The 95,582-nt window shown below is 70.9% G+C and carries 92 protein-coding genes and 2 pseudogenes; 57 read left to right on the forward strand and 37 right to left on the reverse strand.

Annotation, left to right across the window (positions count from 1 at the left end):
- Positions 1–221 precede the first annotated feature (221 nt).
- The 3 genes from ACIA47_RS22840 (at position 222) to ACIA47_RS22850 (ending at position 3,071) form a co-directional block, all read left to right on the forward strand.
- A complete protein-coding gene (locus tag ACIA47_RS22840) occupies positions 222–1,208 on the forward strand; it encodes a hypothetical protein (RefSeq protein ID WP_396710514.1) in 987 nt (328 codons plus the stop codon).
- Positions 1,209–1,368: 160 nt separating this feature from the next.
- On the forward strand, positions 1,369–2,343 hold the full coding sequence (locus ACIA47_RS22845; protein WP_203124870.1) for a pirin family protein: 975 nt from the start codon (positions 1,369–1,371) through the stop codon (positions 2,341–2,343).
- A 59-nt stretch (positions 2,344–2,402) separates the two neighbouring features.
- Entirely contained in the window at positions 2,403–3,071 is a 669-nt protein-coding gene (locus ACIA47_RS22850) for a hypothetical protein (RefSeq protein WP_396710801.1), read from the forward strand.
- A gap of 266 nt (positions 3,072–3,337) precedes the next feature.
- Here ACIA47_RS22850 and ACIA47_RS22855 read toward each other — a convergent pair whose 3' ends face one another.
- Complete coding sequence (locus ACIA47_RS22855) at positions 3,338–4,009, reverse strand: DUF1345 domain-containing protein (protein WP_203124866.1); 672 nt, start codon at positions 4,007–4,009, stop codon at positions 3,338–3,340.
- Between the two features lie 42 nt (positions 4,010–4,051).
- Positions 4,052–4,324, reverse strand: coding sequence for a DUF2795 domain-containing protein (locus tag ACIA47_RS22860; protein WP_030332551.1), 273 nt, complete (start codon positions 4,322–4,324; stop codon positions 4,052–4,054).
- A 156-nt stretch (positions 4,325–4,480) separates the two neighbouring features.
- Between ACIA47_RS22860 and ACIA47_RS22865 the strand changes: the two genes are divergently transcribed.
- The 5 genes from ACIA47_RS22865 to ACIA47_RS22885 all read left to right on the forward strand — a co-directional run bounded on the left by ACIA47_RS22865 (position 4,481) and on the right by ACIA47_RS22885 (position 7,909).
- On the forward strand, positions 4,481–4,891 hold the full coding sequence (locus ACIA47_RS22865; protein ID WP_396710517.1) for a DUF2267 domain-containing protein: 411 nt from the start codon (positions 4,481–4,483) through the stop codon (positions 4,889–4,891).
- A gap of 216 nt (positions 4,892–5,107) precedes the next feature.
- On the forward strand, positions 5,108–6,133 hold the full coding sequence (locus tag ACIA47_RS22870; RefSeq protein ID WP_203124885.1) for a TerC/Alx family metal homeostasis membrane protein: 1,026 nt from the start codon (positions 5,108–5,110) through the stop codon (positions 6,131–6,133).
- 75 nt (positions 6,134–6,208) lie between these two features.
- Entirely contained in the window at positions 6,209–6,808 is a 600-nt protein-coding gene (locus ACIA47_RS22875) for a sulfite oxidase-like oxidoreductase (RefSeq protein WP_203124856.1), read from the forward strand.
- 7 nt (positions 6,809–6,815) lie between these two features.
- Positions 6,816–7,580 (forward strand): ferredoxin reductase, encoded by a 765-nt coding sequence (locus tag ACIA47_RS22880; RefSeq protein ID WP_091408113.1) that lies wholly within the window; start codon positions 6,816–6,818, stop codon positions 7,578–7,580.
- Between the two features lie 35 nt (positions 7,581–7,615).
- Entirely contained in the window at positions 7,616–7,909 is a 294-nt protein-coding gene (locus ACIA47_RS22885; protein ID WP_091408116.1) for a DUF6510 family protein, read from the forward strand.
- Between the two features lie 104 nt (positions 7,910–8,013).
- Here ACIA47_RS22885 and ACIA47_RS22890 read toward each other — a convergent pair whose 3' ends face one another.
- Complete coding sequence (locus tag ACIA47_RS22890) at positions 8,014–8,358, reverse strand: helix-turn-helix domain-containing protein (RefSeq protein WP_203124854.1); 345 nt, start codon at positions 8,356–8,358, stop codon at positions 8,014–8,016.
- 71 nt (positions 8,359–8,429) lie between these two features.
- On the opposite strand from ACIA47_RS22890, the gene ACIA47_RS22895 reads away from it, so the two are divergent.
- From ACIA47_RS22895 to ACIA47_RS22915, 5 genes are all read left to right on the forward strand, one after another.
- Entirely contained in the window at positions 8,430–9,194 is a 765-nt protein-coding gene (locus ACIA47_RS22895) for a group II truncated hemoglobin (protein WP_396710520.1), read from the forward strand.
- Positions 9,195–9,271: 77 nt separating this feature from the next.
- A complete protein-coding gene (locus tag ACIA47_RS22900) occupies positions 9,272–10,012 on the forward strand; it encodes a VOC family protein (RefSeq protein WP_396710522.1) in 741 nt (246 codons plus the stop codon).
- A 70-nt stretch (positions 10,013–10,082) separates the two neighbouring features.
- Positions 10,083–10,610, forward strand: coding sequence for a GNAT family N-acetyltransferase (locus ACIA47_RS22905; protein ID WP_396710524.1), 528 nt, complete (start codon positions 10,083–10,085; stop codon positions 10,608–10,610).
- A gap of 115 nt (positions 10,611–10,725) precedes the next feature.
- Positions 10,726–12,879 carry a glycogen debranching N-terminal domain-containing protein gene (locus ACIA47_RS22910; RefSeq protein ID WP_396710526.1) on the forward strand — a complete coding sequence of 718 codons (2,154 nt, stop codon included), beginning with the start codon at positions 10,726–10,728 and terminating at the stop codon, positions 12,877–12,879.
- A gap of 54 nt (positions 12,880–12,933) precedes the next feature.
- Positions 12,934–14,235: an NAD(P)/FAD-dependent oxidoreductase gene (locus ACIA47_RS22915; protein ID WP_396710528.1), complete on the forward strand. Its 1,302-nt coding sequence runs from the start codon at positions 12,934–12,936 to the stop codon at positions 14,233–14,235.
- 44 nt (positions 14,236–14,279) lie between these two features.
- On the opposite strand, the gene ACIA47_RS22920 is transcribed toward ACIA47_RS22915, so the two are convergent.
- From ACIA47_RS22920 to ACIA47_RS22930, 3 genes are all read right to left on the reverse strand, one after another.
- Positions 14,280–15,374 (reverse strand): AI-2E family transporter, encoded by a 1,095-nt coding sequence (locus ACIA47_RS22920; protein ID WP_396710530.1) that lies wholly within the window; start codon positions 15,372–15,374, stop codon positions 14,280–14,282.
- A gap of 58 nt (positions 15,375–15,432) precedes the next feature.
- On the reverse strand, positions 15,433–16,227 hold the full coding sequence (locus ACIA47_RS22925; protein ID WP_203123259.1) for a fused MFS/spermidine synthase: 795 nt from the start codon (positions 16,225–16,227) through the stop codon (positions 15,433–15,435).
- 115 nt (positions 16,228–16,342) lie between these two features.
- Positions 16,343–17,320, reverse strand: coding sequence for a DUF2267 domain-containing protein (locus tag ACIA47_RS22930; RefSeq protein ID WP_203123258.1), 978 nt, complete (start codon positions 17,318–17,320; stop codon positions 16,343–16,345).
- 201 nt (positions 17,321–17,521) lie between these two features.
- On the opposite strand from ACIA47_RS22930, the gene ACIA47_RS22935 reads away from it, so the two are divergent.
- From ACIA47_RS22935 to ACIA47_RS22960, 6 genes are all read left to right on the forward strand, one after another.
- Positions 17,522–17,836 carry a hypothetical protein gene (locus tag ACIA47_RS22935; RefSeq protein ID WP_203123257.1) on the forward strand — a complete coding sequence of 105 codons (315 nt, stop codon included), beginning with the start codon at positions 17,522–17,524 and terminating at the stop codon, positions 17,834–17,836.
- Positions 17,837–18,297: 461 nt separating this feature from the next.
- The gene (locus tag ACIA47_RS22940) at positions 18,298–20,046 is read left to right on the forward strand and encodes a PP2C family protein-serine/threonine phosphatase (protein WP_396710533.1); all 1,749 of its coding nucleotides are present in this window, start codon (positions 18,298–18,300) and stop codon (positions 20,044–20,046) included.
- On the forward strand, positions 20,043–21,080 hold the full coding sequence (locus tag ACIA47_RS22945; protein WP_396710535.1) for a B12-binding domain-containing protein: 1,038 nt from the start codon (positions 20,043–20,045) through the stop codon (positions 21,078–21,080). Before ACIA47_RS22940 ends, ACIA47_RS22945 begins: the two co-directional genes overlap by 4 nt.
- Before the next feature lie 115 nt (positions 21,081–21,195).
- Entirely contained in the window at positions 21,196–21,543 is a 348-nt protein-coding gene (locus tag ACIA47_RS22950; protein WP_203123253.1) for an STAS domain-containing protein, read from the forward strand.
- Positions 21,544–21,627: 84 nt separating this feature from the next.
- Positions 21,628–22,074, forward strand: a complete 447-nt coding sequence (locus ACIA47_RS22955) for a response regulator (RefSeq protein WP_112587610.1) — start codon at positions 21,628–21,630, stop codon at positions 22,072–22,074.
- 114 nt (positions 22,075–22,188) lie between these two features.
- Positions 22,189–22,710: an ATPase gene (locus tag ACIA47_RS22960; protein WP_396710538.1), complete on the forward strand. Its 522-nt coding sequence runs from the start codon at positions 22,189–22,191 to the stop codon at positions 22,708–22,710.
- 24 nt (positions 22,711–22,734) lie between these two features.
- Here the strand turns inward: ACIA47_RS22960 and ACIA47_RS22965 are convergent, their stop codons facing one another.
- The 3 genes from ACIA47_RS22965 to ACIA47_RS22975 form a co-directional block, all read right to left on the reverse strand.
- A complete protein-coding gene (locus ACIA47_RS22965) occupies positions 22,735–23,583 on the reverse strand; it encodes a hypothetical protein (RefSeq protein ID WP_203121662.1) in 849 nt (282 codons plus the stop codon).
- Positions 23,584–23,967: 384 nt separating this feature from the next.
- Positions 23,968–24,393, reverse strand: coding sequence for an OsmC family protein (locus ACIA47_RS22970; RefSeq protein WP_030332593.1), 426 nt, complete (start codon positions 24,391–24,393; stop codon positions 23,968–23,970).
- 70 nt (positions 24,394–24,463) lie between these two features.
- Positions 24,464–25,411 carry a serine/threonine-protein kinase gene (locus ACIA47_RS22975; protein WP_396710540.1) on the reverse strand — a complete coding sequence of 316 codons (948 nt, stop codon included), beginning with the start codon at positions 25,409–25,411 and terminating at the stop codon, positions 24,464–24,466.
- A gap of 197 nt (positions 25,412–25,608) precedes the next feature.
- Here ACIA47_RS22975 and ACIA47_RS22980 point away from each other — a divergent pair, with 197 nt between their 5' ends.
- From ACIA47_RS22980 to ACIA47_RS22990, 3 genes are all read left to right on the forward strand, one after another.
- Complete coding sequence (locus ACIA47_RS22980; RefSeq protein ID WP_203121664.1) at positions 25,609–25,839, forward strand: hypothetical protein; 231 nt, start codon at positions 25,609–25,611, stop codon at positions 25,837–25,839.
- 119 nt (positions 25,840–25,958) lie between these two features.
- Positions 25,959–26,699, forward strand: a complete 741-nt coding sequence (locus tag ACIA47_RS22985) for a response regulator transcription factor (protein ID WP_372494781.1) — start codon at positions 25,959–25,961, stop codon at positions 26,697–26,699.
- Positions 26,677–28,182, forward strand: a complete 1,506-nt coding sequence (locus ACIA47_RS22990) for a sensor histidine kinase (RefSeq protein ID WP_396710542.1) — start codon at positions 26,677–26,679, stop codon at positions 28,180–28,182. The genes ACIA47_RS22985 and ACIA47_RS22990 overlap by 23 nt, the downstream gene beginning before the upstream one ends.
- 25 nt (positions 28,183–28,207) lie before the next feature.
- On the opposite strand, the gene ACIA47_RS22995 is transcribed toward ACIA47_RS22990, so the two are convergent.
- Entirely contained in the window at positions 28,208–29,056 is an 849-nt protein-coding gene (locus ACIA47_RS22995) for an arginase family protein (protein ID WP_238411127.1), read from the reverse strand.
- Positions 29,057–29,258: 202 nt separating this feature from the next.
- Between ACIA47_RS22995 and ACIA47_RS23000 the strand changes: the two genes are divergently transcribed.
- The 4 genes from ACIA47_RS23000 (at position 29,259) to ACIA47_RS23015 (ending at position 34,344) form a co-directional block, all read left to right on the forward strand.
- Positions 29,259–29,408, forward strand: a complete 150-nt coding sequence (locus ACIA47_RS23000) for a hypothetical protein (protein ID WP_165947858.1) — start codon at positions 29,259–29,261, stop codon at positions 29,406–29,408.
- A 17-nt stretch (positions 29,409–29,425) separates the two neighbouring features.
- Positions 29,426–30,856, forward strand: coding sequence for a methyltransferase (locus tag ACIA47_RS23005; RefSeq protein ID WP_203121670.1), 1,431 nt, complete (start codon positions 29,426–29,428; stop codon positions 30,854–30,856).
- Positions 30,849–32,852, forward strand: coding sequence for a sulfatase-like hydrolase/transferase (locus tag ACIA47_RS23010; RefSeq protein WP_396710545.1), 2,004 nt, complete (start codon positions 30,849–30,851; stop codon positions 32,850–32,852). The genes ACIA47_RS23005 and ACIA47_RS23010 overlap by 8 nt, the downstream gene beginning before the upstream one ends.
- 208 nt (positions 32,853–33,060) lie before the next feature.
- Complete coding sequence (locus ACIA47_RS23015; protein ID WP_366334457.1) at positions 33,061–34,344, forward strand: citrate synthase; 1,284 nt, start codon at positions 33,061–33,063, stop codon at positions 34,342–34,344.
- 209 nt (positions 34,345–34,553) lie between these two features.
- Here the strand turns inward: ACIA47_RS23015 and ACIA47_RS23020 are convergent, their stop codons facing one another.
- Positions 34,554–35,198 carry a maleylpyruvate isomerase N-terminal domain-containing protein gene (locus ACIA47_RS23020; protein ID WP_396710548.1) on the reverse strand — a complete coding sequence of 215 codons (645 nt, stop codon included), beginning with the start codon at positions 35,196–35,198 and terminating at the stop codon, positions 34,554–34,556.
- Positions 35,199–35,524: 326 nt separating this feature from the next.
- Positions 35,525–36,988: a glycosyltransferase family 4 protein gene (locus ACIA47_RS23025; protein ID WP_396710550.1), complete on the reverse strand. Its 1,464-nt coding sequence runs from the start codon at positions 36,986–36,988 to the stop codon at positions 35,525–35,527.
- Positions 36,989–37,304: 316 nt separating this feature from the next.
- Here ACIA47_RS23025 and glgX point away from each other — a divergent pair, with 316 nt between their 5' ends.
- From glgX to ACIA47_RS23065, 8 genes are all read left to right on the forward strand, one after another.
- Entirely contained in the window at positions 37,305–39,422 is a 2,118-nt protein-coding gene (gene glgX / locus ACIA47_RS23030) for a glycogen debranching protein GlgX (RefSeq protein ID WP_203118363.1), read from the forward strand.
- 1 nt (position 39,423) lies between these two features.
- Positions 39,424–41,730 carry a malto-oligosyltrehalose synthase gene (gene treY / locus ACIA47_RS23035; RefSeq protein WP_396710552.1) on the forward strand — a complete coding sequence of 769 codons (2,307 nt, stop codon included), beginning with the start codon at positions 39,424–39,426 and terminating at the stop codon, positions 41,728–41,730.
- Complete coding sequence (gene treZ / locus ACIA47_RS23040) at positions 41,727–43,451, forward strand: malto-oligosyltrehalose trehalohydrolase (protein ID WP_396710554.1); 1,725 nt, start codon at positions 41,727–41,729, stop codon at positions 43,449–43,451. Before treY ends, treZ begins: the two co-directional genes overlap by 4 nt.
- 257 nt (positions 43,452–43,708) lie before the next feature.
- On the forward strand, positions 43,709–45,391 hold the full coding sequence (locus ACIA47_RS23045) for an RNA-directed DNA polymerase (protein ID WP_396710556.1): 1,683 nt from the start codon (positions 43,709–43,711) through the stop codon (positions 45,389–45,391).
- A gap of 56 nt (positions 45,392–45,447) precedes the next feature.
- Positions 45,448–46,059 (forward strand): hypothetical protein, encoded by a 612-nt coding sequence (locus tag ACIA47_RS23050; RefSeq protein ID WP_396710558.1) that lies wholly within the window; start codon positions 45,448–45,450, stop codon positions 46,057–46,059.
- 252 nt (positions 46,060–46,311) lie between these two features.
- Positions 46,312–47,502: a helix-turn-helix domain-containing protein gene (locus tag ACIA47_RS23055; protein ID WP_396710560.1), complete on the forward strand. Its 1,191-nt coding sequence runs from the start codon at positions 46,312–46,314 to the stop codon at positions 47,500–47,502.
- 124 nt (positions 47,503–47,626) lie between these two features.
- Complete coding sequence (locus ACIA47_RS23060; RefSeq protein ID WP_396710562.1) at positions 47,627–47,788, forward strand: hypothetical protein; 162 nt, start codon at positions 47,627–47,629, stop codon at positions 47,786–47,788.
- The gene (locus ACIA47_RS23065; protein ID WP_396710565.1) at positions 47,736–49,001 is read left to right on the forward strand and encodes a helix-turn-helix domain-containing protein; all 1,266 of its coding nucleotides are present in this window, start codon (positions 47,736–47,738) and stop codon (positions 48,999–49,001) included. Before ACIA47_RS23060 ends, ACIA47_RS23065 begins: the two co-directional genes overlap by 53 nt.
- Before the next feature lie 66 nt (positions 49,002–49,067).
- Here the strand turns inward: ACIA47_RS23065 and ACIA47_RS23070 are convergent, their stop codons facing one another.
- Positions 49,068–50,105 (reverse strand): fatty acid desaturase family protein, encoded by a 1,038-nt coding sequence (locus ACIA47_RS23070; RefSeq protein ID WP_396710567.1) that lies wholly within the window; start codon positions 50,103–50,105, stop codon positions 49,068–49,070.
- 277 nt (positions 50,106–50,382) lie between these two features.
- On the opposite strand from ACIA47_RS23070, the gene ACIA47_RS23075 reads away from it, so the two are divergent.
- Genes ACIA47_RS23075 through ACIA47_RS23085 form a run of 3 tightly spaced genes read left to right on the forward strand, consistent with a single transcriptional unit; the run spans position 50,383 to position 51,562 of the window.
- Positions 50,383–50,616: a hypothetical protein gene (locus ACIA47_RS23075; RefSeq protein ID WP_396710569.1), complete on the forward strand. Its 234-nt coding sequence runs from the start codon at positions 50,383–50,385 to the stop codon at positions 50,614–50,616.
- A gap of 50 nt (positions 50,617–50,666) precedes the next feature.
- On the forward strand, positions 50,667–51,098 hold the full coding sequence (locus tag ACIA47_RS23080; RefSeq protein ID WP_203118410.1) for a phage holin family protein: 432 nt from the start codon (positions 50,667–50,669) through the stop codon (positions 51,096–51,098).
- Entirely contained in the window at positions 51,095–51,562 is a 468-nt protein-coding gene (locus tag ACIA47_RS23085) for a DUF3618 domain-containing protein (RefSeq protein ID WP_396710571.1), read from the forward strand. The genes ACIA47_RS23080 and ACIA47_RS23085 overlap by 4 nt, the downstream gene beginning before the upstream one ends.
- 233 nt (positions 51,563–51,795) lie before the next feature.
- Here the strand turns inward: ACIA47_RS23085 and ACIA47_RS23090 are convergent, their stop codons facing one another.
- Positions 51,796–52,185, reverse strand: coding sequence for a hypothetical protein (locus ACIA47_RS23090; RefSeq protein ID WP_396710574.1), 390 nt, complete (start codon positions 52,183–52,185; stop codon positions 51,796–51,798).
- Between the two features lie 78 nt (positions 52,186–52,263).
- Here ACIA47_RS23090 and ACIA47_RS23095 point away from each other — a divergent pair, with 78 nt between their 5' ends.
- On the forward strand, positions 52,264–52,596 hold the full coding sequence (locus ACIA47_RS23095) for a hypothetical protein (RefSeq protein ID WP_203118417.1): 333 nt from the start codon (positions 52,264–52,266) through the stop codon (positions 52,594–52,596).
- Between the two features lie 218 nt (positions 52,597–52,814).
- Here the strand turns inward: ACIA47_RS23095 and ACIA47_RS23100 are convergent, their stop codons facing one another.
- The 4 genes from ACIA47_RS23100 to ACIA47_RS23115 all read right to left on the reverse strand — a co-directional run bounded on the left by ACIA47_RS23100 (position 52,815) and on the right by ACIA47_RS23115 (position 54,736).
- Entirely contained in the window at positions 52,815–53,237 is a 423-nt protein-coding gene (locus ACIA47_RS23100; protein ID WP_203118419.1) for an SHOCT-like domain-containing protein, read from the reverse strand.
- A gap of 11 nt (positions 53,238–53,248) precedes the next feature.
- Positions 53,249–53,506: a hypothetical protein gene (locus ACIA47_RS23105; protein WP_203118421.1), complete on the reverse strand. Its 258-nt coding sequence runs from the start codon at positions 53,504–53,506 to the stop codon at positions 53,249–53,251.
- The gene (locus ACIA47_RS23110) at positions 53,506–53,883 is read right to left on the reverse strand and encodes a DUF2089 domain-containing protein (protein ID WP_203118423.1); all 378 of its coding nucleotides are present in this window, start codon (positions 53,881–53,883) and stop codon (positions 53,506–53,508) included. Before ACIA47_RS23110 ends, ACIA47_RS23105 begins: the two co-directional genes overlap by 1 nt.
- A gap of 187 nt (positions 53,884–54,070) precedes the next feature.
- A complete protein-coding gene (locus tag ACIA47_RS23115) occupies positions 54,071–54,736 on the reverse strand; it encodes a TetR/AcrR family transcriptional regulator (RefSeq protein WP_203118425.1) in 666 nt (221 codons plus the stop codon).
- A gap of 101 nt (positions 54,737–54,837) precedes the next feature.
- Here ACIA47_RS23115 and ACIA47_RS23120 point away from each other — a divergent pair, with 101 nt between their 5' ends.
- Together ACIA47_RS23120 and ACIA47_RS23125 are read left to right on the forward strand one after the other, a co-directional pair.
- Complete coding sequence (locus ACIA47_RS23120; protein ID WP_396710578.1) at positions 54,838–55,752, forward strand: SDR family NAD(P)-dependent oxidoreductase; 915 nt, start codon at positions 54,838–54,840, stop codon at positions 55,750–55,752.
- A gap of 132 nt (positions 55,753–55,884) precedes the next feature.
- Positions 55,885–56,517 carry a DUF6518 family protein gene (locus ACIA47_RS23125; RefSeq protein ID WP_396710581.1) on the forward strand — a complete coding sequence of 211 codons (633 nt, stop codon included), beginning with the start codon at positions 55,885–55,887 and terminating at the stop codon, positions 56,515–56,517.
- Between the two features lie 63 nt (positions 56,518–56,580).
- On the opposite strand, the gene bla is transcribed toward ACIA47_RS23125, so the two are convergent.
- From bla to ACIA47_RS23140, 3 genes are all read right to left on the reverse strand, one after another.
- The gene (gene bla, locus ACIA47_RS23130; protein WP_396710583.1) at positions 56,581–57,504 is read right to left on the reverse strand and encodes a class A beta-lactamase; all 924 of its coding nucleotides are present in this window, start codon (positions 57,502–57,504) and stop codon (positions 56,581–56,583) included.
- 26 nt (positions 57,505–57,530) lie between these two features.
- Entirely contained in the window at positions 57,531–60,146 is a 2,616-nt protein-coding gene (gene rph / locus ACIA47_RS23135; RefSeq protein ID WP_396710585.1) for a rifamycin-inactivating phosphotransferase, read from the reverse strand.
- Between the two features lie 198 nt (positions 60,147–60,344).
- A complete protein-coding gene (locus ACIA47_RS23140) occupies positions 60,345–61,046 on the reverse strand; it encodes a DUF4396 domain-containing protein (RefSeq protein ID WP_396710587.1) in 702 nt (233 codons plus the stop codon).
- 136 nt (positions 61,047–61,182) lie between these two features.
- Between ACIA47_RS23140 and ACIA47_RS23145 the strand changes: the two are divergent.
- The 4 genes and pseudogenes from ACIA47_RS23145 to ACIA47_RS23160 form a co-directional block, all read left to right on the forward strand.
- Positions 61,183–61,365: pseudogene (locus ACIA47_RS23145) on the forward strand (pyridoxamine 5'-phosphate oxidase family protein); the annotation flags it as partial.
- A gap of 20 nt (positions 61,366–61,385) precedes the next feature.
- Complete coding sequence (locus ACIA47_RS23150) at positions 61,386–62,036, forward strand: TMEM175 family protein (RefSeq protein ID WP_203118431.1); 651 nt, start codon at positions 61,386–61,388, stop codon at positions 62,034–62,036.
- Between the two features lie 14 nt (positions 62,037–62,050).
- Positions 62,051–62,494 carry a DUF5990 family protein gene (locus ACIA47_RS23155; RefSeq protein ID WP_396710590.1) on the forward strand — a complete coding sequence of 148 codons (444 nt, stop codon included), beginning with the start codon at positions 62,051–62,053 and terminating at the stop codon, positions 62,492–62,494.
- Positions 62,495–62,848: 354 nt separating this feature from the next.
- The gene (locus ACIA47_RS23160; protein ID WP_203118442.1) at positions 62,849–63,292 is read left to right on the forward strand and encodes a peptidase inhibitor family I36 protein; all 444 of its coding nucleotides are present in this window, start codon (positions 62,849–62,851) and stop codon (positions 63,290–63,292) included.
- Positions 63,293–63,714: 422 nt separating this feature from the next.
- Here ACIA47_RS23160 and ACIA47_RS23165 read toward each other — a convergent pair whose 3' ends face one another.
- Together ACIA47_RS23165 and ACIA47_RS23170 are read right to left on the reverse strand one after the other, a co-directional pair.
- Entirely contained in the window at positions 63,715–64,806 is a 1,092-nt protein-coding gene (locus ACIA47_RS23165) for a winged helix DNA-binding domain-containing protein (RefSeq protein ID WP_396710592.1), read from the reverse strand.
- 9 nt (positions 64,807–64,815) lie between these two features.
- The gene (locus tag ACIA47_RS23170; protein ID WP_396710594.1) at positions 64,816–66,003 is read right to left on the reverse strand and encodes a DUF418 domain-containing protein; all 1,188 of its coding nucleotides are present in this window, start codon (positions 66,001–66,003) and stop codon (positions 64,816–64,818) included.
- A gap of 256 nt (positions 66,004–66,259) precedes the next feature.
- Between ACIA47_RS23170 and ACIA47_RS23175 the strand changes: the two genes are divergently transcribed.
- A complete protein-coding gene (locus tag ACIA47_RS23175) occupies positions 66,260–66,844 on the forward strand; it encodes a hypothetical protein (RefSeq protein ID WP_396710596.1) in 585 nt (194 codons plus the stop codon).
- Positions 66,845–66,848: 4 nt separating this feature from the next.
- Here ACIA47_RS23175 and ACIA47_RS23180 read toward each other — a convergent pair whose 3' ends face one another.
- Positions 66,849–67,559, reverse strand: a complete 711-nt coding sequence (locus tag ACIA47_RS23180) for a carbonic anhydrase (RefSeq protein WP_396710598.1) — start codon at positions 67,557–67,559, stop codon at positions 66,849–66,851.
- A gap of 171 nt (positions 67,560–67,730) precedes the next feature.
- Here ACIA47_RS23180 and ACIA47_RS23185 point away from each other — a divergent pair, with 171 nt between their 5' ends.
- On the forward strand, positions 67,731–68,237 hold the full coding sequence (locus tag ACIA47_RS23185) for a hypothetical protein (RefSeq protein WP_203118449.1): 507 nt from the start codon (positions 67,731–67,733) through the stop codon (positions 68,235–68,237).
- A gap of 87 nt (positions 68,238–68,324) precedes the next feature.
- Here the strand turns inward: ACIA47_RS23185 and ACIA47_RS23190 are convergent, their stop codons facing one another.
- Positions 68,325–69,833 (reverse strand): DUF1996 domain-containing protein, encoded by a 1,509-nt coding sequence (locus ACIA47_RS23190; RefSeq protein ID WP_396710601.1) that lies wholly within the window; start codon positions 69,831–69,833, stop codon positions 68,325–68,327.
- Between the two features lie 238 nt (positions 69,834–70,071).
- The gene (locus ACIA47_RS23195; RefSeq protein ID WP_396710603.1) at positions 70,072–71,091 is read right to left on the reverse strand and encodes an NAD(P)H-binding protein; all 1,020 of its coding nucleotides are present in this window, start codon (positions 71,089–71,091) and stop codon (positions 70,072–70,074) included.
- A 94-nt stretch (positions 71,092–71,185) separates the two neighbouring features.
- Here ACIA47_RS23195 and ACIA47_RS23200 point away from each other — a divergent pair, with 94 nt between their 5' ends.
- Positions 71,186–72,139: a helix-turn-helix domain-containing protein gene (locus ACIA47_RS23200; RefSeq protein WP_203118453.1), complete on the forward strand. Its 954-nt coding sequence runs from the start codon at positions 71,186–71,188 to the stop codon at positions 72,137–72,139.
- An 8-nt stretch (positions 72,140–72,147) separates the two neighbouring features.
- Here the strand turns inward: ACIA47_RS23200 and ACIA47_RS23205 are convergent, their stop codons facing one another.
- From ACIA47_RS23205 to ACIA47_RS23215, 3 genes are all read right to left on the reverse strand, one after another.
- The gene (locus tag ACIA47_RS23205; protein ID WP_396710605.1) at positions 72,148–74,199 is read right to left on the reverse strand and encodes a glycogen debranching N-terminal domain-containing protein; all 2,052 of its coding nucleotides are present in this window, start codon (positions 74,197–74,199) and stop codon (positions 72,148–72,150) included.
- Between the two features lie 3 nt (positions 74,200–74,202).
- Entirely contained in the window at positions 74,203–74,565 is a 363-nt protein-coding gene (locus ACIA47_RS23210) for an SCP2 sterol-binding domain-containing protein (protein WP_396710607.1), read from the reverse strand.
- Between the two features lie 218 nt (positions 74,566–74,783).
- Positions 74,784–75,797: a carboxypeptidase-like regulatory domain-containing protein gene (locus ACIA47_RS23215; RefSeq protein ID WP_203118455.1), complete on the reverse strand. Its 1,014-nt coding sequence runs from the start codon at positions 75,795–75,797 to the stop codon at positions 74,784–74,786.
- 241 nt (positions 75,798–76,038) lie between these two features.
- On the opposite strand from ACIA47_RS23215, the gene ACIA47_RS23220 reads away from it, so the two are divergent.
- The 3 genes and pseudogenes from ACIA47_RS23220 to ACIA47_RS23230 form a co-directional block, all read left to right on the forward strand.
- Positions 76,039–76,989 (forward strand): SRPBCC family protein, encoded by a 951-nt coding sequence (locus ACIA47_RS23220; protein ID WP_203118457.1) that lies wholly within the window; start codon positions 76,039–76,041, stop codon positions 76,987–76,989.
- Positions 76,990–77,018: 29 nt separating this feature from the next.
- Positions 77,019–78,191: a zinc-dependent alcohol dehydrogenase gene (locus ACIA47_RS23225; protein WP_112587503.1), complete on the forward strand. Its 1,173-nt coding sequence runs from the start codon at positions 77,019–77,021 to the stop codon at positions 78,189–78,191.
- Positions 78,192–78,332: 141 nt separating this feature from the next.
- Positions 78,333–78,716 (forward strand): annotated as a pseudogene (locus ACIA47_RS23230) (GNAT family N-acetyltransferase); the annotation flags it as partial.
- A gap of 4 nt (positions 78,717–78,720) precedes the next feature.
- Here ACIA47_RS23230 and ACIA47_RS23235 read toward each other — a convergent pair.
- A complete protein-coding gene (locus ACIA47_RS23235) occupies positions 78,721–79,740 on the reverse strand; it encodes an LD-carboxypeptidase (protein WP_396710611.1) in 1,020 nt (339 codons plus the stop codon).
- A gap of 399 nt (positions 79,741–80,139) precedes the next feature.
- Here ACIA47_RS23235 and ACIA47_RS23240 point away from each other — a divergent pair, with 399 nt between their 5' ends.
- Positions 80,140–80,526 (forward strand): DUF2267 domain-containing protein, encoded by a 387-nt coding sequence (locus tag ACIA47_RS23240; protein ID WP_396710613.1) that lies wholly within the window; start codon positions 80,140–80,142, stop codon positions 80,524–80,526.
- A gap of 34 nt (positions 80,527–80,560) precedes the next feature.
- Here the strand turns inward: ACIA47_RS23240 and ACIA47_RS23245 are convergent, their stop codons facing one another.
- The gene (locus ACIA47_RS23245) at positions 80,561–82,039 is read right to left on the reverse strand and encodes a glutamate--cysteine ligase (protein ID WP_396710615.1); all 1,479 of its coding nucleotides are present in this window, start codon (positions 82,037–82,039) and stop codon (positions 80,561–80,563) included.
- A 152-nt stretch (positions 82,040–82,191) separates the two neighbouring features.
- On the opposite strand from ACIA47_RS23245, the gene ACIA47_RS23250 reads away from it, so the two are divergent.
- Entirely contained in the window at positions 82,192–82,530 is a 339-nt protein-coding gene (locus ACIA47_RS23250; RefSeq protein WP_112602008.1) for a DUF3817 domain-containing protein, read from the forward strand.
- Positions 82,531–82,590: 60 nt separating this feature from the next.
- Here the strand turns inward: ACIA47_RS23250 and ACIA47_RS23255 are convergent, their stop codons facing one another.
- Positions 82,591–83,130, reverse strand: coding sequence for a hypothetical protein (locus tag ACIA47_RS23255; protein WP_396710617.1), 540 nt, complete (start codon positions 83,128–83,130; stop codon positions 82,591–82,593).
- Between the two features lie 151 nt (positions 83,131–83,281).
- Here ACIA47_RS23255 and ACIA47_RS23260 point away from each other — a divergent pair, with 151 nt between their 5' ends.
- The 3 genes from ACIA47_RS23260 to ACIA47_RS23270 are packed head-to-tail and all read left to right on the forward strand — an operon-like array spanning position 83,282 to position 87,291.
- Positions 83,282–84,406 (forward strand): Vms1/Ankzf1 family peptidyl-tRNA hydrolase, encoded by a 1,125-nt coding sequence (locus ACIA47_RS23260; RefSeq protein ID WP_203118466.1) that lies wholly within the window; start codon positions 83,282–83,284, stop codon positions 84,404–84,406.
- Positions 84,399–86,153, forward strand: a complete 1,755-nt coding sequence (locus tag ACIA47_RS23265) for a thiamine pyrophosphate-binding protein (protein ID WP_396710619.1) — start codon at positions 84,399–84,401, stop codon at positions 86,151–86,153. Before ACIA47_RS23260 ends, ACIA47_RS23265 begins: the two co-directional genes overlap by 8 nt.
- Positions 86,154–86,202: 49 nt before the next feature.
- Positions 86,203–87,291: an iron-containing redox enzyme family protein gene (locus ACIA47_RS23270; protein WP_396710621.1), complete on the forward strand. Its 1,089-nt coding sequence runs from the start codon at positions 86,203–86,205 to the stop codon at positions 87,289–87,291.
- A 302-nt stretch (positions 87,292–87,593) separates the two neighbouring features.
- Here the strand turns inward: ACIA47_RS23270 and ACIA47_RS23275 are convergent, their stop codons facing one another.
- On the reverse strand, positions 87,594–87,824 hold the full coding sequence (locus tag ACIA47_RS23275; RefSeq protein ID WP_112587484.1) for a CDGSH iron-sulfur domain-containing protein: 231 nt from the start codon (positions 87,822–87,824) through the stop codon (positions 87,594–87,596).
- Between the two features lie 145 nt (positions 87,825–87,969).
- Between ACIA47_RS23275 and ACIA47_RS23280 the strand changes: the two genes are divergently transcribed.
- Complete coding sequence (locus ACIA47_RS23280; RefSeq protein ID WP_396710623.1) at positions 87,970–89,412, forward strand: hypothetical protein; 1,443 nt, start codon at positions 87,970–87,972, stop codon at positions 89,410–89,412.
- Between the two features lie 222 nt (positions 89,413–89,634).
- Complete coding sequence (locus ACIA47_RS23285) at positions 89,635–90,780, forward strand: SigB/SigF/SigG family RNA polymerase sigma factor (RefSeq protein ID WP_396710625.1); 1,146 nt, start codon at positions 89,635–89,637, stop codon at positions 90,778–90,780.
- A gap of 64 nt (positions 90,781–90,844) precedes the next feature.
- Here ACIA47_RS23285 and ctaD read toward each other — a convergent pair whose 3' ends face one another.
- From ctaD to ACIA47_RS23305, 4 genes are all read right to left on the reverse strand, one after another.
- On the reverse strand, positions 90,845–92,836 hold the full coding sequence (gene ctaD / locus ACIA47_RS23290; protein WP_396710627.1) for a cytochrome c oxidase subunit I: 1,992 nt from the start codon (positions 92,834–92,836) through the stop codon (positions 90,845–90,847).
- A gap of 124 nt (positions 92,837–92,960) precedes the next feature.
- On the reverse strand, positions 92,961–93,689 hold the full coding sequence (locus tag ACIA47_RS23295; protein WP_203121332.1) for an ATP-binding protein: 729 nt from the start codon (positions 93,687–93,689) through the stop codon (positions 92,961–92,963).
- Positions 93,690–93,836: 147 nt separating this feature from the next.
- Entirely contained in the window at positions 93,837–94,292 is a 456-nt protein-coding gene (locus tag ACIA47_RS23300) for a DUF4383 domain-containing protein (protein ID WP_203121330.1), read from the reverse strand.
- 87 nt (positions 94,293–94,379) lie between these two features.
- A complete protein-coding gene (locus tag ACIA47_RS23305; RefSeq protein WP_203121329.1) occupies positions 94,380–95,537 on the reverse strand; it encodes a glycosyltransferase in 1,158 nt (385 codons plus the stop codon).
- Positions 95,538–95,582 lie beyond the last annotated feature (45 nt).

Consider the following 95,582-nt stretch of genomic DNA (forward strand, 5'->3'; position numbering starts at 1 on the left):
GGTCCTACATCAGCCTCATCCACACAACTTGATCAACAACTCATGACACAACTATCGGGACTTCCCCTTGACACATGTCTCGGGACAGCACAGTTCCGCGCGAACGGAAACTGTCCAAGATCTACGTTGGCGACGTAGCGGAGTGATGTGATCGGCGCCGAGTGATCCGATCAGCCGGCGGGTACGTACCCCTGGACGGGGACCGGCGGAGGGACACAGGCATGGCCGCAGTGGGGTACGGCGCGGATCACGAACCGGAGCCCGAGCCGGAACCGTCCGGTGAGGCAGCACCGCGACGGTGGTCCACCGGTGCTCGCCTGTTGGTGGCCGCTGCAGCCGTCGTCCTGCTCCTGGGCGCGGTAGCGGTGGCCGTGATCGTTGCCGATCCCGACCACCTCGGCATGACCTACTCCGGCCAACCCGACGGCACTCGCCCGGACGGCACTCGCCCGGACGGCACTCGCCCCGATGACGGCGGCCGTCCGGGGGGCGTCGCTGACCCGGACGCGGCTGAGGGTCGCCGCGGTGGTGCGGGTGCTGCTGCCGAGCAAACGTTGACAGCTCCGCTGGCGGGTCGGCAGGAGGGCACCTTCGTGCTCGCGGATGGGCTGTCCTCGTTCGAGCTGCGGGTGGCCGAGTTGGGCGATGACCTGTACCGGATCAGCACCCCGGCCGGCTCCGGCGTGGCGGGCAGACCGGTGGTGCGGGGGGAGACCGTGCGGCTCGACCTCGTGGAGTCCGGGACGCGCGGGCCACGGGCCGTGCGGGTGTTGCTCAACGAGCGGGTCGCCTGGCGTCTCCACCTCTTTGGAGGGGTGAACAGTCAGGTGTTGGACCTGACCAGGGCCCGACTGCTGGGCGTGGAACTCGCCGGCGGTTCCAGCCGTACCGAGGTTCTCCTGCCACCGATCACCCCTGCCCGCCCCGGCCGCCCCACCGGCCCGCGCTCAGACCAGCCCGCCAGCATCCTGACCGTACGACTCACCGGTGGGACCAGCCTGCTCGACGTCCGGGTGCCGGGGGAGACTCCGGTACGGGTTCGGGCGGGAGCCGGTGCCGGCTCGGTGGTGGTACGCGACGACCGCTGGGATGGGGTGGCCGCGGGCTCGGTGCTGGGTACGCCGGGTTGGGACCGGTCGGCGGAGCGCCTGTACCTGGACCTGGTCGCCGGTGCCAACAGCGTGCTGGTCTCCTCCATCCACCGGTGAACCCACGCCGGGCCAGCCCATGCCGGCCCAGCCCATGCCGGCCCAGCCCATGCCGGGCGCCGCCCATGCCGGGACAGCCCACAACCACGCGCCGGTGAACCCCGCCCGCCCTGGTTGGAAGCGTCGCGGTCGCGAATGCGCGTGCGCGTACAGTCGGGCGGTGGAGCGTACTGAATCAATGCTGGCGCAGACCCGACCGCCTGGCGTGGCCGACGTCGATCCCGGCAGTGTGTTGTTGCCCGGCCACGACGTGCCGTTGGGTCGGTACACCACGGTGCGGCGGCTGCTTCCGCAGCGCGCCCGCCGGATGGTCGGCGCGTGGTGTTTCGTGGATCATTTCGGCCCGGACGATGTGGCGCAGCGGCCCGGCATGGAGGTGCCGCCGCACCCGCACACCGGGCTGCAGACGGTGACCTGGCTGCTCGACGGCGAGATTCTGCACCGGGACAGCCTCGGCAACGTGCAGCCGATCGTCCCCGGCCAGCTGAACGTGATGACCTCCGGGAACGGTATCGCCCACTCGGAGCGCTCGCCGGCCATTCATCCGCCGGTGATGCACGGTGTGCAGCTCTGGGTGGCTCTGCCGGACCCGGCGCGGGCTGGAGCGGCCGACTTCGCGCACCACGCCGACCTGCCGCGCTGGCGGGACGGCGATCTGGACGGCACCCTGCTGGTCGGCGAGTTCGCCGGGGAGCGGTCACCGGCGGTGGTGCACACCCCGCTGGTGGGGGTGCAGCTGGAGTTGGGCGGCGAGGCGCCGGCGACGATGGAGTTGCGGCCGGATTTCGAGTACGCCGTGCTGGCGATGTCCGGGTCCGCGGAGGCGGCCGGGGTCGGGTTCGAGCCGGGGGCGCTGCTGTATCTGGGCTCGGGCCGCCGGGAGCTGACAGTGCGTGGCGGGGCCGGGGCCCGGTTGCTGCTGCTGGGCGGTACGCCGTTCGAGGAGCCGTTGGTGATGTGGTGGAACTTCGTGGGCCGGTCACACGAGGAGATCGCCGCCGCCCGGGAGGACTGGATGGCCGCCGACGGGCGCTTCGGTGTGGTCGCCGACGATTCGGCACCGCCGCTGCCGGCGCCCGCCCTGCCCACGACCCGCCTTAAGGCCCGCGACCGCACCGGCGGCCTGCACGGCTGACGACACCGCCCGCTCAGGGCGGGGGTGTGTGGCCGGTGGTGGCGCGGGTAGTCGCCGGCATGGCGACCAGTTTGATCACGCCCGTGGAGGACCGTAAACGCCTGGCGCGCCGGCTCGCCGGTAGCGGCCGGGGCTTCGCCGAGCAGTACGGGTTCCGGGTGACCAACAACCCGGCGAGCCTGTTCCAGGTGCTCTATCTGTCGGTGCTGCTGGCCCGTCGTGGTGACTTCCGGCGGGCGTTGGACGGGGCGCGGGCGGTGCGCGACGAGGGGTGGGACAGCGCGGCCCGGCTGGCGCGTTCGCTGCACGAGGACCGGGTCCGGGTGCTGCGCGCCAGCGGCCAGCGCGGTGACGTGGACGCGCTGGCCGCTGTGCTGGGTGACCTGGCTCGGACGGTGGTCGAGCGGTACCGGGGTGATCTGCGCCGGTTGCGGGCGGTGGCGCACCACGACCCGGTCCGGGAGCGGGCGCTGCTGGCCGACCTTCCGGGCGTGGACGATCAGGTCGTCGACCTGTTTCTCCGCGAGGCGCAGGCGTTGTGGCGGGAGGTGGCCCCGGTCGCCGACCGGCGGGCGCTGGCTGCCGCGCGTCGGCTCGGGCTGGGCAGGTCGGCGGACGACCTGGCCGGCCTGGCCACTGGCGAGTCCGAGCAGTTGGCCTGGCTGGTGGGGGCGTTGGCCCGGGTCGACCTGGAGCATCGGTACGCGGAGTTGACCGGTCGGCCGTGACGTGCCCTGGCCCACACTTCCCCAAATTCTGACCAAACGGAGGATGTTCTGCCGTATGGTTGGACGCGGCAGTGCTGGCCGCTCGGTTCGAGTGGACCCCCACCGCCTGGTGACCGCGACCGGTTCGGATGCGGTTCACCGCCTGGGCAGGCTTGCGTGGCGCCCTGGGTCGCGGTTCGTGACCAGGGGCGCCCGCCTGTCCCGGCCCTTCGATCGGCCCCGCCCCGTGTCGCACACCGGGGGTCCGTGCGGCCGGGAAACCAGCTTTACCGGGCCAGACCCGCCAGCAGGTTCACGGTCACGGCGATGATGAAAGCGCCGAACAGGTACGACACCATCGAGTGGCGCAGCACCGTACGACGCATCTCGTTGCTGGTCAGGTTGGTGTCGGAGACCTGGAACGTCGTCCCGATGGTGAACGCGACGTACGCGAAGTCGGAGTAGCACGGCGGTTCGGGCTGGTTGAAGTTCACCCCGCCGTCCGGGCCGGTGTAGTAGATCCGGGCGTACCGGGCGGCGAACACGGTGTGCACCACGAACCAGGAGAGCACCACGCTGAGGACGCCCAGGCCGCTGTCCAGCTCCCGGGCGGTCCCGGGGGGCGCGCTCTGCGCGCTGGCCACCACCAGTCCGACGGCCAGCAGGCTGGCCAGGCAGGCGACGAGCAGCAGGGCATCCCGGATCGCCCGGTTCGGGTCCTCGTGGACGGCCAGTTGGGCGGTCCGCTCGGCGTCCATCGGCCAGATCTTGTGCCAGACCAGCACGAGCCAGCTCAGCGCGCCCACGTCCCAGCCGGCCAGCGCGGCGAGCGGCAGTGGCAGCAGCAGCGCGAAGACGCAGCCGGCGATGACGCCGACCACCGCCACCACGGCGAGCTGCACCACCGCGGCCGGAAAACGCACGTCCGCTGGCCGGGACGGGCCGCCGGTGTAGGTCACCGGCGACGATCCCTTCGCCGCGCTGTGGGCGTCACCGCTGGATCAGATGCCGCGCAGGTGCTGCGAGACCCTGTTGTGCTTCTTGTCCCGGGCCTGTTCGGCCCGCTGGGCGGGGCCCACCTCGGGCGCCGCCTCGATGCCGGCCGACCGGGCCACCTCGGTCCCGTTGGCGTAGTCGACCGGCGGCAGGGCGCGCAGCGCCTTCAACACGTCCGGCGGAGCACCCTCCCGTTCGGCCTCGCGGACCACGTCGTCCTTCTCGGCCGGGTAGTCCAGGCTCGACAGGTACTGCAGGACGTCGGCGTAGCTCGCCATGGCGTGGGCTCCCTCGGGCATCGATGTGGTGACGACCGGCGGCGGTTACCCGCCCGCCGGCCGGTCACGCCCACGCGGCGGAGGAAACCCGGCGCCGTTTCTCCTCGGCCGCCGCGGGTACCCGCAGACGCCGACGCGAGTCCAAGGGAGTACGCGATGAACTACGACACCTTCATCGACCAGGTTTCCCAGCGCACCGCCACGTCGTCCGAGCGGGCGGTCGAGCTGACCCGGGCCGTGTTGGAGACGTTCGCCGAGCGGTTGACCGGCGGTGAGGTCCTGGACCTGGCCGCCCAGTTGCCCCAACCGCTGCAACTCGTGCTCAAACCGAGCCCGAGCACCGAGCAGGCGGACCGGTTCGGCGCGGCGGAGTTCGTCGCCCGGGTCGCGTTGCGCGCCGGTGTGCAGGAGCCTGCCGCCGAGGACGCCAGTCGGGCGGTCTTCACCACCCTGCACGAGGCGATCACCGGTGGTGAGTTCGATGACGTGGCGACTCAACTGCCGCGTGACTATCGGGGCCTGATCGAGCCGGCGATGGCCCCGGGGGCGACGTTGCGGCGCGGCTGACAGCGCTCGCTCCGGTGATACACAGCGGTTTACCAGGGCAACCATCGATGTCCCGCTTGGCGTGGCGAATCCGCCTGGCCTAACCTTGTCGTGCGAGGGGAGTACTTCCCACGAACCATTCCGGTCAGTACGGCACGCCCGGCGTGCCTCGGGTGGTTGCCCATCAGGTGGTGGGTGAAGGAGACCTCGAACATGACGGTGTTCGAGGAGACCCACATGAACCAAGTGTCGTATCTGTCCGCCGCCAGTGACCTGTCGTCGGTGGGCACGCCCACGCTGTGGGCGGTCACCATCATCGGGGTCCTCCTGCTGTTGGTGCTGGATTTCCTGGTCACCCGTCGCCCGCACGAGGTTTCCATGCGGGAGGCCATCGGCTGGTCGGCGTTCTACATAGCGCTGCCGCTGGCGTTCGGCGGCTGGATCTGGTCCCGATTCGGCTCCCAGCAGGGCGTTGAATACCTGACCGGTTACCTGGTGGAAAAGTCGCTATCGGTCGACAACCTCTTCGTCTTCATGTTGCTGTTGGCGGCATTCGCGGTGCCGGCGGTGCTCGCCCAGCGGGTGCTGCTCTACGGCATCGCCGGTGCGCTGGTGCTGCGGGCCGTCTTCATCGCCCTCGGCGCGGCGGCGTTGCAGACCCTCGACTTCGCCTTCCTGCTCTTCGCGATCATCCTCATCGCCACAGCGGTGAAGCTGTTGCGCGATGCCATGTCCGGGCATCAGCAGGAAGTCGACATCAACAAGATGCGTTCGGTGAAACTGCTGCGCAAGGTCATGCCGGTGGTCGACGACTACCACGGCACCAAGATGACCGTCCGGCAGGGCGCGAAGCGGGCACTCACGCCGTTCGCCCTGGTGGTGGTCGCGGTGCTGGCCACCGACGTCGTCTTCGCGGTCGACTCGGTGCCGGCGGTCTACGGCATCACCGAGGACCCGTACCTGGTGTTCGCCACGAATGCGTTCGCCCTGCTCGGCCTGCGGGCGCTCTACTTCGTCCTGCACGCGGCGCTGAGCCGGCTTGTGCACCTCAGCTACGGCCTGGCCATCATCCTGGCGTTCATCGGCCTCAAGCTGGGTCTGCACTGGGCGCACGGCATCTGGGACAGCGTGCCGCAGATCCCCACCCTGGCCTCGCTCGGCGTGATCATCGGTGTGCTGGTGGTCGTCACGGCGACCAGCCTGCGTGCCACCCGGGGCGGCGACCTGCCCGAGGACCGCAAGGTGGTCGCGGAGCGGCACTGACCGCGCCGCGCCGGCTGACGACGGGGTACGCGGGAAAGCTCCCGCCCCCACCGGCCCGGGTGGTACGACTGTGCAATGGGAATCGTGTCACCGGGCTTTCAGGGTCGGCCCCGAACGCAGGAGCCGGCCCTGCCACCCGGCCAGTATCTGACCGAGGACTTTCCGGTGCTCTCGGCCGGCCCGACGCCCCGGGTGTCACTGGACACCTGGGAGTTCGTCATCTCCGCCGAGAACGGCAGCGACCACCGGTGGTCGTGGCAGGAGCTGATGGCCCTGCCGCAGGAGACGCCGATGGTGGACATCCACTGCGTCACCCGCTGGTCCAAGCTCGGCACCAACTGGCAGGGCGTCTCACTGGACACGCTGCTCGCCGACGTCGACACGGGGGCGCACTTCGCGCTGGCGCACTCCTACGGCGGGTACACCACCAACCTGCCGCTCGACGACCTGCGCGGCGGCCAGGCCTGGGTGGTGCACACCTTCGACGGCGCACCGCTGCCCGCTGAGCACGGCGGGCCGGCGCGACTGCTGGTGCCGCACCTGTACTTCTGGAAGTCCGCCAAGTGGGTGCGCGGCCTCCGACTCAAGACGATGGACGAGCCGGGGTTCTGGGAGACCGCCGGGTACCACGACTACGGAGACCCGTGGCGCGAACAGCGGTACCAGGGTGACTGAGCGCGCCGTGGCGACGAGCACCCAGCGCCGTACGCCCAACCGTTGGCAGGTCGGCCGGCTGGTGGAGCGCCGGGTGGAGACACCGACCGCGCAGACCCTGGTGCTGGAGGTGCCAGACTGGCCGGGGCACCTGCCCGGGCAGCACGTCGACCTGCGACTCACCGCCCCGGACGGTTACCAGGCGGCCCGGTCGTACTCGATCGCCGGGCCGGCCGTGGACGGACCGGGAGGGCCGCGCATCGAGGTGACAGTGCAGCGGGTGCACGACGGCGAGGTCTCGCCGTACCTCATTGATGTCTTTGGCGCCGGCGACCCGATCGAGGTACGCGGACCGCTCGGTGGCTGGTTCATCTGGCGGCCGGAGGAGACCGCGCCGGTGCAGCTCGTCGCCGGCGGCTCCGGCGTCGTGCCGCTGATGGCGATGATCCGGGCGCGGCGGGCGGTGGGGAGCAAGGCGCCGTTCCGGCTGATCTACTCGGTGCGCACCCCCGGCGACGTGATCTACGCCGACGAACTGCGCCGCCGAGTCCGCGACGACTTCGGGCTGGACGTCGCGTACGTCTACACCCGTGAGGCGCCCGAGGGCTGGCGCGGTGAGCCGCACCGGATTGGGCTCGCCGACGTCAACACGCACGGGTGGCCACCGGACCTGGAACCACTTACCTACGTCTGTGGCCCGACCGCGTTCGTGGAGACCGTGGCCGACCTGTTGGTGGGGCTGGGTCACCCGTCGCGCCGGGTCAAGACCGAACGCTTCGGCCCCACCGGCTGACCACCCGCTCACTCACGCAGTGTCGAGGAGATTCGATGACCGAGATGTCGTACCTGGACGGCAACATGCTCGACGGCCCGATGCGTGAGCTGTTCACCGTCGACCTGAGCAGCGCGATGGGCCGCTGTGAGAACTGTGGGACGACCGGGTCGATGGCCAGCCTGCACGTCTACTCGCACGCCCCGGGCCTCGTCGCCCGTTGCCCGTCCTGCGAGGAGGTGATGGTGCGCCTGGTGCGCGGGCCGGACCGGGCCTGGCTGGACATGCGTGGCACCACCTACCTCCAGGTGCCGATGCCGATGGAGCAGACGTTCCCCGGTCCGCTCTGACGGAACGCTCGCCCGGCTGAGGCAGCAGCTCGCTCTCCACCGGCCGATTCTCGCATCGACGACTCACTGCGCGGTGCCCGCGAGCAGCCACCGTCGGACGGCTCTCAGGCAGCAGAGGGTTCGTCGGTGGCGGTGCCGGTACGAGCGGCCCGCGCGGCGCCCCAGTCGTACAGGGCCTGCAACACCGGGGCCAGGCTGAGTCCTTCATCGGTGAGCCGGTACTCGACATGAGGTGGCGTGGTCTCGTGGTCGTGCCGCAGGACGAGCCCGTCGGCCTCCAACTCGCGCAGACGCTGGGTCAGCATCTTCTCGCTGATCCCTGGCATCCGGCGGCGCAGTTCGCCATAGCGGTGTACGCCCTCCTTGAGATGGGCCAGGATCACCGGTCGCCATTTTCCGCCGACCACGTCGACGGCGAGCTCCACCGGGCAGTGGTATCGCTTAGGCATCGTGGCCTCCCTCGGCACGTACCAAATGGTGCGTACTTGATCATCGCTGCTGTGGGTGTTGAGCTGTAGCCATGGTGATCGAGTACATCAGGTACCGCGTGCCGCAGGAACGGCTGGACGGTTTCGAGGCGGCGTACGAGAGGGCCGCTGGCGCGTTACGTGCCGCGCCGCAGTGTGTGGACTACGAGTTGAGCCGCTGCCTGGACGACCCCGCCTGCTACCTGCTGCGCATCACCTGGACATCGGTGGACGAGCACCTGAAGGGGTTTCGGGGCGGCCCGGTGTTCGGGCAGTTCTTCTCCGCGATCAAGCCGTACGTCGAGGACATCCAGGAGATGCGGCACTACGCCCACACGTCGGTTGCCGGCCCTGGTGGCGCCGCGCCGCCGAGCTTGTACGAGTGGGCCGGCGGCACCGACGCGTTCATGAAACTCTGCGATGCCTTCTACCGCCTGGTCAGCTCCGACGACCTGCTCGCGCCGATGTTCGCGCACATGCACCCCGACCACGCCCGGCATGTAGCGGTATGGCTCGCCGAGGTCTTCGGCGGACCGGCCACCTACACGATGGAGCACGGCGGCTACCGTCACATGCTCGGCCAGCACCTGGGCAGGGCGATCAGCGAGGCGCAGCGTCGGCGGTGGGTCAACCTGATGATGGACGCCGCCGACGAGGTCAACCTGCCCGATGATCCGGAGTTTCGCGCCGCCTTCGCGAGCTACCTCGAGTGGGGCACCCGGTTGGCGGTGGGCAATTCCCAACCGGACGCGGACCCGCTCCGGCAGGCACCGGTCCCACGCTGGGGCTGGGGTGTCGCCCCGCCCTACCGGGGATGACCCCGCCGAAACTCGGGTGCGGTCGACCTGGCACACCCCTAGGCTCCCGCTCCGACGGCTGGCAGGGCGTCCGTCCGATGGGAGATGAGCGCAGCGATGACCGCACACCTGTTCGCGATCAGCTTCGATGCGAGCGAGCCTCTGCGGCTCGCGCAGTTCTGGTCCGGCTCCTGGGGCGGGAGATCGTCGACGATCCACACGACGGTGTCCTGCTCCTACCCACAAACGACAACGAGTTCCACCTCCGCTTCGCCCCGAACCAGCAGCCGAAGGTGGTCCAGAATCGGATGCACTTTGACCTGACCAGTAGTTCGCTGGAGGACCAGCGGCAGACGGTGGCCAGGGCACTGGAACTCGGTGCGCGGTACGCCGACATCGGGCAGGGCCCGGAGATCGATCATGTGGTGCTCGCCGACCCCGAGGGCAACGAGTTCGACGTCATCGGGCCGGGCAACAACTTCCTCGCCGGCTGCGGCTTCGTCGGTGCGCTGGCCTGCGACGGATCGCAGAAGGTCGGGTACTTCTGGAGCCAGGCGCTGGGGTGGCCGCTGGTCTGGGACCAGGACGAGGAGACCGCGATCCAGTCGCCGCACGGCGGCACGAAGATCAGCTGGGGTGGCCCGCCGCTGATGCCGAACGGCGGTAGGGATCGGGTGCGTTTCGACCTCGCCCCGGCTGTAGACGTCGATTGGCAGGTCGAGGTCGACCGTCTGCTCTCGCTCGGGGCGACGCCTGTCGACACCGACCAGGACGGAGCAGGCCGACTGGTGCTGGCCGACCCCGATGGTCAGGAGTTCAGCCTGCTGACGAACCGCTAGCCCGGCCAACGCCCGCCCACGTGGCGGCCGGTTGGACAACGGCGGCACCGGTCGGTCAGAGTGATCCGCCGTGAGATACCTGCGTACCGGTGGTCCCGCCGCGATCCGCCGGCCCCGGCCCACCGACTCCGACGAGTTCGTGGCCGCCGCCCGGCGCAGTCGGGACCTGCACCACCCGTGGTTGGCCGCGCCGGCCAACCCGGAGGAGTACGAGCTCTATCTGCGCCGGATCCGTCGCCGCGACAGCGCCGGCTACCTGATCTGCGACCGGGTCAGCGGCGAGATCGCCGGCTACGTGAACATCAGCGGAATCGTGCTCGGTGCGCTGCGTGGTGGCTTCCTCGGGTACGCGGCTTTCCTGCCCTACAGCGGCACCGGCCACGCGTCGGCGGGCGTCGCCCTGGTGATCGACCACGCGTTCACCTCGGTGGGTCTGCACCGGCTGGAGGCGAACATCCAGCCGGGCAACGAGCCGTCGCGGCGGGTGGCCCGCAAGCTGGGTTTCCGGTTGGAGGGCCTTTCCCCGGACTACCTGTTCATCGACGGCGCCTGGCGCGACCACGAGCGCTGGGCGATCACCGCGCCGACGTCCGCCTGACCGTCGGGCCGGCCGAACCCGGCCGACGGCAGTGCATCACTGCGGGAGCGGACTCCGGAACTTTCACCCGGACCGGGTGATGACGCTCCGTGTCCCGATTCCTACGGTGGGTGTCATGGCTGCCGATCGCGCGACCCCTGCCAATCCCTTCCCCGGCCTGGCCGTCGCGGATGCGGACAGCGCCGACCAGCGGGCCATCCCGCCCGAGTTGGGCCCCGACTCGCTCGCGGTGCTCAGCGGGCCCACGTTCCTGTACTCCAACGCGTGCGGGGATGTGCCGACGGGCAGCATCGGTGGGCTCGTCCACCTGGACACCCGCCTGATCAGTGGCTGGAACCTGACCGTCAACGGCGGGGAGCTGTTGCTGTTGCGCGCCGAGACCATCGACCACTACTCGGCGCAGTACGTGCTCACCAACCCGGAACTGCCCGGGCTGCCGCCGAACAGTCTGGGCCTGCGGCGGCTGCGCTACGTCGGCGATGGCTTTCACGAGCGCGTGGAACTGGTTTCGTTCCGGCAGGAGCCGGTCCGGGTGGAGCTGCGGTTGGCCGTCGCCGTCGACTTCGCCGACCTGTTCGAGGTCAAGTCGACGGTCCGGGACCGCTCCGCCGAGATCAGCCGTGACCACGCCGACGACGGGTCAGAGCTGTGCTTCTCCTACCAGCGCGGCGACTTCTCCGCGCAGACCCGGGTGTGCTGCGCGAAGCCAGCCGACCGCATCGAAGGCGACGACCTGATCTGGGACCTGAACCTGGGCCAGGGCGAGGAGTGGCAGGTCGACCTGCACGTGCCGCTGCCGCCCGGGATGGGGGTGGTCGAGCCGGTTCGGGGCGACATCGCCGACGTGATTCATGGCCGGGCCGACGACCCGCTGCGCCGGTGGCTCGAGGACCGGGCGGTGCTGCGCAGCGACAACGCGGCGTTGGAGCGGACCGTGCGGCAGTCCCGCAACGACCTGGCGGCTTTGCGGCTCGACCTGGAGGTCAAGGGCCAGCGGATTCTGCTACCCGGTGCCGGACTGCCCTGGTTCCTCGCCGTCTTCGGCCGGGACACCCTGATCACCGCCTACCAGACGCTGGTCGCCGGGCCCGCGCTGGCCAAGGGTACGCTGCTCGCCCTGGCCAGGCTTCAGGGTCAGACGTGTGACGACTTCACCGACGAGGAGCCCGGCAAGATCCTGCACGAGGTGCGCAGTGGCGAGTTGACCCGCAGTGGTGAAAAACCGTTCGGGCCGTACTACGGCAGCGCCGACGCCACCCAACTCTGGCTGATCCTGCTCTCCGAGTACTGGCGCTGGACCGGCGACGATGAGACCGTCCGGCACCTGCGGGACAACGCGCTGGCCGCGTCGCGCTGGATCGACGAGTACGGCGACCGGGACGGCGACGGCTATGTCGAGTACGCCACTCGCTCGCCTGAAGGGCTGGGCAACCAGTGCTGGCGGGACTCCCCGGACGGCGTCTGCTTCGCCGACGGCCGGATCCCCGTGCTCCCGTTGGCCACCTGCGATCTGCAGGGCTACACCTACGACGCAAAGGTGCGGCTGGCCGAACTGTTCGACGGGCCGTTGGACGACCCCGCGTTGGCGCGTCGGCTGCGCGAGGAGGCCACCACCCTCTACGAGCGGTTCAACCAGGACTTCTGGATCGAGGAACGGGGCGGTTACTACGCGGTTGCCCTGGACGGCGACAAGAATCGGGTCGATTCCAAGACGTCGAACATGGGTCACCTGCTGTGGAGCGGGATCGTGCCGCTGGAGCGGGCCGACGCGGTGGTGCGACAACTCATGGCGCCGGACATGTTCTCCGGTTGGGGCATCCGCACGCTGTCCCGGGAGGAGCGGCTCTACAACGCCCTCGGCTACCACCTCGGCACGGTCTGGCCGCACGACAACTCGATCGCCGCGCTCGGCCTGGCCCGGTACGGCTACCGGGCCGAGTCGAACCGGATCAGTCTGGCAATGTTTCAGGCGGCCGACCAGTTCGGTTACCGGTTGCCGGAGGCGCTCAGCGGTTTCGATCGGGAGCGGCTGCTGTTCGCCGTGCCGTTCCCGACCGCATGCAGCCCGCAGGCGTGGGCGGCCGGCACGCCGTTGGCCCTGATCCGCGCCATGCTCGGCATCAACCCGGTCGAGGGCCGGCTGGTCCTCGATCCGGACATCCCGCAGGAGCTGGGCCGGATCACCGCCGAGCGGGTGCGGGCGTTCGGCCAACAGTGGGAAGTGGAGGCGGTGGGCCGCAGCGGCCACGTCCGGCTCCAGCCGAGCTGAGCGCGAGTGGCGCGTCGGACGTTTGTCGCGGGCTTCGACGGGAAACGGCCCGCAATGACGAAACCTCGTGTGGTGATCGTGGGGGCCGGTTTCGCCGGTTACCACGCGGCGAAGACGTTGAGCCGGATCGCCCGGGACCGGGCCGAGATCGTGGTGCTGAACTCGACCGACTACTTCCTGTACCTGCCGCTGCTGCCCGAGGTGGCGGCCGGGGTGGTCGAGCCGAAACGGATCGCGGTGCCGTTGACCGGGACGCTCAAGGGCGTACGGGTGGTGGTCGGCGAGGCGGACCACGTCGACCTGCAGAACCGCTGGGTCGGCTTCACCCAGGCCGAGGGGGAGAAGAACCGGCTGGCGTACGACCGGTTGGTGCTCGCCGTGGGCAGCGTCAACAAGCTGCTGCCGATCCCGGGGGTGACCGAGTACGCGCACGGCTTCCGCGGCCTGCCCGAGGCCGTCTACCTGCATGATCACATCGTCCGGCAGATCGAGCTGGCCGAGCAGGCCGAGGACCCGGCCGAGCAGCAGGCCCGGTCCACGTTCGTGGTGGTCGGGGCGGGCTACACCGGCACCGAGGTCGCGGCGCACGGGCAGCTGTTCACCGACGCGCTGCACGCCCAGCGGCCCCGGCTCACCGTCCGGCCCCGCTGGATGTTGCTCGACGTGGCGTCGCGGGTGCTGCCGGAGTTGGACAAGCGGATGTCGGACACCTCGCACAAGGTGCTCGACCGGCGTGGGGTGGACGTGCGGATGGGCACGTCGGTGGCCGAGGCGACCTGCGACGGGGTGAAGCTCACCGACGGCGAGTTCGTGCCGACCTGCAGCCTGGTGTGGTGCGTGGGGGTGCGCCCCGACCCGTTCGTCAACGAGTTGGGCCTGCGGACCGACCGGGGTCGACTGGTCACCGACGAGTTCCTCAACGTTCCCGGCTATCCGGAGGTGTACGCGTGCGGCGACGCCGCCGCGGTGCCCGACCTGGTCAACCCGGGGAAGGTCTGCGGGATGACCGCCCAGCACGCGCAGCGGCAGGGCAAGCGCGCGGCGTACAACATCGCCGCGTCGTATGGTTTCGGCCGCCGCAAGCCGTACAAGCACCACGACCTGGGCTGGGTCGTCGACCTGGGTGGCAGGGACGCGGCGGCGAACCCGTTGCAGGTCAACCTGGCCGGGTTGCCGGCCAAGGCGGTCACCCGGGCGTACCACCTGATGGCGATGCCGGGAAACCGCACGCGGGTCAGCGCCGACTGGGCGTTGGACGCCGCGTTGACCCGGTCCGCGGTCCAGTTGGGGCTGGTGCCGGCCAACGCGGTGCCGTTGGAGAGCACCTCACCCGAGGTCGCGAGCCGGTCCCGCTGAGCGGGCCCCGGCCACGTCGTCGCGGAGCAGGCCGGCCGCGACGGTCAGTCGGTCGGGCCGGCCGGCCGCGCGGACCGCGCGGCCGGACCGGCCGGCGGCGCGGGCCGGAGCCGGCGCGGGCCGTACTCGCGCAGCAGGGCCTGGATGATGCCGGCGGCGGGGATGGCCAGTAGCGCGCCGAGCAGACCGGCCAGCTCCGCCGCGAGCAGCACGCTGACCAGCACGGTCAACGGGTTCAGCCGGACCGCGCGGGACAGGATGAGCGGCTGGAGCAGGTGGTTCTCCAGCTGTTGGTAGACCACGAAGAAGACCAGAACCACCACCCCGGCGGTGGGGGAGTGCAGGAAGGCGGCGCCGGCCGCGATCACCGCGCCGAGGGTCGCCCCGACCAGCGGTATCAGGTCGGCGACCGCCACCAGCAGGGCGATCACGGCCGCGAAGGGCACCCCGGTGAGGGCCAGCACCGCGTAGGTCAACAGCCCGCAGATCACGCTGATCAGCAGGTTCCCGGTGAGATAGCCGGTGACGGTGCGCGACACCTCCCGGCCCACCCGGCGCAGTCGCTCGCCCTGACCGTCCCCGGCCGCCGCGAGCACGCCGCGGGTGATCCGCGGCGCCTCCAACACCATGAGGTACGCGAGCACGATGACCGTGACCAGCCCGGCGACCGACTCGATGACGCCGCGCAGCACACCGACCGCGGGTTGACGCAGCCGGCCGCCGAGGTCGCGCAGCTGTTCGGAGTGCTCGCTGACGTAACGTCGTGCCCCGGTGCGCTCCAGCACCTGCCCCACCGGGCCCCGTCCGGCGCGGGCCTCCCGCAGCAGCTCGGGCGCCCGGTCGGCGAAACGACCCAACTCCCCGAACAACGGCACCAGGATGAGCGCGGCCAGGATCGCCAGCAGCACGAACGCGGCGAGGAACACCAGCAGGGTGGCCAGCGCCCGACGCCGGACGAAGCGGCGTTGCAGCCGGTCGACGAGGGGTTTGAGTGCGACGGCGAAGAACGCGGCGACGACCGCCCAGACCAGCACCCGCCGGGTCGCGTACACGAAGCCCAGCGCGAGCGCTGTCGCCAGCACCAGACCGATCACGATCAGAGTCCGGCGGCCGGTCGCCCGATCGTCGACGTCGCTCATCCGGCGGGCCTTCCCCGCGCGCGCCGTCGGAAACCAGGCATTGCGGGCACAACGGCGATCAGTGGCGGGAGTTGTCGTCCGCGTCGCTGACGGGGCGGGCACCGGCGACGAACGTGTCGAGCGCGCCGGCGTGCAGCAGCCCGCCGGGCACCGGGTCGCGCAGGGCGGCCACCGCCAGCCGGGCCACCGGCAGCCCGCCGGGGCGGGAGGTCGCGGCCAGCACCAGGTTGCCGTACCTTCGGCCGCGCAGCATCCGCCGGTCGCCGACCACGCACACGTCGGCGAAGACCGCCCGCAACGTGGCCACCTGCACCCGGGTGCCCACCAGTGGCGGCAGGTCCGTGACGTTGACCAGGTACAACCCGTCGGGGCGCAGGGCGCGGGCCACCTCGGCGGCGAACTCGACGGTGCGCACGTGCCGGGGCATCCGGGCCGCCCGGTAGATGTCGGCGATCACCAGGTCGTAGCGGCCGTCCGGGGTGGCGGTCAGGGCGTCCCGGGCGTCCGCGACCTCCACCCGCACCTGCGGCGGCAACGGGGGCAACTCCCGGGCCACCAGCTCGACCACCGCCGCGTCCCGCTCGACGACCCGTTGCGGGGAGCCGGGCCGGGTGGCGGCCAGCCAGCGGGGCAGCGTCAACGCGCCGCCACCCAGGTGCAGGACGCTCAGCGGCGCGCCGGCCGGGGCCGCTACGTCCACCGCCGAGGCGATCCGCCGGACGTACTCGAAGTGCAGGTGGCGGGGATCCTCGACATCCACGTACGACTGCTCGACCCCGGCGGACAGCAGTGTCCGCCCGGTCCGGCGGACCGGGTCGGCGACCAGTTCCAGCCGGTCGGCGGCGCGGTTCATGTTCGGCACGCTAGTCGAGCCCACCGTCCACCCGGGCGGTGGCCCGGCACGGCGGACGGGCCGGCGGAGCGGGGTTGCCCCCGGCCCGCCGGCCCGCAGATGTCGCGGTAGCCGGTCAGCCGCCGGCCATCCCGGCCCCCACCTCGTCGATCGCGTCATCGATCTGGCGGGCGAGGTCCACGTCGAGCGCGGTGACCCCGTTGGCCTGGTTGGTCCGTACGGTCAACACGGCGGCGGTGTCTCCCGGACGCCCGATGCTCGGGCCGCGGCCGTTGTCCTGGCGCAGCCGGTCGAGCCGGGCGAGCACCCGGTCCAGGTTGTCCGGCGGCAGCGCGACCACCCGGTAGAGGCCCTGGCTGTCGCCCGCCCAGTAGGGCAGATCGTCCAGCGCCGCGTTGATCTCGTCGGCGTCCAGGGTGGGTGTGGTGGTGGAGGCGCCCACCAGGCCGCCGCCGGCTTCCGGCGGGTTCAGCAGGTCGCGCAACCCGTCGGGTACGTGCAACGACTCGACCAGGTCGCCGTCCTGCTCGGCGAGCGCGGCCATCGTCGCCTCCGCCTGGTACCGGGCCTGCTCCGGGGTGTTGCCGCTGATCCGGCCCACCTCGGCCAGGAAGCCGGGCAGGTCCCTGTGCCGCTCGATGCCGTCGACCGGCAGGACGTCGTGCAGCGACGCCGGCACCGCGGCGAGCAGCCGTTGCCGCTCGCCGGCGTCCAGGGCGAACGCGAGGACCAGCACGGTCGCCTCGGTGCCCACCTTGGCCGTCTTGAAGTCGACCCCGGCGCGACGCCGTACCTCGTCGACCAGGTCGTGGTAGCCCATGCTGCGTACACCGGCCGCGCCGCTCGGCGGGGACGGCTGGGGCCGCGGATTGTCGGCGCTACCGACCGGCGGCGGTGCCGGGCCGCCGCGAGTGCTGTCCGGTTTGCGGGCTCCGGCCGCCGGTGGGCCGGCTCGCTTACCCGCCTCGAGGCTCGTGATCTGCTTGGTCGCGCTCAGGCTGGCGCCGACCTCACTGGGCTGGCGACTCTGTTCGCGGGCCTGCCGGGCCAGAGCCCGGCGCCGCTGGTTGTCGCCCTCCATCTGCTTGCGCATGGTGGCATCCCTTCCGCTGGGGATCGTGGCTGCGCCAGTCGCCTTCCCGCCGTCGCCGAGAAGGAAACGGCGACTGCTGGCCGGGTCGCCCCAGCCTTCGTCCGCGCTTCATCCGGCCGGGGTGAGGGGTGCTCACCCGCACGGCCCGCACGATCGGCTCAGGACCGGAGTTCTTCCGAGGTACGCGGAAGGAAGGTCGTCATGAAGGAAGTTGTCGAGATCGTCCCCGCTCGACCCGGCTGGTACGCGCGCTGGCAGCTCACACCCGAGGTCACCAGGTGTTACCCGGTCAGCCTGTGGGCGCTGCTGGAGGAGGCCGACGGGACCGGCCGCGAGGTGATCGGCATGGACTGCATCGGTCAGTGGCCCGGCGCGGACGACAACGAGGCGGGTGGGCAGTTCGTCCGCTACCTGTACCAGACGCCCGATTCGGGGGAGCCCGAGGACGTCGATGAGACCCCGAGCGGCGAGCTGCGTGAGGACGGCCCCCGGCTCCAGCCGATGACGGCACCCTAGACATTCCTCCGGCCCCCGACCCCAGGTCCCAGGGTCGGGGGCCACCCCGTTTCGCTTTCCGGGGGTGGCCGACGGGTCAGCCGATGGCGCGCACGTCGTCGTCGGCGTACGCCTCGGCCAGCAACTCGCTCAGGCCTGTGCGGTCCAGCATCCGCTGAAGCTGAGGGCTGACCCCGATCCGGTCAGCCGGAGTCGGACGTTCCCGGCGGCGAGCCGGGTTGTCTCGATGGTCAACAGCTGGTCGGGCATCCCACCATTTTCCTTGTCGAGCGACAAAACGCAAAGCGGGAGCGGCGAAGCGCCCCCGTGTCCCTGGTCCAACACCCCTCGCCGCAGCGGTGCCCGCCACCTGCCGTGAGATGCCGCCTTCCGGGTTGCGGCGTAGGGTGGCTGGAGAGTTTTGACAGTGGACGCCGGTTCCGGTACGGGTTCGGTGAACGACAAGGAGTGAGGCTCAGCTGGTGACTGCTTCCGACGTCAGGGACTGGGACCCGGGCGACGGACGGCTCTCCACGCCGAGCACGACACGGCCCTCGGCGTGGTCCGCCGACGTTCGCCGCGCCACCGCGGCCCCGCCGCCGCTGGCCCCCGACCGGGGGCAGGCCGCGCCCGACTGGTTAGAGGTCGTCGAGCACTTCCGGGAGGGCCTGGTGGTCTGCGACGCCGATGGCGTCGTACGACACGTCAGCCCGGTGGCTGAGGGGTTGCTGCCCGAGGTGACGCCCGGCGAGCTGCTCGGCGCGGCCGGTGTGCCCGGGTTGAGCGAAGGCGTCCCCGGGAGCTTCACCCATCGCGGGCGCCGGCTCACCGCGCGCCAGGTGCCGCTCTCCGGTGACCGCTGCTGCTGGTACGTCGAGGACGTCACCGACAGCGTCAGCCGCGCCGACGCGCTGCTCGCCGAACGGGCCCGCTCGGCATTCCTGGCCGTGGTCGGCGACAAGCTGGGCAACCCACTGCACCCCGACCGGGCGGCCGCCGCGGTCGTCCGACTCGCCGTGCCGACCCTGGCCGAGGTGGCGGTGCTGGTGATCGCCCCGCGGGGCGGACGCGCCCGCTGGTGGCGGGCCTCGCACACCGACGACGAGGTGCTGACGGTGGACAGCGGCGTGCTGGCTGGCGGCGAGCTGCCGACCGCCATCGCCGACGGGTTGACCGGGGCCGAGCCGCACGCGGTGGACTGGCTGGTCGAGCAGGCGGTCGACGCCGGTTGGCTGGCCGGCACCGACAGCGCCGCCCGGGTCGTCCCGCTGCCGGGCCGCGACGCGCCGGTCGGTGTGCTGCTGGTGGCCCGTCGCGCCAGCCGCTGGTACGACGAGGACGACGTGGAGCTGGTCCGCGCGTTCGCGGCCCGCGCCGGCGCCGCGTTGACCACCGCGCTGCTCTACCGCGACCAGGCGGAGGTGGCCGACACCCTCCAGGCCAGCCTGGTGCCGGTCGAGCCGGTCGAGGCCGTCGGTGTGCAGTGGGGCACCGCGTACCGGCCCGCGCAGGCGGGGCTGCGCATCGGCGGCGACTTCTACGGTTCGCACCGGCTCACCGACGGTGGTTCGGTGTTCTTCCTCGGTGACGTGTCGGGCAAGGGCGTCGAAGCCGCCGTCTTCACCGGTCAACTGCGCCAGTGCCTCCAGGCGCTGCACCGGTTGGAGTCGAACCCGGCGCGGTTGCTGCGGCTGCTCAACGACGCGTTGCTGGAGACGACCCAGGCGCACGGCCAGGGCCGCTTCGCCACGATCGTGCTGGGTGTGGCCCGCCCGGAGCGCGACGGCGGCCTCACCCTCACCATGGCCGGCGGCGGGCACCTGCCACCACTGGTGCTCCGCGCCTCCGGTGAGGTGGAGACGGTGCCGCTACGCGGCATGCTGATCGGGGTCGTCCCCGACCCACGCGTCGGGGAGGTGACCGTGCGGCTGGCGCCGGGCGAGACCTGCCTGCTCTACAGCGACGGCGTGACCGAGGCACGGGGCGGTCGGCGCGGAAACGAGCAGTTCGGCCCCGAGCGGCTGGTCACGGCGCTGACCGGCTGCCAGCGGATGCCCGCGCCGGCCCTGGCCGAACGGGTCGAGCAAATCACCTGCGACTGGTTGGCGCAAGGCGACCACGACGACATCGCCGTGCTGGCGCTGCGGGCGGCCGGCCTGAGCGGGCGCGGGGCGCGGCACCTGCACTCGGTGCCCGCCGGCATCGATCAGACAGAGGAGTCTGACGCGTGACCGCCGCCACGGCCACCACCGACCTCGGCGCTGCGTACTCCGGGTACCTGGACCACCTCGCCGAGGCCGACGAGTACGCCGCGACCGACCTGGCGATCGGCCTGCTCGACGCGGGCGTCCCGGCGGAGCGGGTGTTGCTCGACCTGGTCGCGCCCGCCCAGGCCGAGGTGGGCGAGCGGTGGGCGCGCAACGAGTGGAGCGTCGCCCAGGAGCACGCGGCCACCCACATCAGCGAGCAGGTGGTGGCGGCGGTCTCCGCGCATGTCAAAGCGCGGCCGACCGGCGGCCGGGTCGTGGTCGCCTGCATGGACGGCGAGTGGCACGCGCTGCCGCCCCGGCTGGTGGCCGAGGTGCTGCGGTTACGCGGGTGGCAGGTGACCTTCCTGGGCGCCAGCGTCCCCGCGGCGCACCTCGTGTCGTATCTGCACCGCTACGACGCGCACGCGGTCGCGCTGGCGTGCGCGCTGCCGATGCGCCTGCCGTACGCCCACCGGATGATCGAGGCCTGCCGCCGCTCGGACGTGCCGGTGGTGGTCGGCGGGCGTGGGTTCGGCACGGACGGCCGGTGGGCGCGCCGGCTCGGAGTGGCCTGGGCGTCGGACGCGCCCTCGGCGGCCGAGCTGATCGCCGACGAGCGGGCGCTGCGCGCGGCGCCGCCGGCGCGGCTGGCCCACCTGGCCGACGACGAGTACGCCGGCCTGGTGCGCCGTCGCGGTGAGCTGATCGACAGCGCGTTGGCGGAGCTGCGGGAGCGGGTGCCGGCGGCACGGGCGTACACCGCCGCGCAGCTCGACGCGACGGTGAGCGATTTGGGCCACATAGTGGATTTCCTGGCCGCGGCGGTCTACGTCGACGACCCCTCGTTGTTCACCGAGTTCGTGGGGTGGCTGTCGGGGGTTCTGGGCAGTCGTGGGGTGCCGGCCGGGGCGGTCGTCCTGCCGCTGGAGCACTACGCCGCCGCGTTGCGGGACTTCCCACGGGCGGCGCGGTCGCTGGTGCTGGGATGCGCGGCGCTGCCCGGCGGGTCCCGCTGATCGACCGGCCGGTGGCATCCGGGTCGATCACCGCGCTCGGCGGCGGACGACTCAGTTCTGCGTATACTTGCCGGACTGCAAACGTCCACCGGAAGGTGGAGCGAGGGGGAGAACGGTGACGTTCAGCGTCAACTACGTCGAGCGCGACGGTGGTGGCGCCTGCCTGCGGCTCGTGGGCGAGCTGGACCTGAGCACCGCCCCCGAGCTGACGGCCGCGATCGACCGGCTCACCGCGGCGGGCGAGACCCGGGTGCTGCTCGACCTGACCGACCTCACGTTCTGTGACTCCACCGGGATGGCCGTGTTCGTCCGGGGTGACAATCAGGCGGCGGCCGACGGGGGGTGGCTCCGGCTCACCGGCGCCCACGGGCGGGTCGAGCGGGTGCTGCGCGTGACCGGCCTCGCCGACGTGTTGCGCTACGAACCGGAGTCGGTCGACCCCGCGTCCCGCCGTGCCTCCTGATGGGCTAGATTTCCCCGCCAGCATTTCCCCGCCAACGCGGTGACCGTCAGGGTCCCGTCCCCGTCGACTCCGAGGCAGGTAGTGATGGGCGTAGACAGCCCGCAGCCGGTACGCATCCTGGTGGTCGACGACGACCCGGGTGATGTGCTGATGATCGAGGAGGCGCTGGCGGACTCCGACGTCGACAAGATCATCGACGTGGTGAGCGACGGCGAGGAGGCGATGGAGTTCCTTCGCGCCGAGGGCCGACACGAGCAGGCCCGCCGACCGGACGTGATCCTGCTGGATCTGAACATGCCGCGGATGGACGGTCGGCAGGTGCTCGGGGCGGTCAAGCAGGACGAGGATCTGCGGACCATCCCGATCGTCGTGCTGACCACCTCCAACGCCGACACCGACATCGTCGGCAGTTACACGTTGCAGGCCAACGCGTACGTCACCAAGCCGATCGACCTGGACGACTTCAACGACGTGGTTCGCCGCATCGACGAGTTCTTCGGCCGGGTCGTCGTGCTGCCCAAGCGCACCTGAGGCCCGCGCCACCCGCGCGCATGCTGAACATTTTCCCCGAACCCCCTCGGCGCGAGCGGTCGCGGCCGAGGATCCAGGTGGGGAAGTAACAGCAGCTGCCTGGGGGGCGACAGTATGAGGTTCTCCATCGTTGAAACCGGTTACGACCAGCGACAGGTGGATTACTGCCTGGACGAGTTGGGAATCCGGCTGTCCCGGCTCGCGGCGCGGGCCGAGGGCGCGGCCGGGCAGGCCCGGGAGTGGGACGAGATCCGCCAGGAGGCAGCCTGGCTCAGCGGGCTCCTGCAGCGACTCGACCTGGGCGACGTCGCCGCTTTCCGGTACGCCGATGACGCGGTGCGGCCCGAGGCCGCCGAGATCCTGGCCCAGGCCCGCGCCGAGCTGGACGAGGCCCGCGAGGAGGCCCGACGGGTGCGGGAGCGGGCGTACGCGGAGGCCGTGCAGGCCCGACGTGACTTCGAGGCGGCGCTGGACGCTCGCCGACGGCGCGAGGTGCGGGTGGACGAGATCCTCAGCCAGGTGACGGTCGACCAGGTGCCCGCCGACACCCCCACCGCAGCCGCTGCGGTGTCGGGCAGCCGGGTCGGGGTCGGCGGCCCGGACGCGGGCGCGGAGCCACCGCCGGGCCGCCGCTGAGACGCGCGGGCGTGGGTGCCTGGCTCAGGCGGTGAGCGCCGCCGCGACGGTGGTCGCCCGGTCCTCGTGCTGGGCGTACGCGTCGGGGTAGGCGGAGATCTGCACGGCCTGGGCGGCGGCGGTGACGCTCATGCCCTGCCAGCCCGGGATCTCGTTGAGCGCCGTGTAGAAGGCCCGCGCGGCGTACGACGGGCGCATCAGCTGGGCCACCGTGCCCCAGCCGCTGCTGGGCCGCTGCTGGAACAACCCGACCGAGTCGTGGTCGGAGCCGCTGCCCTGGTTCGGAAACTCCGCCGACTCCGGGAGGACGTCGCTGGCCAGGTTGTAGAGGTTGCTCTCCTGCATGGCGGTGGACAGTGCCACCACCAGGGCGCGGCGCGGCATCTTCATCTCCAGGCCGACGTCCACGATGATCTTCGCGTTGTCCATCTGTGCCTGGTCGAGGCCGGCGACCGGCCGGGGGCGGCGGGGCTTGACCGGCTTCTTGGGCGCCTTGCGGACTGCGGTGGGAGTGGGCGTGGGCTTCGCCGTCGGGCTGGGCAGGATCCGGGCGGGGGCGGCGTCGCGATCCAGTGACCGGGAGGCGCGCTCGTCGGCGATGGCGGCGCGGTCGGCCACCGCCTCGGCGAGCGGCTCGACCGTACGGGGGGTGTCGTCGTTGCCTCGGGCGGTGGCGACCGCGACGAGGCTGAGGCAGCAGGTGACACCGGTGGCCAGCGCCACCCGCACCGGGGTTGAGCCCAGCAGGCCACGCCGCGACGGGTCGGGAGCGCGGTGACGGCCGATCGTCCGTTCGGTTGATGCGGCGTCGTCCGAGGAGGTGCTCGGGCGCGCGTCGGTCAGCTTCTGGGCGGAGGGGTCGTCGGGATGCACCTGCCGAGGCTAAAGAGCCAAATGCCCGATGCCACCACCCCGTACGGTGGCATGCGCCACAATTTGCCCTGATCATGCCGACTCTAGTGGGCAAAAGCTGAGCCAAGCTGATCAACCTCGCGGATCACCCCAGACGGTTATTCCCGACTTGCCGGGTGAATTCGGTCGCCCCGCCACTCCGCCAGCCGCACTCCTAGCCACCCTCAGGACTCAGCCGAACAACCGAGGCGCGCCTCCACCAACCGGCCCCCCAAACCTCCCACCTCGCCGATCTTGCACTTGCTGTCGCGACATAGGAGGCATTCCCCCTCATATCGACGACCGAAAGTGCAAGATCGGCGCGGTCGGGCGTGCGGGCGGCAGGCGACGACCTGGAGCGTGGAGTCAGTGTCGGCCGTTCTCGGCTGGGGTGACGGTCAGGCGGTGTCGGCTGGCGTCGCCGCTGGAGAACGGCCAGAGCCGGTCGGCGTACTCGACCAGGTCGGCCAGTTGATCTCGGCTCAGCCCGGCTGAGGAGATCTCCGCGTGCACGTCGGCCCGGTATCGGCCGTCGTTGTCCCGCCCCAGCTTCGCCTCCGCGCGGACCTGCACGGTGTGCGCTTCGTCGGTGATCTCCCCGGCCACCTCCACCGCCGCGTGATGCAGGCACGAGGCGAAGGCCGCGGCCAGCAACTGTTCCGGGGTCAACCCGGTGCAGTGCGGCGCCAGCGGTGAGGCCAGCGCGGTGGAGAGCCCGCCATCGTCGGTGCGTACGTGACCGCCCTCGGCGGTCGCTGTGGCCTCACGCAGCCAGGAACTCTGATCCGGCATCGCGTTTCTCCCGTCGCTCACCAGGCCGGCTTCCCCTTCGCCGCCCGGCGAAACGCCGTGGGTCGCCCGGTCAGCGCCCGGCGGGCAGGTGCGGCTCGTCCACCAGCGCCACCGCCTCGGTGGCCTCCGCGGCGGCCCGTTCGGTCCACGGCGACGTCGGGGCCGGCCGGCGGGTCGTCGGGATCGTCATCGGCACGTACACCCGGGCGTCCACCGCCTCGGCCAGCAGCAGCGCGGCGACCAGGCTGGTCGGACGCTGCTCGGGGTCGTCGGCGAGGCAGGAGTGGCACAGCTCGGTGACCTCCGGCGGGAGCCCGGCGATGTCGGGCAGCGGCTCCGGCGGCCGACGGCGGCGGACGAGCAGCAGTTCGCTGGCGGTCGCCGCGCGGTAGGGCAGGCGGGCGGTGAGGCTGTAGTAGAGCAGCACGCCGAGGGCGTACATGTCGGCGGCAGGGGTGGCCGGTGCCTCGTCCAGCTGTTCGGGCGCCAGGTACGCCGGGGTGCCCAGCACCATCCCGGTCGGCATCGGGTCCGCCGTACCGGCGGCGATGGCGATGCCGAAGTCGAGCACCTTCACCCCGGCCGGGGTGAGCATGACGTTGGCCGGCTTGACGTCCCGGTGCACGATGCCCTCGGCGTGCGCGGCGGCCAGCGCCGCGGCGACCTCCGCGCAGACCCGCACCGCGATCTGCCAGTCCAGCGGCCCGGCGCGCAGGTGCACGGCCAGCGTCTCACCCTCGGCCAGCTCCATGACGATGTAGGGCACCGGTCGGCCCGGCCACGTCGAGGAGGTGCCGAAGTCGTGCACGCTGGCCACGTTGGGGTGTTCCAGTCGGGCAGCCGACCGGGCCTCCGCCCGGATCCGGTCCACCGGGCCGTCCCGATCGTCACGGCCGGGCGAGAGGAGCTTCACCGCGACCGGCCGGTCCAGCACCTGGTCGTAGGCCCGCCACACCTCGGACATTCCGCCTACACCGATGCGCTGTTCGAGCCGGTACCGCCCGTCCAGCATCCGCATCGACCACTCCTCGTTCTCGCCCCGCCGACGGCGGGTGGTGAGGTGGCGGTACCCGAGCGCCGAGCTGGGCAAACCGGAGCCCGATTCGGGGCGGACGGCCCCGCGCACCTCGCTGCGCCACGGCGGTGGGTGCGGTAGCTTGCGAGCCAGAGCCGGTGTCACCGATTGTGCCGGCATGGTCACCGAGGGGACGTGCGATGAGCGAGGTCACCGTACGCTTCGTCGGTGGGCCCGCGGACGGCCTGGTCCGGCTGCTGCCGGCCGGGTCGGACGGCGCCCCGCCCCAGCGTTGGATCATGCGTCACCCGGACGGCACGGGCTCGGTGCAGCCCGGCCCCGACCACCTCTACGAACGCGACCGGCCCGACGGGGCCGGCGGCTGGAGCATGCGGTTCGTGCGCACGGACGCGTACGGGGTGTCCGAGTGACCACGAGGCGGGGCTGACCGGTGGTGTCGCCGGCGTCGCGTCGGCCCCGCCGCACAGCTCGCGCACAGCTTCCGCAGGGGCGCGGCACAGGCGTGGCGGCCACCATGGGGCCCATGGTCATGAACGGGCAGGCCGCGCCGAGCCGGATCGAGCTGCGTCGCCCCGACGGTGAACCCGTCCGGGTGCTGGTGGTCGACGACGAACCCACGCTCACCGACCTGCTGTCGATGGCCCTGCGCTACGAGGGTTGGCAGGTCCGCACCGCCGGCAACGGCATGGCCGCGTTGGGCACCGCCCGACAGTTCCAGCCGGACGCCGTGGTGCTCGACGTGATGCTGCCCGACCTGGACGGCTTCCAGGTGCTGCGCCGGCTGCGCGAGCACGCCCCCACCGTGCCGGTGCTCTTCCTGACCGCCCGCGACGCGGTCGAGGAGCGCATCGCCGGGTTGACCGTCGGCGGCGACGACTACGTCACCAAACCGTTCAGCCTGGAGGAGGTGATCGCCCGGCTGCGCGCGCTGCTGCGCCGCTCCGGGTTGGCGATCGCCGCCCGGGAGGAGGCGGTGCTGACCGTCGGTGACCTCAGCCTGGACGAGGACAGCCACGAGGTTCGGCGGGCCGGCCAGCTCGTCACCCTCACCGCGACCGAGTTCGAGCTCCTGCGTTACCTGATGCGCAACCCGCGCCGGGTGCTCAGCAAGGCGCAGATCCTCGACCGGGTGTGGAACTACGACTTCGGTGGCCAGGCCAACGTGGTGGAGCTGTACATCTCGTACCTGCGCAAGAAGATCGACGCCGGCCGCGCGCCGATGATCCACACGCTGCGCGGCGCGGGTTATGTCCTCAAACCCGCCGAGTAGGCGCCACCCGCTGCGCGCCGCCCGCGGGTGGCTGGCCGGGCGCTCCCTGCGTACCCGACTGGTGTTCGCCCTGCTCGCGCTGCTGGCGTTGGTCAGCGTCGCCATCGGTGGCCTGACCACTGTGGCGCTGCGGCACTTCCTGATCGACCGGCTCGACGCCCAGTTGGCCCCCGCGACGGCCATGCGGGGCGACCGGCCGGGACGGCCGGCGTTTCCCGGCAACGGACCGGGTATCCCGCGCGGGTTGCCGTCCGGCGCGGTGGTCGCCGAGATCACCGACGGCCGGGTGGCCAGCGCCCGGACCCTGACCGACAGCGCCTCCAGCGCGGATCCGTTCCCCGACGAGCAGTCCGTCCCGGTGGGGGAGGTCGCCGTGCTGGCGGACCTACCTGTCGACGCCAGACCCCGCACCGTCGACCTCGGCGATCGCGGTGACTACCGGGCCGTGGCCCGCCAGTACTGGGACGGCCGGGTACGCGTCGTCGCGATCCCCCTCTCCGGCGTCCAGGAGACCGTCTGGGCGCTGGTCGCCGCACAGGTCGGGGTGGCCGCGGTCGGGCTGCTGCTCGCCGGTGTGGCGGGCGCGCTGATCGTGCGGGCGACCCTGCGACCGCTCAACCGGGTGGCCGCCACCGCCACCCGGGTCACCGAGCTGCCCCTGGACCGCGGCGAGGTGGCGCTCGCCGTCCGGGTTCCTGCCGCCGACACCGACCCGCGCACCGAGGTCGGTCAGGTCGGCGTGGCGCTGAACCGGATGCTGGGCCACGTCGCCGACGCGCTCAGCGCCCGGCAGGCCAGCGAGACCCGGGTACGCCAGTTCGTCGCCGACGCCAGCCACGAGCTGCGGACGCCCCTCGCGGCGATCCGCGGCTACGCCGAGGTGGCCCGGCGTGGCCGCGACGAGGTCCCCGCCGATGTGGCGCACGCGCTGCGCCGGGTGGAGTCGGAGAGCACCCGGATGACCAGCCTCGTCGACGACCTGCTGCTGCTGGCCCGTCTCGACACCGGCCGGCCGCTCGCTGTCGAGCCGGTCGACCTGACCGCCCTGGTGGTGGACGCGGTCAGCGACGCGCACGTCGCCGGTCCCGGACACCGCTGGCAACTCGAACTGCCCGAGGTGGCGATCCGGGTGCCGGGCGACGCCGCCCGTCTGCACCAGGTGATCGCGAACCTGCTCACCAACGCCCGGGTGCACACCCCGCCCGGCAGCACGGTCATCACCACACTGGCCGTCGACGCCGCCAGTGCTGTGCTCACCGTCGCCGACGACGGGCCCGGGGTGCCGGTGGAGCTGCAACCGGAGATGTTCGAGCGGTTCGCCCGGGGCGACAGCTCCCGATCCCGCGCGCACGGCAGCACCGGCCTCGGCCTCGCCATCGTCGCGGCCGTGGTGGAGGCCCACCACGGCACTGTCGAGGTGCAGAGCCGTCCAGGTCGGACGATGTTCACAGTCCGGCTGCCCAATCCCACGGCTGACGCATAGTCGGCGCACGGCACACCGGCGCCGGTCAGCCGCTCAGCATCTCGGTGAGGACCTCGACGACGCGGCGGGTGTGCCGCCCGTCGGGGTCCTCGTCGGGGTTCAGGTCGGTCACGCTCATCCCGAGCAGCCGGTCGGCGCGCGCCAACGGCGTGACCAGCGCGATCAGGTCGGCCCAGCGCGGCCCGTCCGGCTCGGGGTAGGTCACCGCGGGCAGGTCGCGCGGGTCCACCACGTCCAGGTCGAGGTGCAGCCAGGCCGGCCCGTCCCCGTCGGCGGCGAGGCTCGCGCCGATCGTCGCCGCGCCCCGGAGCCGCAACTCGGCGGCGTTGACCTGGCGGATCGCCGGGTCGATCCGGGCCGCCTCGACCCGGCTGCTCTCGTCGGTTGCCGGGCGGTGCCCGAGCAGGTGGACGCGACCGGGCTCGATCAGCGCGCCGCCGGGGCCGACAGCGGCGGCGGGGCCGTACCCGGTGACCACCGAGAGATCCATGTCGGCGGCCTCACCGGTCGGCGAGGTTCTGCCGTCGAAGAAGTCCGGGTGGGCGTCGACGAACCACAGGTCGGTCGCCGGGGGCAGGGCCCGGCAGATGCCGGGCAGGATCGCGCAGTCGCCGCCGAGCACCAGTGGTCGGTGGCCGTCCGCGATCAACGCGCCGATCCGCGCGGCGATGGCCCCACCGGCCCGGACCAGGCCGGCCGCGCCGATCACGCCGCTCGCCGGGTCGCGGTTCGGGTCGTGCAACCGCGCCTCGTCGATTCGCCCGTCGTCGTCGGCGGACAGGGCCTCGCGCAGGCCGGCCCGCCGCAGCGCGGCCGGGGCCCGCTCCTCGCCGCGCCCGGCTCCGGAGGAGTCCAGCGGCGCGTCCACGATCATCCAGCGCACGTCCGCAGCGTACCGGCGGGATCGGCCGGTCCCGGCCACATTCTGTGGCGAGGCTGGGAGTACGCCGATGTGCCCGCGACGGCGACAGGGACCGGCGTACGGTGATGGACAAGTCCGGCTTTCTGGGTCAAAAGCCTCATCGGTGTACGCCCTGGGACGCCGGTGTCGAGGCGGCGAAGGCAAGGAGCGATCGGTGGAACATCTGGCCTACCTGGACGCGGGGTCCGGCAGCCTGATCGTGCAGGCGGTCGTCGGTGGGGTGGCTGGCGCCGCGGTCGCCGCGAAACTCTACTGGCGACGGCTGGTCGACCGGTTTCGCCGGCAACCCACCGACCAGCGCTGAGCGGGCCAGCCCCGACGATGGCGATCTCACCCACCGAGGTACGGTCCGAGCCGGCCTCCTTCCGCGACCCCGCCAACCGGGTCTTCCACGTCGGCGACGAGGTGCTGCGCGGGCTGGACCCCCAGGCCGCCGAGCACTGGCGGGCACTGAGCGGCAGCACGTTCTTCCCGGCGCTCGTCGCCGCGCAAAAGGTCTGCGCCACCGAGGACGCCCCGCCCACCCTGGTGCCGGCCGCGACCGGAACACCGTGGGCGGCCGTCCTGCGCCACGAGCGCATCCCGTTCGTCTCCCACCCGTACGAGTGGTCGTTCAGCATGCTGCGCGACGCCGCCCTGCTGCACCTGGAGATCCTGACCGCCGCGCTCGGCGAGGGTTTCACCACGAAGGACGGCTCGGCGTACAACCTCCAGTGGCGCGGCGCCCAACCGGTCTTCATCGACATCGGCTCCTTCGAGCCGGTCCGCGACGGCGAACCGTGGGCCGGCTACCGGCAGTTCTGCCAGACCGTGCTCTACCCGCTGATGCTCACCGCCCACCTGGGCGTCGACTTCCAACCGTGGCTGCGCGCCCGGGTCGACGGCATCGAGGCCGACGAGCTACGGCCACTGTTCAACGGTGCCCGCCGGCTGCGCCCCGGCGTGCTGACCCACCTGCACCTGCACCGGGCCATGCAGCAACGCAACGCCACCGCCAGCACCACCGAGGTCCGCGACCAACTGCGGGCCGCCGGCTTCTCCCGGGAGCTGCTGCTCGCCACCGTACGCGGCATCGAGAAACTGGTCCGCAAGCTGGACCGCCGCCCGCCCGAAAGCCACTGGTCGGACTACCAACGCACCTGCGGCTACTCGGCCCGCGACCGGGTGGCGAAGGAGCAGTTCGTGGCCGTCGCGGTGGCCGCCGGCACCCGCCCCCGCCTGGTGCTCGACCTCGGCGCCAACGACGGCCGGTACTCCCGGCTGGCAGCCGGGCACGCCGACTACGTGGTCGCCGTCGAGCAGGACCCCACGGTCGTCGACGAGCTGTACCGACAGCTGCGCTCCGAGGGGCAGCGCCGCATCCTGCCGTTGGTGCTGGACCTGGCCGACCCCTCGCCGGGCGGCGGCTGGCGGGGCGTCGAGCGGGCCGGCTTCGCCGACCGGGCGTCCGCCGACGTGGTGCTCGCCCTGGCCGTGGTGCACCACCTGGCGATCGGGCGCAACGTGCCGCTGCCGGAGGTCGTCGACTGGCTGGCTGGGCTGACCGCGTCGGGCGGCGCGGTGGTGGTGGAGTTCGTGCACCCGGAGGACCCGATGGCGACGCGGCTGCTTGCCAACAAGCCCGCCGGCCTCTTCCCGGACTACCGACGCGACACCTTCGAGACGTTGCTCGCCGCCCGGGGGCGGATCACCGACCGGCTGGAACTGCCCTCGGGCACCCGCACGCTCTACCGGACGGTGATGGGTGGTTGAACCGCGGTGGAACCGGGGCTGGCGAGGTGAGCTGGGCCGGCTGCTGGAGATCGTCGCGCTGGTCGGTCTCGTGGTCACCCAGCCACTGCTGGACGTGCTCGGCCGCAGCCCCGACTTCTTCCTCTTCCACCGCGCCGACCCGGCCCAGATCCTGCTGCTGCTCGCCCTGGTGACGGTGCTCCCCACGACGGCGGTGGCCCTGCTCGGGGCGCTCAGCCGACTGGCCGGCCGGACCGCCCGCGCCCTCACCCACACCGTACTGGTCGGGCTGCTGGTCGCCGCCCTCGCCGTGCAGGTGGGCCGACACGTGACGCCACTTCGGGGCGTACCGCTGCTGCTGGTGGCGGTGCTGGCCGGAGCCGCCGGCGCGGCCGCGCACCGGCGGTGGCGGGCGCCGGGTCGGGTGCTGCGACTGGCCGCCGCCGGCCCGGTGGCCTTCGTGGCGCTCTTCCTGCTCGCCTCGCCCACCTCGACGGTGGTCCTGCCGCGCGGCGACGGCGGGGCGGCCGGCACAGCGCAGGGCTCGGCCGTGCACCCGCCGGTGGTCATGCTGATTCTCGACGAGCTGCCACTGGTCAGCCTGCTCGGCGCGGACGGGAACGTCGACGCCGCGCGGTACCCGCACTTCGCCGAGCTGGCCGGCGGCTCCACCTGGTACCGCAACTCCACAGGGGTCAGCGGGTGGACGCCCAACGCGCTGCCGGCGATGCTCACCGGCCGCTACCCGGCCAAGCCGGTCGCCCCGCACTACTCGCAGTACCCGGACAACATCTTCACCGCCTTCGGCGGCCTGTACGACATCCGCGCCGAGGAGAGCATCACCCGGCTCTGCCCACCCAGTCGCTGCGAGCAGCCGGTCACGCCGGAACAGGGGCTGGGCGTGCTGGTCCGGGAGACCGGCAAGCTGCTCGGCCGGGTCGCCGGGCCGACGGAGAGCGCCGTCGACCCGGAAGACTCCTACCGCGAGCAGACCCGCGCCGAGGCCGGCCTGGACGCCGCCGAACCCGTGCCGGCCGACCCGAAGTTCCGCTGGGACAGCCTGGACGACAACCAACCGGCCCGGTTCACCAGCTTCCTGGCCGGGCTGAAGCCGTCGACCCGGCCCACCCTGCACTTCCTGCACCTGCTGATGCCCCACTCACCGTGGGCCTACCTGCCGTCCGGGGCGCGCTACGACGCCCCCGAGGACCTGCCCAACGACGGTGCCGGCTGGGTCGACCTGGCCCGGCAGCGGCACCTCGCCCAGCTCGGCTACACCGACCGGCTGATCGGCGAGACGCTGCGGACGCTGCGCGCCAACGGCCTCTACGACCAGGCCCTCGTCGTGGTGACCGCCGACCACGGGGTCAGCTTCCGCCCCGGCGCCCAGGGCCGGGGCATGGACGCCATCAAGGCCGCCGCCAGCGAGGTCGCCTGGGTGCCGACGTTCGTCAAGGAACCCCGGCAGCAGGCCGGCCGGGTGGACGACCGCAACTGGGAACACGTCGACCTGCTGCCGACGGTGGCCGACGAGGCGGGCATCCGGTTGCCCTGGCCTGTCGACGGGCGCTCCGCCCGGCAGGCCCCCCGCACCGACGGGACGAAGCACTTCTACGACCGCCCCGGCGAACCGGTCACCTTCCCCGGTGGCGTGCCCACCCCGCCACCCCTGCCGACACCGCACCCCCTGGTCGGCACCGAGGTACGCGCCGGCCCGGCCGCCGGCAGCGCCCGCGTCGCCGACCTGGCCGCCTTCACCGCCACGGACCCGGACACCGGCACCCTCCCGGCGCTCGTCTGGGGCGACGTCCCGGACCGGATCCCGGACGGCACCCTGCTTGCGGTCGCCGTCAACGGCCGCATCGGGGCCGTCGTCCCGGTGGTGCCCGCCGACCCCGGCGGACGCCGGTTCGCCGCGCTGCTCGCCGACGACAAGCTGTTCCACGCCGGCACCAACCAGCTCGACGTCTTCCAGGTCGCGACGGACGGTACGCTGCGACGCCTCGCCCTGTCGTGACCTGGCTTCGGGGTTGGTCCGGCCTTGCTCCCGGGGTCGGTCCGGTCCGTTCCCGTCTGGCGGGATAACGGGTTTCCCGGCCGCCCGGTCGGGAATCGGGTGACGCATACCTCACCGCCGAACCACGGCGGGCGTTGTCCCCTGAGCCGCAATTACGGTAGAAGCGAAGGCAATTCAACGTAGATCTGCCGGCGAAGCGAGGAACCACATGACGGAAGTCAAGCTCGATCACCCCGGTGGGCAGCTGTCGATGCCGGTGCATCCTGCGGTCGAGGGCCCCGCCGGTATCGGGGTGAGCAAGCTGCTGAAGGAAACCGGGATGACGACGTACGACCCCGGTTTCGTCAACACCGCCGCTGCCTCATCCGCGATCACCTACATCGACGGCGACGCGGGCATCCTGCGTTACCGGGGGTACCCGATCGAGCAGCTGGCCGAGAAGTCCTCCTTCCTGGAGGTCTCCTACCTGCTCATCTACGGTGAGCTGCCGACCGAGCAGCAGCTGACCGAGTTCACCGAGTGGATTCGGCGGCACTCGCTGCTGCACGAGGAGATGCGCCGCTTCTTCGACGGCTTCCCCCGGGACGCCCACCCGATGGCGGTGCTCTCGTCCGCGGTGAGCGCCCTCTCCACCTTCTACCAGGACAGCCTGGACCCGTTCGACTCCGAGCACGTGGAGATCTCCACGGTCCGGCTGATGGCGAAGGTCCCCACCATCGCCTCGTACGCGTACAAGAAGTCCATCGGTCAGCCGCTGCTGTACCCGGACAACTCGCTGGGGTACGTGGACAACCTGCTGCGGATGACGTTCGGCGTGCCGGCGGAGCCGTACGTGGTCGACCCGGTGATGTCGAAGGTGCTGGACATGCTCTTCGTCCTACACGCCGACCACGAGCAGAACTGCTCCACGTCGACCGTCCGCCTGGTCGGTTCCAGCAACGCCAACCTGTTCGCCTCGGTCTCGGCTGGCGTGAACGCGCTGTTCGGCCCCCTGCACGGTGGTGCCAACCAGGCGGTGCTGGAGATGCTCCAGCAGATCCACGCCGGCGACGGCGACGTCCGGTCCTTCGTCCGCAAGGTCAAGGACAAGCAGGACGGCGTCAAGCTGATGGGCTTCGGCCACCGGGTCTACAAGAACTACGACCCGCGGGCGGCGATTGTCAAGAAGGCCGCGCAGGACGTGCTGGGCCGGATGGCCAAGCCTGACCCGCTGCTGGACATCGCCATGGAGCTGGAGGAGATCGCCCTCGCCGACGACTTCTTCGTCTCCCGGCGGCTCTACCCGAACGTGGACTTCTACACCGGCCTGATCTACAAGGCCATGGGTTTCCCGACCAAGATGTTCACGGTGCTCTTCGCGCTCGGCCGGCTCCCCGGCTGGATCGCCCAGTGGCGCGAGATGATCAGCGACCCGGAGACCAAGATCGGCCGTCCGCGGCAGGTCTACGTCGGCTCCGCCGAGCGGGACTACGTCCCCTTCGGCGAGCGCTGACCCGCTCCTCGCTTCGCCAGCAGGCCGTCGACCCCTCCGGGTCGGCGGCCTGCGGCGTTCTCCCGGTCGGGTCGCCCCGTCCCCTCTTGATCGACTCGGGTTCCTTGAAGGCGCGGTGTTGCTCGTGCCGGGACACCCCGACTTTCAGGAAGCCGAGTCGATCAAGGGCGGGGCGGCGGGCCCCGGGTGGGCGGCGACGGGGCGGGCGGTCAGAAGGCGGAGATGTTCCGGGCTCGCTCGCTGCGACTCAGTGCGCTGATCAGCGCGGACTGACCGTTGCGACGCACGGCCAGGCGAACCAGCAGGTCGCGTACGGGGTCGAAGACGTCCGCCGGGAACTCCGGTGTGGGCACGCCGATGCTCACCGCGAGGTCGTCGGAGTGGACCACGATCTCCAGCTGACGGGTGAGCAGGAACTCGCCGCGCGGAAGGGCCCAGCCCTGCCACGGGATCGGCACGACGTCGCGGGCGGCGCCCCGGGAGAGCAGGTCGCCGACCTCTTCCAGCGCCTGGGCGGAACGGGCGTGCAGGTCGGCCGGCCCGCGTACGGCGTCGGCCTCGTCGGGGCCGGCAGCGACGGAGGCCTTGTCCGGGGAACCCTCGGTGACCCAGGCGGCCCGCTCGTAGTGGTTGTCGGCCGACTCCAGGGTGGGCAGATCGCTCGGGGCGGGCAGCAGCTCCGCGGCGCGTACCGCCTGACGCCCCAGGTGACACGCCAGCCCACCCACCGACAGGTGTGGCAGCGCGCTCGGGCTCGACCACTGCTCGGTCACCTCGAGGCGTCGGATCAGGTCCAGCGCGATCGAGGCGGCGATCGGAAAGCTGGCATCCAGGGCGTCGACAGGACGAGACATCCGCACATTCTGACAGCCCCGGCCGACCAGCGCCGGGCTGCGCGGTCCCGGCCCGACGGCCCGAGATTGAGCTGCCCGGCGGCGAGCTACTCGCCCGGCGCACCGGCGCTCAGCGCGGAGCTGTCCGGCACGCTCGCCACAACATGATCGACTCGGCTTTCCGGAAGTCGCGGGGTCCCCAGCACCGGGACACCCCGACTTCAACAAAACCGAGTCGATCAACCGCGCCCCGCCCGTGCCGGGTCAGGTCGAGCCGGATCGGGGCCCGAGCCACCGGACCGAGCCGGGTCAGGTCGAGTCCAGCCCGAGCCCGCGCCGGCGGACCGTCAGCGCAGGCCGGCGGCGGCGAGCAGGTTGCCCTCGGGTAGCGCCGGGAGGGCCCGACCCTGCGACATCCGCTGCTCGGCGCGCTCGGCGGTGAACGCGGCGTCGTGGTGGATGGCGGCGGCGTAGCTGGCGGCGGTGCGCTGGGCGATCGCGGCCCAACCGTACTGGTCGTGGACCATCCGGCGGGCGCGGCGGGCCATGACGCGGGAACGGTCGGGGTCCGACAGCAGCGCGTCCACCGCGTCGGTGAGGCTGTCCGGGTCGTGCGGGCGGAAAGTCATCCCGGTGACGCCCGGCTCGACGATCTCGCCGAGGCCACCGGTGGCGGCGACGGCCAGGGGAGCGCCGGCCGCGGCGCCCTCCAGGGCCACCATGCCGAACGGCTCGTAGATGCTCGGCACGGCGAAGCAGTCGGACGCGGCCATCAGCGCCGGCAGGTCGGTGCCGCCGAGGAAGCCCGGCATGGTGACCATGCCGCCCAGGCCGCGGCGGTGCACCTCGGCCTCCAACTCGGCGCGGTACGGGCCGTCGCCGGCGATCACGGCACGCAGCCCGGGGTGCCGCTCGCGCAGCCGGGGGAGCGCGGCGATCAGGTGCTGGACGCCCTTCTCGTACACCAGGCGGCCGGCGAAGGTGACCAGCGGGCCGTTACCGGCGAAGCGGGCGCGGGCGGCGGCCACGGCACGCGCGGGCACCCGCCAGCGGTGCGGCTCCACGCCGTTGGCGACCACGTCGACCCGCCCGGCCGGTACGCCGAAGAGCGCGTTCACCTCGTCGCGCATGTACCCGGAGCAGACGATCACCCGGTTGGACTCGCTGCTGAGCCACTGCTCGACGCCGTGGATGGTGCGGTTCATCTCCTCCGGCAGCCAGCCCTGGTGCCGGCCGGCCTCGGTGGCGTGGATCGTGCTGACCAGCGGGATGTCCAGGTGGTCGCGCAACGTCATCGCGGTGTGCGCGACGAGCCAGTCGTGGGCGTGGATGACGTCGTACGAGCCGGCCTGGGTGGCGCGCAGCGCGGTGCGGGTGAGGGTGTGGTTGAAGGCCATGGTCCAGGCCAGCAGCGAGCCGGTGGCGAGCGGGAAGGCCACCGGGTCCTCGGGGGCGCGCAGGATGCGCACGCCGTCGGCGTACTCCTCCAGCGGTGCGCCCTCGGAGTGGCGGGTGACGACGGTGACCTCGTGGCCGGCGGCGGCGAGAGCGACGGACAACGCGTGCACGTGTCGACCGAGACCGCCGACGAGCACCGGCGGGTACTCCCAGGACAGCATGAGGATGCGACGGGTCTGCGGGGGCACCCCGGGGCCGGACTGCGCCGGCACTGGCGTGCCGGGCTGCGCCGACAGGCCGGACTGCGCGGGAAGACCGGGCTGGGTCGGCAGCTGGGGCCGGGAGGTCAGTGTGGGCCGGTGGGCCCGGTCCTTGGTGGCAGCGAGCTGCTCGTCGACCCGCAGGGTCGTCACATCAATCTCCGTCCATGCATGGTGGTACGCGCCGGCGTCGGTGGCGGCGGAGCGAGAGGTGTAAGGGGTGGCCGAGGGCCTGGCGGGCACGCGCGGACGCTTGTCCCCGATCAAGGAAAGTCCATCGAGCCCAAGAACGCACCCTCAAAAGGGTCATCGTGACGGAGGACACCTGAGGGGCGTAGCGCGCATCAGACAGGTGTTTTCCGGGCAGCGCCTGGAAGGATGGATTGGCGCGCCCGGGCCGGGGGCACTACCTGCGTGCGCGCGGGCGATCTCGGCCGGTGCGCACATGACCATGGGTTGAAGGAGCGACATGCAGGTCTGGCCGGGCGAGCGGTACCCCCTGGGCGCCACCTACGACGGGATGGGCACCAACTTCGCCATCTTCTCCGAGGTGGCCGAGCGGATCGAGCTGTGCCTCTTCGACGAGTGGGACACCGGCGCGGAGCGCCGCGTCGAGCTGCGCGAGGTCGACGCGTACGTGTGGCACGCGTACCTGCCGGGCATCGAGCCGGGCCAGCGCTACGGCTACCGGGTGCACGGCCCGTACGACCAGGCGAACGGGTTGCGCTGCAACCCGCACAAGCTGCTGATCGACCCGTACGCCAAGGCCATCGACGGTGACGTCCAGTGGGACCCGGCGGTCTACGACTACGACCTGGACGAGCCGGAGCGGATGAACGAGACCGACTCGGCGCCGTTCATGCCGAAGTCGGTGGTGGTCAACCCGTACTTCGACTGGGGCAACGACAAGCCGCCGCGCACCCCTTACCACCACTCGGTGATCTACGAGGCGCACGTGCGCGGGCTGACCATGCGCCACCCGGACATCCCGGAGGAGCTGCGCGGCACGTACGCGGGCATCGCCTCCCCGCCGATGATCGACTATCTGACCCGGCTCGGGGTGACGGCGATCGAGCTGATGCCGGTGCACCAGTTCATCCACGACAACCGCCTCGTCGACCTGGGGCTGCGCAACTACTGGGGCTACAACACCATCGGCTTCTTCGCCCCGCACCACGGCTACTCGGCGCTGGGCCGGACCGGGCAGCAGGTGCAGGAGTTCCGGGGCATGGTGAAGGCGCTGCACGCCGCCGGCATCGAGGTCATCCTCGACGTGGTCTACAACCACACCGCCGAGGGCAACCACCTCGGGCCGACGTTGAGCTTCAAGGGCGTGGACGCGCCGAGCTACTACCGGCTCAGCGAGGAGGACCGCCGCTACTTCGTCGACTACACCGGCACCGGCAACAGCCTCAACGTGCGCAGCCCGCACTCACTGCAACTGATCATGGATTCGTTGCGCTACTGGGTGACCGAGATGCACGTCGACGGCTTCCGGTTCGACCTGGCGGCCACCCTGGCGCGCGAGTTCTACGAGGTGGACCGGCTGTCCACCTTCTTCGAGGTGGTGCAGCAGGACCCGGTGGTCAGCCGGGTGAAGTTGATCGCCGAACCGTGGGACGTCGGCCCCGGCGGTTACCAGGTGGGCAACTTCCCGCCGCTGTGGACGGAGTGGAACGGCAAGTACCGCGACACAGTGCGGGACTTCTGGCGCGGTGAGCCGGCCACCCTCGCCGAGTTCGCGTCCCGGATCTCCGGCTCCGCCGACCTCTACCAGGACGACGGCCGCCGACCGTTCCACAGCATCAACTTCGTCACAGTGCACGACGGGTTCACCCTCAACGACCTGGTGTCGTACAACGACAAGCACAACGAGGCCAACGGTGAGGAGAACCGGGACGGCGAGAGCCACAACCGGTCCTGGAACTGCGGCGTTGAGGGCGACACCGACGACGAGGCGGTCCTCGCCCTGCGGGCCAAGCAGCGGCGTAACTTCCTGGCCACAGTGATGCTGTCGCAGGGCGTGCCGATGATCGGTCACGGTGATGAGCTGGGCCGCACCCAGCGCGGCAACAACAACGTCTACTGCCAGGACAGCGAGCTGGCCTGGGTCGACTGGGACAACGTCGACGAGCAGCTGCTGGAGTTCGTGCAGACGCTCACCGACTTCCGCAAGCGGCATCAGGTGTTCCGCCGCCGCCGGTTCTTCACCGGCCTGCCGGTGAACGGGCGCGGCATCGACGAGCCGCTGCCCGACCTGGCCTGGCACACCCCGGACGGGCGGGAGATGACCGGCGAGGACTGGGGCAACGACTTCGGCCGCTCGGTGGCGCTCTTCGTCAACGGCGAGGGCATCCGCGAGCGCGGCCAGTACGGCCAGAAGCACCACGACGCGTCGTTCCTGCTCTGCTTCAACGCCCACGACGCACCGCTGGACTTCACCATGCCCGGCAGCGAGTACGGCCAGAAGTGGGAACGGGTGATCAGCACCGCCGACCCCGAGCCGGACGACGCCACGGTGATCAGCGCGGGCGGCACCATCCGGGTGCCGGACCGCTCCCTCGTCGTGTTGGAGAGGATGATCTGACATGCCGGCCACCCCTCCGAAGGCCACCTACCGCGTGCAGGTCCGCCCCGGGTTCGACCTGGACGCCACCGCCGCGATCGTCGACTACCTGGACGACCTCGGCGTCAGCCACCTCTACAGCGCCCCGCTGCTGACCGCCACCCCCGGCTCCCAGCACGGCTACGACGTGGTCGACCACCGGGCCGTGAGCCCGGAGCTGGGCGGGGAGGCCGCCCGGCAGCGGCTGCTGCGCGCGCTGCGCGACAAGCAACTCGGCCTGGTCGTCGACATCGTGCCCAACCACGCCGGGGTCGCCGTACCGGCCGCCAACCCGCCCTGGTGGGACGTGCTGCGCCGGGGGCGCGACTCGTCGTACGCCGACTGGTTCGACATCGACTGGGACCGGGGCCGGCTGCTGCTGCCGGTGCTCGCCGACGACCCGGCCGCCCTCGACGACCTCAAGGTGGTCGACGGGGAGCTGCGCTACCACGAGCACCGCTTTCCGGTCGCCGACGGCACCGGCGACGGCAGCGCCCGGGAGGTGCACGACCGGCAGCACTACGAGTTGGTTTCCTGGCGGCGCGGTGACGCCGAGCTGACGTACCGCCGGTTCTTCGCCATCGCGGGCCTGGCAGGTCTGCGCGTGGAGGACCCGGCGGTGTTCGCCGCCACCCACGAGCTGATCCTGCGTTGGGCCGCCGCCGGGGAGGTCGACGGCATCCGCGTCGACCACCCGGACGGGCTGCGCGACCCGGCCGGCTACCTGACCCGGCTGCGGGAGGCCGCGCCGGACGCCTGGCTCGTGGTGGAGAAGATCCTGGAGTACGGCGAGGAGCTGCCGGACTGGCCGGTGGACGGCACCACCGGCTACGACGCCCTGGCCGCAGTCGGCGGGCTCTTCGTCGACACCGACGCCGAGGGTGACTTCACCGCGCTGGACAACCGCCTGACCGGGCAGCACACCTCCTGGGAGGACCTGACCCACACCACCAAACTGGCCGCCGCCACCCAACTGCTCGCCGCCGAGCTGACCCGGCTGGCCGCCCTCGCCCCCGAGGTGCCCACCGAGCAGGCCCGCGCGGCCCTCGCCGAGCTGGCCGCCGCGTTCGCCGTCTACCGCGGCTACCCGCCGCACGGCGCCCGGCACCTCGCCGCCGCCCGCTCCGAGGCCGGCCGCCGCCGCCCCGACCTGGCCGGCGCACTGGACGCGGTCACCCGTCGGCTGCGCGACCCCGACGACGAGCTGGCCCAACGGTTCCCACAGCTCACCGGTGCCGTGATGGCCAAGGGTGTCGAGGACACCGCGTTCTACCGCTGGAGCCGGTTCGTGGCGCTCAACGAGGTCGGCGACAACCCCGCCCACTTCGGGGTGCCGCCGGCGGAGTTCCACCGCTTCGCCACCGCCCAGCAGGTCCGCTGGCCCGCCAGCATGACCACCCTCTCCACCCACGACACCAAACGCGGCGAGGACGTCCGCGCCCGGCTCGCCGTGCTCAGCGAACTGCCGGGCCGCTGGGCCGAGCAGGTCAAGACCTGGATGGAGTACGCCCCGCTGCCCGACCCGGCCTTCGCCCACCTGCTCTGGCAGACCGCCGTCGGCGCGTGGCCGATCGAACGGGAACGGCTGCACGCGTACGTCGAGAAGGCCGCCCGGGAGGCCGGGGCCTCGACCAGTTGGGCGGACCCCGACCCGGCCTTCGAACAGGCAGTGCACGCCGTGGTCGACCTGATGTACGACGACCCGAGCCTGCACGACGAGCTGACCGAACTCGCCGCCGCCATCGCCCCGGCCGGCTGGTGCAACTCGCTCGGGCAGAAGCTGATCCAACTCACCATGCCCGGGGTGCCGGACACCTACCAGGGCACCGAGCTGTGGGACAACTCCCTCGTCGACCCGGACAACCGCCGCCCGGTCGACTTCGACGTACGCCGAGAGTTGCTGGCACGCATCGACGGCGGCTGGCGTCCCCCGATCGACACCGACGGCGCGGCGAAGCTGCTCGTCGTGTCGCGGACCCTGCGGTTGCGGCGGGCGCACCCGGAGCTGTTCACCACCTATCGGCCGGTGCCGGCGCACGGGCCAGTGGGCCGGCACGTGGTGGCCTTCGATCGGGGCGGCGTGATCGCCGTTGCGACCCGGCTGCCGCTGGGCCTGGCACGCGCCGGCGGGTGGTGTGACACAGCCCTGTCACTTCCCGTTCACGAGATGAAGGACCTGTTCACCGGCCGGGTCTACAGTGGCGGAGAGACGCCGCTGGACAATCTCCTGGCCGACTACCCCGTCGCTCTGCTGGCTCCTCCCACCAATGACGCGGAGGCCGCTTCATGACCGAATTCACCGTCTGGGCACCGGACGCGACGCGGGTGCGGCTGCGCCTGCCCGGCGACACCGACCACGAGATGCGCGCCGCCGCTGACGGCTGGTGGCAGGTCGAGGTGCCCGACGCCGGCCTCGACTACTCCTTTCTGCTGAACGACGACGAAACCGCGCTGCCCGACCCCCGGTCACCGTGGCAGCCTGCGGGAGTGCACGGGCCGAGCCGCCGCTACGACCACCTTGCGTTCCAGTGGACTGATTCCTCGTGGACGGGCCGGCAGCTGCCCGGCAGCATCCTCTACGAGCTGCACATCGGCACCTTCACCCCGGAAGGCACCTTCGACGCGGCCATCGACCGCCTCGACCACCTGGTGAACCTGGGCGTCGACCTGATCGAGCTGCTCCCGGTCAACGCCTTCAACGGCGAACACAACTGGGGGTACGACGGCGTCTGCTGGTACGCCCCGCATGAGCCCTACGGCGGCCCCGACGGTCTGAAACGGTTCGTCGACGCCGCCCACGCCAAGGGGCTGGGGGTGATCCTCGACGTTGTCTACAACCATTTCGGGCCCTCCGGGGCCTACGCGCCGCGGTTCGGCCCCTACCTCGCCGAGCAGAGCAACAGCTGGGGCCGCTCGGTCAACCTGGACGGCCCGCACTCCGACGAGGTACGCCGCTACATCATCGACAGCGTCCTCATGTGGCTGCGCGACTACCACGTCGACGGGCTACGCCTGGATGCCGTGCACGCGTTGCCGGACACCCGGGCGGTGCCGCTGCTGGAAGAGCTGGCCATCGAGGTGGAGTCGCTGTCGACGCACCTGGGGCGGCCGTTGTCTTTGATCGCGGAATCCGACCTCAACGACCCGCGGATGATCACCCCTCGGGAGGCTGGCGGGTTCGGGCTGCACGCCCAGTGGAACGACGACGCGCACCACGCGCTGCACACTCTTCTCACTGGTGAGCGGCAGGGGTATTACGGGGACTTCGGGTCCCTGGAGACGCTGTCGGACGTGCTGACGGGTGGGTTCTTCCACGCGGGGACCTGGTCGAGCTTCCGGAACCGGCACCATGGGCGGCCCCTGGATTCGCGGGTGCCTGGGCATCGGCTCGTTGCTTATTTGCAGAACCATGATCAGATCGGGAACCGGGCTACCGGGGATCGGATCTCCGCTTCGTTGTCTCCGTCCCTGCTGCGGGTTGGCGCTGTGCTGCTGCTGACCGCGCCGTTCACTCCGATGTTGTTCATGGGGGAGGAGTGGGCTGCTTCCACGCCTTGGCAGTTCTTCACCTCGCACCCGGAGCCGGAGTTGGCCTCTGCGGTGCGGACCGGGCGGCGGCGGGAGTTCGCTTCGCACGGGTGGCCGGAGGGGGACGTGCCCGATCCGCAGGACCCGGAGACGTTCGTGCGCTCGCGGTTGGACTGGGCGGAGCTGGACAAGCCTGAGCATGCATCGATGTTGTCGTTCTACCAGCGGTTGATTGGGCTGCGGCGGTCTCGTCCTGATCTCTCTGATCCTCGGTTGTCCGCAGTGTCTGTGCAGCACGGGGACCAGTTCTTGGTGATGCGGCGGGGGGACACGCTGGTTGTGGCCAACTTCGCTGGGCGGGGGCAGGGAGTGTCGCTGCCTGGGGTGGCTCGGCGGGTGCTGCTGGCTACGGGGGAGGGGGTCACGGTGATGCGGGACCGCATCCAGTTGCCGGCGGAGACTGCGGCGATCGTGGCGTTGTGAGGCGCCTTGCTCACCTTAAGCGGCCTGACCAATGGCGGTCACGGAATCTAACCCAAGGTTCGTGACATCCTCGTCGCCGCTACTGCAGATGCTTCGCTTCGCTCGTCGAGAGCCTGTGGCGGCTATTTCTGGGATCGGACAGGAACAGCTGTATACGCTGACCTACAAATCGGCTGTTAAGCAACAGAGACCTAACGGTCGATTGCGCAAAAGGCGGTCAAAGCGGACAGGGTAGGGACTCAAGCGCAATCTTCAGCTTGAAGTTTTCGGTGGATCGGGTTAGCTTTGCCGATCCCGTAGAGAAGATGCTTGAGGTTCAAATGCCGCTGATTCAACGATCGTCCTTCGAGCGAGCTGTCGCGAATGTAGCCACCAAAGGCGATACGGATGTCTTTCCCTTCCCGTTCGAGAATCATGTTTTTCACGATCGTCAAGATGAGATTGTTGACCTTTTGCAGGTTATGTCCCAGGATTTCGACGGAAGCCTCTCTCGTACGCCTATAACCAGCCATTCATCTTTAGCCCCTGTCGGTTACGCGGGTTACAGGTGGGCTACGCAAATTGATCCGCTATGGAACGCTTACCTCCTCGGAATCGTGGAAAGTCTTGCTCCGGAAATCGAGGAATCCCGAATCGGTCCGGATGAGCAAACAGTATTCTCCTACAGGTACGAATCTGACCCGAGCAAAGGTATGTTCAAGCTCGACGGGTGGAAGGGGTTCCAAGAGAGGTGTAACGAACTCGCCCTTCGGCACGCGTATGTGGTAAGTGTCGACATTGCGGATTTCTACTCACGAATATACCATCACCGACTCGAGAACGCTCTCCACAGCGTCGACAATCCGAGTAAGGAACGTTCCAAGCAAATCATCGCAATTCTCACCAAGTTGAGCGGCGGGAGTTCTTACGGGTTACCAGTCGGAGGCAATGCAGCGAGATTGCTTTCAGAATTGGTTCTCAATCAGGTCGATCGGCTTCTATTGGCCGAGGCTCACGCGGGCGAATTCTGTCGGTATGCCGACGACTACCGCTTCTTTGTAAATGATCTGCAATCGGCTCACCGCTGCATCGGCATGCTTTCCGAGAAGTTGATGCGAAATGGGGGGCTCTCTCTCCAAAAAGCTAAAACCCGGATTATGACGGCCGCCGAGTATCAGATGATCACAGAATCGCAACAGCAGGGTGATCCAGGTACAGCTGGCAAATTTCTTGGCCTTCGACTCCATTTCGACCCTTATTCCACGACGGCAGTCGATGACTACGAGCGGATGATGGCCCAAATATCCGAGTTCGATATATTGAGTTTGCTGCGAGACGAGATTACCAAAGGCCGAATTCATGTAAGCCTGACGAGAAAACTTGTAGGCGCTCTCCAGTACATGGACGAGGAAAGCAGGGTTCAAGCCGTTGTCTCGCTTCTGGAGAACGTCGAGACGCTCGCTCCAGTGATTCCCCAGGTCATGCTGGCGGTGCGCCAGTGCCTCGATCAATTAGACGATAGAGCTGCCGCCGACGGGATCCAGGCCACGGTTAGGGGATTAGTTGAGGATGAGCATTATATCGCGAAGAACGACCTGAATCTGGCCTATATCGTCAGAGTTCTTGCGGCGAGCCCGAGTAGGCCGAATGAGCGGATGCTGATTCGCATTTACGGCGCACGCCATGGCTATAGCATGGAATCCGCCCCGAACATCCAAAGGGATATCCTGCTTGCGCTCGCGAAGTGGAACGTTGGGTATTGGGTTAGCGACAGGAAGAACTACTTCGGTACAGATCATGCCTGGGTGAAGCGAGCTTTCAGAGTCGCCAGTTATGCGTTGGGTGACGAAGGTAGTCACTGGCGGCGCGCGAACAGGCCCGAGCCCGGTTCTTTTGATGATGTAGTTCAAAAGTGGGCAGCCGAGCGCACCAATATCTCGGGATGGTCGATCCCGGTATGATTTCCGTCCGCCGGTTTTCGCTGCAGGGTTCGATATGGCGTCGGCATGCTCCTATGATGGAGCAAGTGGTGCGGTGGATCAACGAAAACGAATTGCAGCTAGGGGTGCCGGTGCACGTAACCCATGACGGTTACAGGAGCGCCGTTATTGCAGAGACTGCCTTTCGCCGCGCCGCTGTCGGGGCACCTCTAGGTGAAGACGACGTTGAGGCGGAACGAGCGGCCGCCAGCTTGGTATCGTTACTGCCGCGCGGGCAATTCGGAGATTTGCCGCTGTCCCAGTCGGAAAGACTCGAGGTCTCGCTGATTCAGCAGAACCTTCTAACCTTGGCGCAAACCATGACCGATCCGACCTTCTTCTACCGTGTACCTGGGTGCGGGGTCGTGAACTCAGCCTATGGCGACATGGCGGATTCGAATCACCTCGTAGAGGTCAAGACGGTTGTGCGCCCCTTTCGAGGGACGGATCTTCGCCAAATTTTGATTTACAGTGCGATGAGGTACGCGTCCGGACTAGAAGTGGAAGAAATCAGCCTCTTCAACCCCCGCCGAGCACGCCTATTTAGTTGCAGCTTCGATGATATTGCTTTCGCAGTGTCTGGTCGAGCGGGCGTAGAGCTAGTGCATGACCTGATAGATGCGATGGTGGGCTTCCAAGTCTCTGCCTGATTCTGTATTGCATCGAACCTACCCTCCGTCTACTGCGGACTGCGGCCGCACCAACTCGCTGTCATGGAGCGAACGATTTGTTGGGACGCCAGTAGCGGGCGGCGATCGTGGCGAGCGTGTACAGCCGGCGGGCTCGTCTAGGCCCGCAGCATCAGCGTCAGCACTACAACGGTTGGCCGGTGTAACGTCCAACAGGTGCAGGGGTGGGGGCGTGGCCGCTACCCCGGTCCTCTAGCTGGGAGTGGTGGAGGCATGGTGATTAGGCCGGACACCATCGGTGCCAGGATCAAGTACTGGCGGCTGCGTCGTGGCGGGATGACTCAGGCCGTCCTTGCCGGGCTGGCTGGCGTTACTCAGTCGTACGTGTCGCAGGTCGAGTCGGGTCGCAAGACCATCGACCGTCGCTCCACACTGGTCGCTCTTGCTGCCGCACTCCAGGTCACGGTCGCTGACCTGCTCGGTCAGGGTGCCGAGTCCGGTGATCCGGCCCGCGAGAGCGCCGCCGAGTGCGTGCCGGCGATCTGGTCGGCTCTGATAGAAATCGAGGACGGCGAGCGCCGTCCGTCGACCTACGCGGCCGATCGCCTGGCGGCCGAGATCGCCCGCGCTGAGCAGCTTCGCACCTCGTGCAGCTACCCGGCGATGGCTCGTATGCTGCCCACTCTCCTGCTTGAAGCCGCCGCCGTAGGTGGCAAAGCGCTCGTCCAGGTCGCCTACCAAGCCGCCACCTGCCTGCGGAACCTTGGCTACCGTCATCTGGCCCTTAACGCCGCCCGACTCGCTGGGGCGGTCGCCGAAGACACCGAAGACCCGGCCTGGATCGCGGCCTCCCGTTTCGCCTATGCGCAGAGCCTGCCGATCGAATCCGCACCGGTCGCGGCCCGCGCCGCCGACCGGTCACTGATTGAGCTTCAGGCCGACGCCGCCGACGAGCGGGTGCGACAGATGCTCGGACAGCTCCATCTCTCAGCCGCGTTGACGTCAACGGTGAGCGGTCGTTTGGACGTAGCTCGCGATCACCTTGCCGAGGCAGCCCGTGAGGCGGCAACGCTTGGGGATCCGCTCGACGGGGCCGGGTTCAACGGCTGTGGGTTCGGGCCAACCAATGTCGGGCTGTGGGAGATGTCCATCGCGGCCGAACAGGGCGATTCCGGCCGGGTCATTGAGTTGTCTCGGACGGTCCGACCGCAGGTGCTCGCAGCGTCCATCCGCCAACAGTCCTACTGGCTCGACCTCGGACGTGCCTTGGCGGACGGCGGTCGCCGTGACGTCGAGGCGCTAGCCGCATTCGTGCAGGCCGAGCGGGCAGCGCCCATCCCGTTCGCCATTAACCCCCTTGCCCGCGATGCCGTGGTGACCCTGGCCCAGCGCGCCCAGCGCCGCGCCATCCCCGACGAGTTGCGCTTGCTCGCCGGCCGTATCGGCATCAATCTGGCCGCATAACTGCCAGTAATCACTGCATCACCAATCAGCCCTACTGTCCGGTTTGGGACGTGAGCACGTCCTGATGGCCCAGCGCGGCAACGATCGATCCTGAGCTGCTGGGCCTCCACCGGAGGAGGCGGGGATGAGCGGGCAGGACGACAACGGTCTGGAGAACAAGGGTGAGGCCGCCGAGCGGGAGGCTGCCAAACAGCGTCTCCTCGCTCAGGCTGAGGCGGAGCGCGTACCCGTGGATGATACGACCCGCGCGGTCCCGGACCGGCGGTGGCGGCGTGACCAGCGATGACATCCCGATCGGCCGCCGCGTGGCGAGCTGGCGGGTGCGGCGGTCGATGACGCAGCAGATGCTCGCCGACCGGTTGCGCAGGTCTAAGAGCTGGGTGGACAAGATCGAGAGGGGCGCCCGCACCCTGGACCGGTACTCGCTGATCCAGGAACTGGCCCACGTCCTGCGGGTCGACCCGGAGGTGCTGCTCGGCCAGCCGCGGAGCACCCCGGCGGGTACGCCGGACGGGGTGGACGACATCCGGGCCGCGCTCGCCCGCTACGACATCCCGCAGGCTCCACCGCAGACGGACGAGCTGAGAAGGCAGGTCGGGCATGCCTGGTTGACCTACCAGCATGCGCACTACGGGCAGTTGGTGCGGGTGTTGCCGGGTCTGCTCGACGCCGCCCAGGGCGCGCGGTCGGCAGAGCTGCTGGTGCAGGCTTACCGGATCACCTCGTCGTTGCTGGTGAAGCTCGGCGAGGCCGACCTCGCCTGGCTGGCCGCCGACCGGGCGATGGCCGCCGCCGGCGACAACCCGCTGCTCGCGGCGACCGCGACCATCTCGGTGGGCCAGGCGCTCCGCGCCCAGGACCGCGACCGCCTGGCCCTGGCCGCGTTGCTCCCCGCCGCCAACCGCGTCCTTCCACAGTCAACCCGCGCTGGTGATCAAGAGGTTTGCGGCGCTTTTGGAGATCAAACTTGCCGCAAACCTCTTGATCACGAGAGCGAGGGCGATCGCTGGGGGAGGGCCGTGGGTGGGGCGCTGCTGGTGCAGGCCGCACTGGCCGCTGCCGGCTGCGGCGAGCACCGACGCGCCGACGAGTTGATCGACCGGGCCGCGGGCGTCGCCGCAAACCTTCGGGGGTACGACGACACGCACCACACCAGCTTCGGGCCGGTGGTCGTCGAGCTGGCGCGGGTGCTGGTGGCGGCCCAGCGGGGTGACGCCGACGCGGCGCTACAAAGGCACTCGACGATCGTGCGGCGGGAGACGTGGCGGCGGTTGCCGGCTGAGCACCGGGGCGCCTACCTAGTCGACGTCGCGCGGGCATACCTCCAGGTGGGTGACCTGCGCGGGGCAGCGCGTGCGCTGGTGGACGCGGACAGTGTCGCGCCGGCTGAGGTTCGGTGCCGGCCGTTGGCGCGTACCGTGATCGCCGATGTTGCCCGCGCGAACCCGGCGCCGGCCGGCGTGGCGCGACTGGCGACGCTGGTCGGCCTCACGCGCTGACCGGCCTGAGCGCACCGCCCCGACCGGTTTTCCCTGGCCGCCGCAGCGACCGGTGACCAACCAGTCTCAGCCGTTGCCCGGTCGGGTCGATGCGGCGCCCACTGCACGTAGGTGTGCCAGCCCCTGCGCCCAGGACTGGATGAGGGTCGTTTCGTGGTAGGCGATGTCGTGTTCCGCGCAGAACTGGCGGATCAGCGGCTGGGCGTGGCGCAGGTTCGGTCGGGGCATGCTGGGGAAGAGGTGGTGTTCGATCTGGTAGTTGAGCCCACCGAGTAGTGCGTCGAGGAACGGGCCGCCGCGCACGTTGCGGGAGGTGAGGACCTGTCGACGTAGGTAGTCGAGGTCGTCGGCCTCGCTCAGGATGGGCATGCCCTTGTGGTTCGGGGCGAAGGAGCTGCCCAGGTAGAGCCCGAAGAGGGCCTGGTTGACCAGGATGAACACGATCGCCTGCGGAACGCTCAGGACCAGGAACACGGCCCCGAGGTAGCCGGCGAAATGCAGGACGAGCAGGCCGGCCTCGGTTCGTCGACGCCTGAGTCCGCCGCCGCGGACGACCGCCCGGACGCTGGCGGCGTGCAGATGCAGACCCTCCGCCAGCAGCAGGGGAAAGAACAGCGCCGCCTGGTGCCGGACGAACAGCGCCCCCAGGCCGCGCTGCGCCGCAGCCTGACCCGGGGTGAAGGACAGCGGAGCCACGACGATGTCGGGGTCGCGGCCTTCGGTGTTCGGATTCGCATGGTGGCGGTTGTGCTTGTCGACCCACCACCCGTAACTGATTCCGGTCACCAGGTTGGCGCACACCAGGCCGACCACGTCGTTCGCCCGGCGGGAGCGGAAGATTTGCCGATGCCCGGCGTCGTGACCGAGAAACGCCAGCTGCGCCAGGAGCACAGCGACGCCGGCTGCGGTGGCCGTCTGCCACCACGACGACCCGAGCCGCACGAACACCACGCCCAACACCACGAGACAAGCCAGCAGCACCGTCGCCCGCGCCGCGTAGCGGCGGGGTCGTCGGTCGAGGAGGCCCGCGCCTCGGACCAGGCGGGAAAGGTCGGCGTACTCACTACCCCGGTCGCTGCGGGCGCCAAGATCCGTATCACTCAACGTCGCCACCCCTTGTCAGCCACGCCGATCAGCTCGCCGGCTCCGCCGTCAGCCATGACCAGGCGCTCGCGCACTTCGTCTGTGGTCCGACAGGGATCGGACAAGCACCCCCGCTGATGCCCCAGTCTTCCGCACAGCCGCGTCTTCGCAAGAGGAAACCGGCGACTGATACGCGAGCAGTGCTCGTCCTCGTGTAAGTCTGCCGATTGCCTGCGGGCTTCGTCCGTCGAGTCCGACAATCAGCACTATGCAGCCACGTTGGATTCAGGGGGTAGTCATGGCACGTAAGAGAAAGTCCACGGCGAGGCAAGCACTCATCCTCGCCTTCGCGGCCGGGACGCTGACCGGAGCGGCGGGCATGCTCACGCTGCGACGTGCCCGGCAGGATGGTGACTCCACGAGAGGTGATGTCGCTGGGCAGCTCGACGAGAGCATCGCCCCGCCGCTCGGCGGGCGTTTCGACGCCTCGCCTCAGGGACCCGTGAGCACGCCCGCGGCGCAGCACGGCTGACCCGGGCAGCCCCGGGACCACTGCGGTGTGCGAGAGAGATGAGAGTACTGATGTCAGAACGGCCTAGCGGGAAGCCCGGCGCCGCGTCTGTTGACACGCCGGTCGCAGAGTTGGTGCAGCGCGCCACCGATCAGATCACCCGCCTGGTGCGCGACGAGCTGACGATGGCACGGGCGGAGATGACCGCCAAGGGCAAACGCGCGGGCGCCGGCGCGGGACTGCTCGGCGGCGGCGCGATACTCGGCATTTTCGCCGGCGGGACCGCCGTCGCCACAGTCGTGGTGCTCCTGGCCGCGATCATGCCCGACGCTCTGGCCACCCTGATCGTCACCGTGATCCTGGCCATCGCCGCCGCCATCGCAGCCCAACGCGGTAAGAAGCAGGTCAGCCAGGCCATGCCCGCCACGCCCGCAGCCACCATGGACAGTGTACGAGCCGACGCCGAGACGATACGTGGCGCAGCGGGTCGGAGGCAGCCATGAGCACGCCATCCGGAAACGGCGACCAGACCCGCCGGGACATTCAGCAGACCCGCGCGGAACTCGGCGAGACCGTAGCCGCACTGACCGCCAAGACCGACGTCAAAACCCGTGCACGCACCAAAGCCACTACCGCCGTCGGCGGACTCCGAGGGCGGGTCACCGAGGCCGGGCAGTCGGCGAAGACCAGAGCGACGCAGCTCGCCCGCACGGTGAGCCAGAAGGCCTCCCAGCGGGTCACGTCGGTCAGGCAGAAATCACAGCACACCGTCGGCGCGATACAAGGCTCGGCGAAAGCTAGCGCGCAGACCGCCGGCAAGGCGGAGTCGTCAGTGGTCACCTCCGCTCGCGCCATGTCCACCAGGATCGGCAGCTCGGTGCGCACGAAACCCTTACCAGTCCTCGCCGTCACCGGCGCCGCCGCGACCCTCGCGGTCATCACCTACCGACGCCGCCGGTTCCGATAAACGATTCGGTACGGCGGCACGCGGCGGTGGTCGGTGGTCGGCCTGACCCGGTGACCGGCCCCTGCTGCCCGGTCGAGTGTCCGTCGACCGCGACGAGAGGGAGCGACATCTGCGGCTGGACGGCAGTCGTCAGGCCACGGTGACGCCGCAGGGGAGCAGTCACGTGCCGTATCGCCGCGAGGGCCGTAGAGCCATTTCAGGCAGTTGCAGTGTTCGCCGGCTTACGCGGTTGCTCAGGGAGCTGTCGTCCGCGTTCTGCGCCGGGCGAGTGCGTCGCGGATGGCGAACACGACGAGTGCGAGCGGCACGAAGACCCAGAGCTGAAGCACTGTGTACCGGCGCAGTTCCCCGTCGGTGTCGACGCCGGCCAACTCGGCGTCGAGGGCACCGGGCCGCATCAGTGCGAGCGCGTGCAGGGACAGTGGCGCGTAGTTGAGACCCGCGCCGACCAACCACAGGCCGAATGCTCGGGTGCCGAAGCCGTCCGATGACGCCAGCAGCCAGCAGCCCCACGTCACCATCAGCACCACGCCGACGAGGAACTCGGCCAGAATGATCCGCCGTCGGCGGGTGGTTCCTCGGCTGCCGTACATGTCGATGGCTGCCAGGCGACGAACGTTCATCGGATCGATGATGCCACCGGCGGGCAACCTGAGATCGTGGCTCGGGCGGCCTGAGCAGGCTGGCGATAGGATGCCGGAATGGGCAGGTTCCTCGCGCTCTTCAACGGCGCGGCTGATGAGGTCGGCAAGGCCGCGCTCACCGAACAGCAGCAGACCGAATTTATCAACGCCTGGGCGTCGTGGGCGCAGGCCAACGAGAAGGCCATCGTCGACCCCGGCGCTCCGCTGAACGCGAAGAAGCTGGTCACCGCGCGGGGTGTCGAGGACTTCACCGACGCTCTGACCGGCTACACCATTGTGGAAGCGGGCTCGCACGACGAGGCGGTCCAGATCTTCTCCGGCCACCCACACCTGGGGCTGTTCGCCGGCAACTCGATCGCGGTTCTGGAGTGCCCGCCCCCGCCTGGCTGATCCGCGTCTTCTCGTCCCCACGATCCGCGCAACATCAGGGGTGGTGGTGTCTTCCGGCTGTCGCAGCGGAGGGACCACCCGTCCGAGTGGTCCCTCCGCTGGTTGCCGGTGAGTGGCTAGACTTCAGGTTGGCAGTTCACCTGTGCTCTGCTGCGGCGGGCGCAGCCTCGGGAGGGTGTTCCAGCACCCTCTCGAGGGGCCGTCCCATCGGACGGCGCCTATTCGCAGAAGACCCGCACTGTGGCATCGGGGGAGTCCACCTCCACCGTCACGTCGTCGAGGTGCTCCACGAGCGCCTCCAACTGCTCGGGCTTGAGCTGCGTCAGGTCGATCGGCACACCCGAGTCGCTGAGTGAGGCGTTGGCCTTGACCAGGGCCTGCGGCGGGACCAGCGCCGCCAGCCGTACGCCGGCTCGCAGCAGTTGCAGTGGCACCCGCACGTTGACCCGTGACGGCTCGCCGTTGTCGGTGGCGTCCACCACCACCCGCAGGTACTTCACCTTGCCCTTCGGCCGGGCGTCGTGGCCTGCCACCGCCGGTGCCTGGTCCCGTTCGAGGGCGGCGATGAGCTGCTCCGCCTCCTCGGCGGTGATCTTGCCGCCGGCCAGCATGTCGAGGATGTCCTTGCGTTGTTCGGTCATGCGAACCTCTCCTATCGGATAGCCACGAACACGGCCGTGCGGCCCTGCTCGATGTCGAAGCGGGCGCCGGGCAGCGCGCAGATGACGCGCCAGCCGGCGCCGAGTGCCCGCACCACACCAAGGCGGAACACCAGGCAGGCCACGATCGCCGCGAGCACGACCAGGACCAGGACCGGAAAGAGCAGGAGCGCCACGGGGAGCACCGGAACCCAGAAGCGGAGGGGCCGGCGGCCTGGGCGGTTGACCTTGACGGTCACCAGCTGCGGCATCACGTGTGGCCCTCCAGCTCGGCCAACGCCTGCTGTGCGGTGATTTCCCCGCGGCGCAACCGGTCGATGATGTCGGCTCGCGAGGGCGCCGGGTCGGTCTCGACGAAGTTGAGCATCTGCGAGATCCGGTTGAGTCGTGACTTGATCGTCGGGTAGCTCACCCCGAAGATGCGTTCCATCTCCTTGATCGAACCGTGGCAGCGCACGAACGCCGTGACGAAGACCTGGTCCTCGACGTTGAGCTGAGCCAGCTGCGGCAGCTCGAACTCGCCCTCGATCGCGACGCCGTTGCTCGCCAGGCGCACCCGCTCGACGACGAACGGCTGCCCCCGGGTCAGGCTGGTCAGCTCCTGCCAGTCCATCGCCTGTTCTGTCATACCTAAATTTGTAGCTTAAGAATCCTCAACTTCCAAGAGCCTCGACCTTAATTTTCTTAAGGTCGCCCTCAGGCGCCGTCTTGCGTCACGCGTGATCCACTCGCCTTCACGGAAACCGGGGTGTCCCGGCTCGGCGGACACCCCGGTTTCATGGAACCCGAGTTGATCTCCCGGCCGGGGGGAGGCCTCAGGAGCGCGGCAGTATGCCCACGAGCGACGTGATGATCGCGAGCCGCAGGGCTGTCCGCAGGTCGACGTGGTGGACCGCGAGTGCTGGCTCGGACTCGTAGACGGCGAGCAGGCTCGGCGGCGGCGAGGTGTAGGCGGAGAGCGCGCCAGCCATGATCAAGGCGTTCAGGCAGAACATCTCGGCGTTGTCGCCGACCTCGGGCAGGTGCCGCCGGACGAGGCCGGCCATCACCGCGAGCTGGCCCAGCGAGGCCCGCTTGTGCCGGCGGGCCACCTCGACCGAGACGTTGTGCTCAAGCACCCCGCCCTGCGCGCCGAAGAGATCACAGAGCACCGTCTGGGCGGCAAGCGACCGGCTGAGTACGTCGGCCGTCTGCTCCGCCCGTTCCAGCGTGGACCCGCTCAGGTCGACACCGTGGGCCAGCTCCCGCTCCAACTCGGCCAGCCAGGTCGTCGTCCGGTCGTCCATCAGGTCGAGCAGGATCGCCTCGCGGGACTCGAAGTAGCGCAGCACCGCCGTCTTGGCCAGGCCGACCCGCCGGCTCAGCTCGTTCAGGGTCACCTCGGCCACCGGCATCTCGTCGAGCATCGCCGAGGTCGTCTCCAGGATGGCCCGGCGCCGGACCGCACGCTGCTCCTCGCTGCGCGCCCGCTGGAACGTCATGTCGCCAACCCTAGCTTAGGTACCGGCGGTCCCTTGACAGCGTACCGGCGGTACATTACCGTTCAGGCATAAGTTACCGGCGGTACATTGGGGAGCCTGAGATGAAGTGGACCGAGCAGCAGATTCCGCGCCAGGACGGCCGGGTGGCAGTGGTCACCGGTGCCAACACCGGGCTGGGCTTCGAGACCGCCCGGCAACTCGCCGAGCGCGGGGCATCGGTCGTGCTGGCCGTGCGCGACACGGCGAAGGGCAAACTGGCCGCCGCCCGGATCAACGGCGACGTCTCCGTACAGGAACTGGATCTGACCTCGCTGGAATCGGTGCGCGCCGCCGCGGCCAGCCTGCGCGCCACCAACCCCCGGATCGACCTGCTGATCAACAACGCCGGCGTGATGTACACCCCGAAGCAGACCACCCGCGGCGGCTTCGAGATGCAGTTCGGCACCAACCACCTGGGCCACTTCGCGCTCACCGGCCTGCTGCTCGACCTGCTGCTGCCCGTGCCCGGCTCGCGGGTGGTCACGGTCAGCAGCGTCGGCCACCGCATCCGCGGCGCCATCCACTTCGACGACCTGCAGTGGGAGCGTTCCTACGGCCGGGTCGCCGCCTACGGCCAGTCGAAGCTCGCCAACCTGATGTTCACCTACGAGTTGCAGCGCCGGCTCGCTCCGCACGGCACCACCGTCGCGGTGGCCGCGCACCCCGGCATCTCCAACACCGAACTGCCCCGCAACGTCCCGGCGGTCGTCCGCCGACCGATCACCTGGCTCGCCCCGGTTATCGCTCAGCCCGCGACGGCGGGCGCACTGCCCACCCTGCGGGCCGCCACCGACCCGTCCGTCCTCGGCGGGCAGTACTACGGCCCCGACGGCCTGGGTGAGATGCGCGGCTACCCGAGGCTGGTCACCTCCAGCCCCGAGTCCTACGACGCGGGAGTGCAGCAACGCCTCTGGGCCGTCTCGGAAGACCTGACGGGCGTGCGGTTCCCGCTGGGCCGGGTAGCCGCCGCGGCGTGACCGTGCCAGGCGCGGGCGGGGGTCGCGGTGGGGCCGAAAAGGCCCCGCCGCGGCCGAACGGCGTTCCTTAGCGATCATGCCGACGCGGGGGAGCTCAGACCGACCCGGGGATACTCGGTATGCTCTGCCGTCATGCGACCTGGTGACCGAGCGGTGGCGCTCTTCGTCGTGGTGGGCGGCTTCCTGCTCGGCTTCCTCGACTTCTGCTGGATCAAGTGGCTGCCGTTCCCCGTCGCCGAGCTCGGCAACTCCACCGCGACCTGGGCGGTAGCCGCCTTCTTCTTCGGATACTGGGTGCGCTCCGGGCGGGTGCGCGCCGCGCTCGGTGCCGCCGTCCTGCTCGTCGTCGCCGTGCCCAGTTACTACCTCGCGGCGGCGCTCCTGCAGGGCGACGATCTCGCGGTGCTCTGGGCACCGACGTCGCTGGTCTGGATGGTCTTCGGCGTACTGGCCGGGGTGGTCTTCGGCACCGCCGGGACCTGGGCCCGTGGGGCGGGATGGCGGCAGGTGGTCGGGGTCGCGCTGCCGGCCGCCGTCTTCTTCGAGGAGGCGGCTCGGTTCGCTGGCAAGGCGACCGACCCCGGCTACTCCTCCGGCGCGTGGTGGAACGTCGCCATCGACCTCGCGCTCGGCCTGCTGATCGTGGGGCTGATGGCAGGGTCGCACCGTCGGCGGGCGCTCACCGCCGCAACAGCCGTGCCGCTGGCCGGCGCGATCCTGGTCAGCTTCGCGGTCGCCGGCGGGGCCCTGTCGCCGACCGGCTGACCTTCGGCGGCACCGACGACGGGCCCCAGGCGGCGTACGACAGCCGCGCCGCGACTGACGGACTCATGCTCCCAGCTGGGCGACGACCACGCGGGTGGCCTGGGCGATGAGACTGTCCTCGGGGGTGGCGTCCTCCTTGTCGCGGCTGGACAGCACGGCGAGCACGATCGGGGCCCGGTCCGGCGGCCAGATCACCGCGATGTCGTTGCGGGTGCCGTACCCGCCGGTCCCGGTCTTGTCCCCGACCACCCAGCCGGCCGGCACCCCGGCGCGGACCAGCGCCGCGCCGGTGGTGTTGCCCCGCAGCCAGCCGACCAGCACGTCGCGGTCGGCCGGTTCCAGGGCAACCCCCACCGTGTACGCCCGGAGGTCGCCGGCCAGGGCCCGGGCGGTGCTGGTGTCCCGCTTGTCGCCCGGTGTTCCCTCGTTCAGCGCGGTCTCGTAGCGGGCGACGTCGGTGACCGTGTCGCCGAGCGCGCGCAGCTTCGCCTCGAACCCCGGCGGCCCGCCGAGGTGGCGTAGCAGCAGGTTGCCGGCCGTGTTGTCGCTGTAGCGCACGGCGGCGTCGGCGAGGGCCCGCAGGCTCATGCCCTCGCCGACGTGCTTCCCGGTGACGGGGGAGTGCGCCACCAGGTCCCGCGCCGAGTACCGCACCACGCGATCGAGTTGGGCGTCGGTGGTGCCGTCGAGCACCTCGGCGGCGGCCAACGCCTTCCACGTCGAGGCGTACGCGAACCGGTCGTCGGCGCGGTACTCCACAGTGCGGCCGGTGCCCGTGTCGACGGCGTAGATCCCGAGTCGTGCCCCGAACTGCTCCTCCAGCCGCCGGAACTCCTGATCGGCGGCCGGCAACGGGGCGAGCGTCACCTCCGGGCTCGGCGTCGTCCGCGCCTCGGTCGCCTCGCCGCCGCTGCCGCACCCCGCCAACGACACCACTGTCGACGCCGTGGCCACCACTATCGCCAGCCGTCGGACCGAAACCGCCATCGTCGTTCCTCCTGTAGCGCCGTCGGTCAGGGCAGGATCTCGACGTACCCGTCGCTGCCGTGCACGCGGATCCGCTGCCCGTCGCGGATCAGCCGGGTGGCGTCGAGCACGCTGACGACAGCCGGCAGGCCATACTCCCTCGCGATCACCGCGCCGTGCGTCATCAACCCGCCGACCTCCGTCACCAGTCCGGCGATACCGACGAACAGGGGGGTCCAGCTCGGGTCCGTGTGGGCGGTGACGAGGATGTCACCCGCTTCGAGGTCGGCCTGCGCCATGTCCAGGATGACGCGGGCGCGTCCTTCGACAGTCCCGGAGGACACCGGCACACCGGCCAGGGCGCCGGCCGGCACGTCGTCGCGTCGGTAGGCCCCGCTGATCGCCTCGCCGTCGGAGGTCAGCACCCGGGGCGGCGTGAGCGCCTGGTACGACCGGAACGCGTCCCGGCGCTGCCGGATCAGCTCGTCGTCCACCCGGTGCGTGCGCGCGACCTCGTGGAACTCCTGGAACGTGAGGTAGAAGACGTCTTCGGTCTCGGTGAGCACCCCGGCGCGTACCAGGCGCTCGGCCTCTGCCAGCAGGGCCTGCTTGTAGATGAAGTAGCGGCTGATGATGTCGTACTTCGGGTACTCCCGGTAGCCGGTGAAGGTCCGCACCCGGTCGATCATCCGTGCGGTCTCGTCGGCCTTCTGCTGCCCGTCCGGCAGCGCCCGCAGGCGCGTCAACACGTCCTGTGCCCGCTGCTGCGCCTGCTGTTGGCCCTGCTCGAAGCGCCGCCGGGCCGCGCCCGGCTCGAAGAGCTTGATGTTGTCCAGCAGCACCGGCACCAGGGTGCTGGGGCGTTCGCTCCACCGCGGCCTGGTGATGTCGATCTCGCCGACGCAGCGCATGCCGTACCGGTCGAGGTACGCCTCGATGGCGGCGCGCGCCTCGGCCCCGCCCGCGACCTTCGGCAGCTCGACGAGGAAGTCGTCGTGCGCGACGTCCTGGAGGAACGCCACCACCTCCGGATACGGCCGGATCACGTCGGCGACGTCGAGCAGCGCCAGCCCCATCTCCGACGTGACGTTGCCGGGCGCGGAGAGGGTGAGGGTGTCCGCGCCGTTCTTCTCGCCCAGCCACTCGTGCAGCTGGTCGTTGAGCCACCAGGTGGCCTCCATGCCGGCCATGATCGCCTGCATGTTCAGTGGATCACCGAGGACCCGCTTGTGCTCCTGGAAGGCCTCCAGCAGGAAGTCGAACAGTGCCGTACCGGTCACCGTCGCGATGTCGCGCCGCAGGGCGGCGATGGATGCCTTGCTGCGCTCGATCAGCTCGGTGACGATCGCCGGGTCGGTTTCGATCGAGGTGGACGCGCCGCCGGTCGTCAGCCGGGGGGGACCGCCCCCGTCCGGGAGCGTCGGAACGAAGTCTCCGCGGTCGATCAGGGTCTCCAGCGCGTGCCTCATCAGCGGATCGGACTTGCCCGCCATGGTCAGGAAGCCGGCGCGGCTCGTGGGCGAGGCCAGCAGCCGGGTGGCGTCGACGAACAACCTCCCGCCGGCCTCCAGCATCGCGGCGATGGCCGTCAACTGCCACATGGAGAGACCCAGCGGCCGCATGGCGTCGGTCATCATCTGCTGGTGACCGACCGAGAGGTAGACGTGGTTCTCCTGGTCGTCGGCCGCCGGGATGGGGAACAGCGTGGTGATCGGCCGGCTCTGCACGATCTGGAAGTCGTCGTCGACCAGGCACCACTCGATGTCCTGCGGGCGGCCGAAGTGCGCCTCGATCCGTCGTCCGAGCCCCACGAGTCGCACCACCTGCGCCCGCGTCAGCGCCGGCTGCTCCTGCCGCTGCCTGTCGATCGCCACTTCCCGCGTGCCGCCGCCGGGCAGCGCGGTGACGGCACGCTGCTTCGCGGCGACAGTGCCGGCGACGACCTCGCCGTCGCGCACAGTGAAGACGTCCGGGTTCACCAGGCCGGACACCAGGGCCTCGCCGAGGCCGAAGCTGGCGTCCACTGTCGCGACCTTCCGGTTGCCGGTCACCGGGTCCGCCGTGAACAGGATGCCGGAGGCATCCGGAAAAACCATCTGCTGTACGACGACAGCCATCTGAACCGTGCGGTGGTCGACGCCGTTGCGAAGGCGGTAGATGACGGCCCGCTCGGTGAACAGTGACGCCCAGCACCTGCTGATGTGTCGCAGGATCGCCTCCGGCCCCACCACGTTCAGGTAGGTGTCCTGCTGGCCGGCGAAGGACGCCGTGGGCGTGTCCTCCGCCGTCGCGCTGGACCGCACGGCGTAGGCGGCCCGCTCGCCGAACCGGTCGAGCGTGCTGGTGATCGCGGCGGCCAGATCGCCCGGAATCGGGGTCTCCTCGACGCTGCGGCGGATCTCCGCGCTGAGCGTGCGAATCGCCTCCCGGTCGTCCGGGCTCAGGCGCGACAGCTGATCGAGCCGATCATCGATCGACGGCGTCTGCGCCATGATCCGCCGGAAGGCGGCCGTCGTGACGCAGAACCCCGCCGGCACCCGGATGCCGTCGATCCGGGACAGCGCGCCCAGGTGCGCGGCCTTGCCGCCGACGTCCGACACCTGCGTCTCGTCGACCTCTCGAAGATCCAACAGCGGCACCCGGTCGCCGCGGCCCTCACCCATCGACAACACACCCACGTCGCGCCCCCGTTACCTCGTTCGTGCTGGTCCGGCCGCCGATTCTGCGCCACGACCGGGGTCTTGCCGCAAGCCCCCAGGTGCGGTATACGTTAGAAGAGGCAGGGAGAGTGATCTCCTTGCCGCTTGTTTTTGTGCCGCTTGTTCCTTGCCGGGGCGGTCGAGTCGCGATCGGGCCCCCGCTCAGTCGTAGGGGAGTCGGCGCGGCTCGAATCTCAGCCCTCGGCCGAGCTGCCACGAGGCGGTGGGCCAGGCCGCGATGAAGCCAGCTATCAGCCCAAGCTGACCGGCGAACCAGAACGTCGGGCTGTCGGGTCGCAGGTGTGGCTCCGAAAAGACCACCCGATGCGCGAGGGTGAGCCACACGAACAACGCCGCCTCGAACACGGTGATGGTCAGCAGCTCGATCCTGCCGACGCTCGACAGCGCGTGCCAGACCTTTCCGAGGCTACGACCCGGCCCGGCGAAGTACCGGAAGACCACGGCGATCGTCACCGCCATCAGGTAGTCGCCGGCGTAGGCGACCCACAGCGGATTCTCGGCCGGGTCGAATCTCACGGCGTACAGGGCGACCTCGGCGACGATGAACCCGAGAGCGCAGTGCGCGCCGCAGCGGGACACGTGGGTGACGACGATGCCCCGGCGCGGCCGTCGCGGTCGACCCTCCTGCCGCCGTTGAGAGAACGCCGCGGGCCTGCCCCAGTTCCAGTAGAGGCGGACAGCGGCCGGGCCGATGTAGAGGACGGTCACCAGCCAGACGATCGCCATGACCCGGACCGGCTGACGGTTTCCGCGGAGATAGGTGTCGGCCAGCACGACCGCGAAGCTGACGACGCCGACCGCGAGCGAAGCCCACGAGAGCGCCACGAGCCAGGTTGGTTGCATCCCCGCCCCTTCCGCCAGCCGGGCGAGTCTTTCATGGCGTACTCGTTCGGATCGGTGAATCGGGCGTTCCCGCGTGCCGACGCGGACGGATTCACCCTCCCCGGCCTCGGTTGGACGGTGGAGTGAACCAGCCGGCCGCTGGGCGGCGGTTCGGTGGGAGAACGAGCACGCCGAGCGGGGACGGGCGCTGTCCGAGCCGCCCGAGGACACCCTCGTGGTCGTCGAGGCGGAGCGGATCGTCTACACCGAGCACTGGCTGCGACGTGAGGGTTTCGCGCCACGCCAGTTCTGGCGTCGCTCCGCCAGTGATGAAAGCTGACCTATAGCATAATTCGCCGCGTGCCTCCCAAAAGGGAAACGTCGCGGCTCATCCGTGGCCCCGGCCGTCTGCTGGCCTTCAGCGACGGTGTCTTCGCGATCGCCGTGACGCTCCTCGTGCTGGAGATCCAACCGCCCCACGACTTCGAGCGCCTCGCCCAGGGGCTCGGTGCGCTGTGGCCGTCGTACCTGGCGTACGCGTTGAGCTTCCTGCTCATCGGGCAGGTGTGGGTGAATCACCACGTCATGTTCGACCGCGTCCGGCACGTCGACCGAGGGGTCCTGTTCCTCAACACGTTGCTCCTGATGGTCATCGCGTTCCTGCCGTTCTCCACGTCGCTGCTCGCCGACGCGTTGCGCGCGGAGCAGGGGCTGCGTGCGTCGGTCGTCGTCTACGGCGGCACACTGTGGACGGCGGCGGCCCTCTTCAACCTCGTGTGGGCGCACCTGCGCCGCGCCAAACTGCTGGAGCCGGGCCTCGGTCCCTTCGGTGCCCGGGCCATCGGTCGCCGGTTCGCGCTCGCGCTGGTCTGGATCGGCTCCGGCATTCTCGTCGGCGCGTTCGTGCCGATCGCCGGTGTGGCCATCATCGCCGCGTTCCTGCCCGCCTACTACCTGCCCATCCGCGGCGAGTACGGCGAGAACGACACCGCCGAGCAACCGGCCGACTAACTAGAGTCGGTGGAATGCGGATCAGGATCGACGGCAGCGATCTCCCAGGTCGGCGCCCCGGTGCGGAGGCTGACGCGCTGCGGCGGGGCAACGTGCACGTCGGGGTTCAACGCAAGGCCGATGTCGTCGATCAGGTGCCGGCCGACGCGGCAAGCGCCACCTGGTCCTTCGAAGTGTCCAGCCGTGAGATCGACGGAGCACTCGACGTCGGTGGCCCCTGGGTGCACGGCCGCCCCGGGGCGCGGTTTCTCTATGTGAGCTGGGGCTCGGTGACCCAGGACGGCTTCGCGATGTTCCGACGAGCGAAGTTGATGTTCACCGACGTGCCGACCGAACTGCTGCGCACCGCCCACGAGGGCAACGGGACGCTTGTCGGTCGGGTCGGGTTGACCGACGCCGCCGGTGAGCCGATCTGCGCTCGGGTACACCCGCCCGCCATCGCCTGGTCGGTGGAGTGAGCGCCGTCGCCGGCTAGTGCGTCGTCCATGAAACTTCACCGGGTTGGTGACACGCCGGGTGGCATCCGTCCGGACGGGGTGGGTTGGTTGGCTGATCCGGTGCGGGCGCGGCGGTTTGGGAAGGCGGCGAGGGCCTCCACCGTCTCGCCGGCATCGTGGCCGACGACCGCGAACAGGCGGTGGTGTTGATGGTTGGGGGCCCGGGTCCTGTGTCTGGTGGGGCTGTGGCGGCGGGCCCGTCAGTACCCGGGCGAGCTGGGCACGAGCCCGATTCACGAGAACGGGACGCATGCGTTATTTTCCCCACAGATCGAATCTATTGACGCAGTGCCATGTATTGATCACTGTAGTCGCATGAAACCACGGCTGTTCCTCATCGCCGCACTCGCCGCTGTCGTCGCCACCCTCACGGTGCCCTCGGCCGCCCACGCCAACCCCGACGACAGCAGCCGCGCGAGCGTTGCCGGAATCTCCGCGCAGGCCATCCAGGCGGGCCCCGACGACAACAACAACGCAAGCGTTTCCGGGATCTCCTCGCAGACCGCGGGCTCCTGCCCCTACACCGCCCTGTGCCTCTACACCGAGGGCGATTTCCGCGGCCGCATGTTCGTGATCTACGCCTGCGGCAACTACGCGCTGTTCAACTGGAACGGCTGGGGGTCCGTCTACAACAACCAGACTCCGAGCTACTGGGCTTATCTGCTGGACCAGAACGGCAATGAAGCCCACGGCTTCGTCGACGGAGCCGGCGCAAGCTGGGTGGAATTCGACCCGTACTGGTACGCCAAGCCCTGCTAGTGCTCTGACCATGGACGTTCACGGTGTGGGTCAGGCTGCCGTTCGTACGGCGGGCTGACCCCATCGTCGTTGGCGTTCGGAGCGGATGCGAGCGCGCTCGCGGCGTCGTGCGGCGAGGACGTGTGGGTGTCGGGCGGTGGCGTTGCGCCACCGCCGGTAGGCGTGGATCGCCCTGATCGAGGAGCCCGGCGGAACCGGTGGATGACCTGCCGGACCGAGTCCTCGTCGGCTTGGACCAGCCTTGCGATCACCGGCACGGTGTTGCCGCCGGCCGAGGCGAGTAGCTGCTGACCTTCCTGGTCGGAAAGCCGCCGCACACGCACGGGTTCTGCCACCGGCACAGCCTGGACGCAGACACGGCGCCCACCTCGGAGGCTGAGCGGCGTGTCATCCAACACCGTGAACGTCCGTGGTCAGTACAACTAGCCGCCGAAGTCGACGCCGCTGAGGGAGACGGAGCGGTACGCGGCGAGGTGCTCGGCCTGCGCGGTAACGGCCTTACGCGTGGCGTCCGACAGTCGGTGCCACGGCTGGACGGCGACCGTGAACGTCCTGCCGGACTTGCGGGGACGCCAGGTGCCGACCAGTTCGCCGTCGACCAGGACGGCGCCGGGGCGACCCAGCACCGGCCACAGCTCCTTGGCGTGGGCGGCGTCCGGCACCAGCGTCGCCCGGTCCTTGGCCTGCAGGAACAGGTCGAACGGGCCGAGCAGGCGGGTGCCCCGGCCGTCGGCCGACTCCAGCGCCTCCTCGTCGGCGGCCAGCAGGAAACGCACCTCGCGGTCGACCGTCACCTCGATCACATCCTCGGGCCAGCGCGCCTTCACGTCCTTCACCGGGGCGTCGAGATAGTCGGCCACCTGCTTCGGGGTGGCCGGGCCGAGCAGGCGAAGGTACGCGCGGACGAGGTCGAAGCGGTCACCCGGAGCGGCTGCCGTCCGGAACCCGGTGATGCGCCGCAGGACCGGGGGTGAGGTGTCGAGCTGCAACTCCAGTCCGGCCCGCAGGGCGGCGAGCCGGAACGGCATCTCGTAGAGGTGCGTGGCGTCGCACGGCCGGCAGAACCGCAGGTACGGCTCAGGCAACATCGTGGCCAGGCGGCCGGAGACGTCTCCCTTGACCGTCGGTGTGCTGACGACGGCCCGCATCCGGGCAGCGATCTCGTCCAGGGCCGCGAGGGTGTCGATGCCGGCGGCCTTCAGCGGCTTGGCGGCGTCGTAGATGCGCTTGCCCGCGTCGGCCTCGGAGAAGGGTTCGACGGCGGCTGCCACCTTCGCAACGTCGGCCCGGCGGTAGAGGTGGGGGGCGCCTCGCACGGTCCACAGCAGGACCAGCTCCGTGTCGGACAACGCGGTCACGTCGACCCCGCGCACCGCCAGCGCCCACCGTGCGCCGTCCGGACCGGTGTTCTGCACGCCGAGGTCCAGGACGGCGGTGTCGGCGAGCGTGCCCTCGTCCCGGTCGAGCTGCTGGGCCCGGACCCGGAAGTTCATCACCTGGTGCCGATCGACCATGTCAGCACCCTAGTTGGGGCGGCGCTCCCGGTGGGTCCAGGCGCGCAGCGCCCATTCGACGGGGCCGTACCGGAATCGCCGCAGCCACCACGCACTTGCCACCAGCTGGACCGCGAAGATCACCAGTGCGATCAGCAGTGTCTGTGCCGGCGAGGTGCGCCCAACCAGGCCCCACCCGACACCGGTGAAGACGAGCACGCACATGAGCGACTGGGCCAGGTAGTTCGTCAGGGCCATCCGCCCAGCGGGCGCGAACGCACCCGCGAGGCGCGGTCGCCGCGTGAACAGGCGCAGCAGGGTCGCGGCGTAGGCGGCGGCCAGGAACGGCGCGGTGACGATGCTGACCATCAGTCCGGTCAGGTTCGCCGTGGAGCCACCGACCGCGAACACGACGGCGCCCGCCAGACCGATCGGATACCCCACCCGTTCGCACCGGCGCAGCAGATCCTCGTGGGCGGGCACTGTGGCGAGAAGCCGGTGCTTGCCAGCGGCGAGCCCGACGAGAAACGCCGCGAACGCCAGGGGCCCCTGCACGGCCAGACCGCCGATCATCGCCGGCATCGACCGCAGGTGCTCCAGGACGACATCGCCGAAGCCACCGCCCAGCGCCAGCGTCGAACGCGCACCGGCGCTGACCGCGGCGGCCTCGTCCGGAACCAGCGTGGCACCGAGGACCGCGGCGATCCCGACCACGACGGCGATGCCGCAGATGATGGTCGCCGCCGCGACCAGCGCGGTGCGGGGCTCGATCCGCCGGACCGCGAGCAGTACGAGACCGAGCAGCGCGTACGTGGTGAGGATGTCGCCGTGGAACAGCAGCACCGCGTGCAGCACGCCGAGAACGAACAAGCCGGAGAGCCGGCGCAGGAACGCCGGGCGGAACGCCACTCCGCGCCGAGCCGCTGAGTCGAGTTGCAGGGTGAAGCTGTAGCCGAACAGGAAGGCGAACAGCAGGTACGCCTTCATCGCGAACAGCAGCTCCACCGCGCCGGAGATCAGCAGGTCGAGCGCGCCGCGCGCCGGATCGTCGACCAGGTGGAAGTCGTAGCCGGAGCTGAAGAACGCGATGTTCACCAGCAGGATGAGCAGCAGCGCGCTTCCCCGCAGTGCGTCGACGGTGGTGATTCGGGCGAGGGTGTCCCCGGGCGAGGGCGGTGGGAGACCGTCGCCCGGTCGGTCGAGCCGGGTCATATCCATGGTGTCCAGCCTCGGAGTGTGGCTCGCCGCCGGAAAGGGTTTTCGTCACACGCGCCGTCGTGACGAAAATGCGCCTCCCCGGTCAGGGGGAGGTGGTTCCCTCCGCACGGCGATTCGCTCGCCTCGCCGTTCGGCGACGGTGATCTCGGATGTGCCGACGCCCACCGCTGAGGGAGACGACGCTGTGACTCGAACACCACGTGCAAGGACCACGCCCGCGCCGCCACCACCGCCATGGGCCCGCCGAGCCGGCCACGTGGCGTGGGTCGCCCCCGTACTGGGGTTCATCCCGCTGCACGTGCCATGGATCCTCGGCATCCCGCTGTTCGCCAGTCCCGACCCGTTCCGCGAGTGGTACCACGGTCGCGGGCCCGGGGTGGGGGACCACCCGGTCGACGGATTCCTGGGCCTACCGGCCGGCGCGTTCTACCTGGGTCTCCTGTGCGTCCTCGCCGGGCTCGGCGGCGTTCTGGCACTGGGGCTCATTCAGGACTGGGGGGTGGTCTTCCCCGGGTGGGTGCCGTGGCTGCGGGGACGTCGGGTGCCACCGTGGGTGCCGCTGACGCCGACGGTGCTGGGGTCCGCCCTGATGATCAGCTACTCGGCGACCCTGCCCTGGCAGTTCGCCGCGGACCTGGGGGATCCCGGTGCGGATGACATCTTCACCCCGACCGGCGTCCTGATCGGCCTGCCGCTCCTGCTGGCGTGGGCGGTCGCGTTGCCGCTGGCCGGTTGGTCCTACTACCGCCGTACCCGTCGGCCGCGACGCGACCGGCGGCGCCGGTCGGCGGCAGCAGATGACCGACCAGCGTCGCCGTCCGGGTGGCCCAGCATCGGGTGATGCCTCAGGCCATCAGGGAAACCCGCCCGTTGTCCAGGTCGTAGCGGGCGCCCACCACCCGCAGCGCACCCTCGTGCACCTTCTCCGCGATGATCGTGCTGCGTGCGGTGAGCGCCCCCACCTGGGCGGCGATGTTGGCCCGCACCCCGTTCTCCACGGGGTCGCCGGGCTGCTCCAGCACCGGCTCGACGACCGGGCGCAGGGCATCCACGATGGTGCCGATGTGCCCGGGCGCCGTCCCGCCGCTGTGGATGGCATCGATGGTGGCGGTGATCGCGCCGCAGCGCTCGTGGCCGAGGACGACGATCAGCAGGCTGCCGAACTCCTCCACCGCGAACTCAACGCTGCCGAGCAGCAGGTCGTCGACGATGTTGCCGGCCACCCGGTTGTCGAACAGGTCACCCAACCCCTGGTCGAAGAGCACCTCGGGAGCCACCCGGGAGTCCGCGCAGCCGACCGTGATGGCGAACGGGTGCTGGCCGGCGGCGAGCCGGTGCAGGTCGGTCAGGCCCTGGTGCGGGTGCCGGCCGTGGCCGGAGGTGAACCGCCGATTGCCGGCCTGTAGCCGACGCAGCGCCTCCGTCGGCGTGTCGACCGGGTCGTCGGCTGGGGCGGCGGAGCCTGCGGACGGGATGGCTGCGGTCGCGCCGAGCGCCACGGCGGCGGCGCCCCCGGCGGTCAGCAGCGAACGGCGGGACAGGTAGGAACGTGCCACGATCATCTCCCTGAGGTGAGGCAACTCGCCTCTTCCTACCAGCCTGCCGTCCACACAGCTGGTTGCCGTGCGGTGGCCAGTGGGCGACGGTGAATCGCCGCTGACAGCACGCGGAGTGGCAGTCGCCAATCAAATTAATCATCGTTTGGACTTCGACTATCGTGCGCGTCCGTGAAGCCTTCCCGTCTTGCCTCAGCCATGTTGATCCTTGCCGCTTCGACGGCTCTCGCCGCCTGTGGCGACACCGACAAGGCGACGACCGCCGGATCCACCACGCCCGCTCCCACCTCCGCAGCCCCGTCCGCGGTGGCCACCTCCGCTGCCGCCACGCCGGCCTCGTCACCCGCCGCGGGCGCCGCGAGCGACAAGGAACTCTGCGAGTCGGCGAAGAAGGTCAGCGACGAGATGAAGGCCGAGCTGGTGAAGGTCGCCACGACCGGCCAGGACTCCCCGGCGGACTACCAGAAGATCCTGAGCGACCTGGACAAGAAGATGGTCGCGGTCGCCTCGACCGGCGACGGCAAGGTGGCCACCGCCCTGCGGGCGTTCGGCGCGGAGGCGGCCAAGGCCGCGGCTGCGGCCGACCCGGCGACCGCCGCCGACAACCCTGCCTTCGAGAAGGCCGGCAACGACATGTCCGCCGCGTGCAAGGCAGCCGGATTCAAGGGGATTATCTGATCATCGCGGCGTTGTCGCACCGGTTGCCATGACGGACGGCCCCCACGCCTGAGCGTGGGGGCCGTCCGTCGGCAGCGGAGGCGGTGGTCAGCCGCCGGCGAAGGTCGTGTCGACCCCGCACTTGGCGTTCTGGTTGAGGCAGGACTTCACCAGGTCACCGAGGCGCTCCGGCTCCCAGGCGTTCATGAAGTCGCCGTGCATGGACGACGGCTTGCCGGAGGAGAGACTCAGACCGTCACCGCCCAGCGACTCGTAGTTGACCATGAAGGACAGATCCGGCACGGCCACCGGGTACGTGCCGGTGCAGACGCCGTTCACCGGGTCGCCCATGTGCGACTTGTGATCGGGTGAGTCGATGTTCTTGCCGTCCCAGCAGTCCTTGAACACGAGCTGGAAGATCAGGTTGCCGCCGGGGGCGCACTTCGGCCAGTTGCCGTCGGCGCTGCGGCCGATCTCGGCGCTGCCCGCGCACCAGAACTGGTTGCTACCGGCGTTCTTCGGAGTGTCGACCTGCCGCTTGGCGTCGCCTTCGACCACGACCAGACCCGGCGGGAACGGCTTGACGGTCGACGGGTCCTTGACCCGCGAGCCGTAGTAGATGCGCATGCTCTTGATCGGCACGGCCTCGCCGTCCTTGCGCAGCTCCGGGGTCCAGTAGGCGCTCTTGTCCCCCGGGGCGTTGCAGGTGTTCGCCGCGGCGAACAGCTTGTCCGTCGTGGCGAAGGCGTCGATCTTCGGGCCGAAGAAGGTGTGCATGTGCGAGGCGCCGGACAGGCCAGGCAGGACGATCGGGTCGTCCGGGGCGGAATTCGCGACGCCGCAGTCGGTGTGGAACTCCGGCACCCGGGTGGTGCCCGGCGGCACCGGCTTCGGCTTGATGGCGTTGAAGGAGGCCAGTTCCTTGCTCCACTTGGCCTGGTCGACGGGCACCCAGCCGCCGGCCGGTGCGCTCGGCGGGACGGACGTCGACGGGGACGCGGACGCGGTGGAACTCGGCGTGGCCGAGGGGGCGGCCGACGTGCTCGGCGTGGCCGAGGCGCTCGGCGACGTGCCCGTCGCGGGGCCGAACGTGAACCAGTTCAGGTTCACGAAATCCGACGTCGAGGTGCTCTTCATGACCGCGAAGACGGTCTGCGCGCCGGCCGGCACAGCGGACGCCTTCGCGGTGACGGTCGTCCATTTCTGCCAACCGCCGGTCTGGGCGATCGGGAAGCTGGCCAGCAGTGGACCGTTCTGCGCGCCGAGGCGCAACTCGACAGTGCCGCCGGCGGCGTTGTGCGAGGCGACCCGGGCCGTCAGGTCGACGCCCGTTACCGACACACCGTCGAAGCGCAGCCAGTCGCCGCTGGCCAGCCAGCCAACGTTCCGGCCGCCGTCGGCGTCGCCGGTGCCCTCGGTCTGCGCCCCGGACTGTGCCGCGAAGGCCTCTGCCTGCACCCGGCCGGGCACGGCGACCTCTTCGGCCTGGGCGCCGGCGATGTAGATGCCGCTGCCGGCCAGTGCGGCGACGACCGCTGAGGCGAGCGTGATGCGAGTGAGGCGACGACGCTTTCGCGCCCGATCCGGCGGTGCGACGTGCGCGGGGGGAGTCCGCATTGCCAGTGGTTTCCTTCGCGTCGACGATAAGGCTCTGTCGGAAGGAGTATGTGCACGTCAGGAGCCTTCATCAACTCGCCGGGAAAGAATTAAGGAGGCCGGTCGACAAGTGCCCTGGCAGCCAGCACGGCGGCTCCGGATGACAATTTTCGCCCGCGCGGTCTTAAGTTTCTTTTAATTCCCATCGCTCCGTTCTGGTTCGAAGATTACGAATTTTGCGTAACGAATCATGGCCGAATTATCGGCCTCGGTCGCTGACCGGTTCGACGCAGATGGCCGGTGACAGCGCGCGTAGGAAGTCGGGCGCGTCGAACATCTCGCCGGCGGAGGCGACGCCGCTGGTCCTCGTCCGACCATCGAGGACGCGTCCGACCGCCTCCACGGCCAGGGGCGCGCTGACGGCGTAGATGTCCCGGCCACTGGCCGCGACGCGGCGACGCGTGTCGCCGCGACGCACGATGACGTCCACAGTGAACGTCTGCGCCGACCGGCCCCGCTCGTCGACCGCGACCGGCGCCGCCGCGACGGCCAGGTCGTTGGTGGCGTCGACGGTCATGTACGTGCGGACCTCGGGGATGACCAGGTGGCGGGGGATGGTGACGACGTCGGCCATGGTGAACTCCCCGAGGACGGTGCGCCGGCCCAGCGGCGCGGGGAAATCCCAGTCCACCCTCGGCAGCTCCCCGCCGGAGTGGTACTCCAACCGGCCCCCGGTGTAGCGGACCCGACGGCCGGCGCGGCGCTCGCGGGAGACGACGCCCGCGGCGACCGTCCCGGCCGTCGGGTGCCAGCTGCTCAGTCCGTACGCGACGTGCGCCTCGTCGGCCGACGTCCAGTCGCCCATCGCCGTCGTCGCGAGCAGGTCACCGAGCCCGCCGAAGAATGCCATCGCCGGGACCACCGCGACACCCGCCGCCCGGGCGCGCTCGGTGAAGTGCGTGAACGTGTCGAGGTTGGCCTCGATCTCGGCCGCCACGTCCACGTACGGGACCCCGGCGCGCAGCGCGGCCTCGATCACACCGGCGGCGGTCGACGCGAACGGGCCGGCGCAGTTGATGACCGCGTCCGCGCCGGCCAGCGCCGCGTCGAGCGAGGTCGGATCGTCGACCGACGCCACCCGGTAGTCGAGCCCGAACGCCGCCAGCCGGCGCGGGTCGCGGCCCACCGGCAGGGCAGCGAACCCGCGCTCGCGCAGCTCCGCCATCACGAACCGTCCGGTGTGCCCGTACGCCCCGAACACCGCCACGCTGTGGCCCATCGCTGCCCCCTCGAAAGATCGACTGGGACCAGCCTCCCGCAGCGGTCGGCGGCCGACCAGTGTCGGGAACGCCAACCCCCGTACAATTTCGGACATGGCCCTTGTCGCGATCGCCGCCACCGACGGGATGCTGCACTTCGAGCTGGCCCTGGCCTGCGAGGTCTTCGCCCACGACCCCTCCGGCCTCGCTGACCCCTGGTACGACGTGATGGTCTGCGGCCCCGGCCCGGTCCGGGTCGGCCGCTTCCTGGTGGCGCCCGACGACGGGTTGGACCGCCTCGCCCGAGCCGACACCGTGATCGTCCCGTCGGTCGAGCACGTCGATGCGGACGTACCCCCCGACCTGCTCGACGCCGTCCGCGCGGCCCACCGGGCCGGCGCCCGGATGGTCTCGCTGTGCACCGGCGCGTTCGTGCTGGCCGCCGCCGGGGTGCTCGACGGGCTGCGGGCCACCACGCACTGGGCGCACACCGAGGCGCTGGCCGCCCGCTATCCCCGGGTACGGGTCGACCCGGACGTGCTCTACGTCGACAACGGCACCGTGCTCGCCTCCGCCGGGAAGGCCGCCGCGATCGACCTGTGCCTGCACCTGATCCGCCGCGACCACGGCTCGACCGTCGCCAACGCCGTCGCCCGCCGCCTGGTCGTGCCACCGCACCGCGCCGGTGGTCAGGCCCAGTACGTCACCACCCCGGTGCCGGCCCGTGACGACCACCCGCTGGCCACCCTGTTTCCCTGGGCGCTGGCCCGGCTGGACCGGCCGCTGACCGTCGAGGACCTGGCCCGGCAGGCGAACATGAGCTCCCGCAACCTGGCCCGCCACTTCCGGTCGGCCACCGGCACCACCCCACTGCTGTGGCTGTCGACGCAGCGGATCCGCCGCGCCCAGGAGCTGCTGGAGAAGACCGACGACAGCATCGACGCCATCGCCCAGGCGGCCGGCATGGGCACCGCCGCGACGCTGCGTCGACACTTCCACCGCACCGTCGGCGTACCGCCGGACGCGTACCGGCGCACCTTCCGGGCCACCGGGCCAGCCGTCGGCTGACCGTGCCGTCAGCGCTGGTCGGGGCGTTGGCGTGCGAACGCGTCGCGCTTGCCCCAACGGCCGGGGATGTCCAGGAGCGCGATCCGCCCGAAGGTGGCGGGCAGCGCCGGGTCCACGGCCAGGTGGTCCTCGTGCGGGTTGATGCCGAGCATGGTGCGGATCAGCAGCATGCAGGCACCGCTGGACCATGCCTGCGGACTGCCCGCGGTCGGGTACCGGATCGGAAACTTGGTGGTGTCGCGGTCGAACCCGCCGAACGCCTCGGGTAACCGACCCTCGAAGTAGGTGGCGGCGGAGAGGATGCCCTCGGCGATGCGGGCCGCCTCGTTACCGAACCCGTAGCGGCGCAGACCCCACGCGATGAACGAGTTGTCGAACGGCCAGACCGTGCCGTTGTGGTAGCCGAGCGGGTTGTAGCGGCGCTGCCCCTCGGCGAACGTCCGCACCCCCCAACCGGAGAAGAGCGCCGGCCCCATCAGGTGCTCGACCACCCGCGCAGCCCGCTCCGGTGGCACGATGCCGCTCCACAACAGGTGCCCGATGTTGGACGACAGGCTGTCCACGGGAGTGCCGTCGTGGTCGAGCGCGAGGGCGTAGAAGCCACGGTCCTCAAGCCAGAAGTCCCGGTTGAACCGCTCGTACAGGGCCGCCGCCTCGCTCTCCAGTCGCTCGGCGAAGGCGGGATCACCCCAGAACGTACGGGCCAGCCGGGCCCCTCGGATCTTGGCGTCGTAGGCGTACCCCTGGGTTTCGCAGGTGGCCCTCGGGAAGCCCGGCAGCCGGCCGTCGGCGTAGGAGATGCTGTCCCAGGAGTCCTTCCAGCACTGGTTGTCCAGGCCGGTGGCGCGGTTGCGTCGCTGGTACCAGATGTAGCCGGTGGAGTTCAGATCCGCGTACAGGTCGATCCAGGCCAGGGCCGCGCGGGCCTCCTGCTCCAACTCCCTCACCAGCGCGGCGTCGCCGCTCCACCGCTCGTACTCGTCGAGCAGCACCACGAACAGCGGCGAGGCGTCCACAGTGCCGTAGTAGGGGGAGTGTGGCTGCTCCTCGAACGCGGCCGACTCCCCGTAGCGCAGCTCGTGCAGGATCCGGCCCGGGTCCTCCTCCAACACGTCGTCGTCCCGGGCGCCCTGCAACGACGCGAGGATCCGCAGTGTCGGTGGGGTCAGCGACGGGGTGACCGGCAGGGTCTGCAGGCAGGTCAACAGGCTGTCGCGGCCGAACAGGGTCATGAACCAGGGCAAGCCGGCCGCGGGCACGCTCGCCCCGCCGAGCGAGAGCGGGGCGAAGCGCAGCGCCGCCAGGTCCACCAGGCTGCGGTGGTAGACCTGCTGGAGGCCGACGCTCTCGGTGTCCAGGGTCGGGGCCGCCGCGACCCAGGCCTGCATGCTCGTGGGCAGGGTGGAGTCGTCCGGCCGTAGGGCCCGCAGGGCGGAGCGCAGGTCGACGCCGTCCGGGCGCAGCGCCAACATGACGGCCTGCAACCGGGTGGACCACTGCTGCCCGGGGCGCAGCCGGACCGAGAAGCCAAGGCCGCCCGGGCCGAACTCCGCGGGCTCGCTGGCCGACACGACGACCTCACGTCGGTAGGTGCCGCGCCGGTAGCCCAGGCGCAACTCGTTCGGGCCGACGTGCGTGTAGTACGCGCCGCTCTTCTCGCCGACGTCGAATTTGATCTCGAAGATGTCGGCGAAGTCGGCGGCCACCTCCAGACGCACGTCGAGCGTCATGTCCCGCTCACCGTAATTGAAGATCGTCAGTGACTCGGTGAGGTCCGGGCCGATGCGTCTGCGCCGAATGGCCGACACGTCGGCCTCCACGTAGTCCACCGCCGCGCCCGGCACCACGAAGAACGTGACCTCGAAGTACTGGCTGTCGTCGACCGACAACGCGGTCATGCACTCGCCGTTGACGGTGAGCCTCCAGCGGGACAGAAAGCGCGTGTCGGCGGCGAAGAGGCCGACCGGGGTGCTCGGGGACGACTCCACGTCGCCGCTGGCGTCGGACACCATGAAGGTGTTCCCGTCGATGCACGCCACGGTGCCCGCGATGTCCCTCATCGGTCACGTCCCACTGTCGGGATCCTCGCGCTGAAGCCGCCCCGGCTCTCGCCGAAACAGCCGCCCGATGCGCAGTGCCAGGGCGAGATCACCGTCGACCATGATCTCGCCCCGGGTGATCGCCGCCAGCCCGTTCACCTCGCCCCGCGCCATCGCCTCCGCGAGCTGCGCGGACACCTGGATCACCGTGGTGGCGGGGGCATCGCTTCGGGTCACCCGCATCCGGCCATGATCGATGTCCAGCAACCACTGCTCCAGGTTGCCGTCGTCGCGGATGTCGAATCGCACGCTGCCACAGACCTTGCTGAACCGTGGATCCTGGCCAGCGACCGTCAACCGCTCGAAGAAGGCGCTGGTCTCCGACATCCCACCTCCTCGGGCGCTGGTAAGGGCGGATGCCGGCTACCCACTGTCGCGCACTCCTAACGCCGGGTGGTGCCCCCTCGTTCAGGGTGCGAGCGGGAAGCGGGTCCAGGTGGTCGCGTCCGTGGTGACGAGGACGTGGTCCGGCTCGCCCGTCGACCCGTCCACCACTCCCACCAACGGGCCGGGGAGAAGGTTCCGGCGGCTGGCCAGAATCCGGGTCAGTCGAGGTTGAAGTCCACCACGGCCGGCGCCCGTCGGACCCGCACGGCAGTCGCGGCGTCGAAGCCGGCGGCGTCGCGGTGCCAGACCGGCGGGGTGTACGCGCAGTCGCAGCGCAGCTTCACCCGCTGGCCGGGGAGCAGGCGCAGGGCGTAACCGCTGCCCACGTCCGCGACGCCGGCCAGGTCCCCGGTGGCCGCGTCGAACGCGATCACCTGAGCGTAGGTGAGCAGCTCATCGACCCGTACCGCCCCGCTGAGCGGCGTCCCGGCGGGCAGCGCCTGGTTCAGGGTCACCGTCTGTTGGGCGCGGACCCGCACCGGCCGCGCCTGCTGCCGACTGCCCACCCCGCCGGACCACACGGTCGCCAGCCCGGCGGCGGCGAACTGCACAGGCCAGTGGTACGGCCCGAGGCCGGTGATCGTGTAGCGGCCTTCCTCGTCGGTGGTCGGGCCGTGGTCGTCGTACTTCGGGTGTGGGACGTAGGGCACCACCATGACCCGGGCGCGGAAGACCGGTGCGCCGGTCGCCGCGTCGGTCACCACCCCGACGATGGTGCCCGGCGGGTCGAGCCAGACGTTCGGCGCGCTGGTCACTGCGCCGGCGCGTACCTGGACCACCTGTGCCCGCTCACGCTCACCTGTGCCGCCGTGCCGGCCCACCCACTGCCAGCCGTGCGCCGTCGTGTCGTAGGGGCGCACCAGCAGCCGGTACCTCCCCGGGGCGACGTCCCCGGTCACCAGGACGCCCTGCTCGTCGGCGCAGCCCCCGTACCGGCCCAGTTGGTCCTCGCCGATCCCGATCGCCGCCAGGGCCGCGGCGTCCACCGGGACGAGCGAGGCGCAGGCCCGGGGGACCGGCGCGCCGGTCGCCGCGTCGCGCACCACGGTGCGGACGCTTCCAGACGCGGACGACAGCGGCTGGGTAGACGCGGCGGCCGGCGCGGCGGCCTCGACGATGAGCAGGGCGGCGGCCATGGTGGCAGTCAGGTGGCGCAGGAGTGTGCGGCTCACAGCGGTGGTCCTTCCGGCGTCGTGGCGGGGTGAGCAGACGGTAACGGTGCGTTGCTGATCCAAATCGGTCAATGTCGTGATGCTGACTGAGGCGGACGGGCAACTCACGCGTGCTACGCCAATGCCGTTTTATGCCCGAACGTCGCGCACCGGACACGGGTACGGCATAGCGTCACGGGGGCGGGACCACCGCCAACCCTCGCCGCGAACCGGCGGCGACGCCCACCGGAAGGGACCGGACATGAGTCATGTCGACACTGTGCTCCTGCCGGAGCTGGACGGGCCGGTGCCGGCGACGTTGCCGAGCGCGCTCGGCCTGCTGAGCCTGGCCCTCGGAGTGGGCGCTCTGGTCGCGCCCGGACCCCTCGCGCGGATGACGGGGGTGGACGACTCCCCGGTCGCGCGATCCGTGCTCCCGGCCGTCGGTCTGCGGGAACTGGGCAGCGCGGCCGGCCTGCTCAGCGGCCGCCGCCCGGCCGGCTGGGCCTGGAGCCGGGTGGCCGGCGACGCCATGGACCTCACAGTGCTCGGCCGCGCCCTCGCCGACCGCAGCGGTGAACGCCGCCGCCGGGTCGCGCTGACCACGCTCGCCGTCGCCGGCATCACCGCCGTCGACGTGCTCGCCGCCGTGCGCGTCGGGCGGGCTCGACGGGCCCGCGCCCGGGTGATCAAGATGCAGATCGCGGTGACGGTGAACCGGTCGCCCGCCGAGGCGTACCGGTTCTGGCGGGACATGGAGAACCTGCCCCGGTTCATGGCGCACCTGGAGTCCGTGCGCGCCGACGACCTGCGCCGCTCGCACTGGATCGCCCGTGGCCCGGCCGGTCACCGCGTCGAGTGGGACGCTGAGATCATCGACGACCAGCCGAACAAGTCGATCACCTGGCGGTCGCTGCCGGGGACCCGGGTGCCCAACGCAGGTCGGGTCCGGTTCGTGCCCGCGCCCGGCGACCGGGGGACCGAGGTGCGGGTGGAGCTGCGCTACGCGCCGCCGGCCGGCGCGCTCGGCCGAGCGGTGGCGAAGCTCTTCGGCGAGGAACCCGAGCAGCAGGTCCGCGACGACCTGCGCCGGTTCAAGCAGGTGCTGGAGACCGGCGAGGTCGTCCGCTCCGAGGGCAGCCCCAACGGCATCTCCGTACGCCAACAGGCCATGCAGCGACCCGCCCAGCCGCTGCCGGCATCCCGCCGCTGACCGCCCGAGCTCTCCGAAAGGGACCGAGAATGAAGGCCACCGCCTGGATGGGCACCGACAGCGTCAAGGTCATCGACGTACCCGACCCGAAGATCATGAACGCCCGGGACGCGATCGTGCGGATCAGCACCACAGCGATCTGCGGCTCCGACCTGCACCTCTACCACGGCTACATCCCCGCCATGCGCAAGGGCGACATCCTCGGCCACGAGTTCATGGGCGAGGTGGTGGAGGTGGGCCCGCAGGTCCGCAACCTCGCCCCCGGCGACCGGGTGGTGGTGCCCTTCCCGATCGCCTGCGGGCACTGCTCGTCCTGCCAGCGCGGCCTCTACTCGGTCTGCGAGAACTCCAACCCGAACGCCGGTATCGCCGAGAAGATCATGGGGCACTCGCCGGCCGGCATCTTCGGCTACTCCCACCTGCTCGGCGGCTACGCCGGTGGCCAGGCCGAGTACGCCCGGGTGCCGTTCGCCGACGTCGGCCCGGTCAAGGTGCCCGACGAGATCAGCGACGACCAGGCGGTCATGCTGGCCGACGTGTTTCCGACCGGCTACATGGGCGCCGAGATGTGCGACATCAAACCGGGGCAGGTGATCGCCGTCTGGGGCGCCGGGCCGGTCGGGCTGCTCGCCGCGGCCAGCGCCCGGCTGCTCGGCGCGGAGCGGGTGATCGTCATCGACCGGTTCCCGTACCGGCTGCGGCTGGCCGAGGAGCACATCGACGCCGAGACGATCAACTACGAGGAAGCCGACGTGCTGGACACCCTCAACGAGATGACCGCCGGCCGGGGCCCGGACGCGTGCATCGACGCGGTGGGCTTGGAGGGCCACCACGGCAACGCCGCCATGTACGCGTACGACCGGGCCAAGCAGGCCGCGCGGGTCGAGACGGAACGACCGTTCGCGCTGCGGCAGGCGATCCTCGCCTGCCGCTCCGGCGGGGTGGTCTCGGTCGTCGGCGCGTACGGCGGCTTCGTCGACAAGTTCCCGATGGGCGCGTTCATGAACCGCTCGCTGATCATGCGGACCGGTCAGTGCCACGTCCAGCGCTACACCCGGCCACTACTGGAACGCATCCAGCGCGGCGAGATCGACCCGAGCTTCATCGTCAGCCACCGGATGCCGCTGCGTGACGCCCCGAAGGGCTACAAGATCTTCCAGAAGAAGCAGGACGACTGCACGAAGGTGCTGCTCAAGGTCTGACCGGCGGCAGGGAATTGCCGTGTGCACTGCCTTTGAAGCTGATGTCGCAAACGATTCAGCGCGGCCGGGCCGGGCTGGGCCGGCTTCCGGGACGCCGGCGGCCCGGCGCGGCGGTTCGCCGCCGACGGCTACCTCGGCGAGGACGACGGACGGCTCGTCGTGGAAATCGAGCAGGAGCAGGCCTCCGCCGGCGTCGTCAGCTACACCGCTGGGCGTTACGCCGGCCGGGCGTCGTACTGGGAAATCGGCATCGTCCTGCTGCCGCAGTGGCGGGGGAGGGGCATCGGCTGGCGCGCCCAGGCCTTGCTCTGCGACTACCTCTTCCACCACAGCCCGGCCCAGCGCATCCAGGCCGGTACGCACCCGGAGAACGTCGCCGAGCAACGAGCGCTGGAGAAGGCCGGTTTCCAGCTCGAGGGCGTTCTGCGGGCCAGCGAGTTTCGGGCTGGCCAGTGGCGCGACGGCTACCTGTACAGCCGGTTACGCGACGACCCGTCCCCCTGGGACCCGACGCCGCAGGTCTGAGCACCTAGCGCGGGCGGACCCCCGGCTCCACCGTCAGGCTTCCTGCCGTGGCGTCGATCGTGGCGCGCGAGCCCAGCGGAACGGTGAGCTGCCCGTCGCCATGCCCCAGCCGTAGCCCGCCCAGGACCGGTACGCCAAGGTCGTACAGGCGGTCCTTGAGCACCGCCGCCGCGTCCCACTCGCCCGGTTCACCGACACTGTTGGTGATCTGGCCGATGACCACACCGGCGACCCTGCGCAGCACGCCCACCCGGCGCAGCTCGGTCAACATGCTGTCGATGCTGTACGGAGCCTCGTCCACGTCCTCGAAGAAGAGGATCGCGCCGTCGAACTTCGGGGAGTCCTCCGCGCCGAGCGATGTCGAGATCAACGTAAGGCAGCCGCCGAGCAGGGGCCCCGATGCCCGCCCCGGCACCACCACGGAAGCGGCTGTCTCGGCCGGGTCCCGGGAGATCGTGACCGGTGCGGTGGTCATCACCGCCCTGCGGAGCGCCTCGGCCGACTCGGGGCCGGTGCGGTCGTCACTCCAGTTGACCATGGGGCCGTAGAAGGTGACCAGGCCAGTATCGCGCCAGAGCTTGCCGTGGATGCTGGTGATGTCGCTGAAACCGACGACCACCCTGGGGTCCCGGCGCAGAACGGAAACGTCGATCTGATCGACGATCCGCTGCGTGCCGTAACCACCTCGGGCGGCGAAGACGGCACGGATGCCCGGGTCGGTGAGCGCGGCGTTCAGGTCGGCCAGCCGTTGCGCGTCGGTGCCGGCCAGGTAGCCGTACCTGGTGAAGACGTGCCTGCCCAGCTCGACCTCCAGGCCCCAGCTCCGCAGGATCTCGATGCCGCGGGCCATGTTCGTGGGGTCGGGCGTGCTGCCGGGCGACACGACCCGGACCCGGTCACCGGGTGCCAGCGCCGGTGCCCGCAGGACGCGCTTCGCACCGACCGGCGCGGCCTGCGCGGACGTGGCCTCCGCCGAGCCGACGAGCACCGCGCCACCGGCCGCCGCCGCTCCCATCCGCAGCATGTGTCGACGGGACAGGGGCACCCGCGCGGGCCCCTGGATCGTGGCTGGGTCTGTTCCAGAAGTGGCCACCGGCGTCCCCTCATCGTGATCGGACGATGTGTGCGAGCTGCCACAGCCTACGACAATCATCAATGCCAGGCGGGGTCCACAAGGGACAGAGCTCACCCGGGTGAGCGCGCGGTGCCCCTGCTCCGGCGGGCGGGCTTGCAACACGGCCCGACCTGGCTCAGCTGGCAACCCGGGTGACGCGACTGGCATGTTTTGTGAGGCCTCGCCCGCCGACAGCGGGAAAGTCCGGGTCCGCGCGCGACCCCGTTTGTCGCCAGGGAGCCTGGGAACTCGCCCCGTTCGTGCGCATGCAGGCCCGACGGCATGCCGACGAGACCGAAGGAGCGGGGCATGGAGTACGAGCAGATGATCGCCACGGTACGACAGCGCGCAGGCCTCGGTGAGAACGAAGCCGTGCGGTCCATACAGGCCGTCCTGTCGGTGCTCGGTGAACGGCTCGCCGGACAGGAGGCAGACAACCTGGCCGCACAGCTACCGGAGCGGCTGAACGGGTCTGTCACCCGCAACCCGCAGGGCCGCCGGTGGGACGTCGGCGAGTTCCTGAAGCACGTCGGGGACCGCGAACAGGTCGCGAACGCGGACCATGTGCGTCAACACGCCCAGGCGGTGTTGCGTACCGTCGCCGAGGCGCTGAACGACGACGAGCGACACGACCTGCTCGCCCAGCTTCCCGGCGGCATCATCGATCTCTTCGGTGTTCCCACCCCGCGGGGCTGAGCCCCGCGCCGATCGGGCTACCCGTCCGGTGTGCTCACGGGATCGGCCACTCGTGCACCGGCCGGTTGCTGTGCATCAGGTCGACGTAGTGTCGGACCACCTCGCGCAGCGCCTCCGGCCGGTCCAGGTGGTCGGCCGACTCCAACCGGTGCAACGTCTCCACCTGCCAGGTCGCGCCGTTGCGGCCAGTCAGGCAACGCTGCTCGATGATGCCGAGCAACCGGTCACGCTCGGCCGGGTCGAGCCCCCACCGGTCCAGGCCGTGATGCGCCATCGGCAGCAGCCGGCGCAACACCAACTCGGTGACGGGCAGGTAACCGAGACCGGGCCAGAAGACCTGCGCGTCGATGCCGTGCCGGGCGCAGCTGGTGAAGTTCTCCTCGGCGGCGCTGAACGACATCTGTGACCACAGTGGCCGGTCCGACTCGGCGAGGGCGCGCACCAACCCGAAGTAGAAGGCGCCGTTGGCGATGGTGTCCAGCACGGTCGGGCCGGCGGGCAGCACCCGATTTTCCACCCGCAGGTGCGGCCGGCCCCGCGACACGTCGTACACCGGGCGGTTCCACCGGTAGACGGTGCCGTTGTGCAGGCGCAACTCGGCCAGATTGGGCACCTCACCGGCCGCGAGGGCCTGCGCCGGGTCCTCCGGATCGCAGACCGGCAGCAGCGCCGGGAAGTAACGCACGTTCTCCTCGAACAGGTCGAACACGCTGGTGATCCAGCGTTCGCCGAACCAGACCCGGGGGCGTACCCCCTGGGCTTTGATCTCCTCCGACCGGGTGTCGGTGGCCTGCTGGAACAGCGGAATGCGGGTCTCGCGCCACAGCTCCCGGCCGAAGAACAGCGGCGAGTTCGCGCCGACCGCGACCTGGATGCCGGCCACCGCCTGGGCGGCGTTCCAGTAGTCGGCGAACTGGGCCGGGCTGACCTGGAGATGGAACTGGGTGCTGGTGCAGGCCGCCTCCGGGGTGATCGTGTCGGCGGTGACCGCCAAACGCTCCACCCCGCTGATGGCGATCGGCAGATCCTCGCCGCGGGCCGCGAAGATCTGCTCGTTGAGCAGCTTGTAGCGGGGGTTGGCCGACAGCGTCTCGGCGGTCAGGTGCTCGGGGCGCAGCGTCGGCAGGATGCCGATCATGACCATGTGCGCGCCGATCGCCCGGGCCTTCACCTCGGCGGCGTTGAGGCTGGCCCGGACGTACTCCTCGAAGTCGGCAGTGCCGGTGCCGGTCAGCCGGCGCGGCGGCACGTTGATCTCGATGTTGAACTGGCCCAGCTCGGTCTGGAAGCTCGGGTCGGCGATGGCCGCCAGCACGTCGGCGTTGCGCATCGCCGGATTCGACGCCTGGTCGACCAGGTTCAGCTCGATCTCCACGCCGGTCATCGGCCGGTCGAGGTCGAAGCGGGACTCGCGCAGCATCTCGGCGAAGACATCCAGGCAGCGGCGGACCTTGTCGCGGTAGCGGGCTCGATCCTCTCGACTGAAGGTTCGTACGCCGACGTCCTCGCCCATGGTCACCACCCCGTCACCGCTGGTCCCCCTAACCTCGCACGTGATCGGCGGGCGGGGAAGACCCGAGGACCCTTTCCTACCCAACTGCCCGCCCCGTTAGCCCAGCCAGAGCCGACCGATAGCATTGCGGGCCGAGAGGTGGTGGCGTGCGGATGCGCGAGAAGGTGACCCGGCTGTTCGTCGCGGCGGCGATCGCCGAGGCCTGCTCCTGGCTGGCCCTGCTGGTCGGCATGCTGGTCAAGTACGGTCCGCCGGACAACGAGCTGGGCGTCAAGATCTTCGGGCCGATCCACGGCGGCCTGTTCGTCGCGTACGTCCTGCTGGTGCTTGCCGTGGCCCGGCTGCACCGGTGGAGCCTGCTGGCCACGGCGGTGGCCCTGGCCAGCGCGGTGCCGCCGTTCGCCACCCTGGCCTTCGAGCGCTGGGCCCGCCGCCGGGGCATGCTCGGCGTCGACCGGCAACCGGCCCGCGAGCCCGCCCCGGTCGGCTGAACCGGCGACCCGCCCGCACACCACCCCGGCCGGTCGAGCCGCCGACCCCGCCGGGGCCGGTCAGGTCAGCGCGGAGCAGGCCGCGATGCCGGCCAGTAGCAGCGTGCCCAGGAACGCCTGCAACAGCAGTGGCGGCCCGAGATGCGACCAGAGCGTCGCCGTACGCGGGGTCAGCAGCTGCCCGGTGGTGAGGTTGACGATCCGTTCGATCCGGGGCGGCAGCTCCGGGTCGCGTTGCGAGCGCAGGGTGAGCTGCACCTGGTCCGCCGGGTGCAGGGCGCTCTGCGGCAGGTGACCGTGCAGCTCCACCTCGCAGAGCTGACCGGCGGCGTTGCGTAGCCGCACCGGGGTGACCAGATATTCCGGACCCTGCTTCAGCTCCTTCCAGCGACGGCGGGTGCCGCCGCCGCCGAACGAGAAGAGCGAGCGCAGCAGCAGGGCGGGCAGCCGGGCGAAGGCCGCCGCCGCGAGCACCGCCACCAGCACCGGCTGACCGATACGTACCTCGCGGGTGTAGCCGTCGAGCAGGCGGATCAGCCGCCCGGTGACGATTCGTTCCGTCGGGTGCACGATCCGTCGGGTATCGAATCCGCTGTCCATTTCCACCACCGAGAGTCCGCGTGTGTTCACAGATCGTATCGACGTCTTCGGTTGAACGACGTGAATGAAACCTGGTCACGGGCTCACGGCCGTGAGGTGACATCCCGGACGACCCGGGTAAGCGGGGGGCCGAGCTGGAAAGGGGTCGAGCATGCAGCTGTCCTTCCTGCGCCCGCTCTACGACCGTCCCGGGCCGTGGTGCTCGGTGTATCTGGACGCCTCCGCGGACACGGAGGACGCCCATCCCGCGTTGGATCTGCGCTGGCGTGCCCTGGAGCGCAGCCTGGCCGAACAGGGGGCGGACGAGGCGAACATCGCCGCGCTGGACCGGGTGGTCCGAGGTCATGATCCGATGGTCGGGGACTACGGGCTGGCGGTCTTCGCCAGTCACGGCCGGGTGGTGCTCTCCGAGTACCTGTCCGCGCCGCCACTGCGGGACCTGGCCCACGTGGGGCCGCTGCCGCACGTGATGCCGTTGCTCGCCCAGCGCGGCGAGCAGGTGGCCTGGGTGCGCGTGCTGGCCGACCGCACCGGCGCGGACGCGATCGCCATCAGCGCCGGTGGGGTTCCCCGGAAGGCCCACGTCGTCGGTGGGGAGACCTTCCCGCTGCGCAAGCCGCAGCCCGGTGGCTGGTCGCAGGACATCTACCAGAAGGCCGCCATGGAGGCCTGGCACCGCAACGCCGGCGACGTCACCGCCGCGACCGTTGACCTGGCCGAGAAGGTCGGCGCGGAGGTGGTGGTCGTGGCTGGCGACGTCCGGGCCACCGGCATGATCGCCGCCCAGATGCCCGAGCGCTGGCAGGACCTGATGGTCCGCACCGACGCCGGCTCCCGGGCCGCGGGCGCCGACCTCACATTGCTGGACGACCTCACCGTGCAGACCATCGCGGAGATCGCCGACCAGCGGATCAGCGCCGCGTTGGACAAGTTCGGCGTGCAGGAGGACGTGGGCGGCGGCCTCGACGCTGTCGTCTCGGCCCTGCAACGCAACCAGGTCGACACAATGATCATCGTGGACGACCCGTCGGCCAACGGTGAGCTGTGGATCGGCGCGCAACCCACCGAGATCGCCGTCGACCCGGGGCAGTTGGCCGCCATGTCGGTCGCCGACCCGCAGCGGGTACGCGCCGACGCCGCGCTGGTCCGAGCGCTCGTCGGCACCGACGCGGCGCTGACCGTGCTCGGCCCCGACGAGGCGCCCGACCTCACCGACGGCGTCGGCGCGGTACTGCGCTACGTCGACCCCAGCACACCCGGACGCGGCAATGGTTGACCGAACGGTTGCGGATGTCGTGGTGGAGCGGCTGCTGGCCTGGCGGGTGCCCCGCGCCTTCGGGTACCCGGGCGAGGCGATCGCTCCACTGGTCGACGCGCTGGACCGCACCGGCGGCGAGCCGGCGTTCATCCCGGCCCGACACGAGGAGACCGCCTCGTTCATGGCCACCGGGCACGCCAAGTTCACCGGCGGCATCGGGGTCTGCCTCGCCACCCAGGGGCCCAGCGCCGTCCAGCTGCTCAACGGCCTCTACGACGCCAAGCTGGACAGCAAGCCGGTGGTGGCCATCGTCGGGGAGGACATCTCCGGGCCGCTCGGCGGCGCGCACCAGGAGATCGGGCTGAGCCGGCTCTTCGGGGACGTGTGCAACCAGTTCGTCCGGTACGGCCGCAGCCCCGACGAGGTGGGGGCGCTGCTGGACCAGGCGTTCCGGACGGCGGCGGCGACCCGCAGCCCGACGTGCGTGGTGCTGCCCCGACAGTTGCAGGAGGCGCTGGTGCCCGACCTGCAGTCGTACGGCGCCGGGGTGATCACGGCGACCCCCGGCGAACCGCTGGCCCGGGTCCTGCCGCACGACGTGGACCTGGACGCCGCCGCGCAGCTGCTCGGCGGCGGCCAGCGGACCGCGATCCTGGTGGGCCAGGGTGGTCGGGACGCCGCCACCGAGATCATCGAGATCGCCGACCGGCTGGGCGCCGGGGTGGCCACCTCGCTGCTCGGCAAGCCGGTGCTCGACGAGCGGTTGCCGTTCCACACCGGGGTGCTCGGCGAGGTCGGCACCCCGGCGGCGGCCGAGCTGATGGGTGGCTGCGACACGCTGCTGATGGTCGGCACCAACGACCCGTGGACCGACTACTTCCCGATGCCCGAGCAGGCGCGCACGGTCCAGATCGACATCGACGGCCGCCGGATCGGCACCCGCTACCCGGCCGACGTGCCGCTGGTCGGTGATGCCGCCGAGACGCTGCGGGCGCTGCTGAGCCGATTGCGCGGCCGGCCCGATCAGCAGTGGCGCGCCACCGTGGAGAGTTCGGTGGACCGCTGGCGGGAGGTCGCCGCCGAGCGGGTCGCCGCAGCCGCGGACCCGATCAACCCGCAGCTCGTCCTCCAGGAGCTGTCCGCCCGGATGCCCGGCACCGGGGCGATCGCCGTCGACGTCGGCTCGGTCCTCTACTGGTACGCCCGGCACCTCACCCTGACGCCCGGGGTTAACGCGCAGCTGTGCGGCACCCTGGGCTCGATGGGCTGTGCGCTGCCGTACGCGGTGGCGGCCAAGCTCGCCGCGCCCGACCAGCCGGTGGTCGCGCTGGTCGGTGACGGGGCGATGCAGCTCAACGGGCTCGCCGAACTGATCACCGTCTCGCACCTCTGGCAGCAGTGGCGCGACCCGCGGCTGGTGGTGCTGGTGCTCAACAACCGGGACCAGAACGGCATGGGTGGTGGGCGACAACCGTCGTCCGACCCGGCCCGCCGCCGCCCCGACGTGCCGTACGCCGGGTGGGCCCGGCTGCTGGGGCTGCACGGGGTACGGGTGGACCGTCCGGAGCTGGTCGGCGCGGCCTGGGACGAGGCCCTCGCCGCGGACCGCCCCTGCGTACTGGAGGCGGTCGTCGACCCGGCGGTGTCCCTGGCGCCGCCGGAGCCCGCCTTCGCCGACCTGCGGGGCCTGTACGCCGAGGGCGCTCCGGCCCGGAAGGTCCGCGAGCAGGTGGAGGTCACCGCGAACGCCGACGACCTCGTTTAGCCACCCTGGCCCAGGGCATGAGTAGCGGCCCGACAACGCTGGAGGTCCCATGTCCGAGCCCGCCGACCGCCGCTACGGTCCCGCGACCCTGCCGACGGCACGGGGTCCGCTCTCCGCTGCGGTCGTGCAGGCGCTGCGGCACCCGCCGCACGACCTGCCGGTCGGTCTCGGCGTCGGCCTCTACCCGGCGGACCCGATCACCGACGAGGACCTGCAGCTGACGCTGTTCCTCTGCTACGAGCTGCACTACCGGGGCTGGCTCGGGGTGGACGAGTCGTGGGAGTGGCAGCCGACGCTACTGGCGGTGCGCGCCCGCTGCGAACGGGTCTTCGAGACGGCGCTGCGTCGGCTGGTCGGCGCGCCGTCGGTGCCCGCCGCCGGGGTGGCGGCCGGCCTGGCCGAGCTGGTCGCGGCCGACGACGGGCCGGCGCTGGCCGCGACGCTGCAACGCCGCGCCGACCTCACCCAATTCCGCGAGTTCGTCGCCCACCGCTCCGTCTACCACCTGCGGGAGGCGGACCCGCACAGCTGGGCGCTGCCCCGCCTCGGTGGCCCGGCCAAGGCCGCACTCGTGGAGATCCAGACCGACGAGTACGGCAACGGGCGGCTGGACCGGATGCACGCCGAGCTGTTCCGGAGCACCCTCGACCGGCTGGGCCTGGACACCAGCTACGGCGCCCACATCGACGCGGCGCCGGCGGTAACCCTGGCGACCAACAACCTGATGTCGCTGTTCGGGCTGCACCGACGGCTTCGCGGCGCGCTGCTCGGGCACCTGGCCGCGTTCGAGATGACCTCCTCGCTGCCCAACCGTCGCTACGGCAACGGGTTGCGCCGGCTCGGCTTCGACGAGGTGGCCACCCGCTTCTACGACGAGCACGTCGAGGCCGACGCGGTGCACGAGCAGATCGCCGCGCACGACATGTGCGGCGGCCTGGTCCGCGTCGAGCCGGCCCTCGCCTCCGATGTGCTCTTCGGCGCGGCGGCCGGGCTCGCGGTGGACCGGCTGTTCGCCGCGCACCTGCTGGACAGCTGGACCGCCGGCCGCAGCTCGCTGCGCGCAGCGGCCCCGCCGGCCGTGCCGCCCAAGGTCTCGCTTGTCGCGTCGCCCGAGGTGGCCCCGCCCGCGCTCGTCTGATCCGAGGGCTCGTCACATCCGGAAAGTCGACGGATCACTCCAGGCGTCTGGGGCCGGCGGGGCGGGACCACCGGCTGTTGGGTGGGGACGGCCCTCCGCCGGCTGGGCACGTGCCGCCCCGGGTGGGGACGTGCCGCCCGCGGGTGGGGACGTGCCGCCCCCGGGTCCGACCTTTGCTCTGCACCCGCCCGCGCACCACGCACGGTCCGTAACTGGCGCACCGGCGGGTGCAGAGCAAAGGGGGGCGTGCCTCTGGTGCGGCCCCTCCGCGCACTGTCGCTGCGTGACGCGGCGACGGGGGGTCAGCCCTCGCGGGTGGTGCCCGCGCGGAAGTTGATCGCCTTGTGGGTGCCGTCGCAGAACGGCTTGAGCGCCGACTTGCCGCACCGGCACAGCGCCACCGTGCCCCGCCGCGCGTCGATGCGCTCGCCGTCCGGGGTGACCAACGCGAAGTCGCCGCGGACCAGCAGCGGTCCGTCCTCGTACGGGGTGATCGTGGCGGCGGCGGGCTCGCTGGTGTCGTCGGTGCGCATGGCCCCGGAAGTGCCCGTCCTGGCCCTGGCGAAACCCGAGCCGCCGAACGCCGGTGATGACCGGGGCACCCCGCTGACCAGCGGAATGTGCCGCCGGGAGGGTGATGCCCCGTTTGAACCCCATCGGGACGGGAAGCCGGGCCGCGTGGTGAGCGAACGAGGCAAGGTGGGGCCGGTGCACAAGGTGCACAAGGGGCTCACGGCCGATGGCGCCGGTCTCGCCGGCGACCGGGTCGTGGCCGTGGGCAGCTCGGCCCGGGTGCTGGTCGCCGCCACCGCCCGGGCACTGCGCGGGGTCGACTGCGCCGACCTCGGGCACACAGGGCCGACGTCGCGGTTCCCCGGCGCCCCCGAGCCGGTACGCCGTGCCGCGGTCACCCGCGCCGCCGGCCGGGTCGCGCTCACCGTGGCCCAGATCGACGAGGTGGACGCCGCAAGGGTGGCCCGCTGGTTCGTCGACCAGTACCCCCGCCGGCGCTACCCCGGGGTGCTGATCGGCTCCCCGCACGGCGCGGCCGCACATCTCGCGGTCGCCCTCGGCGTGCCGTGGCTGCCGGCGGGCTTCGAGATGACCGTGCACTGGACCGACGGCGGAGTGGACCGCCCGGCGGACGCCGCCGAGCATGGCGAGGCACTCGCCACCCGGTTGCTCGCCGGCAACGCCGACCTGCACCTGCGCCAGGTGCACTGCCCGGCCAGCCGTGGCGCACTGACCGGGGCGACCGTGTCGCTGACCGCCGCGTGGAGGGCCCTACCGGCCGCGTACGCGCGGTTCCTGGCCGACCTGCTGGTGCCGGGTGCCCCCGTGCTGCTGGTCCGCGACGCGCGCACGTGGCCGGTGCTGGAGCGCGGGCCGGGGCACAGCTTCCAGGTCGGCTGCCCGGGCAGTGGGCTGGACCCGGTGGACTTCCACCCGGACAGCCGCGCGTTGCGGCAGGTGCTGCGCTCCGTCGGCGGCGACGCGACCCGGTGGGAGCCGCCGGAGGTGTCCGTGCCGTCGGCGTACGCCGAGCACGGCGTCGACTCGGGCTTCGAGTTGGCCGCGCGGGACTGGTCCGCCCGGAATCAGCACCCGCTGCACCGGGTGTTGGTGCCCCGGCCGGCGGCGCTGAGCGCGGGCGTGGCCGACCTGTACCGGCGGTGGCTGCGGCGCGCCGGCAAGACCGGTGACCGGTTGGTGGTGGAGTGCGGTCGACTGCTCGACCCGTGGCAGGTGGTGCGGGCGGGGCTGGTGCCGTACTGGTGTGAGAACGCCACCCGCCGCAGCGTCGACGAGGCCGAGTGGTGGCTCGCCGGCAGCGAGGCGTTCAGCTCGGTGGACGTGTTGCCCGAGCCGCCCGGGGTGCGCTCACCCGCGCTGGCCGGGCTGCCGCAGTGGCTGGCCGTCGCCGGGTTCGGCCGGCGGCGTCGGGCGCTGGACCGCACCACCGCTCGGGGCTACCCGGTCACCTCGGTGCCCACCCGCCGGGCCACCGAGGTGCTGCGCGCCCAGCCGTACGACCTGCCCGTTCCGCCCCCGCTGGGGGTCGCCGAAGCGCTCGCCGTGCTCCGCGACAGCGGCGGCCACCAGGGGCTGTTGGTCTCCTGAGACGCAGCACGCCGAAACATCCTCGCGAACCCTGGGTCCCGTGATTGAGTACCTACGGAGCGGGAACATCGCTGGCTGCGACGGCCTGATTGCGCTGCGTAGAGGCGGTGTCGCCCGCTGGCATCCCAGTCACTGACCCACTTTCCGGCCCGGTGCGTGGCTCGACCACGCGCACGACCGGTTTCCCGATCCGGGCGGGGGACCTTCCTGAGGGAGGCGCGGATGTTCGGACAGACGAGCACGAGCACGACCACGACCCCACCACCCACCGATCGAGGTCTGGAGGATCTCGACGCGGCGGCGATGGCGTACGCGGCCCGGATCGCCGGGCTGCCGCCGGAGCGGCGGGGGGAGGCCCGGGACGACCTGGTGCGCTTCGCGCTGCCGTTCGCCGGCCGGCTGGCCCGCCGGTACCGGGGGCGGGGAGAGCCGCTGGAGGACCTGGAGCAGGTGGCCCGGCTGGGCCTGGTCAACGCCGTCGACCGCTATGACCCGGAACGGGGCTCCTTCACCGCGTACGCCGCGATCACCATCGTGGGCGAGATCAAACGGCACTTCCGGGACCGTACCTGGGGCGTGCACGTGCCCCGCCGGCTGCGGGACCTGATCCTCGAGGTCGGGCAGGCCACCGCCGCGCTCACCAGCGAGCTGTCCCGGGCCCCGTCGGTGGCCGAGCTGTCGGCCCGGCTGGAGACCCCGGAGGAGGAGATCCTCGCCGCCCTGGAGTCCGCGGCCGGCTACAGCCCGGCGTCGCTGAACGCGCCGGTGGGTGGGGAGAGCTCCGCCGAGTTCGGAGACCTCGTCGGCGAGTCGGACAACGCGCTGGAGTCGGTCGACGACCGGGTGACGGTGAGCGGCCTGCTGCACCGACTGCCGTGGCGTGAGCGACGGATCCTCGCGATGCGCTTCTACGGCAACCAGACCCAGGCGGAGATCGCCGCCCGGTTCGGCATCTCGCAGATGCACGTGTCCCGGCTGCTGTCGCGGGCGCTCACCTGGCTGCGCCAGGCGATGCTCGCCGACGCGCCGCCGCCGTGGCAGAACGGCGCCGCCGAACCCGACCCGGGCAAGACCCGGATCTCGGTCAAGCAGAACGGCGACTCGGTGGTGGTCGAGGTCGGCGGCGAGATCGACCGCGACGGCGCGGACCAGCTGCGCCGGGCCATGCTGGAGGCGGTCACCGGCCAGCCCAGCGAGGTGGTCATCGACCTGGTCGGCGCGGGTGGCTTCGACGCCGGTGGGATCGCCGCGCTGATGGCCGGTCGGGACGCGGCGGAGCGGACCGGGGTGCCGCTGCGGCTGACCCGGGTCCAGCCCGCGGTACGCCGCTCGCTCACCGCCGCCGGCCTGGCGCCGCCCCGGGACTGACGCACACGGACACGCGAAGGACCGACACCCCGCCGGGTGTCGGCCCTTCGGCGCGTACCCCTGGTCACTGCTCTTCGGGGTTGCCGTCGCTGTGCGGGTGGCGCCACCGCTCGTGCGGCTTCGGCGCGTCCTCGGCGTCCTTCGGCGGGTCGCTCTGCTCGAAGCTCGGCCGGCGGACGCCCTCGGGCTCCGGCACGTCCACCGGCCGGGCGCCGGAGCGCGGTGCCGGCTGGTAGTCGGTCGCATCGCGGGCGCCGTGTGCGCCCTCGGCGGCCGGCGACTCCGGGGCGTGGTGCTCCAACCGCAGTTCGTCAGAGAACTGCTGCGGCGGCTTGGTGGTGCGCTGCGGCAGGTCGCGGCCCAGATCGGCGACGAGCGGGCCGTACTTCAGGTCGAACGCCGGACGCTCGGAGCGGATCCGGGGCATCCGGTCGAAGTTGCGAAGCGGCGGCGGGCAGCTGGTGGCCCATTCGAGGGAGTTGCCGAAGCCCCACGGGTCGTCCACCGTCACCATCGCCCCGTAACGCCAGGACTTCCAGGCGTTGTAGATGAAGAACAGGGTGGACGCGCCGAGGACGAACGAGAAGATCGTGGAGATGGTGTTCAGGGTGGTGAAGCCGTCGGTGGGCAGGTAGTCGGCGTACCGGCGTGGCATGCCCTCGTTGCCCAGCCAGTGGTGCACGAGGAAGGTGCCGTGGAAGCCGATGAACATGGTCCAGAAGTGCGCCTTGCCGAGCCGCTCGTCGAGCAGCCGTCCAGTCATCTTCGGCCACCAGAAGTAGTAGCCGCCGAACAGGGCGAAGACCACGGTGCCGAACACCACGTAGTGGAAGTGCGCCACCACGAAGTAGCTGTCGTGGGTGTGCCAGTCGACCGGCGGGCTGGCCAGCAGGACGCCGGTCAGGCCACCGAGCAGGAAGGTGACCAGGAAGCCGATGGCGAACAGCATCGGCGTCTCGAAGGTGAGCTGGCCCTTCCACATGGTGCCGATCCAGTTGAAGAACTTCACACCGGTCGGCACCGCGATCAGGTAACTCAGGATGCTGAAGAACGGCAGCAGCACCTGGCCGGTGGCGAACATGTGGTGCGCCCACACCGTCATGGACAGCACGGTGATGGCGACGGTGGCCAGCACCATCCCGGTGTAGCCGAAGAGCGGCTTGCGGGAGAAGACCGGGATGATCTCGGTGATGATGCCGAAGAACGGCAACGCGATGATGTAGACCTCGGGGTGGCCGAAGAACCAGAACAGGTGCTGCCAGAGCATCGGGCCGCCGGTGGCCGGGTCGTACACGTGCGCGTTGAGCAGCCGGTCGGCGGAGAGCGCCAGCAGCGCGGCGGCCAGCAGCGGGAAGACGAGGATCACCAGCACGCTGGTGAACAGCATGTTCCAGGTGAAGATCGGCATCCGGAACATGGTCATGCCGGGCGCGCGCAGGGTCAGGATCGTGGTGATCAGGTTGACCGCGCCGAGGATGGTGCCGAGCCCGGAGACCACCAGGCCGAGCACCCACATGTTCGCGCCCACCCCGGGGGAGTGCTCGACGCTGCTCAGTGGGGTGTAGGCGGTCCAGCCGAAGTCCGCCGAACCCCCCGGGCTGAGGAACCCGCCGACCACCATCAGGCCGCCGAACAGGTACAGCCAGTAGGCGAGCGCGTTGAGGCGGGGGAACGACACATCCGGCGCGCCGATCTGGATCGGCACGATGAAGTTGCCGAACCCGAAGGCCGCGGGCGTGGCGAACAGCAGCAGCATCACCGCCCCGTGCGAGGTGAAGAGCTGGTTGTACTGCTCGGAAGAGAGGAGCTGCATCCCCGGGCGGGCCAGTTCGGCCCGCATCACCATCGCCTCCAGCCCGGCCAACACGAAGAACCCGAAGGAGGTCAGCAGATACAGCACGCCGATCTGCTTGTGGTCGGTAGTGGCGAGGAACTTGATCAAGGAGTTGCCGGGGATCGGTGTCCGTACCGGTCCCGGGAACCCCCCGAAACGGGCCGGTGCCAGGATCGCCGGGCCCCGATCGCGACCGGGTTCCGTGGTTACCCGCTTGGGCATGGCTGCTCACCCCGTCGTGACGGCAGAAAGGACGGGCGTGCTCTACCCACCCTGACACCATGTAACCAGCCAACAGCGGGAATTTCGGTCAGATCGCCAGTACCGGCGCAACCACCCCGGAGGTTCAGGTTGCCGGCAACATCGCCCAGACGGCCTTGCCCTGACCGGCCGGCACGCTGCCCCACCGCTGGGCCAGCTCCCGGACCAGCATCAGGCCCCGCCCACCCTCGGCGTGCAGGTTCGTTCCACCAGGGCGGGCCTGGGCGCTGCTGCCGTCCACCACCGCCAGGTGCAGATACGGCCGGCGCAGGGTCACCGTCACCTGCATGGGCGTGCCGGCGTGGCGCACCACGTTGCCGACCAGCTCGCTGAGCACCAACGCGGCCGGGCCGGACGCGTCGGGCAGGTTCCACCGCGCGCACGCGTCGGTGACCAACTCCCGGGCCCGCCGGCAGGCCTCGGCCACCGGCTCCAGCCGAGCCCGCATCCGCAACGTGGACGCCGCGCCGGCCAACCGGGTCGCCTCCTCGCAGTTTGCCGAGACCGGAAGCACCCGACACGTGGTCGACTCGGCCAGCCATCGTGCGGCGACCGGCGACGGGGAGCAGAGCAGCACCGGCACGGCCGGCCACTCCTCGGCCCGGCGGGCGGTCGCGGCGAACACGGACAGCGCCAACCGGTCCTCCACGCTCACCTCGGCCATGTCGACCACCAGCGCCTCCGGCTGGTCGACCAGCGCGTCGCTGAGCGCCCGGTGCACCGAGCGCATCGTGCCGAGGTGCAGCGGACCGGCGAGCCGGACGACCGCCACCGGTGCCGTGGTACGCACCTCGCAGGTGATCCCGCTCGACATCGGCGCCTCAATTCACTGCTGGGTCGGGATCTGCCAACTACCCGAGGCCGTTCCCGGTCAAACCGGACCGACGGTGGGGCGAGGCAGGTCACGTGCCGCAACCCCAGGTCAGGGACGGGCCCGGCCGGTCAGGCTTCAGGTCGGCGGTCAGCGGCGGGGCGCGGTCAGGACGCCCAGTGCGATCATGCCGACGCCGAGCCCCAGGTGCAGCCAGTTGTCGGCGTCGTTGACCGGCAGCACGTTCGACCCGGTGTCGTGGTCCACCGCCAGCCCGTAGAGCCAGAGCACCAGGTACACCGCCCCGCCGCCGATCAGGAACGTCCGAGCGCCGGTGACCGTCCGGGCCAACAGCAGACCCGCCACCCCGTACGCCAGGTGCACCAGGTTGTGCAGCACCGACACCTGGAAGACGCCGAACAGGTACGCGCCCGAGTCGTGGCCGGCGAAGCGCAGCGCGCCCATCCCGGTGGTGATCCCCGGCACGAAGCCGAGCACGCCCACCAGCAGGAACAACACCCCCACCGTCGCCGCCGCGCGACGGACCGGCGGTTTGCCGTCGGCCGGGTTGGGTCGGGCCCGGGAGTGCGCCATCGGTCCGACCATTCCCGGCTCCTCGTCGCGCGGCGGGCATGAGCGCTGCCGGCTACCCGCTGGCGCGACCGGCAAACCCCGGCCGGCCCCCGCCGTCGGTCAGGCCGGCAGCAACCTCGGCGCGCTCGCCGACTGCCGGACCCGCTCGTACAGCTCGACGTAACGCTGCGCCATCACAGCGGGCGTGAAGCGCTGGGCGGCCACCCGCCGGCACTCGTCGGGGTCGAGCAACTCGGCGGCGAGGACGAGGTCGCCCAGCTCCTCCTCGTCGGTGGTGAGCAGCCCGGTACGGCCGTGCTCGATCAGCTCCGGCAGGCAGCCCCGGGCGGTGGCCACCACCGGCGTACCCAGGGCGAGCGACTCGACGACCGCCGTGCCGCCCGGCTCCTCCCACCGCAGCGGGAACAGCGACGCGCGGGCGCTGGCGAGCAGATCGTCGCGCTCCTGGCCGGCCACGGTGCCGACCCAGCGGACCAGGTCACCGTCGACGTGCGGTGCCACCTCGTCGAGGAAGAACCGCACGTCCGGGTTCTGCCGGGCCTCGTCGCCGGCCGCGGCCAGGTCGGCCGGCCGGTGGTAGGGGCCGACGGGACCGGCCAGCACCAGCGGAATACCGACCCGGTGCGCGAGCCGGGCACCCACGTCCTGCCCCTTGCCCGGGTTGATCCGGCCCAGGATGAGCAGGTGCTCGCCCTTGTCCGGTCGGTGCCGCCGGTCGGCGTCCACGGCGAGCGGCGTAGACAGGTGCACGTGGCCCACCGAGTGCTCCCGCAGCGCCAGCGGGGCGCGGGCCAACTGCGACGCGGAGACGCCGTTGACCCGGACCCGGTCGCCGCCGTCCAGGCTGCCGTAGAGAGCCGGGTGCTTCGCCAGGTCCCAGTGCAGGGTGTGCAGGGTCGGCGGTCCGGCCGGCCCCATCGCGGCGAGGGTGGCCAGCCCGACCGCCTCGACGTGATCGTGCACCAGGTCGACGTCGTCGCGGGAGTGCAGTTCCCGGACCACCCCGGCCAGGTGTGCCTGGGCGATCCCGCAGACCTGGTTGTACGGCCGCTGCAACGCGGCGAACTGCCCGTCGGCGAAGACCGAGATCTGCTCGTCCACCGGCAGGGTGCTGCTGCCCACCGAGGCGAGCACCACCCGTACGCCGAGTCGCCGCAGCTCCGGCACCAGGGTGGCGATGACGTTCTCGATGCCGCCGTAGCCGGGCGGTGGCACCGACAGCCACGGGCCGGCGTTCATCAGCACGGTGAGGCTCATCGGGCACGTCCCTTCCGACGGGCTGCGCAGCCGGTTCGCGACTGC

It is taken from the genome of Micromonospora sp. NPDC051227, from assembly GCF_044455385.1.
In the GTDB taxonomy this organism is placed as follows: Bacteria; Actinomycetota; Actinomycetes; order Mycobacteriales; family Micromonosporaceae; genus Micromonospora.

What these genes read in the sequence shown, in the direction of transcription:
- ACIA47_RS22840 (WP_396710514.1), top strand. Translation starts at nt 222, where the DNA reads ATGGCCGCAGTGGGGTACGGCGCGGATCACGAACCGGAGCCCGAGCCG.
- ACIA47_RS22850 (WP_396710801.1), top strand. Translation starts at nt 2,403, where the DNA reads ATGGCGACCAGTTTGATCACGCCCGTGGAGGACCGTAAACGCCTGGCG.
- ACIA47_RS22860 (WP_030332551.1), bottom strand. Translation starts at nt 4,324, where the DNA reads ATGGCGAGCTACGCCGACGTCCTGCAGTACCTGTCGAGCCTGGACTAC.
- ACIA47_RS22865 (WP_396710517.1), top strand. Translation starts at nt 4,481, where the DNA reads ATGAACTACGACACCTTCATCGACCAGGTTTCCCAGCGCACCGCCACG.
- ACIA47_RS22870 (WP_203124885.1), top strand. Translation starts at nt 5,108, where the DNA reads ATGAACCAAGTGTCGTATCTGTCCGCCGCCAGTGACCTGTCGTCGGTG.
- ACIA47_RS22875 (WP_203124856.1), top strand. Translation starts at nt 6,209, where the DNA reads ATGGGAATCGTGTCACCGGGCTTTCAGGGTCGGCCCCGAACGCAGGAG.
- ACIA47_RS22885 (WP_091408116.1), top strand. Translation starts at nt 7,616, where the DNA reads ATGACCGAGATGTCGTACCTGGACGGCAACATGCTCGACGGCCCGATG.
- ACIA47_RS22890 (WP_203124854.1), bottom strand. Translation starts at nt 8,358, where the DNA reads ATGCCTAAGCGATACCACTGCCCGGTGGAGCTCGCCGTCGACGTGGTC.
- ACIA47_RS22895 (WP_396710520.1), top strand. Translation starts at nt 8,430, where the DNA reads ATGGTGATCGAGTACATCAGGTACCGCGTGCCGCAGGAACGGCTGGAC.
- ACIA47_RS22900 (WP_396710522.1), top strand. Translation starts at nt 9,272, where the DNA reads ATGGGAGATGAGCGCAGCGATGACCGCACACCTGTTCGCGATCAGCTT.
- ACIA47_RS22910 (WP_396710526.1), top strand. Translation starts at nt 10,726, where the DNA reads ATGGCTGCCGATCGCGCGACCCCTGCCAATCCCTTCCCCGGCCTGGCC.
- ACIA47_RS22915 (WP_396710528.1), top strand. Translation starts at nt 12,934, where the DNA reads ATGACGAAACCTCGTGTGGTGATCGTGGGGGCCGGTTTCGCCGGTTAC.
- ACIA47_RS22920 (WP_396710530.1), bottom strand. Translation starts at nt 15,374, where the DNA reads ATGAGCGACGTCGACGATCGGGCGACCGGCCGCCGGACTCTGATCGTG.
- ACIA47_RS22925 (WP_203123259.1), bottom strand. Translation starts at nt 16,227, where the DNA reads ATGAACCGCGCCGCCGACCGGCTGGAACTGGTCGCCGACCCGGTCCGC.
- ACIA47_RS22930 (WP_203123258.1), bottom strand. Translation starts at nt 17,320, where the DNA reads ATGCGCAAGCAGATGGAGGGCGACAACCAGCGGCGCCGGGCTCTGGCC.
- ACIA47_RS22935 (WP_203123257.1), top strand. Translation starts at nt 17,522, where the DNA reads ATGAAGGAAGTTGTCGAGATCGTCCCCGCTCGACCCGGCTGGTACGCG.
- ACIA47_RS22955 (WP_112587610.1), top strand. Translation starts at nt 21,628, where the DNA reads ATGGGCGTAGACAGCCCGCAGCCGGTACGCATCCTGGTGGTCGACGAC.
- ACIA47_RS22960 (WP_396710538.1), top strand. Translation starts at nt 22,189, where the DNA reads ATGAGGTTCTCCATCGTTGAAACCGGTTACGACCAGCGACAGGTGGAT.
- ACIA47_RS22970 (WP_030332593.1), bottom strand. Translation starts at nt 24,393, where the DNA reads ATGCCGGATCAGAGTTCCTGGCTGCGTGAGGCCACAGCGACCGCCGAG.
- ACIA47_RS22975 (WP_396710540.1), bottom strand. Translation starts at nt 25,411, where the DNA reads ATGCGGATGCTGGACGGGCGGTACCGGCTCGAACAGCGCATCGGTGTA.
- ACIA47_RS22980 (WP_203121664.1), top strand. Translation starts at nt 25,609, where the DNA reads ATGAGCGAGGTCACCGTACGCTTCGTCGGTGGGCCCGCGGACGGCCTG.
- ACIA47_RS22985 (WP_372494781.1), top strand. Translation starts at nt 25,959, where the DNA reads ATGAACGGGCAGGCCGCGCCGAGCCGGATCGAGCTGCGTCGCCCCGAC.
- ACIA47_RS22990 (WP_396710542.1), top strand. Translation starts at nt 26,677, where the DNA reads ATGTCCTCAAACCCGCCGAGTAGGCGCCACCCGCTGCGCGCCGCCCGC.
- ACIA47_RS22995 (WP_238411127.1), bottom strand. Translation starts at nt 29,056, where the DNA reads ATGATCGTGGACGCGCCGCTGGACTCCTCCGGAGCCGGGCGCGGCGAG.
- ACIA47_RS23005 (WP_203121670.1), top strand. Translation starts at nt 29,426, where the DNA reads ATGGCGATCTCACCCACCGAGGTACGGTCCGAGCCGGCCTCCTTCCGC.
- ACIA47_RS23015 (WP_366334457.1), top strand. Translation starts at nt 33,061, where the DNA reads ATGACGGAAGTCAAGCTCGATCACCCCGGTGGGCAGCTGTCGATGCCG.
- ACIA47_RS23020 (WP_396710548.1), bottom strand. Translation starts at nt 35,198, where the DNA reads ATGTCTCGTCCTGTCGACGCCCTGGATGCCAGCTTTCCGATCGCCGCC.
- glgX (WP_203118363.1), top strand. Translation starts at nt 37,305, where the DNA reads ATGCAGGTCTGGCCGGGCGAGCGGTACCCCCTGGGCGCCACCTACGAC.
- treY (WP_396710552.1), top strand. Translation starts at nt 39,424, where the DNA reads ATGCCGGCCACCCCTCCGAAGGCCACCTACCGCGTGCAGGTCCGCCCC.
- treZ (WP_396710554.1), top strand. Translation starts at nt 41,727, where the DNA reads ATGACCGAATTCACCGTCTGGGCACCGGACGCGACGCGGGTGCGGCTG.
- ACIA47_RS23050 (WP_396710558.1), top strand. Translation starts at nt 45,448, where the DNA reads ATGGAGCAAGTGGTGCGGTGGATCAACGAAAACGAATTGCAGCTAGGG.
- ACIA47_RS23055 (WP_396710560.1), top strand. Translation starts at nt 46,312, where the DNA reads ATGGTGATTAGGCCGGACACCATCGGTGCCAGGATCAAGTACTGGCGG.
- ACIA47_RS23060 (WP_396710562.1), top strand. Translation starts at nt 47,627, where the DNA reads ATGAGCGGGCAGGACGACAACGGTCTGGAGAACAAGGGTGAGGCCGCC.
- ACIA47_RS23065 (WP_396710565.1), top strand. Translation starts at nt 47,736, where the DNA reads ATGATACGACCCGCGCGGTCCCGGACCGGCGGTGGCGGCGTGACCAGC.
- ACIA47_RS23075 (WP_396710569.1), top strand. Translation starts at nt 50,383, where the DNA reads ATGGCACGTAAGAGAAAGTCCACGGCGAGGCAAGCACTCATCCTCGCC.
- ACIA47_RS23080 (WP_203118410.1), top strand. Translation starts at nt 50,667, where the DNA reads ATGTCAGAACGGCCTAGCGGGAAGCCCGGCGCCGCGTCTGTTGACACG.
- ACIA47_RS23085 (WP_396710571.1), top strand. Translation starts at nt 51,095, where the DNA reads ATGAGCACGCCATCCGGAAACGGCGACCAGACCCGCCGGGACATTCAG.
- ACIA47_RS23090 (WP_396710574.1), bottom strand. Translation starts at nt 52,185, where the DNA reads ATGAACGTTCGTCGCCTGGCAGCCATCGACATGTACGGCAGCCGAGGA.
- ACIA47_RS23095 (WP_203118417.1), top strand. Translation starts at nt 52,264, where the DNA reads ATGGGCAGGTTCCTCGCGCTCTTCAACGGCGCGGCTGATGAGGTCGGC.
- ACIA47_RS23100 (WP_203118419.1), bottom strand. Translation starts at nt 53,237, where the DNA reads ATGACCGAACAACGCAAGGACATCCTCGACATGCTGGCCGGCGGCAAG.
- ACIA47_RS23105 (WP_203118421.1), bottom strand. Translation starts at nt 53,506, where the DNA reads ATGCCGCAGCTGGTGACCGTCAAGGTCAACCGCCCAGGCCGCCGGCCC.
- ACIA47_RS23110 (WP_203118423.1), bottom strand. Translation starts at nt 53,883, where the DNA reads ATGACAGAACAGGCGATGGACTGGCAGGAGCTGACCAGCCTGACCCGG.
- ACIA47_RS23115 (WP_203118425.1), bottom strand. Translation starts at nt 54,736, where the DNA reads ATGACGTTCCAGCGGGCGCGCAGCGAGGAGCAGCGTGCGGTCCGGCGC.
- ACIA47_RS23120 (WP_396710578.1), top strand. Translation starts at nt 54,838, where the DNA reads ATGAAGTGGACCGAGCAGCAGATTCCGCGCCAGGACGGCCGGGTGGCA.
- ACIA47_RS23125 (WP_396710581.1), top strand. Translation starts at nt 55,885, where the DNA reads ATGCGACCTGGTGACCGAGCGGTGGCGCTCTTCGTCGTGGTGGGCGGC.
- bla (WP_396710583.1), bottom strand. Translation starts at nt 57,504, where the DNA reads ATGGCGGTTTCGGTCCGACGGCTGGCGATAGTGGTGGCCACGGCGTCG.
- rph (WP_396710585.1), bottom strand. Translation starts at nt 60,146, where the DNA reads ATGGGTGAGGGCCGCGGCGACCGGGTGCCGCTGTTGGATCTTCGAGAG.
- ACIA47_RS23140 (WP_396710587.1), bottom strand. Translation starts at nt 61,046, where the DNA reads ATGCAACCAACCTGGCTCGTGGCGCTCTCGTGGGCTTCGCTCGCGGTC.
- ACIA47_RS23155 (WP_396710590.1), top strand. Translation starts at nt 62,051, where the DNA reads ATGCGGATCAGGATCGACGGCAGCGATCTCCCAGGTCGGCGCCCCGGT.
- ACIA47_RS23160 (WP_203118442.1), top strand. Translation starts at nt 62,849, where the DNA reads ATGAAACCACGGCTGTTCCTCATCGCCGCACTCGCCGCTGTCGTCGCC.
- ACIA47_RS23165 (WP_396710592.1), bottom strand. Translation starts at nt 64,806, where the DNA reads ATGGTCGATCGGCACCAGGTGATGAACTTCCGGGTCCGGGCCCAGCAG.
- ACIA47_RS23170 (WP_396710594.1), bottom strand. Translation starts at nt 66,003, where the DNA reads ATGGATATGACCCGGCTCGACCGACCGGGCGACGGTCTCCCACCGCCC.
- ACIA47_RS23190 (WP_396710601.1), bottom strand. Translation starts at nt 69,833, where the DNA reads ATGCGGACTCCCCCCGCGCACGTCGCACCGCCGGATCGGGCGCGAAAG.
- ACIA47_RS23195 (WP_396710603.1), bottom strand. Translation starts at nt 71,091, where the DNA reads ATGGGCCACAGCGTGGCGGTGTTCGGGGCGTACGGGCACACCGGACGG.
- ACIA47_RS23200 (WP_203118453.1), top strand. Translation starts at nt 71,186, where the DNA reads ATGGCCCTTGTCGCGATCGCCGCCACCGACGGGATGCTGCACTTCGAG.
- ACIA47_RS23205 (WP_396710605.1), bottom strand. Translation starts at nt 74,199, where the DNA reads ATGAGGGACATCGCGGGCACCGTGGCGTGCATCGACGGGAACACCTTC.
- ACIA47_RS23210 (WP_396710607.1), bottom strand. Translation starts at nt 74,565, where the DNA reads ATGTCGGAGACCAGCGCCTTCTTCGAGCGGTTGACGGTCGCTGGCCAG.
- ACIA47_RS23220 (WP_203118457.1), top strand. Translation starts at nt 76,039, where the DNA reads ATGAGTCATGTCGACACTGTGCTCCTGCCGGAGCTGGACGGGCCGGTG.
- ACIA47_RS23225 (WP_112587503.1), top strand. Translation starts at nt 77,019, where the DNA reads ATGAAGGCCACCGCCTGGATGGGCACCGACAGCGTCAAGGTCATCGAC.
- ACIA47_RS23235 (WP_396710611.1), bottom strand. Translation starts at nt 79,740, where the DNA reads ATGCTGCGGATGGGAGCGGCGGCGGCCGGTGGCGCGGTGCTCGTCGGC.
- ACIA47_RS23240 (WP_396710613.1), top strand. Translation starts at nt 80,140, where the DNA reads ATGGAGTACGAGCAGATGATCGCCACGGTACGACAGCGCGCAGGCCTC.
- ACIA47_RS23245 (WP_396710615.1), bottom strand. Translation starts at nt 82,039, where the DNA reads ATGGGCGAGGACGTCGGCGTACGAACCTTCAGTCGAGAGGATCGAGCC.
- ACIA47_RS23250 (WP_112602008.1), top strand. Translation starts at nt 82,192, where the DNA reads ATGCGCGAGAAGGTGACCCGGCTGTTCGTCGCGGCGGCGATCGCCGAG.
- ACIA47_RS23255 (WP_396710617.1), bottom strand. Translation starts at nt 83,130, where the DNA reads ATGGACAGCGGATTCGATACCCGACGGATCGTGCACCCGACGGAACGA.
- ACIA47_RS23260 (WP_203118466.1), top strand. Translation starts at nt 83,282, where the DNA reads ATGCAGCTGTCCTTCCTGCGCCCGCTCTACGACCGTCCCGGGCCGTGG.
- ACIA47_RS23265 (WP_396710619.1), top strand. Translation starts at nt 84,399, where the DNA reads ATGGTTGACCGAACGGTTGCGGATGTCGTGGTGGAGCGGCTGCTGGCC.
- ACIA47_RS23270 (WP_396710621.1), top strand. Translation starts at nt 86,203, where the DNA reads ATGTCCGAGCCCGCCGACCGCCGCTACGGTCCCGCGACCCTGCCGACG.
- ACIA47_RS23275 (WP_112587484.1), bottom strand. Translation starts at nt 87,824, where the DNA reads ATGCGCACCGACGACACCAGCGAGCCCGCCGCCGCCACGATCACCCCG.
- ACIA47_RS23285 (WP_396710625.1), top strand. Translation starts at nt 89,635, where the DNA reads ATGTTCGGACAGACGAGCACGAGCACGACCACGACCCCACCACCCACC.
- ctaD (WP_396710627.1), bottom strand. Translation starts at nt 92,836, where the DNA reads ATGCCCAAGCGGGTAACCACGGAACCCGGTCGCGATCGGGGCCCGGCG.
- ACIA47_RS23295 (WP_203121332.1), bottom strand. Translation starts at nt 93,689, where the DNA reads ATGTCGAGCGGGATCACCTGCGAGGTGCGTACCACGGCACCGGTGGCG.
- ACIA47_RS23300 (WP_203121330.1), bottom strand. Translation starts at nt 94,292, where the DNA reads ATGGTCGGACCGATGGCGCACTCCCGGGCCCGACCCAACCCGGCCGAC.
- ACIA47_RS23305 (WP_203121329.1), bottom strand. Translation starts at nt 95,537, where the DNA reads ATGAGCCTCACCGTGCTGATGAACGCCGGCCCGTGGCTGTCGGTGCCA.